94 protein-coding genes (2 of these 94 only partly in view) are annotated in these 115,343 nt (G+C 51.6%); 43 read left to right on the forward strand and 51 right to left on the reverse strand.

Going from position 1 to position 115,343, the window contains the following annotated elements:
• From prsT to C9I92_RS02285, 3 genes are all read left to right on the forward strand, one after another.
• Positions 1 to 1,192, forward strand: partial view of an XrtA/PEP-CTERM system TPR-repeat protein PrsT gene (gene prsT, locus C9I92_RS02275; RefSeq protein ID WP_047884165.1) — the 3' portion only. The gene continues 1,577 nt to the left of window position 1, outside the view; the window shows 1,192 of its 2,769 coding nt (coding positions 1,578–2,769); its start codon lies off the left edge, out of view; the stop codon is at positions 1,190 to 1,192.
• A 189-nt stretch (positions 1,193 to 1,381) separates the two neighbouring features.
• Positions 1,382 to 2,119 (forward strand): S1 family peptidase, encoded by a 738-nt coding sequence (locus C9I92_RS02280; protein ID WP_047884164.1) that lies wholly within the window; start codon positions 1,382 to 1,384, stop codon positions 2,117 to 2,119.
• Positions 2,120 to 2,133: 14 nt separating this feature from the next.
• Entirely contained in the window at positions 2,134 to 2,547 is a 414-nt protein-coding gene (locus C9I92_RS02285; RefSeq protein ID WP_047884163.1) for a VanZ family protein, read from the forward strand.
• Positions 2,548 to 2,646: 99 nt separating this feature from the next.
• On the opposite strand, the gene C9I92_RS02290 is transcribed toward C9I92_RS02285, so the two are convergent.
• Both C9I92_RS02290 and mlc read right to left on the reverse strand, forming a co-directional pair.
• Positions 2,647 to 3,348 carry a PEP-CTERM sorting domain-containing protein gene (locus C9I92_RS02290; RefSeq protein WP_047884162.1) on the reverse strand — a complete coding sequence of 234 codons (702 nt, stop codon included), beginning with the start codon at positions 3,346 to 3,348 and terminating at the stop codon, positions 2,647 to 2,649.
• A gap of 177 nt (positions 3,349 to 3,525) precedes the next feature.
• Complete coding sequence (gene mlc, locus C9I92_RS02295; protein WP_047884161.1) at positions 3,526 to 4,740, reverse strand: sugar metabolism global transcriptional regulator Mlc; 1,215 nt, start codon at positions 4,738 to 4,740, stop codon at positions 3,526 to 3,528.
• 269 nt (positions 4,741 to 5,009) lie between these two features.
• On the opposite strand from mlc, the gene queE reads away from it, so the two are divergent.
• The 5 genes from queE (at position 5,010) to C9I92_RS02320 (ending at position 12,394) form a co-directional block, all read left to right on the forward strand.
• Complete coding sequence (gene queE / locus C9I92_RS02300; RefSeq protein ID WP_047884160.1) at positions 5,010 to 5,678, forward strand: 7-carboxy-7-deazaguanine synthase QueE; 669 nt, start codon at positions 5,010 to 5,012, stop codon at positions 5,676 to 5,678.
• Between the two features lie 160 nt (positions 5,679 to 5,838).
• Positions 5,839 to 8,655 carry a hypothetical protein gene (locus tag C9I92_RS02305; RefSeq protein ID WP_047884159.1) on the forward strand — a complete coding sequence of 939 codons (2,817 nt, stop codon included), beginning with the start codon at positions 5,839 to 5,841 and terminating at the stop codon, positions 8,653 to 8,655.
• A gap of 288 nt (positions 8,656 to 8,943) precedes the next feature.
• Positions 8,944 to 10,563 carry a methyl-accepting chemotaxis protein gene (locus C9I92_RS02310; protein ID WP_047884158.1) on the forward strand — a complete coding sequence of 540 codons (1,620 nt, stop codon included), beginning with the start codon at positions 8,944 to 8,946 and terminating at the stop codon, positions 10,561 to 10,563.
• Between the two features lie 102 nt (positions 10,564 to 10,665).
• Complete coding sequence (gene asnS, locus C9I92_RS02315; protein WP_047884157.1) at positions 10,666 to 12,066, forward strand: asparagine--tRNA ligase; 1,401 nt, start codon at positions 10,666 to 10,668, stop codon at positions 12,064 to 12,066.
• A 106-nt stretch (positions 12,067 to 12,172) separates the two neighbouring features.
• Positions 12,173 to 12,394 carry a VF530 family protein gene (locus C9I92_RS02320; RefSeq protein WP_047884156.1) on the forward strand — a complete coding sequence of 74 codons (222 nt, stop codon included), beginning with the start codon at positions 12,173 to 12,175 and terminating at the stop codon, positions 12,392 to 12,394.
• Positions 12,395 to 12,495: 101 nt separating this feature from the next.
• Here the strand turns inward: C9I92_RS02320 and thiE are convergent, their stop codons facing one another.
• Together thiE and thiM are read right to left on the reverse strand one after the other, a co-directional pair.
• Complete coding sequence (gene thiE, locus C9I92_RS02325) at positions 12,496 to 13,116, reverse strand: thiamine phosphate synthase (protein WP_047884155.1); 621 nt, start codon at positions 13,114 to 13,116, stop codon at positions 12,496 to 12,498.
• Complete coding sequence (gene thiM, locus C9I92_RS02330) at positions 13,109 to 13,915, reverse strand: hydroxyethylthiazole kinase (RefSeq protein ID WP_047884154.1); 807 nt, start codon at positions 13,913 to 13,915, stop codon at positions 13,109 to 13,111. Before thiM ends, thiE begins: the two co-directional genes overlap by 8 nt.
• A gap of 371 nt (positions 13,916 to 14,286) precedes the next feature.
• Here thiM and C9I92_RS02335 point away from each other — a divergent pair, with 371 nt between their 5' ends.
• Entirely contained in the window at positions 14,287 to 15,036 is a 750-nt protein-coding gene (locus tag C9I92_RS02335) for an enoyl-CoA hydratase-related protein (RefSeq protein ID WP_047884153.1), read from the forward strand.
• 163 nt (positions 15,037 to 15,199) lie between these two features.
• On the opposite strand, the gene C9I92_RS02340 is transcribed toward C9I92_RS02335, so the two are convergent.
• Complete coding sequence (locus C9I92_RS02340; protein ID WP_249037519.1) at positions 15,200 to 16,588, reverse strand: MFS transporter; 1,389 nt, start codon at positions 16,586 to 16,588, stop codon at positions 15,200 to 15,202.
• A 511-nt stretch (positions 16,589 to 17,099) separates the two neighbouring features.
• Here C9I92_RS02340 and C9I92_RS02345 point away from each other — a divergent pair.
• Positions 17,100 to 18,290 (forward strand): amino acid aminotransferase, encoded by a 1,191-nt coding sequence (locus C9I92_RS02345; protein ID WP_047884152.1) that lies wholly within the window; start codon positions 17,100 to 17,102, stop codon positions 18,288 to 18,290.
• Positions 18,291 to 18,486: 196 nt separating this feature from the next.
• Here the strand turns inward: C9I92_RS02345 and C9I92_RS02350 are convergent, their stop codons facing one another.
• A complete protein-coding gene (locus C9I92_RS02350) occupies positions 18,487 to 18,792 on the reverse strand; it encodes a hypothetical protein (protein ID WP_047884151.1) in 306 nt (101 codons plus the stop codon).
• Positions 18,793 to 18,904: 112 nt separating this feature from the next.
• Here C9I92_RS02350 and C9I92_RS25350 point away from each other — a divergent pair, with 112 nt between their 5' ends.
• Positions 18,905 to 19,045, forward strand: coding sequence for a hypothetical protein (locus C9I92_RS25350; RefSeq protein ID WP_157038306.1), 141 nt, complete (start codon positions 18,905 to 18,907; stop codon positions 19,043 to 19,045).
• A 119-nt stretch (positions 19,046 to 19,164) separates the two neighbouring features.
• Here the strand turns inward: C9I92_RS25350 and C9I92_RS02355 are convergent, their stop codons facing one another.
• Positions 19,165 to 19,560, reverse strand: a complete 396-nt coding sequence (locus C9I92_RS02355; RefSeq protein ID WP_047884150.1) for a hypothetical protein — start codon at positions 19,558 to 19,560, stop codon at positions 19,165 to 19,167.
• A 407-nt stretch (positions 19,561 to 19,967) separates the two neighbouring features.
• Between C9I92_RS02355 and C9I92_RS02360 the strand changes: the two genes are divergently transcribed.
• Positions 19,968 to 20,642: a DUF2982 domain-containing protein gene (locus C9I92_RS02360; RefSeq protein ID WP_047884149.1), complete on the forward strand. Its 675-nt coding sequence runs from the start codon at positions 19,968 to 19,970 to the stop codon at positions 20,640 to 20,642.
• Between the two features lie 229 nt (positions 20,643 to 20,871).
• Here C9I92_RS02360 and C9I92_RS02365 read toward each other — a convergent pair whose 3' ends face one another.
• The 7 genes from C9I92_RS02365 to C9I92_RS02395 form a co-directional block, all read right to left on the reverse strand.
• Positions 20,872 to 21,525, reverse strand: a complete 654-nt coding sequence (locus C9I92_RS02365) for an MBL fold metallo-hydrolase (RefSeq protein WP_047884148.1) — start codon at positions 21,523 to 21,525, stop codon at positions 20,872 to 20,874.
• A gap of 267 nt (positions 21,526 to 21,792) precedes the next feature.
• On the reverse strand, positions 21,793 to 22,347 hold the full coding sequence (gene mepK, locus C9I92_RS02370; RefSeq protein WP_047884147.1) for a peptidoglycan L,D-endopeptidase MepK: 555 nt from the start codon (positions 22,345 to 22,347) through the stop codon (positions 21,793 to 21,795).
• A gap of 178 nt (positions 22,348 to 22,525) precedes the next feature.
• Positions 22,526 to 24,214 (reverse strand): L,D-transpeptidase family protein, encoded by a 1,689-nt coding sequence (locus tag C9I92_RS02375; protein WP_053061734.1) that lies wholly within the window; start codon positions 24,212 to 24,214, stop codon positions 22,526 to 22,528.
• A gap of 150 nt (positions 24,215 to 24,364) precedes the next feature.
• Positions 24,365 to 25,522: a DUF1513 domain-containing protein gene (locus C9I92_RS02380; RefSeq protein ID WP_047884146.1), complete on the reverse strand. Its 1,158-nt coding sequence runs from the start codon at positions 25,520 to 25,522 to the stop codon at positions 24,365 to 24,367.
• Complete coding sequence (locus tag C9I92_RS02385; RefSeq protein ID WP_047884145.1) at positions 25,503 to 26,534, reverse strand: imelysin family protein; 1,032 nt, start codon at positions 26,532 to 26,534, stop codon at positions 25,503 to 25,505. The genes C9I92_RS02380 and C9I92_RS02385 overlap by 20 nt, the downstream gene beginning before the upstream one ends.
• 15 nt (positions 26,535 to 26,549) lie before the next feature.
• Positions 26,550 to 27,998 carry a di-heme oxidoreductase family protein gene (locus C9I92_RS02390; protein WP_084712472.1) on the reverse strand — a complete coding sequence of 483 codons (1,449 nt, stop codon included), beginning with the start codon at positions 27,996 to 27,998 and terminating at the stop codon, positions 26,550 to 26,552.
• 65 nt (positions 27,999 to 28,063) lie between these two features.
• On the reverse strand, positions 28,064 to 29,320 hold the full coding sequence (locus C9I92_RS02395) for an imelysin family protein (RefSeq protein WP_047884226.1): 1,257 nt from the start codon (positions 29,318 to 29,320) through the stop codon (positions 28,064 to 28,066).
• Between the two features lie 388 nt (positions 29,321 to 29,708).
• Here C9I92_RS02395 and C9I92_RS02400 point away from each other — a divergent pair, with 388 nt between their 5' ends.
• On the forward strand, positions 29,709 to 30,188 hold the full coding sequence (locus tag C9I92_RS02400; protein ID WP_047884143.1) for a MarR family winged helix-turn-helix transcriptional regulator: 480 nt from the start codon (positions 29,709 to 29,711) through the stop codon (positions 30,186 to 30,188).
• 74 nt (positions 30,189 to 30,262) lie between these two features.
• Positions 30,263 to 31,108, forward strand: coding sequence for a LysR family transcriptional regulator (locus C9I92_RS02405; protein ID WP_047884142.1), 846 nt, complete (start codon positions 30,263 to 30,265; stop codon positions 31,106 to 31,108).
• Here C9I92_RS02405 and C9I92_RS02410 read toward each other — a convergent pair.
• Positions 31,059 to 31,838, reverse strand: coding sequence for a TSUP family transporter (locus tag C9I92_RS02410; protein ID WP_047884141.1), 780 nt, complete (start codon positions 31,836 to 31,838; stop codon positions 31,059 to 31,061). The two genes, C9I92_RS02405 and C9I92_RS02410, sit on opposite strands and share 50 nt — an antisense overlap.
• Positions 31,839 to 32,033: 195 nt before the next feature.
• On the opposite strand from C9I92_RS02410, the gene C9I92_RS25230 reads away from it, so the two are divergent.
• The 7 genes from C9I92_RS25230 (at position 32,034) to C9I92_RS02445 (ending at position 39,990) form a co-directional block, all read left to right on the forward strand.
• The gene (locus C9I92_RS25230; protein ID WP_146149655.1) at positions 32,034 to 32,342 is read left to right on the forward strand and encodes a hypothetical protein; all 309 of its coding nucleotides are present in this window, start codon (positions 32,034 to 32,036) and stop codon (positions 32,340 to 32,342) included.
• Positions 32,343 to 32,571: 229 nt separating this feature from the next.
• Complete coding sequence (locus C9I92_RS02420; RefSeq protein WP_047884139.1) at positions 32,572 to 33,378, forward strand: THxN family PEP-CTERM protein; 807 nt, start codon at positions 32,572 to 32,574, stop codon at positions 33,376 to 33,378.
• Between the two features lie 859 nt (positions 33,379 to 34,237).
• On the forward strand, positions 34,238 to 35,824 hold the full coding sequence (locus tag C9I92_RS02425; RefSeq protein ID WP_047884138.1) for an L-lactate permease: 1,587 nt from the start codon (positions 34,238 to 34,240) through the stop codon (positions 35,822 to 35,824).
• Positions 35,825 to 35,992: 168 nt separating this feature from the next.
• Complete coding sequence (locus C9I92_RS02430) at positions 35,993 to 36,712, forward strand: (Fe-S)-binding protein (RefSeq protein ID WP_047884137.1); 720 nt, start codon at positions 35,993 to 35,995, stop codon at positions 36,710 to 36,712.
• A gap of 11 nt (positions 36,713 to 36,723) precedes the next feature.
• Entirely contained in the window at positions 36,724 to 38,133 is a 1,410-nt protein-coding gene (locus tag C9I92_RS02435) for a LutB/LldF family L-lactate oxidation iron-sulfur protein (protein ID WP_047884136.1), read from the forward strand.
• A gap of 15 nt (positions 38,134 to 38,148) precedes the next feature.
• On the forward strand, positions 38,149 to 38,889 hold the full coding sequence (locus tag C9I92_RS02440; protein WP_047884135.1) for a LutC/YkgG family protein: 741 nt from the start codon (positions 38,149 to 38,151) through the stop codon (positions 38,887 to 38,889).
• Positions 38,890 to 39,084: 195 nt separating this feature from the next.
• A complete protein-coding gene (locus C9I92_RS02445; protein WP_047884134.1) occupies positions 39,085 to 39,990 on the forward strand; it encodes a LysR family transcriptional regulator in 906 nt (301 codons plus the stop codon).
• A gap of 217 nt (positions 39,991 to 40,207) precedes the next feature.
• Here C9I92_RS02445 and C9I92_RS02450 read toward each other — a convergent pair whose 3' ends face one another.
• Positions 40,208 to 40,651 (reverse strand): group II truncated hemoglobin, encoded by a 444-nt coding sequence (locus tag C9I92_RS02450; RefSeq protein ID WP_047884133.1) that lies wholly within the window; start codon positions 40,649 to 40,651, stop codon positions 40,208 to 40,210.
• A gap of 78 nt (positions 40,652 to 40,729) precedes the next feature.
• A complete protein-coding gene (locus C9I92_RS02455; RefSeq protein ID WP_047884132.1) occupies positions 40,730 to 41,398 on the reverse strand; it encodes a PEP-CTERM sorting domain-containing protein in 669 nt (222 codons plus the stop codon).
• A gap of 558 nt (positions 41,399 to 41,956) precedes the next feature.
• Here C9I92_RS02455 and C9I92_RS02460 point away from each other — a divergent pair.
• A complete protein-coding gene (locus tag C9I92_RS02460; protein ID WP_047884131.1) occupies positions 41,957 to 42,940 on the forward strand; it encodes a collagen-binding domain-containing protein in 984 nt (327 codons plus the stop codon).
• 402 nt (positions 42,941 to 43,342) lie between these two features.
• Here the strand turns inward: C9I92_RS02460 and C9I92_RS02465 are convergent, their stop codons facing one another.
• The 6 genes from C9I92_RS02465 to cmoM form a co-directional block, all read right to left on the reverse strand.
• Positions 43,343 to 44,134, reverse strand: a complete 792-nt coding sequence (locus C9I92_RS02465) for a tetratricopeptide repeat protein (protein ID WP_047884130.1) — start codon at positions 44,132 to 44,134, stop codon at positions 43,343 to 43,345.
• A gap of 624 nt (positions 44,135 to 44,758) precedes the next feature.
• The gene (locus tag C9I92_RS02475) at positions 44,759 to 45,763 is read right to left on the reverse strand and encodes a DUF4382 domain-containing protein (protein WP_047884129.1); all 1,005 of its coding nucleotides are present in this window, start codon (positions 45,761 to 45,763) and stop codon (positions 44,759 to 44,761) included.
• 303 nt (positions 45,764 to 46,066) lie between these two features.
• Positions 46,067 to 50,527, reverse strand: a complete 4,461-nt coding sequence (gene mukB, locus C9I92_RS02480; protein ID WP_047884128.1) for a chromosome partition protein MukB — start codon at positions 50,525 to 50,527, stop codon at positions 46,067 to 46,069.
• Positions 50,527 to 51,252 (reverse strand): chromosome partition protein MukE, encoded by a 726-nt coding sequence (mukE, locus tag C9I92_RS02485; protein WP_047884127.1) that lies wholly within the window; start codon positions 51,250 to 51,252, stop codon positions 50,527 to 50,529. Before mukE ends, mukB begins: the two co-directional genes overlap by 1 nt.
• Positions 51,233 to 52,555: a chromosome partition protein MukF gene (mukF, locus tag C9I92_RS02490; RefSeq protein ID WP_047884126.1), complete on the reverse strand. Its 1,323-nt coding sequence runs from the start codon at positions 52,553 to 52,555 to the stop codon at positions 51,233 to 51,235. The genes mukE and mukF overlap by 20 nt, the downstream gene beginning before the upstream one ends.
• Positions 52,552 to 53,388, reverse strand: coding sequence for a tRNA uridine 5-oxyacetic acid(34) methyltransferase CmoM (gene cmoM / locus C9I92_RS02495; protein ID WP_047884125.1), 837 nt, complete (start codon positions 53,386 to 53,388; stop codon positions 52,552 to 52,554). Before cmoM ends, mukF begins: the two co-directional genes overlap by 4 nt.
• 120 nt (positions 53,389 to 53,508) lie before the next feature.
• On the opposite strand from cmoM, the gene elyC reads away from it, so the two are divergent.
• The 3 genes from elyC to C9I92_RS02515 all read left to right on the forward strand — a co-directional run bounded on the left by elyC (position 53,509) and on the right by C9I92_RS02515 (position 57,038).
• Positions 53,509 to 54,321, forward strand: a complete 813-nt coding sequence (gene elyC, locus C9I92_RS02500) for an envelope biogenesis factor ElyC (RefSeq protein ID WP_047884124.1) — start codon at positions 53,509 to 53,511, stop codon at positions 54,319 to 54,321.
• 352 nt (positions 54,322 to 54,673) lie between these two features.
• Positions 54,674 to 56,062, forward strand: coding sequence for an L-cystine transporter (locus C9I92_RS02510; protein WP_047884122.1), 1,389 nt, complete (start codon positions 54,674 to 54,676; stop codon positions 56,060 to 56,062).
• A gap of 601 nt (positions 56,063 to 56,663) precedes the next feature.
• Positions 56,664 to 57,038 (forward strand): YgiW/YdeI family stress tolerance OB fold protein, encoded by a 375-nt coding sequence (locus tag C9I92_RS02515; RefSeq protein ID WP_169776009.1) that lies wholly within the window; start codon positions 56,664 to 56,666, stop codon positions 57,036 to 57,038.
• A gap of 168 nt (positions 57,039 to 57,206) precedes the next feature.
• Here C9I92_RS02515 and kdsB read toward each other — a convergent pair whose 3' ends face one another.
• The 5 genes from kdsB to C9I92_RS02540 form a co-directional block, all read right to left on the reverse strand.
• Positions 57,207 to 57,956 carry a 3-deoxy-manno-octulosonate cytidylyltransferase gene (gene kdsB / locus C9I92_RS02520; protein WP_047884121.1) on the reverse strand — a complete coding sequence of 250 codons (750 nt, stop codon included), beginning with the start codon at positions 57,954 to 57,956 and terminating at the stop codon, positions 57,207 to 57,209.
• The gene (locus C9I92_RS02525) at positions 57,956 to 58,135 is read right to left on the reverse strand and encodes a Trm112 family protein (protein ID WP_047884120.1); all 180 of its coding nucleotides are present in this window, start codon (positions 58,133 to 58,135) and stop codon (positions 57,956 to 57,958) included. Before C9I92_RS02525 ends, kdsB begins: the two co-directional genes overlap by 1 nt.
• Entirely contained in the window at positions 58,116 to 59,132 is a 1,017-nt protein-coding gene (gene lpxK / locus C9I92_RS02530; protein ID WP_047884119.1) for a tetraacyldisaccharide 4'-kinase, read from the reverse strand. Before lpxK ends, C9I92_RS02525 begins: the two co-directional genes overlap by 20 nt.
• Positions 59,132 to 60,889 carry a lipid A ABC transporter ATP-binding protein/permease MsbA gene (gene msbA / locus C9I92_RS02535; RefSeq protein ID WP_047884224.1) on the reverse strand — a complete coding sequence of 586 codons (1,758 nt, stop codon included), beginning with the start codon at positions 60,887 to 60,889 and terminating at the stop codon, positions 59,132 to 59,134. Before msbA ends, lpxK begins: the two co-directional genes overlap by 1 nt.
• A gap of 166 nt (positions 60,890 to 61,055) precedes the next feature.
• Positions 61,056 to 63,587, reverse strand: coding sequence for a DNA internalization-related competence protein ComEC/Rec2 (locus C9I92_RS02540; protein ID WP_047884118.1), 2,532 nt, complete (start codon positions 63,585 to 63,587; stop codon positions 61,056 to 61,058).
• A gap of 31 nt (positions 63,588 to 63,618) precedes the next feature.
• On the opposite strand from C9I92_RS02540, the gene C9I92_RS02545 reads away from it, so the two are divergent.
• Positions 63,619 to 64,137 carry a DUF2062 domain-containing protein gene (locus C9I92_RS02545; protein ID WP_047884117.1) on the forward strand — a complete coding sequence of 173 codons (519 nt, stop codon included), beginning with the start codon at positions 63,619 to 63,621 and terminating at the stop codon, positions 64,135 to 64,137.
• A gap of 474 nt (positions 64,138 to 64,611) precedes the next feature.
• Here the strand turns inward: C9I92_RS02545 and lolE are convergent, their stop codons facing one another.
• The 3 genes from lolE to lolC are packed head-to-tail and all read right to left on the reverse strand — an operon-like array spanning position 64,612 to position 67,746.
• On the reverse strand, positions 64,612 to 65,856 hold the full coding sequence (gene lolE, locus C9I92_RS02550; RefSeq protein ID WP_047884116.1) for a lipoprotein-releasing ABC transporter permease subunit LolE: 1,245 nt from the start codon (positions 65,854 to 65,856) through the stop codon (positions 64,612 to 64,614).
• Positions 65,856 to 66,545: a lipoprotein-releasing ABC transporter ATP-binding protein LolD gene (gene lolD, locus C9I92_RS02555; RefSeq protein ID WP_047884115.1), complete on the reverse strand. Its 690-nt coding sequence runs from the start codon at positions 66,543 to 66,545 to the stop codon at positions 65,856 to 65,858. The genes lolE and lolD overlap by 1 nt, the downstream gene beginning before the upstream one ends.
• Positions 66,538 to 67,746, reverse strand: coding sequence for a lipoprotein-releasing ABC transporter permease subunit LolC (gene lolC, locus C9I92_RS02560; protein WP_047884223.1), 1,209 nt, complete (start codon positions 67,744 to 67,746; stop codon positions 66,538 to 66,540). The genes lolD and lolC overlap by 8 nt, the downstream gene beginning before the upstream one ends.
• A gap of 191 nt (positions 67,747 to 67,937) precedes the next feature.
• Here lolC and C9I92_RS02565 point away from each other — a divergent pair, with 191 nt between their 5' ends.
• From C9I92_RS02565 to bamJ, 5 genes are all read left to right on the forward strand, one after another.
• Positions 67,938 to 68,510, forward strand: a complete 573-nt coding sequence (locus C9I92_RS02565) for a hypothetical protein (protein WP_047884114.1) — start codon at positions 67,938 to 67,940, stop codon at positions 68,508 to 68,510.
• 5 nt (positions 68,511 to 68,515) lie between these two features.
• Entirely contained in the window at positions 68,516 to 71,971 is a 3,456-nt protein-coding gene (mfd, locus tag C9I92_RS02570; protein ID WP_047884222.1) for a transcription-repair coupling factor, read from the forward strand.
• A gap of 29 nt (positions 71,972 to 72,000) precedes the next feature.
• On the forward strand, positions 72,001 to 72,831 hold the full coding sequence (locus C9I92_RS02575) for a peptidoglycan binding protein CsiV (RefSeq protein WP_047884113.1): 831 nt from the start codon (positions 72,001 to 72,003) through the stop codon (positions 72,829 to 72,831).
• Between the two features lie 261 nt (positions 72,832 to 73,092).
• Positions 73,093 to 73,683 carry a GNAT family N-acetyltransferase gene (locus tag C9I92_RS02580; RefSeq protein WP_047884112.1) on the forward strand — a complete coding sequence of 197 codons (591 nt, stop codon included), beginning with the start codon at positions 73,093 to 73,095 and terminating at the stop codon, positions 73,681 to 73,683.
• Between the two features lie 212 nt (positions 73,684 to 73,895).
• The gene (gene bamJ / locus C9I92_RS02585; protein WP_047884111.1) at positions 73,896 to 74,369 is read left to right on the forward strand and encodes a BamJ family beta-barrel-assembly machinery protein; all 474 of its coding nucleotides are present in this window, start codon (positions 73,896 to 73,898) and stop codon (positions 74,367 to 74,369) included.
• 277 nt (positions 74,370 to 74,646) lie between these two features.
• On the opposite strand, the gene C9I92_RS02590 is transcribed toward bamJ, so the two are convergent.
• The 8 genes from C9I92_RS02590 to hinT form a co-directional block, all read right to left on the reverse strand.
• A complete protein-coding gene (locus tag C9I92_RS02590) occupies positions 74,647 to 75,936 on the reverse strand; it encodes an NAD(P)/FAD-dependent oxidoreductase (RefSeq protein ID WP_047884110.1) in 1,290 nt (429 codons plus the stop codon).
• A gap of 235 nt (positions 75,937 to 76,171) precedes the next feature.
• Entirely contained in the window at positions 76,172 to 76,714 is a 543-nt protein-coding gene (gene ycfP / locus C9I92_RS02595; protein WP_047884109.1) for an alpha/beta hydrolase YcfP, read from the reverse strand.
• A gap of 109 nt (positions 76,715 to 76,823) precedes the next feature.
• On the reverse strand, positions 76,824 to 77,681 hold the full coding sequence (locus C9I92_RS02600) for a DUF6279 family lipoprotein (RefSeq protein WP_047884108.1): 858 nt from the start codon (positions 77,679 to 77,681) through the stop codon (positions 76,824 to 76,826).
• Positions 77,682 to 77,876: 195 nt separating this feature from the next.
• Positions 77,877 to 78,821 carry a phosphotransferase gene (locus C9I92_RS02605; protein WP_047884107.1) on the reverse strand — a complete coding sequence of 315 codons (945 nt, stop codon included), beginning with the start codon at positions 78,819 to 78,821 and terminating at the stop codon, positions 77,877 to 77,879.
• 20 nt (positions 78,822 to 78,841) lie between these two features.
• Positions 78,842 to 79,435 carry a penicillin-binding protein activator LpoB gene (gene lpoB / locus C9I92_RS02610; RefSeq protein WP_047884106.1) on the reverse strand — a complete coding sequence of 198 codons (594 nt, stop codon included), beginning with the start codon at positions 79,433 to 79,435 and terminating at the stop codon, positions 78,842 to 78,844.
• Positions 79,436 to 79,501: 66 nt separating this feature from the next.
• Positions 79,502 to 79,885 (reverse strand): YcfL family putative periplasmic lipoprotein, encoded by a 384-nt coding sequence (locus C9I92_RS02615; protein WP_047884105.1) that lies wholly within the window; start codon positions 79,883 to 79,885, stop codon positions 79,502 to 79,504.
• Positions 79,885 to 81,273, reverse strand: a complete 1,389-nt coding sequence (locus C9I92_RS02620; protein WP_047884104.1) for a COG3014 family protein — start codon at positions 81,271 to 81,273, stop codon at positions 79,885 to 79,887. Before C9I92_RS02620 ends, C9I92_RS02615 begins: the two co-directional genes overlap by 1 nt.
• A 114-nt stretch (positions 81,274 to 81,387) precedes the next feature.
• Entirely contained in the window at positions 81,388 to 81,738 is a 351-nt protein-coding gene (gene hinT, locus C9I92_RS02625; protein ID WP_047884103.1) for a purine nucleoside phosphoramidase, read from the reverse strand.
• 356 nt (positions 81,739 to 82,094) lie between these two features.
• On the opposite strand from hinT, the gene C9I92_RS02630 reads away from it, so the two are divergent.
• On the forward strand, positions 82,095 to 84,098 hold the full coding sequence (locus C9I92_RS02630) for a methyl-accepting chemotaxis protein (protein ID WP_047884102.1): 2,004 nt from the start codon (positions 82,095 to 82,097) through the stop codon (positions 84,096 to 84,098).
• A 288-nt stretch (positions 84,099 to 84,386) separates the two neighbouring features.
• The gene (pyrC, locus tag C9I92_RS02635; RefSeq protein WP_047884101.1) at positions 84,387 to 85,415 is read left to right on the forward strand and encodes a dihydroorotase; all 1,029 of its coding nucleotides are present in this window, start codon (positions 84,387 to 84,389) and stop codon (positions 85,413 to 85,415) included.
• Between the two features lie 189 nt (positions 85,416 to 85,604).
• Here the strand turns inward: pyrC and C9I92_RS02640 are convergent, their stop codons facing one another.
• From C9I92_RS02640 to C9I92_RS02655, 4 genes are all read right to left on the reverse strand, one after another.
• Positions 85,605 to 88,706 carry an efflux RND transporter permease subunit gene (locus tag C9I92_RS02640; RefSeq protein WP_047884100.1) on the reverse strand — a complete coding sequence of 1,034 codons (3,102 nt, stop codon included), beginning with the start codon at positions 88,704 to 88,706 and terminating at the stop codon, positions 85,605 to 85,607.
• A gap of 2 nt (positions 88,707 to 88,708) precedes the next feature.
• Positions 88,709 to 89,785, reverse strand: a complete 1,077-nt coding sequence (locus C9I92_RS02645) for an efflux RND transporter periplasmic adaptor subunit (protein ID WP_047884221.1) — start codon at positions 89,783 to 89,785, stop codon at positions 88,709 to 88,711.
• Positions 89,786 to 89,787: 2 nt separating this feature from the next.
• Complete coding sequence (locus tag C9I92_RS02650; protein WP_047884099.1) at positions 89,788 to 90,828, reverse strand: efflux RND transporter periplasmic adaptor subunit; 1,041 nt, start codon at positions 90,826 to 90,828, stop codon at positions 89,788 to 89,790.
• A gap of 330 nt (positions 90,829 to 91,158) precedes the next feature.
• Positions 91,159 to 92,679 (reverse strand): fumarate hydratase, encoded by a 1,521-nt coding sequence (locus C9I92_RS02655; RefSeq protein WP_047884098.1) that lies wholly within the window; start codon positions 92,677 to 92,679, stop codon positions 91,159 to 91,161.
• 288 nt (positions 92,680 to 92,967) lie between these two features.
• On the opposite strand from C9I92_RS02655, the gene pabB reads away from it, so the two are divergent.
• The 4 genes from pabB (at position 92,968) to C9I92_RS02675 (ending at position 98,400) form a co-directional block, all read left to right on the forward strand.
• The gene (gene pabB / locus C9I92_RS02660; RefSeq protein ID WP_047884097.1) at positions 92,968 to 94,392 is read left to right on the forward strand and encodes an aminodeoxychorismate synthase component I; all 1,425 of its coding nucleotides are present in this window, start codon (positions 92,968 to 92,970) and stop codon (positions 94,390 to 94,392) included.
• 363 nt (positions 94,393 to 94,755) lie between these two features.
• A complete protein-coding gene (locus C9I92_RS02665; protein ID WP_053061731.1) occupies positions 94,756 to 95,355 on the forward strand; it encodes a CoA pyrophosphatase in 600 nt (199 codons plus the stop codon).
• Between the two features lie 189 nt (positions 95,356 to 95,544).
• Positions 95,545 to 96,798 (forward strand): aromatic amino acid transport family protein, encoded by a 1,254-nt coding sequence (locus C9I92_RS02670; RefSeq protein WP_047884096.1) that lies wholly within the window; start codon positions 95,545 to 95,547, stop codon positions 96,796 to 96,798.
• A gap of 240 nt (positions 96,799 to 97,038) precedes the next feature.
• Positions 97,039 to 98,400: an L-serine ammonia-lyase gene (locus C9I92_RS02675; protein WP_047884095.1), complete on the forward strand. Its 1,362-nt coding sequence runs from the start codon at positions 97,039 to 97,041 to the stop codon at positions 98,398 to 98,400.
• A gap of 188 nt (positions 98,401 to 98,588) precedes the next feature.
• On the opposite strand, the gene C9I92_RS02680 is transcribed toward C9I92_RS02675, so the two are convergent.
• The 5 genes from C9I92_RS02680 to C9I92_RS02700 form a co-directional block, all read right to left on the reverse strand.
• Positions 98,589 to 99,545, reverse strand: a complete 957-nt coding sequence (locus C9I92_RS02680; protein ID WP_047884094.1) for an ADP-ribosylglycohydrolase family protein — start codon at positions 99,543 to 99,545, stop codon at positions 98,589 to 98,591.
• 128 nt (positions 99,546 to 99,673) lie between these two features.
• Positions 99,674 to 100,270 (reverse strand): acetate uptake transporter, encoded by a 597-nt coding sequence (locus C9I92_RS02685; protein ID WP_047884093.1) that lies wholly within the window; start codon positions 100,268 to 100,270, stop codon positions 99,674 to 99,676.
• A 461-nt stretch (positions 100,271 to 100,731) separates the two neighbouring features.
• A complete protein-coding gene (locus C9I92_RS02690) occupies positions 100,732 to 101,856 on the reverse strand; it encodes a hypothetical protein (protein ID WP_146149657.1) in 1,125 nt (374 codons plus the stop codon).
• A 319-nt stretch (positions 101,857 to 102,175) separates the two neighbouring features.
• Complete coding sequence (nfsA, locus tag C9I92_RS02695) at positions 102,176 to 102,898, reverse strand: oxygen-insensitive NADPH nitroreductase (RefSeq protein WP_047884092.1); 723 nt, start codon at positions 102,896 to 102,898, stop codon at positions 102,176 to 102,178.
• A gap of 121 nt (positions 102,899 to 103,019) precedes the next feature.
• Complete coding sequence (locus C9I92_RS02700) at positions 103,020 to 104,210, reverse strand: iron-containing alcohol dehydrogenase (protein WP_047884091.1); 1,191 nt, start codon at positions 104,208 to 104,210, stop codon at positions 103,020 to 103,022.
• Between the two features lie 433 nt (positions 104,211 to 104,643).
• Between C9I92_RS02700 and C9I92_RS02705 the strand changes: the two genes are divergently transcribed.
• The 6 genes from C9I92_RS02705 to C9I92_RS02730 all read left to right on the forward strand — a co-directional run bounded on the left by C9I92_RS02705 (position 104,644) and on the right by C9I92_RS02730 (position 110,898).
• Positions 104,644 to 105,579 (forward strand): porin, encoded by a 936-nt coding sequence (locus tag C9I92_RS02705; RefSeq protein ID WP_047884090.1) that lies wholly within the window; start codon positions 104,644 to 104,646, stop codon positions 105,577 to 105,579.
• A gap of 207 nt (positions 105,580 to 105,786) precedes the next feature.
• A complete protein-coding gene (locus C9I92_RS02710) occupies positions 105,787 to 106,050 on the forward strand; it encodes a GrxA family glutaredoxin (protein ID WP_047884089.1) in 264 nt (87 codons plus the stop codon).
• Positions 106,051 to 106,245: 195 nt separating this feature from the next.
• Positions 106,246 to 107,928, forward strand: a complete 1,683-nt coding sequence (locus C9I92_RS02715; RefSeq protein WP_047884088.1) for an aspartate:alanine antiporter — start codon at positions 106,246 to 106,248, stop codon at positions 107,926 to 107,928.
• 221 nt (positions 107,929 to 108,149) lie between these two features.
• On the forward strand, positions 108,150 to 108,824 hold the full coding sequence (locus C9I92_RS02720) for a response regulator (protein ID WP_047884087.1): 675 nt from the start codon (positions 108,150 to 108,152) through the stop codon (positions 108,822 to 108,824).
• Positions 108,824 to 110,164 (forward strand): ATP-binding protein, encoded by a 1,341-nt coding sequence (locus C9I92_RS02725; RefSeq protein ID WP_047884086.1) that lies wholly within the window; start codon positions 108,824 to 108,826, stop codon positions 110,162 to 110,164. The genes C9I92_RS02720 and C9I92_RS02725 overlap by 1 nt, the downstream gene beginning before the upstream one ends.
• Before the next feature lie 371 nt (positions 110,165 to 110,535).
• Entirely contained in the window at positions 110,536 to 110,898 is a 363-nt protein-coding gene (locus C9I92_RS02730) for a DUF1428 domain-containing protein (RefSeq protein WP_047884085.1), read from the forward strand.
• Between the two features lie 155 nt (positions 110,899 to 111,053).
• On the opposite strand, the gene fabV is transcribed toward C9I92_RS02730, so the two are convergent.
• The 3 genes from fabV to psrA form a co-directional block, all read right to left on the reverse strand.
• Positions 111,054 to 112,256 (reverse strand): enoyl-ACP reductase FabV, encoded by a 1,203-nt coding sequence (gene fabV / locus C9I92_RS02735; protein ID WP_047884084.1) that lies wholly within the window; start codon positions 112,254 to 112,256, stop codon positions 111,054 to 111,056.
• Between the two features lie 429 nt (positions 112,257 to 112,685).
• A complete protein-coding gene (locus C9I92_RS02740) occupies positions 112,686 to 114,962 on the reverse strand; it encodes an acyl-CoA dehydrogenase (protein WP_047884083.1) in 2,277 nt (758 codons plus the stop codon).
• Between the two features lie 55 nt (positions 114,963 to 115,017).
• Positions 115,018 to 115,343, reverse strand: the final stretch of a protein-coding gene (gene psrA, locus C9I92_RS02745) for a TetR family transcriptional repressor PsrA (RefSeq protein ID WP_047884082.1). Its footprint extends 349 nt past the window's final position; 326 of the gene's 675 nt are visible here — the last part of the coding sequence; its start codon lies beyond the right edge, outside the window; its stop codon occupies positions 115,018 to 115,020.

Genomic DNA, 115,343 nt, shown 5'->3' on the forward strand with positions numbered 1-115,343 from the left:
CCATACACTGGCTCTGGCTGAGCAGTCTCCGGAAAACTTCGTGATCGCCAGGAACCTGTTCCAGTTTGCGACAGAAGCCAAACTGCTGCCGGAAGCGCTGGCTTTTTATGAACAAAAAATCAAACAGTCGCCCAATGACGTGCCGCTGAAAATGATTCTGGCGCGTGGTTATGCCAGCCAGAATGACTACTCAAAAGGTCTGCAGGTTCTAGAGAGTCTGACTCCGGTACAACAAAGTGCCGAAAGTTTCAGTCTAGCTACCCTGCTACACTTCAAATCCGGCGATTACCGAAAAGCGCAACTCGCAGCAACTGAATGGCTAAAACGCGACCGGCTTAATCCGGATGCGTATATCAGAACCATTCAGCTGAGTGAGATGAACAAAGAGTATGACACAGGGATCAAAACAGCCTCACAAGCCGAAAAACTGTTCGTAGACCAACCCGGCTTTAGCCTGATGAAAGTCGGTTTGCTGCTGAAAGACACTCAGTATCAAGCTGCTCAGGCCATTCTGGATAAACAAAATGATGCCGTAAAAACCACTGCCTATTATCTACGTCTGCAAGGCGAGCTTTATGCCCGTAACGGGCAAACGGCTCAGGCCGTGGATGTACAAAAGCAGCGTTTCGAGCGTTACCCTAGCATCACGACCGTCAAAGACCTCGCTCTGGCTTACGATGCAAACAAACAAACTCATGATGCCGTCAGGGTACTAAAGCAATACATCACCCAACAAGGCGAAGCCGCTCAGCCTCTGGTGCTGGTACTGGCGCAGCTACAAGTCAAAGCCGAACCTGACGCCGCCATTGCCAATTACAGGGCCATTCTGGAGAAAGAGCCTAAAAATGTTATTGCGCTCAATAACCTGGCCTGGCTGTATATGAATCAGAACGATTTTGCCAAAGCCTGTGAACCGGCGAGCCAGGCCTTTGAGCTGGCGGGCGAGTTTGCAGAAGTACAGGATACTTATGGTTACTGCCTGCTGAAGTCCGGACAGACTCAGTCTTCACTGGAGCCCCTGAAAGCAGCGTACCAGAGCAAACGGGCCAGTGTTGAAATCGGGCTTCACTATGCTGAGAGCCTGATTGCCAATCATCTGCCGGAGAAAGCCAAAGATATACTGAATACCGTAGAGGCAACCTCGCCGGAACATGTTCAGCAGAAAAATCAGCTGATGGCACAAATGCAATAATCGAACGGTTTCAGGCACACCCGACGCTCAGTGCTGCCACTAAAACCGACAGTGGCAGCCTCAAAAACCTTGGCGGGTATGCCTGCAATCATGGCCGGGGGCTCTCCTTACCGAAAGGTCAATGCCATTAACAGATTTCTAACCAACACGAGCCACAGCTGATGCTGTGGCTCGTCATATGGAGGATTCATGTCAGGACGATTCTTATTGTGTCTTCTCTGTTGCTTCTCGGCGTCAGTTTTCGCCGACCTGCCGGATACCATTGCACGTATAAAACCGTCCATCGTGGGTGTCGGTTTTTACGATAAAGCCGCCAGCCCCCGAGGTCAGTTGTTTGGTACCGGCTTCGTGATCGCCCCGCAATTGGTTGCCACCAATGCGCATGTCGTCAACCCTTCCCTGTTGACCGGTAAGCGGCAGTTTGTTGTCTTTATCGGTACCGGCCGCAGCCCGGAGGTACGCACCGCAACTGTCATTAAACGGGATACCCGGCACGATCTGGCTATTCTGAAAATTGCCGGCTCCCCCTTACCCGCGTTACGTCTTTCTACTCGCCTGGTTCGGGAAGGTGAGCGCTATAGTTTCACCGGCTTTCCGATTGGTGCCATTCTGGGCCTGTACCCGGCAACGCATCAGGGCATTGTTGCCAGTATTACCCCCATTGCGACGCCCGCCAATCATGCCCGGGAGCTGACCGTGCAGCAGCTAAGGCAACTTAAAAAGCCTTATGACGTCTATCAGTTTGATGCAACAGCCTATCCAGGAAACAGCGGCAGCCCGGTTTATCACCCGGAAACCGGTGAAGTCATTGCCATTATCAATAAGGTCTTCGTCAAAACCAGCAAAGAGTCTATGCTCACTGACCCCAGTGCAATCACTTATGCGATTCCAATTCAGCACTTAATTACCCTGAAGCAAAGCCTTTGAGTGAGTAACCTGAGATGATGACATTCACCCCCTTCCAGCGAAACAATCTTGCCTGGTTCGGTGCCGTAGCCAGCACACTCTTTATTGCCTACATTTCGCTGGTGCCCGCTCAAAATGAGCCCGAGTTCGCCGATTTGCAGCAATACGGCATTCTCTTTCTGGATAAAATTTTACATCTGATCGCCTATGGCGGCCTGACGTTTCTGTTTCTGTGTACGTCACAACTACGCCGTTACCCCAGAGCAACCTGTCTGGCACTGATTCTGTATGGGTCACTGCTTGAGCTCACCCAGGGTCTGTTACCTCTGGGGCGCGAATTTTCGCTGTTTGATGCCCTCGCTAACGTGCTGGGCGTACTGATCATCGGCAGCGCATTTCTCTACCGGCAGAAAAAACAAAAAGCCAGACGTCTGCTTTCGTCTGGCTAATCAGGTGGTACTCGCGGGTCATCCGGTTTGTCGTTGACTGCCAGGGTTGACCTCAGACAACTCCACAACAGGCAGGCAAGAAAGCCCCAACCGTCTGAATTACTGTTTTCTGCGTTTCATCCCCGCGAAGCCCAGCAAACCCGCACCAAACAGGAACATAGAAGCGGGTTCTGGTACTGATACCATGCCGTATGAAACGTCGTAGGCTTTACTTTCTCCATCAGGATTGAAAATAAATTCCAGGGCAGAAATGTCCGTAAAATCGGTGCCACCAAAAATAGGATCACTGAAATCGATATAAACGACCCCAGGAGCTGACGATGTTGTCACCAGATTCGCTGAGTTTGTTGAGGCACCGCCACCCCACCAAGTGTTGATGCGGATGCCTAAATCAAGGTCCTGAGACAGCACTTCAAACAGGAAACCGCTGCCGTTTAACGCAAAGTTTCTGGAACCTAAACCCGCTGCGTTGATATTTGGTGAGTTATCTGTGCCGTCATACTGAACAGACACAGTCGCGGATGTCAGAGTGTCAACACTCACAGAAAGAAAACCACTGCCGACAAAAGCACTGGCCCCTAAGTTGTTGTTGGCCACAGAGGTAACATCAACGAGAATATCCCGCTCTTCACCCATCAAAACACTATCTGGCCCTGTTACAGAAGTGGATAGGCTACCGACACCGTTTACCTCAATCTTTGCTTGATCAACGCTGAAGTCATCAATAATCAGTTCTGCATTGGCAGCGCCAGCCAGGAACAGTGTGGACAGTGAACATGCTAAAAGAGTTTGCTTAATCATGAGTGTTTCCCCCGATATAGAATCACTCACTACTAAGCGAATTGTGTGCCAGTTATTATATTACTGTTTTTACTGGGTTTTATATTCGTACGGTTTATCAGGTGTAAAAGATACCAACACTTTGCAAACCATACTGTCAGGAAAATCATGCAACGAAGGTTTAATGAACAGGCGACATTATCCCTCAATCAACTTCATCAGCAGGTGGCCGTCATACATGGCTTGCTTCACCAGCGCCGCACCGGGCATCGTTGCCTGAGTGTAAAAGCAGCTTTCTTCAATCATCAGATCACGATTATAAACCGGCAGTGACTGCGTTCGGACACAATCCATGATGGCCGGGTACAGCACTTCTTTTGCGCGGTTAAACTCTCCGCCGATCAGAACTTTATCGGGGTTAAACAGGTTGACCATAATTGCAATGGCCTGTCCCAGGTGATGACCAAGCTCAACGATAACCTGGCGAGCCAGACTGTCACCGGCAACCGCGGCGTCACAGATACCCTCGATTGTCAGCACTTTGCCGTGAAGCGTGGACGGATGCCCTTCGCGAAGACGCTGCTCCACTTGCTCAAGCACCGCTTTCAGGCTGGCCACAGTTTCCAGGCAGCCATGGTTTCCGCAGAAGCAGCGTTTACCATAGGGCTTTATCTGAATGTGGCCAAGCTCACCCACATTCCCGATACGGCCCGATAACACCACATTGTCCAACACAATACCGGCACCCACACCATGGTGGATAGAAATCAGTATCGAGTTCGCCACATCGCGCGAATTCCCAAACAGTTTTTCAGCCAGCGCCCATGAGCGGGTGTCATTGCCAACAAACACCGGCAATCCAGTAGCTTCATGGATAGCGGGACCTAACGCCAGATTATGCACATTGTAGTGCGGCATTTGCAGTACGGTTCCGGCTTCCGCATTCACCAACCCCGGCAATGAAACCGCGATCGCTGTAATACGATCCAGCTCATTCACATGATTGGCAAAAAAGGTATGAATTTCGGAAATCAGCTTTTTCAGGACTTCATCCTGCTCCAGCACATCCACTTCCTGACGTTCTTCAATCAGGATATCGCCCCCCAACTCATGCAGTGCGATGGTCAGATAGCCACGCCCCAGTCGGATAGACATAAACTGCCACCCTTCATTGGCCGGCATCAGACCAATCGCCGGTCGCCCCCGGCTGGCCGCTTCCTGAATAGCGGTTTCTTTTATCAGATGAGCATCAATAAGCTCACGGGTAATTTTCGTGATACTGGCCGGTGCCAGCTGGCTGCGCTTTGACAGTTCAATCCGTGAGATAGGGCCAAGCTGATCAATGAGCTTGTAGACGCTGCCGGCATTGTTTCTCTTGATATGATCGATATGACCAGGCTGAGCGACATACATGCCTTAACTCCTGAAAAAATGTAGATATAAAGATGAACAATTGAATTTTTTTACTTTGCGAAGTAATTGTGAAGCCGAAGTTTCATGGGACGTGACAAGAGTCACAGGGAAATCGAAATCAATCAGTGAAAACTGTATGCCGCTTCATATTTCCCTCAAAATGGTCGCGGTTAATTCACCACCAAAATTTATCTACTGGAAGACAGCTCACAGCTTTTTTGCCATAATGCCGCGGTTCAACTCTTGTTCAACTCACCACGAGGTTTGCGGTGTACAAAATTAACGAAGTCTTTGAAACCATCCAGGGCGAAGGTGTCTTTACCGGCGTACCGGCCATTTTTGTCAGACTCCAGATCTGTCCGGTGGGTTGTGCCTGGTGCGATACCAAACAGACCTGGTCGGCAGAGCCGCAGGATCATGTTTCAATTGCTGAGATCATGGCGAAAAAAGGCGACTCTCCGACCTGGACTGAGCTGGATGCTCAGGGCATCGTGAATCTGCTCCATGATCAGAAATACACCGCGAAGCATGTTGTTATCACCGGTGGTGAGCCATGCCTGTACGATCTGGTGCCTTTGACCGAAGCACTGGAGCAGGCCGGTTTCCGTTGTCAGATTGAAACCAGCGGAACATCAGAAGTGAAGGCCACAGCCAACACCTGGGTAACCGTGTCGCCAAAAATCAACATGAAGGCCAAGCTTCCTGTGCTGCCAAGCGCACTGGAGCGGGCTGACGAAATTAAGCATCCGGTTGGAACAACCAAGGACATCGAGCAACTCGATGATTTGCTGGCTGGCAAAAATCTGAAAACAAACGTCAGCATTGCGCTTCAGCCAATCAGCCAGAAGCCGCGTGCGACCGAGCTGTGCATTGAAACCTGCATTGCCCGCAACTGGCGTCTGTCCATTCAGACCCACAAATATCTGGCGATTGCCTAAGCCTCTGATCTGCACCACCCCATCACCTTCAAGCGGTCGTCTCACTTTTCAGACGGCCGCTTATTCTTTGAGACACCTTCCCCCTCTTAACAATGGCTAATTTTGTCCTATCTATACTCAGCAAAAAACCAATAGTCATAATCATTTGTGGGGAAATATTATGCGTAGCTATCTGGGATACTGCTTCCTGACGGCTTTCGCCCTGCTTCTGACCGCCTGTGGCGGAGGTGGAGGTGAGACACCCAATCCTGTTGCGGCTCCGGCCACACCGGTAACGACCGACTTCAGAGTCTCTGTCGATCTGCCTGACCAAATGACTCTGGCTCAGCAACATTCACTGTCACTGCTTCCTCAGGCTTACGCCAACGCAGTGAAAGATCTGACAGAACAAAATTTTGCCGCAGTCTGGCTGGACGATAAAGGTAAGGTGCTGGAATCCATCGAGCTGACCGACTGGCAGACAAACGGTGAAGGGATTTATACGTTTACCGGCGATACCAAACCCAGAGTCAACGCGGTACTGCTGATTGATCCGGCGGGGATCCCCGAATTCACCTTGGGTGAAGCACTGCCTGAGGGTCTTTATATGACTCCATTGGCCAGCGAACGCCTGACGGTCACGCTGGAAACATCGATGACTTACTACGCCCTGACCAAACGCATCGTCAAAGACGGCAACTGGGGGGTATTTACTGAGGTGTTTACCGATGCGCCACAGGGTAAAGTGCTGTTTGCGCTACAGGACATCAACAACATGGCCCTGGATATTCGCGATACCCTGTTCCCCCAAATCGGCCTGGAAGGCATGACACTGAAAGATCTGATGCAGCTTTCTATTGTCAAATCCATGACCGACGGTCGTATTGAGCGCTTTTATACCGAGCAGGATGCTGCGCTGGCTGATATTAAAGCCATTCTGAACGACGGTTACTGGCAGGTTGCCGCTGGCAGCAGTAACAATGGTACTGTCCTGATGTCGGACCGCACCTCGTATAACGGTTCACAGACCGAAGTGGCAGAATTCCGCTGGAAAAAAAGTGGTAACGAAGACATTAATCTGAGTGAATTTTTTACTTATCTCAGCGGCTCAACCGCATTCGGGACAGAAGATGTCACACATCAGGTGCTTACCTCTCAAGGCTGGACCGGGCTGTTCAGCTACCTGAAAGTCATCCTGGCGACTCAGAGAACCGCGATGCTGACCGATGCCGGTCTGACGAAAGATGATAAGTCGGGAATTTCCTTGGAGGCGAATGTCTATTCGTTGTCAGGAAAACGGATCCACGATTTTCTATCGAGCCGGGAAAATCATTTCATGACCCGCTATATCAAAAATACTGCGACGTTTGATGAAAATGCCTCAGGCTTCTATTTCACCTGGCGGCCGGAAAAAGAAACGTACCTGCTGTGTGACACCACCAACGACAAAGACACCTGCCGCGTTTACTCCACACAGCTGCCGGATACCGCCTTCACCAGTCTGGATGAGCTGATCACTGCTCAGGCCAATGCCGGGCCAGAGTTTGAATCCGTGAACGGCTTTAAACTCAGCGATAACGTGGTCGTAGAAATAATTGATGACGGCCTGTTTACCGTCCGTTACTGGAGCAACATTGCGGTCGATGAATGGGTGGTTCAGGAGCAAGGTGTCTGGTCTCCGGTAACGGTTGCCGGCAAACAGATGATCCGTTTCGATGTCCCCGATGTCATCAAACAACTGTCTGATAACTACCGTTTCAACAGCCTGGCACTGTTCCTGGTGGTTGACCGCGGATTCGTCAACATCGGCGAAACCCTGCTGGATGGCGAACAGTTCCACTACTCCGGTTTTGATAATGATGCGAAAGATCAGATCTTTGCCGCTGCGACCCGGGACAACCTGCCCGCCTTTGATAACTGTATCTTTGGAAATACCGCACTGGCAAATGAAGACCTCTTCCTCAACGCGGTAACAGAGTGTGGGGGTGACGAGCACTTCACCACTCAGGGCGTCAGTGATCTGGTCGACAAAACCCTGGTACAGATTGCCGAAGATGGTGAGATCACAGCTCAGATCCTGCGCAGTGATAATACCTGGGAGTTTTACCGCCACACCGAACCTGTCAGCGGCAGTAACCGCAGTTGGACACTACTGGATAACAGCTACCTGAAAGTGCTGGAAAATGCCGATACACCGGATTCCTTTGAGTACTGGGCGAAGACCAACTACGACTATGCCCTGCGGGTTATGGCGATTAAGCAGTACATCCATCCGGATAACGGTCAGCCTGAGGAAACGGTCATTACAAACTTCATGGCCCGTGAGTATCAGGCCGATCAACTGGCCGCCTGTACGACCAATGATTCCGGCTGGGATCAGACCACCACCACACCAATGGTGAAGAAAACTCAGGAGGAGTACCAGACTCAGGCCGCATCCTGTAAACAAGCCTGGTATGGCCGGGTGCCGCGGTTTACGGAAGCCTTGCTGGTTGGCCAGACCGGTAACCTGAGTGACGACAAAGCTCTGACGTTCGCCAGCGATTCGTCACGGTACCTCAAGCTGACCGATAACTTTTCCGGTGACTACTTCCTCGGCAGCTATGTGGACTCAGACGGTTGTGGCTTTAACTTCGACATCCGCTGGAAACTGGAAGATGACGGTACCCTGTACTATGAAGCCATTGATGGCTCAATGAAGGAACGGATTCAACTGTCAGATACTGACGGCCTGAAACTGGCCATCAAAGCCTTCAACCACCAAACCCGTTGGGAGACCGATGACACGTTGCTGTACGGGGACAATGAAGGGGAAATCTGGAGTGATATCGTCACGCTGATCGATGCCAGTGAAGTACCGGACGTGGTGCCCATTGAAGCACCGGAGACCCCGCCACCAGCGGAAGGCGAGCCTCCTGCTGAGCCGACCGGGCCACCAGCCGGGACCATTTTAAATGACGGCCAGACCTGTGCCTTTACCGAGCAGCCAGCAGCCTGATAAAAATACCCTATGGGAATAACACCTTTCTTATTCCCACAGCCTCGCTACCGAGCCCGCGTCACCTCGCGGGCTTTTTACTGCCAGTTGCATGACGATTATTCAGGCCATCTTCCACACTGGGTTCCCAGCCATAACGAACATAAAACAGAATGAATAACAAGCAATTACCTGTAGATAAAACGTTATCGTGGCTTACATCACAGTCATAGCAGGAAAACTATTTATTAACATGGCAAGCAATTACACTATATCCACAACAAGAATATGTGTAAGAGATTAAGGAAGATGCGTCTTACCATTGCTCATAAACTCCTCCTCACCCTATTAATGGTTTTTCTGGTCGTGCTGGTCGCCTCTCTCGCCTATGAGGCTCGTCAGCAAAAAACCATGCTGGAATCGGTCATCAGCGAGCAAACGCTGGACAAGGCCGGTAACTACTTCGACAGCCTCAATATGATGATGCTGACCGGCACCATGTCACAAAAAGAGACACTGCGTGAAAAAGTCCTGTCTCACAACGGCATTGAGAATGTCCGAGTGATTCGCGGACCCGGCGTGGTCAATATGTTTGGCCCCGGTCTGGACTACCAGAAGCCGGTGGATGACTTCGACCGACGAGCCCTTGCCGGCGAGCAAATCAGCGAAACCATCAGTACCCCGAACGGAAAAACCCTGCTGGTTGCCCTGCCAATGAAAGCCAGCAGCAACTACCGGGGCACCAATTGCCTGCAGTGCCATATCGTGCCGGAGAACGAAGTGCTGGGCGTCGTCCGCCTGGAATACAATCTTGGTCCGCTCTATGAGCGGGTTGACAGCCAATTACTTAACGCTGGGGCTATCATGTCGGCTATCGCCGCTGCCGGGTTCCTGTTCGCGCTGATGATGATCCGTAACATTATTGTTCATCCCCTGCGCCGCCTGTCCGGTTATATGAAAACCGCCAGCCAGAATAAAGATCTCAGCCAGCGTCTGAACTCATCCCGCACCGACGAGATTGGCGAACTGTGTCACAGCTACGATCATATGCTGGACAATTTCTCTGCCAGCCTGCGTCAGGTGCAACAAACATCGGAGTCCCTGACTCAACAGGCCAGCCAGTTAACCCAGGTTTCCGGCAGCACCAATCAGGCTGCGGACAGTCAGCGCTACGAAACCGGCCTGATGTTTACCGCTATCGACAACATGCAGCATCAACAGCATGACGTTGAGCAACACACCACCGAAACCGCCGCGCTCAGTCGTCAGGCCTCACAGGCGGCTCAGTCAGGTACGCAACTGGCGCAGGAAGCCGGTGAGAGCATTCAGCAGCTGGTCCATGACATTGAACACGTCAAAGCACGTATCGATCACCTCCATACGCAGAGTCAGCAGGTCGGCAGCATCTTAGATGTGATCCGCGGTATTGCCGAGCAGACCAATCTGCTGGCGCTTAACGCCGCCATTGAAGCAGCCCGCGCTGGAGAGCAGGGTCGCGGCTTTGCGGTAGTCGCCGACGAAGTCCGGAATCTGGCCACTCGCACCCATCAGGCCACCGGTGATATCCATACCATTATCGACAATCTGCATCAGGACTGCGAAGCCTCAGCTGATGCCATTGAAACCACCTGCCAGACTGCGTACGGAAAAGTCGAAACGATTCGTGAGCTTTCCGCCGCGTTGGCTGCTATCGATAATCATATCCAGACCGTCAACCAGCATACGGTCGACATTCAGCAGCAGTCATCAAGTCAGGCAGCCCTTGCCGATGACATTCGCTCAAAAGTTGAAATTATCACCGAGCATGCCGACGATACAGCACGTCATGCACAGTCGTCGAAAGAGATTAGCGTAAATCTTGAGCACTTAGCCGAGCAATTAGAGCGATTACTTCATCAATTTACCCTATCAGGCCATCACAAGGCTTGATGCCTGACGCCAGACAGGTAATATTGAACCCTTGGACAGTGTCTGGGGCTTTATGCCCGATGGCACAACAATAAAAGTGCCTTAACGGAGAATAATTTACACATGACTTACGCGCCTGTAACAGACGTACTGAGCGGTAAGCTAGCTGTCGACAGTGAAGTGACTGTACGTGGCTGGGTTCGCTCGCGTCGCGATTCCAAAGCTGGAATCTCTTTCCTTGCCATTTATGACGGCTCTTGTTTCGACCCGATTCAGGCCGTGGTCCCAAATGAGTTAAATAATTACCAGGAAGAAGTGCTGAAGCTGACTACTGGTTGCTCTGTTGAGGTCACCGGTAAAATCGTTGAGTCTCCGGCCAGCGGCCAGGATTTTGAACTGGCAGCAACCGAAGTGAAAGTTGTTGGCTGGGTTGAAGATGCAGATACTTACCCAATGGCAAAAACACGCCACTCTATTGAGTACCTGCGTGAAGTGGCTCACCTGCGTCCACGTACAAACGTAATCGGTGCGGTTGCCCGTGTTCGTAACTGCCTGTCGCAAGCGATTCACCGCTTCTACCACGAGCAAGGTTTCTTCTGGATGTCTGCGCCGCTGATTACGGCTGCTGACTGTGAAGGTGCCGGTGAAATGTTCCGTGTTTCTACACTGGACATGAACAACCTGCCTCGTACAGACAAAGGCGATGTGGATTTCAACGAAGATTTCTTCGGCAAAGAAACATTCCTGACCGTATCAGGCCAGCTGAACGCTGAAGCTTACGCGTGTGCCCTGAGCAAGGTTTACACCTTCGGCCCAACGTTCCGTGCTGAAAACTCCAACACCAGCCGTCACCTGGCGGAATTCTGGATGGTTGAGCCAGAAGTGGCTTTCGCCGATCTGGACGACGTTGCGAAGCTGGCTGAAGACATGCTGAAGTACGTGTTCAAAGCTGTACTGGAAGAGCGTCGGGATGACCTGGAGTTCTTCGCACAACGTATCAACAAAGACGCCATCACGCGTCTTGAGCAGTTTGTTGACTCAGACTTCGCTCAGGTTGATTACACCGATGCAATCCAGATCCTGAAAGACTCTGGCCGTGACTTCGAGTTCGACGTTGAGTGGGGTATCGACATGTCTTCTGAGCATGAGCGTTACCTGGCTGAAGAACACTTCAAAGCCCCGGTTATCGTGAAAAACTACCCGAAAGATATCAAAGCGTTCTACATGCGTATGAACGAAGACGGTAAGACAGTCGCAGCGATGGACGTACTGGCACCGGGTATCGGCGAAATCATCGGTGGTTCTCAGCGTGAAGAGCGTCTGGACGTACTGGACGAGCGTATGCGTGCGATGAACATCGACCCAGAGCACATGAACTGGTACCGCGATCTGCGCCGTTACGGCACAGTACCGCACGCGGGCTTCGGTCTGGGCTTTGAGCGTCTGGTTTCTTACGTAACAGGTATGGGTAACGTACGCGACGTGATCCCATTCCCACGTACACCACGCTCTGCGAACTTCTAAGTTCAGTAATAAAATTGCTGACAAAAAAGGCTACCTTCGGGTAGCCTTTCTGTTTTCGACGCAGCTTACCACTTTACCCACTCACTCTGACTCCTAAAGAGACACCATTATGACAAACCAACCGAATAACCCGCTACACGGCATCACTCTGAAAAGACTGCTGGAAGAGCTGGTTGATCATTACGGCTGGGAAGCCCTGGGACGCGAAATCAACATCCGTTGCTTCAACAGCAACCCGAGTATCAAATCGAGCCTGACGTTTTTACGCCGAACCGAATGGGCAAGAAAAGAAGTGGAACAGCTGTATCTCGAGACATTTTTTATCTGACCGAAACAACATTTCGCAGTGATGCAAAAGCACTTCGCGGGCCGGAAGAAAACGTCAACACGTTGGATGTCACAACGGCTGACGTTACTTCCTTCCTCACCTCAGTCGGCATGCATCAGCTTACGCAGCTTTTGACACGCATCGCTTGGCGATGTCGCATGACAAATTGCCGACACTAAGGCGACCCCAGCCGCACCGGCATCCATGGCTGATTTAATGTTGCTTTCATTCAACCCACCAATAGCCACCAACGGCAATCGACTTTCACCCGCCGCTTTCTCTAACCCGTCCAGCCCCCAGGCATACACAGTATTGGTTTTGGTTGGTGTCGGGTAAATCGCGCTTAGCCCCAGGTAGTCCACCGGCAGGTGTTGCGCATCCGCCAGTTGCTGCTCATTTTCCACCGAAAGCCCCAGAATTTTGTCATCGCCAATCAACTGGCGGGCGATTGCGACAGGCATGTCAGACTGGCCCAGATGCACACCATCGGCATCGACCGCCAACGCCACATCCACCCGATCATTTATGATCAACGGGATCCCGGTTTCCATCAGCAGCGCTTTAACAACCATGGCACGCTGAATGAACTCACGAACATCGCCGTGTTTTTCACGCAACTGAACCATAGTCACGCCACCGGCAACGGCTTCTTTGATCACGAACTTCAGTTGTTCAAGATCCAGATTCTCGTCCGTGACCAGATACAGGCTGTAATCAGGCATTGGCCGTGCCTCCAAGCAGCTTGGCGTTCAGACGGGCCGCCAGCGCAGGCTCACCCAGCAGATATAGCGAATCAAGCAGATTCAGTTGTAAGCTCCCCGGCCCGGCTGATTTTTCTGCGGCCAGCTCACCAGCCACTCCCAATACGGCCGTTGCGGCCAGCGCGGCTTCCCAGGTATCCTCGCACACCGCGGCAAAAGCCCCGGTCAGCGCAGTATGGCTGCACCCCATGCCGGTCACTCTTGGCATCATGGCATGGCCATTGTCCAGCGCACAGACCTTGTCGGTGGACACCACGTAATCGGTCGCACCTGAGATCACCACAGTACACTGGTGCTGGTGTGCCAGTTGTTTGGCCGCATTCAGGGCCTGCTCACTGCTGTCCAGTGCATCGACCCCTTTTGATTGCGCCGCTTCCCCGGCAAGTGCAATGATTTCAGATGCATTCCCGCGAATGATCAAGGTTTCTGCCAACGCAGCCAGCTTACGGGAAACCTCTGTCCGTAGCGCGCTGGCTCCGCAGCCCACCGGGTCCAGTACCACCACTTTGTTATTAGCGTTTGCTTTCTCCACCGCGTAGTACATCCGTGGTATCCAGTGGCTGTCGAGCGTCCCGATATTAATGACCAGTGCACCGGCAAACCCCATCATTTCCGCCATTTCTTCCCGGCTGTGCGCCATGATTGGCGAAGCACCAACAGCCAGCAATGCATTGGCTGTATTGTTCATCACAACATAGTTGGTCAGATTCACCACCAGCGGCTTTGTTGTCCGAACAGCCTGCAACATTGCGCAGCACATTTGCTCTATAGGCGTAGATTCTGTCTTCAAGGGGCGCTCCTTCTTGATATATTCTCGACAGGCATTATACCCAACCAGCCAGAATTCACAGCGTCATCCAGTCATCGGGCCATCGTTGGAATAACATTCTTTGAATGAGAGTGTTTAGAAGTGAGAATTTGAGTGAGGCCGCTTAATCAGCGTATCTTTGAAAAGTTAAACAACTGTTTCAAAGGTAGCATCACAGATATCTTTCTCGATCTGCGCTTAAATGACAACGCTCGACACCTAAAATAGTCAATCAGAACGCACTGAAGTTAAAGCGGAACAACAGGACGACACAGAGCAGCCCTCTCAGGGAGAAACTCTCGGCCGACAACAGGAAGAAAAATATGGATATTCTTGTCAATCAGGAAGATGCGATCCTTGATATTCAGATTCATCGCCAGGACGCACGAAACGCTCTCAATCAGCAGATGTATCAACAGTTAGCGGAAGCCTTTGAGCAGGCGTCCGCGACCCCAGCGATTCGGGCGGTGGTCCTTCGTGGATTACCGGATGTCTTTTGCGGCGGCAATGACATGCAGGATTTTCTCGCTATTTCAAAAGGGATGTCTGGCTTTGCCGTCGAAAGGTTCATGAAAGCGCTCATCTTGTGTAATAAGCCCCTCATTGCAGCCGTTTCCGGACCCGCGATCGGGATTGGCACCACTATGCTGCAGTTCTTCGACATCGTGTATGCTTCCGCCAGTGCGCTTTTCAAAACGCCGTTTGTTCCATTAGGACTATGCCCGGAAATGGCGTCCAGCACAGAATTGGCAAAAATCATTGGTATCCGCAAAGCCAAAGCCATGCTGCTGTTTGGTGAGGCGATGGCAGCTGATGAAGCGCTGTCACTTGGTTTTATCAATGCAATTGAAGCGTATCCGGATCAACGGGCACTGAAGGAGGCCAAGCGCATTTGTCTGTTACCACCACAAGCCATGAAGATTTCAAAGGCCATGCTGCTGGACCATGACAGGGATCGCCTGCTGGCAACCATTGAGCAGGAAAACCGTCAGTTAGTGGAGTGTATTCGCAGTGATGAAGCCCGCGAGGCGGTGTCAGCATTTCTGGAAAAGCGGACGCCAACATTTCAGTGAGGTTGTTTGCGAGAACCCTATACAGGGCTTGCGACCCAAACAACTCCCCCCCACCAGAAGCAGGAAGCAGGAAGCAGGAAACAATAAAGCAAAAAATAAACAGGCCAGTGAACGAACTGGCCTGTTTCCACAGAAGCGATTCAGCCTATCGACTAACGGCTAACTAGATTGCAGCAGAAAGCACGGCGGCAGACTTTTGCTCAGAGTTGCGTACCCGGTTCGGCTCATCTTCATCTTTCACGCGAATCACCATCAGCCCGGCGACAATCATGGAGATCCCACCCAATACGATAGCCATCATGGTGTTTCCACCGAATGCCCAACGGGTGAAGAAGCCGAGAATACCGGCCGCCAAAATTTGCGGCAGAACGATAAAGAAGTTAAAGACCCCCATATAGAATCCCATCTTCCGGGACGGTAACGCCCCTGCCAGAATGGCGTAAGGCATGCACAAAATGCTGGCCCAAGCGAGACCGATACCAACCATGTTAAGCATCAGCATTGCAGGATCATTAATCAGCGCCATAGCCGCTAAACTGACTCCGCCAATAACCAGGCTGAGGCTGTGAACAAACTTGCGGCTGGTTTTCTGTGCCAACCACGGCAGCATAAAGGCCGCCAAAGCTGAAATACCGTTGTAGGCTGCAAAGCACAATCCAACCCAGTCCGCCCCTTCGTTGTACAATGCGGAGCTGGTATCAGACGTACCGAAAATATGGGTGGTTACCGCAGATGTGGTATAAATCCACATCGCAAACAAAGCAAACCAAGAGAAAAACTGCACCAGGGCCAGTTGTACCATGGTCTTTGGCATCGCTTTTATATCGCAAAGAAAGGTTTGCCAGCACGCTTTGGGTTCCTGTTCACACAGCGGCTCGCCATCAAACAGCGCCAATTGCTGTGGCGAATACTCTTTGGTCCGACATACTGTCCAGAGGATCGATCCCAGAAAAACCAACGCCCCGCACAAGAAAGAAATTTTCACTGACGGCGGTACTTCTCCGGCCGGTGCGGTATTGGCGATATCAAACACATTACTCAGCAGATAAGGCATGGCAGAGGCCACCACAGATCCGATACCAATAAAGAAGGTCTGAACCGCAAAACCCTGCGTGCGTTGTGATGACGGCAGGTTATCCGCGACCAGTGCCCGGAATGGCTCCATCGAAATATTGATAGAGGCATCCAGCATCCAGAGCATACCCGCAGCCACCCAGAGGTGTGGTGAATACGGCATTACGATCAGTGCCAATGATGAGGCAATGGCCCCCAGCAGAAAATACGGGCGGCGGCGACCCAGTACGGTCCAGGTGCGATCACTGAAGTGACCGATGATCGGCTGTACCAGTAACCCGGTCAGCGGTGCGGCAATCCAGAGTATCGGTATTTGCTCAATACTGGCTCCCAGCGTTTCAAATATCCGGCTGACATTCGCATTCTGAAGCCCGAAGCCGAATTGAATGCCCATAAAGCCGAAGCTCATATTCCAAATTTGCCAAAACGACAGGCGCGGTTTTTCCATTGAAACATCCCCGAATTTGCCGGTCGGCATCCTTTCGATCCTTCAACCGGCATACAACATTCAGACAAACATGACATACGCAAAACCGGGAAGATTTAGCATCTTCGTCGCGCCAGCTGTACAAACACGAATTTTCTCCACATTTCGTGCCAGTAACAGGCTGAATTCATCATGTTTGACCTTATTCCATCGGGTGCAATGCTATGACATCGTATGCCCTACCATCCGTGATCGCATTCACGTAGACAAACAACAAAACCCATTTCATTAATAAAATTACGTAGTTACCTATTTTTTATACAGTTTTTGAGTGACATATATCACACTGATCGTTTATTACTCGGGAATTTGTAGTAAGTTTCCATAGCTTACCAAAATGTGACCCACACCAAAATTAACCACTTATTAACAAAAGACCCCGTAAACGTCTGCCAGCTATTAATATTTGATGTAATTGTTGCAATTTGTTGTCAATCACGTCCGTTAAAAGGTATAAAGAGGGGGTTGACCGTTATTATTCACATCAGCATGGATGATCATAATGTTTGAGAAAATTTCTGCCGCACCTGCCGATCCGATTCTTGGCCTGACTGAAGAGTTCAAGAATGATCCTCGCTCTGAAAAAATTAACCTGGGCGTAGGCATCTACAAAAATGAATCTGGCAATACTCCTGTTCTGGCTACAGTAAAAAAAGCAGAAGCCATTCTGCTGGAAAAAGAGACAACCAAGTCTTACTTGAGTATTCCGGGTACTGCAGAATATGGTCTGGCTGTTCAACAATTGCTGTTTGGTGCTGACTCCTCAATTATCAGCGACAAACGAGCGAAAACGGCTCAGGCACCAGGTGGTACAGGTGCATTGCGTGTGGCGGCTGAATTTATAAAACGCCAACTGGGTGATGTGAAAGTGTGGATCAGTAACCCGACTTGGGCGAACCACAATGGCGTTTTTGCGGCTGCCGGTCTGGAAATTGCCCAGTACAGCTACTACAACGCAGAAACAAAAAATATGGATTTCGACGCTGCGGTTACCGACCTGTCTACAGCGGCACCAGGTGATGTAGTACTGCTTCACGGTTGCTGCCATAACCCTACTGGTATCGATCCAACCGCAGAACAATGGCTGCAACTGGCTAAACTGTGTGTTGAAAAACAACTGCTGCCAATGTTTGACTTCGCTTACCAGGGTTTTGCCAAAGGTGTTGAAGACGATGCTGAAGGCCTGCGTATCTTTGCCCAGTATTGTGAAGAACTGCTGATTGCCAGCTCATTCTCGAAGAACTTCGGTCTGTACAACGAACGTGTAGGTGCGTTTACGCTGGTCGCGAAGAATGCTGAACAAGCCGAAACCGCTTTCAGCCAAGTGAAGTCTATTGCTCGCGTCATCTACTCCAACCCACCGGCTCACGGCGCGGCTATCGTGACTGAAATCCTGAACGACGCTGCTCTGCGTGCAGAATGGGAACAAGAAGTCGCTGACATGCGTGACCGTATTCAGGAAATGCGTACGCTGTTTGTACAAACCCTGAAAGATCTGGGTGTGGATGCAGACTTCAGCTTCATCGAGCGCCAGAACGGTATGTTCTCGTTCTCTGGCCTGTCGAAAGATCAGGTTGCTCGCCTGAAAGAAGAATTCGCAATCTACATCGTAGGTTCAGGCCGCATCAGCGTTGCCGGCATGACCAAATCAAATATGCTGCCGCTGTGTAAAGGCATTGCTGCTGTACTGTAAGCCAGCATTCTGTCTGACATCACGACATATTGAAACGGGAGCCATTGGCTCCCGTTTTATTATTTGTGCCCTACGTTATGTATACGCGTCTCGGTGGATGCTTTATCTGCGCTTCAGCCTAAATGACCTTTCTTGTCAGCCACTGTCTTTAAGAAAACGGCCTCTAACTCGAAAGCTTGGCTGACAGCTCATAGGTTCAACCTGACTTATCCAACGGCAACACATTACAGAAGAGCTCACGCTCATACTGACGTTCCAACTGCTCTCGCCAGGGTTTGTTTGAAACCGGCACCAGATAAAAAATCTCTCTTGATGTATCAGTGACAAATGCCATTCCGTGCTGCATCAGTTCGTAATGGATGTCATGAACAAAACCCAGTGAAAAACTCTGACGACCGGTCAACTGATTAATATCATCACGGGTCAGGCATACACCCTGGTCTTCATGAGCAAAGCGATTGCGCAGCCAGTCAGAAAACTCTCTAGCACTTATCATTGTCATAAACTCGCCTCCGCGTAGCTACATCCCTGATAAACCAGAATACATTTCTTAGTGAAGGTTCTTTATTAATAAGTTATAGCAGAGATGAGACATTCCGACAGGCGAATGGCGGATGAGTATTAATTTGTCTTTGCCTGATGCAATTTTGAGACAAAGAGGTGCAGTGCCCGTTTTTTGCAATTTCGGAGGTTCACACGATGCGAAAAAAGAGGAAAAACGTCAGCGGAAAAACGGCGGGAAAAAGAAAAAATGAGGGGGAGATAATACCCGCCCCTGTCGTTGTCACAGGAACGGGTCTGGCAAGTCAGCGCCTGACAACAATGAGAGCCTGAGCCTCACTTGTCAAATTGCAAAGTGCACAAAAATGCGAAATTACAGAGCTTTGTACAGCACCTTGTTACCTGCCAGCTGGATGCGTTCAACCAGACCGTCTTCGGCCAGTTTCTTCAGCGCACCGGTTGCCCAAGAAGCGGCTTTTGTATCTTCCTGACCTGCTTCAAGACCAATCCCTTTCGGGTTGATGCCTTCCGCATTTTTCATCACGATATCCAGCACTTGCTGCTGTTTAGGTGTTAATGACACAGTCGCAGCCATGGCTGGCTTCTGTGTTTCCACCACAGGTTTTGCCGCTGGAGCAGCTTTTACTGTTTCTGCAGTTGGTGCTTTCTTCGTAACAGCTTTAACTGCTGCTGGTTTTGCTTCAACTACCAGCCCTTTCAGGCGCTTTTGCAGCTTCAGCTGAACTTTACGTTTGTGAGAGATTCTCATTAAATTTCCTACTCCGTTGCACTACTTTCAGTCACCACCATCTAACGAGGCAACTGGATAGTTGTCCCGATAGTTCCAGCGGGAAAAAGTAAGCGCGTGTTATACCAAGGATGTCAGAGAAATGCCAGCAAACGGTTATTTAAGCCGCAATAAAAGATGATTTAACTCAAAAATAGGCGACAACCTCTCATTTCCAGCAAAAGATTTCCCCACAAAACGCGCTGAAAAATAAAGAAATATCCAAACTCAGCGGGGAAAATTCAGCATTCACCCCAAATAACTGGACAAATACACATATGCACATTCTTTTTATTTATTCTTGATTTTTGAACCAGCTTGCATAACCAAGGTGATCTGCTTACCAGTCTCAGCCATACTAACAGTAACAAAACTGACAACGTCTTGTGATGAAGAGTGATCTGAAGACCCAACATATCCATCCTCCGATTACCCCATTTGGTACCAATATGTATCTGGGCGGGTTAATAGGCGTTCTTGTGGCTGGCGCACTCGGTTTTCTCTATCCCGACGCTTCACCGCCAGCCATTGCCATCATCCTGATTGGTTCAGCGCTGATGGTCTTGCTGGGTTACAAGTACCAGCAAGGCCCTGAGCTTTCATTCACACTGACGTTTATGCATATCCAGTTTCACAGCCATTACGGTGGCTGGCTGGCAAAGTGGAAGAACATCGAACAAATCGGTCAGGCCAGTATTTCTGTGGATGGCTGGTATGAGCCGGTTCCCTGGGTGGGAATCAAACTCAAAGATTATGAAGAGTTTGTTCGTTCAATTTGTCCGAGGGTTGCCACTAAGCTGTTGCTGGATCAGAGGGTATTATTGGTCATGGCACATAAGCGGATGAGTGACCCACCCTATGAGCTGGAAGACATCTTGTTCGATGACAGCCACTATCACACGACGTCGGGTTACGTCTTTAAAGGGCTGCAGGCCATGTTGGCTAACCGGATGCGCTACAACCGGGAATTTCTGGGGTACGATTTTTTTATTTCAGAGGACTTTCTGGATCGACCGGCAGCCGATTTCGCCGGGCTGGCAAGACGCTATCTGGCAGCATCCTGATTTGTTGAAGTAAGTAGTTGGATTATTTCCTGACCTGTTCCTTTTGGGGTCTGTAAATTTTCTTCTCTAATTTATCTCGCTTTTCTACTTCTTCTAGTTTTTCTACTTCTCTAGCTTTTCAACGCTTAAAACAGCAAGAGCCGGAAACATCCGGCTCTTTTTTGTCTGGCAGCATCTCTGACAATTTCTGCGTTCAGGCTAGAGCTGTAACGATGCAATACCTAGCTTATTAGTACAACGGCATTTCGTCGGCGACAAACGGATTAGAGGCACGTTCGTGACCAAAGGTCGACATTGGGCCATGACCCGGTACGAAGGCAACATCATTGCCGAGCGGCCACAGCTTGCCCTTGATGGAGTTAATCAGGGTCTGGTAATCCCCTTTCGGGAAATCAGTACGACCGATGCCGCCCTTGAACAGCACATCGCCAACGAACGCTACTTTTGCCTCATCATTAAACAGAATGACGTGACCAGGCGTATGACCGGGGGTGTGGTAAACAGACAGAGTCTGGTTGCCAACTGAAATGGTATCGCCATCGTTAAGCCACTGATCCGGGTCAAACGCTTCTGTCAACGGGAACCCGAACATCTGGCTCTGGCTTGGCAACCCCTGTAACCAGAAAGCATCTTCTTTGTGCGGGCCAATAACAGGTACAGCCCACTCTTTTGCCAGCGGCTCTGTACCACCAACATGATCGAGGTGGCCATGAGTCAGAATCAGCTTGGTGACCGTCAGGCCCAATTGCTGCACCTTGTCTTTCAGCAGCTGAATATCACCGCCCGGATCCACCAGCGCTGCTTGCTTGGTTTCATCACACCAGATGATAGAGCAGTTTTGCTGAAACGGAGTCACAGGCACAATTTCAAATTGAAAACTCATCACTTTTCCTAACGATTACTATGCTGGCAGCAGGATAACAGTCCACTATCTAAATGCCAAATGCCGCGACCTAAATGCCAGATACAGCAAAGCCGACAGCTACCAAGAGAGGGAGATAGTGTCGGCTTTGTAATTATTCTTTTCCTGCAGGGCTGAAAAAACCAGATACGCGGTTCTCAGGCCTTGGCATAGCTGTTCTGTGTCCTGCTCGTCGGTGTACGGCTCGGCGTACAACAAAAATGTTTAGCTGTTACCATCAACGAGTCGTCAGCCGTTCCAGCGGCGAACCGGGCCCGTGTCAAGATGGATAAATCCGCTTCGTGGATAGTATCCTACTCCACCTAACCGAAGATCCAGTGCAGCATCACGGATTCGTGACAGCGGTACACCTTCCAGATGAAAGTCGATCGCCTGGCCTTTCATATGGTAGCTCTTTTTCGCTACACCGCCGGTTTTCTGCAGCGCCTGATTGGTCTGCGGCGAACGGTAGCCGGAGATAATCCGCACCTGCCCTTTATGCCCGAGTCCGGACTGGATTTCAGTAATGGCATCAAACAAACGGCGATCCATTTTTGCCACTTCATTACGTCTGAAATCACGGCAGATGTAGTTTATCTTCCTCAACTCGTCTTTCAGGTACTGCTCACCATCAAAGTAACGGGTTTCCAAATCTTCGTTAGTGTGAATGTTACACAGTGAGATAGAACGTTCATTCTTTGCTTTATAAGGGCTTGCTATCGCCAACCCCGGCAGCAAAGATGCCCCTAACGTAAGACCGCCAGCCACTAACAGCTGACGGCGCTTGTAATCAATATCAGACATAACTTTACAACAACTGCTTGTTAATTCTTGCTGATATTCCTCCCCGCACTGCGCATGGAATATCAAAAACGAGAATCAAGATAACGTTCAGTTATTGTGCAGTCAAACCATCAATTATCAAAAAATCGTCTAAAAAGCGGACGAAAACTGCCTACTTATTGACGTATAAGCAATTTAGCTAATGGTAAAGGGATGTAAATAATTGCTGGTTTTGAGACTCAGCTACAAATTTGTCATATTCGTAGACATCATCCCGGTAGTTCACTAGCCCATCCTGATCCACCCAGGCAGTCTGATAGATCACTTCGACCTTCACCTTGTTCTGCAAGCCCACTGTCTTAGTTTTCGTACGCGACTTCAGCTCAAACACTCGCTGCTCCGGCACGCCTGAATATGTCAGCAGGATTGTCGCCAGATCATCGGCCTGCTCTACCCGAATACAACCGGAACTGAACGCGCGCGTTTCCTTGGCAAACAGCCGTTTCGACGGTGTGTCGTGAAGATAAATGGCATTGTCGTTAGGCATGTTGAACTTGAACCGTCCCAGTGCATTGTTTTTACCCGGGTTTTGCCGCAAGCGATAAGGGAAGGATTTGGCATTCATCAGCCGCCAGTCAATGGTATGAATCGGGATTTGCTCAGAGCTGTTCCAGCTTCTGATCACCGCAAAATTGTTGCGGTACAGATACCCGCGGTCATACCGGGCTTTTGGCAGAATATCCTTACGCATGATCGACATCGGCACATTCCAGTACGGATTGAACACCACTGAGGATACATTGGAAGTCATTACCGGGGTGCGACGGCTTGGCCTGCCGACAATCACTTTGCTTTCAAGTACCTGCCGGTTATCCAGCCACAAACTCATTTCAAAACGGGGAATATTTACCACCAGCATTGAAGGCCGGTTCATCGGCCAGATTCGGGTTCGCTGCGCATTGAGCGCCAGCACCCGGACCCGTGACTGAGGTGACAGGGCAAGCCACTGCTTGGTTTTGGGGCCAATTGCGCCATCCGGTGTCAGACCATGGCGTTTCTGGAAGTTTTTCACCGCATTGGCGAGATCAATGTTGTAATTTCGCACTCTGGCTGAACGCAGCTGATCAGCCTCGAAATTCTGTAAATCGCCAAGCCGTTCCAGCATCGAAATCAGCCCTTCCGGATCTTTCAGGCGAGTGCCCAACCGGATAATGCCGGGCTGATAAAACCCCGGCCAGGGTGATCCCGCCGCTCTTTCCATCGACTCGATCGCCAGCAACAACTGGGTGTAGTTGTCGTCTGCCGGTTTCAGGCTATTCACAAACGAGCGCAGCTGTTCAAACTCGATGGCCCGATACAGCCGAGCCAGCTCCATCTCAGAAGGTAGCGGCAAACGCGGTTCAACGCCCGCACCGAACAGCCATTCCCGACCGTATGTCGGGATACCTTCCACATAGCTCATGTAAGCAAACAGGGTATCGGTCGCCAACAGATCATACTGACGCCAATCATTACTCTGCTTGTACTGTTTGAGTAACTGATAACGCTGGGTGAAATCACTGCTGATATTCGACAGCGCTACTATACGCAGCTGCTGCTCAAATTCATTAGCCGTGAAACTGTCCTGCCACAGGGGCACGAAACCGATGTTGTGGTAAAGATCCGCGAGCTGATCCACATAGCGAATCGTCGCAATATCATTGGCGACTTCGTGGATCCATTGACGCGCTTTTTTCTGCTGCAACAATTCTTCTGAAAATTGCTGCTCCAGCTCAGCACGGGTTGAAAGCGGCTGCACAGGCTGGATTTCTTGCGCTTCTGACAGCACAGAAACCGCCTGAGCAAGGGCAGCGACCAGAACCAGGCCGGTACTTCTTAACTTAGCCATTGCCAACTGACTCCTCATTGCCATTGTTATTATTATGGCAAACGCACTCTATGACGGACTAACTTTAGCCGTAAGCGCCAGCTGGCATTGTTTCAATTCTTAAAAAGTGGTCATATCCGGTTGATTCTGCGGTTCTGCCCTTTGCCCTGATTAGATGATGTTCCAGTGGTTATCCCACATAACCGGGCTTTGTACGGTCTTCGCGGTAAAAGTCGTATCCATGGCAACGATACGTCCCGAACCTGAGCCAACCAGCCATTGGCCGTCTTTAATGCCAACGCCGGACGCGTCGACCAACGGACGCTGCTCCACCAGCTTTCCGCTGGTTTCATCCCAGATACCGTAGCAATTTCCACGCGGCGAGGTGGCGAGCAGATAACCATCGAGGCTGGCAATGCTGGCAATATAGTGATTGAAGCGCAGCCACTCTGCTTCCTCAGCCACCAAATGCTGCAATGCCTGCCCGCGGCGATGTAACGCAACCAGCGGCACAGCATCTTCTGGCTTACCACGATATTGCTGGCCGCAGGCAATCGAACCGGTATCGGTCACACTCAGGTGACGAATACTGAGATGCTTATCCGGTAACTCCGCTTTATCCACCATCTCACCGGTATGGCGGTTCAGGTAGACCAGAGCAGGCTGCATAGTATCGAGATTGAGTGGTTCACGACCATGGGTGTGCACCCCACCGACGCCGATAGCCAGAGTCTCTGAATCGGCCAGCACCACTTCATGCGGACCAATCCCAAAGCCGCTGAACTCAGCGACTTTCGTTAGCCGACCTCCCTGCTCCGCAGGCTGAACCTCATACACCCCAATCACCCCCTGACTGGTTTGCGATTCACCTTCAGTGGCATAGATCAGCTTGCCATCCGGTGAAAACACCCCGTGACCGTAAAAATGCCGCCCGGCATCTGCCATATAAATCGGCCAGCGCGTTCCATTTTTGTAATCAAAGACCTGCAGGTATGTGCCGGGACGTCGTCCAAAAGCTGCCGCCAGCGACCCGCCCGGTTGCACGGCGACACCATGGCCCCGTGCAGGCAACGGCACCTGGTACAGAGGCTGCCCGTCCAGCGCGGCCGCAACAACACCGAATTGTCCCTCACCCTGACGGGAGCAACCGATAATGTGAGCAATCTTTGCATCGGCCATGGGCTCTGACGCAGATGTTAATCCCAGCGATTTACCCGCACGGGATTCATCGCTGCATCCGCCCAGCCCGGCGAAAGGCATCACAGCCAGCCCACTCAGCGCGGCACGCAGCAGCTTACGGCGGGTGTGATCAATCACCATCGGTTGCATTGAACCCCACAACAACACCCAGCTCCGGCGCGACTTCGTCGTGCAGCGCAATTTGAATGTATTCCAGTCCGTTATAGATATTGATCAGTTCGCGGTAGCCATCACGAGAGGTCAGAAGCGGAACCATAGCTTCACTGGCTGGCCAGCCGGACAGCAGATACTCAAACCGCTGACTGATACGTGTTGCCGTGTCCGCAAAGCCGCGCTCACGAAGCATCGCATCGATCCCCTTGCCATCAGCCAGGTACAGTGCCTGCATCGCCGCGACACTGGCTTTCAGGCTGGCCAGGGAATATTGGGCACGCCACGCTTCAGCCTGATAAGGCTTCGGCGAGCCGGGTTTGCCCATCGGCCGGGTCAGTTTCTTGATGGTGTAATCCATCTGGTTATTCAGCGCCCCAAGGTATTCCCCCAGCGCCATCTGCGGGGTCATTTCCTGCCACGGGTCTGCTTGCCAGGCCGATTGCAATTGACTTGCACTGTCTGCCAGACGCAGGCTGACCGCATGTGCCAGCTGGCAACCCTCGGCCTGTTGCAGCGCATCAGACTGATCAAACAGGAACCACTCCATCGCCCCGAAACCCTGTACAGCGACACTTTGTTCAGCCATCGCCTCTGGCGTCCAGGTCGTATCCTGCTTCAGCAACTGAGTCAGTTTACGTCCTGTGGTGTTTTTCTTGTCCGGCCAGAACTGGATCTGCCAGCTCAAGGCCAGCGCCGCTTCGCTGCCTTTTTCACGGCCCTGCAGCGGCATCCAGTTAAGAAAAGCCTGCTGCCAGTTGTGCTGCGCCTGCGCCAGACGCTCTTCTGACGGTGCCTGACAGATTTGTGCAATAGATTCCGATAATGCCCGGGTCGAGGTGGCCAGATCCGCGGTTGCCGTCTGATACTGACTCAGAACGGCTGTACGGGTAGTGACGTCTTCCTGGCAGCCACTGAGCAATGCAACAGCACCTACAGCCAGACTAACGGCAACACCAGCAGTAACAGTCTTAGTGGTTTGATTACGCATGGTACGTCTTTATCCTTACAGCGAATCCAAGAAAGCCAACAGCGCTTTACGCTCTGCCGTTGACAGGTGAACAACACGATCGCGGCTTGCTTGCGCTTCACCGCCATGCCAGAGGATCGCTTCCAGAGTATTGCGTGCCCGGCCATCATGCAGATACTGGGTGTGACCATTCACTTCCTGGGTATAACCCAATCCCCACAGCGGCGCTGTTCGCCACTCGCGACCATCGGCCAGGTACTCACCGCGATGATCCGCCAGACCTTCCCCCATATCGTGCAGTAACAGGTCGGTGTACGGATGAATGGTTTGCTCAGACAAAGCAGGCAGCTCGGTGTTTGGTGCCGTTTTCAGCGAGGTCTGGTGACAGCTCTGACAGCCGATATCGGCAAACAGCTTTTCGCCCTGAACCACCAGAGGATCAGACACATTACGGCGAGCCGGTACTGCTAGGTGACGTGAATAGAACTCAACAAAGGTCAGCACTTTATGGCTGACTTCCGGCGCACCACCGTTGGGTAAATCGGTACAAGCCGTTTGTGATGAGGTGCAGTTTTCAACCGGGAACAACTCACTGGTCAGGCCCAGGTCCCCATTAAAAGCCGCTGCATTTTGCTGCATCAGCGTCGGCTGACCAGCTTTCCAGCCAAATCGGCCGGTCACCAGCTCTTGCTTTGCCACATCCCAAACTCGGTTGATTTTGCCAGAAACTCCCTGACCATCCTGCTGTTGCTGTTTAGCCAACGCTTCCAGCGTGGCATCCGGAATTTGTTCCAGCAAACCTAAGCCGATCATTGGCGGTGCAACCCGTGCAGACATCATGATGTCTGCATGCATCGGACCATAGTTCAGATCAGTGATCGTCAGCGTCGGCTTACGCAGGGTTACCACTTCACCGTCAGCCAGTTTCACCGGTACATCCTGATAAGCGATATGGATCTGACCTTCAGGTTTCGCACCTTCCAACGAGAAGTCCTGCAATTGCCCACCATAGACGGGATCAGGAATCACGCCGTCGTTGATAATGGCTCGTTTTTGCTCGTCCGTTACCGCAGGGATACTCAGGCGCACCAGCATGGAAACGGCGTTGCTGTCCCCTTCTGCCGGTGGGTGGCCACGGCCATCCTTTATGTGGCAGTTCTGGCAACCGTTCGTGTTAAACAACGGGCCCAATCCATCACGGGCATCGGTGGTCGCCGGTGCCTGTACCCAGGGGTTACGGAAAAAGCTGTTGCCGACACTGAAATCCAGCCGCTTGGTCAGCGGCAGATTGGTAGCCGGCAGAGAAAATGCATTCGCCCCTGATTTCCGCACGGTGGTTTCACCGCCGGATTTCATTGCAGCGATCTCGGCCGGCGTCAATGATTCAGAAGAAGCAGACTGCGAGGTTTTAGCCTGCAGCGCCGGGCTGCTTAGCGCGACCGCCAGAGAAGCGGACAGCATTGCAAAAGAAAATAACGACTTCATTGCTTATTGCTCACGTAAAACGGCAAAAGGGCTCATCATGAGCCCTTTGATTATCAACGAAAAAATCAGAACTGATGGTCTGCAGTGTCCGGATTCAGGTTGTTCACCCCAATCAGACCCGCAGCCTGCTCAATGCTGGCAGTTTGCTGAACCAGTGCTGAAATAGCGTCATTCACCAGCGCATTGCCCTCTTTGTTGCCAGCAGCGATCAGCTGATCAAAGGCCTGCTGTTTTTTCTCCGCGGAGTCCACCAGGGTATGTACCTGGTCACGAGTCCGGTCAAACTGTGCCTTGATGTCTTTGGCTGCGGCGGCGTCTTTCTCCGCAACCAGGTCGTGAATGCTCGGGCCTGAAACCAGCTGGCCGTTTACACGCAGGTAAGTACCGGTGTAGACGTTGTAGATGCCCTGCTCGTTGTAGTAGTGAGAGTTGTGGGTATTGTCTGAGAAACAGTCGTGCTCATCTTCGGTAGAATTCGCTTCCAGCGCCACTTTCATACGCTCACCAGCCAACTCACCCAGCGACAGCGAACCCATGCCGAACATCATTTTCCGCAGGCCATTTTCAGCTGAGTCTGACAGCAACTCGGCACGGTAGTTACCTTTCACGTCAGCGGACCACTGCTGCTCCATCCAGTTCAGATCGTTTTGCAGCAACTCAGAAGCGGCTTTCAGGTATTCACGACGACGTTCACAGTTACCCTGCGTACAACCGGCACCCACCACAAAATCCGTGTAGGCACGCTCACCGGCACCAGCCGCCGTTCCGTGCAGATCCTGACCCCACAGCAAAAACTCAATGGCATGGTAACCGGTCGCCACGTTCGCTTCCGAACCGCCGATTTCGTTCAGTTCAGCCAGCAGTTCCGGGGTGATTTTGGTAACGTCCACTTTCTGGTTACCGACCTGAATCGTGCGGTTAGCTACGATGTTGGCATTCGCCCCTTCATTACCCATTTCGTGCTGGTAGTCTTGCGCAACATAGTCGATCAGCCCTTCATCCAGCGGCCAGGCGTTGAGCTGCCCTTCCCAGTCATCCACCACGGCATTGCCGAAACGGAAAACTTCAGACTGCTGATACGGCACACGTGCTTTTTTCCAGGCTTCGCGTGCCTGAGTCAAAGTTGCCTGCGACGGTGAAGCCAGCAGAGCATCAATCGCTTTATCCAGCGATTGTGCGGTAGTCAGAGAGTCGCTGTATACGCTGTGCGCAATATCAGCATAGTGTTTTACCACTGCTTCCTGTGTCACAGCAGCATTGGCGAAAACTGGCGCCACGCACAGTGATGCCATAATTAGGTTGAGTGAAAGCTGTTTTTTCATTGGCGGTTCATCCATGTATAAAGCGTCAATTTGCATTTAACCCAAGAGCCGTTTGAATCGCGTGTCACGAATCAAAAGCCACATAAGTCGGATAATCACTTAATTGCAATGCAAGTGAGAATTATTTTTATTACATAAATAATAACTAAGTTTGTAAGTAAATGTAAATAATGTTTTTCAAGAGTTGTCGGTTTAACCATAAAAAGCGGGTTTTCAGCACATATTATTCACAGCCTGAATCAAACTCGTCGTTTTCCGATTAAACTTGGAGACAAGCCACGTAGAACAACAGCCTGCAATTTATCCATTTCGAAAAATAACAGGCTCTGACTCTTCCAACTTGTTGCTGTTTGAGGTAATTTCGCCGGACACTTATTAGGAGAGTAAAATGGATAAGCACGAAGAAGTCTTGATTGCCTTGCGGCAAATCATTCGAGCCATCGACCTGCATTCACGCAAGCTCAATAAACTTGCAGGTTTAACCGGTCCTCAGCTGGTTTTGATGCGTGCTATCCGTGATTCTGGTGAAGTGACTATCCGCCAGCTTTCCAATAACACCAACATGAGTCAGGCGACCGCGACAACCATTTTGGATCGTTTGGAAAAACGTGGGCTGGTGGTGCGTGAGCGCAGCAAACTGGACAAGCGTAAAGTGCATGCTTACCTGACTGAAGCCGGTAAAGATCTGCTGTCCAAAGCACCACTTCCACTCCAGGAAGACTTTGTTACCCGCTTTCAGCAACTGGCAGAGTGGGAACAAACCCTGCTGCTCAGCTCCGTACAACGCATTTCGTCGATGATGAATGCTGAACACCTAGACGTAGCCGCCGTACTGGAAGTTGGCAGCATTACCGGTCAGGACAACTAACCCGTTCCGTTAAGCCCGCCCAGAGATACCCGTCGCAGAGACGGCGGGTCCCGCAGCACGAAGGACTGTTCACTGTGCTACTCGAAGGAATTGAAACCCTGCTAGTACTTGCCCGTGAAGGCACAATGAGCAAAGCCGGCAGTCGTCTGTATCTCAGCCAGAGCGCCGTCAGCAAACGCATCGCCAAGCTGGAAAAACGCATGGGCAAAAAGCTGATCGAACCTGACGGGCGGCGGATCAAACTGACCCCTGATGCCCGGCAGCTAATCGCAGCCGTTGGCCCCGGTTTCCACGAATTAAAAGGGCTGATTGCCGATCAGCTGGAAGTGGATGACCATTCCCTGATTCGACTTGCCTGCTCTGAAACTCTGGTGGCCGGTTATCTGGCACCGCTGTTGGGTGAATACGTCCGCCAGGATCCATACCTGTCACTCTCCACCCACCATACACCGGTTATTGTTGAAAAAGTGCAGTCCGGGGAGGCAACGCTGGGGATTTGTGCCGGTTATCTGCCGGCCCAACACGGTATTCAGGCCATTCACCTGTTTGACGAACCCTTCAAGATTGTCAGCCAGACGCCACTGACTCAGCCACCGACCGCTCTGCTGACCAATGATCTGGTCAACACCGCCAATACCTACCAGGCCGGATTACTGCAAAATGCCGGTATTGTCCCGCTGATGCAGATGGACTCCTACACCGCCGCCGCGCAACTGGCGCTGAATGGGGTGGCTGCCGCGCTGGTACCCATGTCGACCATTCGTACCCTCAACATCCCGGACAGCCACTGCTTTCATTTTGAGTTTCTCGACACCCTGACCCGCCCGGTTAATATCTGCTACCGGCAAAAAAGCTATCAGGTGCCACGAATCAGAAAACTGATTGAAACCATTGCGGATTTTGTTCAAGCAACAGTTTAATGGCCATGGTCATCGACACGATGACCACCATCGGTCGAATAAACTTACGCCCTTTTGTTACCACAACTTTGGCTCCCATGCGGGCACCGATAAATCCTCCGACCGCCATGGTAAGGCCAATTTCCCAGATTGGCAGCCCGGCCAGGATGAAGAACAACAGCGCAGCCAGGTTTGAGGTGAAATTCAGCACTTTCGTACGCGCTGTGGCTTCAATAATACCCAGTTGCGCCAGCACGACAAAACAGATCGTGAACAGCGAACCGGTACCCGGCCCGAAGAAGCCGTCATAGAACCCGATGCCGGTGCCAACGGTAAAAGCAAACGCCGCTTCCGATATTTTCGGCTCTCCCCCGCCTTTTCCGGCTTCCGGGGCAAACAGAAAATACAGCGAAATGGCCACCAGCATTACCGGTATCAGGTTTGTCAGCAATCCGGCATCCATCACCTGTACCAGCAAAGCGCCAATCGCCGACCCCGCAAAAGTACAGCCTATCGCCAGCCGCATGGATTTCAGGTTGACCAGTCCGTTGCGAACAAAATACAAACTGGCCGAGAAACTGCCGAACGAGCTTTGCAGCTTATTCGTTGCCAACGTCTGAGCCGGTGGTACACCGGCAGCCAGCAATGCCGGTACAGTCAGCATCCCGCCCCCTCCGGCGATAGCATCAATGAAACCGGCTAATCCCGCCACCAGAAACAAAATCCCAATAATATCCCAAGACAAATCCATATCATTTCCAAATCATCAAGAAACCCGGGTCACAAAAACCGAGGTTAACACCTTTGGCTGAATAGGTTACGGATAGGCCGTAAAAAGAAAAACGAAAACTCGGACAGTAACCCATTCCCGTATGGAATCATTTAAGTCTGTTTGAAAACCTCTTGCAGGGATGATTATCAGACTCTCCAATGGCCAAGCGCTCACATGACAAAAACGACATGCCCAAGTGCCAAGTGCCAAGTGCCAAACGTTAAACGCCAAGCGCCAAGCGCCAAGCGCCAAAGAGGCATGTCGCAAAATGAGAGGCTATTTACAATTCCCGGCCTTGTTCATCACTGGCTGTACGATCGCCCGCATCCCGCTTTATTGCTTTCATTGAATGGCTTGTCGACTCAATCAGACATTTGTCAGTCAGCAGCGCCTGATAGCCCTGACAATATTCTCTCTGCAGGCATGAAAACTGGAACTGCCAATAAAAATCGTCTGATGGGAGCGTATTGGCATAAAGATTGATTCTCAGAAGCTGAACGTCATTCTGAATGAAAAGACGCTTTCTCAGTGCTGCCAGTGCCAGCAGCAACAGTTACAGAAGAAACAACATGACAATCTCACGGGCAGCGAAATGAGAAAGACCATCCACTGCCCTTTTTGAATCACGCCTTCAGCACGAAGTCGTACACAAGCAGCAGGCTAAAGGCTATTTCATTCGCCTGCCCGCTTGCACACTGAAGGGAGACTAACCATGACAAAATGGCCTGCTCTGCTCGCAGGGGTGGTAATCACCAGCAGCCCGGCTTTTGCAGAAACGATCGAAATTACTTTCGGCAATTTTACCGGTGAATGGCTCAATGCCGTCACTTCAGACGGCGGGGATTCAACGTCGACATCCGGAACGGAGACCGACCCGGTGCTCAGCTGGGGTCGGCCTGCAACGTCAGAAGGACAAAGCAGCTATACCTTCGAATCCGAAGCCGCGTTTACGACCCTGTTTGATTCCAGTGCGGAAACCAGTGACATTTTCAATCTCGGTACTTTCACTCACTCAAATAACCCGATCTACAGCCCGACGCTGGTCAGTGTCGATTTGAAGCTGACCACAACGGTTCAGGTCGGGGATTTGGAAGCTGCGCCGGTGGAATTCCTGTTCAGTTTCAGCCATGACGAAACACCAAACAGTGCTTCCCCCTGTAAGTACGATGATTCGACGCAGCCCGGAGTAAATGACAACGGCTGTGCTGACAGCATTACGCTGACCTCGTCGTTATTTACACAGACCTTTACTATTGGCAACACGGATTACACCATTGCTATCGAAGGATTCAAGGTTGGTGAAACCACGGTGGACAGCTTTCTCACCAAAGAAAAAGCCGATAACGAAGCGATTATTATTGCGAAAGTCACCTCGTACGAGGCCATTATCACTGGCGGAGGGGAAAGTGGTACACCAACCGATGTACCGGAGCCCGAGCATACCGCTATCGCAGGGTTATTATTCTCGCTGTATGGCGGACGACGATGGTCAGCACGAAAACGACGAATGCCACGTTAACGCTATACCTTTCTGGCGCTATACCGTTCTGGCACCATACCGAACGACAGTTTGGCATTACGACCGCTGACCAAAGGCTTATCACAAGCACACAGTGACAAGGACAGAGATAACAGTGATTACCTTTTCCGTCATTGACCATCTTCCGAGGTCGCCGGTCACTGAAGGTCGTCGGTAACTGAAGAAAGCAGTGGCAAACCGCTTTACCGGTTACCGGTTACCGGCGACACCACTATCGTTTGTCGCTTAACTCAACCTCACTGCCGTCCAAAACGAAACAACAGTGCAGATCAACTGCGTAGAACAACCTGTGCCGACCAACGGAACAGAACAACGAAACTGGCGGCTGAGCATGGGACACAAAGCCACCAAAGCGAAGAAGTTTCAGTCGACAAAACTGAAATTAAATTTCACCAAATAACAACCAAAACTCTATTTTGTAGTAATTTTACAAGTTAATGACTTTTTTGACGGAATTTATCACCTTGTTAATAGACTTGATCGGTATGAAATCAGTGAATATCACTCTCATGATTAGTGCAGGTATATAAAATCATTGTTTCCAAAACTCCACAAATAGAAACATTCCCGCACCACTTATTATAAACAAGCTATTGTTTTATATAAAAATAGCTATTGAGCACTTCATAAACAAAGGTGCATCTATCACAAATTGTTGTTTTCCGTTACTCAATCCAATCTAAAAAAACATAGCATCAGGGGGAATGATACTTACAATAATCTCCCCACGACGTCCTCTATTCAAAAAATTTAAACAAAATTACAACGTATAAATGCGATTCGCCCGTCGTGCGGTTCGTTCTCTGTCACAGAATTATACGATGGAGTGGAAGTACCCATGTTGAACCTGATTATTTCAGTAGTCCCTATTCTGCTGCTGATTTGGATGATGACTAAGCGAAATGCCCTGCCTTCGCACATTGCGTTGCCGGTAACCGCCACCATCATCGGTGCCCTACAGCTATTTTATTTCGGTTCAGACCTGACTGAACTCAGCGCCAACATCATGGCCGGTATTCTGTCTGCTATTACCCCTATTTCGATCATCGCAGGCGCAATTTTGCTGAACCGCACCATTGCATTATCTGGCGCAGAAGCCGTGATTCGTCGCTGGCTGGAAAACATCAGCCGTAACCAGGTCGCGCAGTTGATGATCATCGGCTGGGCCTTTGCCTTTATGATTGAAGGCGCATCCGGCTTTGGTACGCCAGCCGCCATTGCTGCTCCTATTCTGGTCGGCCTGGGTTTTAACCCACTGCAGGTCGCAATGCTGGCGCTGGTGATGAATACCGTACCGGTTTCCTTCGGGGCTGTCGGTACACCAACCTGGTTTGGTTTTGCCAACCTTGGCCTGACCGAAGCAGAACTGCTAGAAACCGGCCGTAATTCCGCCCTGATGCACTCCATCGCCGCATTCATTATTCCGCTTCTGGCTCTACGATTTGTGGTGAGCTGGCAGCAAATTCGTCGCAACCTGCTGTTTATCCAGCTGAGTGTACTGTCCTGTACGATCCCTTACTTCCTGCTGGCACAGTGGAACTACGAGTTCCCGGCCCTGGTAGGTGGTGCAGTGGGTATGTCGCTGTCGGTACTGCTGGCGAAAATGCGTGTCGGTCTGGAAACGTCTGAAGACGACCACAACCGTGCCGCGCAGGAAGCCATCCCGTTTGGCCAGGTACTGAAAGCCATGAGCCCGACCCTGATGCTGATCGGTATTCTGATCGTGACCCGTATCCAGCAATTGGGCATCAAAGCCATGCTGAACGATGCGACCCCGATGCTGAACATCGACTTGGGCTTTCTGGGTCAGTTCTCTGTCAGCCAGGCGCTGATCATCCAATGGTCTGAGATTTTCGGCACCAGCACCGCATGGTCTTACAAAACCCTGTATGTCCCGGCTCTGATTCCGTTCTTCCTGGTTGTACTGATCTCCATTCCGGTGCTCGGCCTGAGTAAGAAGGTGGTAACGCAAGTGTTCACGGAAACGGCAAGCCGGATTCGGATGCCGTTTATCGCTCTGGTCGGCGCGCTCATCATGGTCAAATTCATGATGATGGGTGGCGCTAACTCACCAATCATGACAACCGGTCGCGCGTTCTCTGAGCTAATGGGCACTAACTGGCAATACTTTGCTTCGTACCTGGGTGCACTGGGGGCGTTCTTCTCCGGCTCAGCAACGGTTTCCAACCTGACGTTCGGCGGCATCCAGCAAACGATCGCCCACACAGTCGACCTGCCACAAACCACGATTCTGGCCCTACAGTCGGTGGGTGGCTCCATGGGTAACATGGTGTGTATCAACAATATTATCGCGGTATCGACCATTCTGGGGATCGCGAACAAAGAAGGCTACATTATTAAACGTACCGTGGTGCCTATGGTGCTGTACGGCATCATTGTGGCGATTGCCAGTACGTTTATCTGAGCCCGCCTGCCAGAGCAGGAACACGAATAAACGGCGGAAATTAGGAACAGCCGCCATTGCTCCCGACAGAGACTGTCGGGAGCAAAATAATAAGCGTAATACGCACAAAGCAACGGATGTTGCGAGTACGACACTTAAAGGCGGCATGAACCGTCAACTGGAGCAATTATGAAGGTAAACTTTTTCGTCACCTGCCTTTGCGATACGGTGAAGGCCAACGTGGCAAAAAAAACGGTCTTATTACTTGAGCAACTTGGCTGTGAAGTCATTTTCCCTGAAGAACAGGGATGCTGTGGCCAGCCTTCGCTAAACAGCGGGTATATCGAAGGCAGTAAGCCGGCGATGAAAAACCTGATTCGTGCTTTCGAGTGCAATGATCTGCCAATCGTCACCCCTGCGGGTTCTTGTGCCGCGTCAGTCAAACGCTACCCGGAATACCTGGCCAGCGAGCCTGAGTGGGCTGAGCGTGCGCAGAAAGTCGCTGACCGCCTGTTCGAACTGACCCAGTTCATCGTTAATCACCTGGGAACCGTGAACGTGGGTGCCCGCCTTGAAGGCCGCGCCGTTTACCACCCTTCCTGCAGCCTTATCCGTAAGCTGAATGTACGTGAAGAGCCGCTGAAACTGCTGGCCAATGTTGAAGGTCTGGAAATGCTGCCGATTGCCAACCAGGAAACCTGCTGTGGTTTCGGTGGTACGTTCTCGGTCAAGATGTCAGAGATCTCCGGCGAAATGGTGAAAGAAAAAGTTCACCACATTTCGGATGTGGAACCCGACTACCTGATTGGTGCCGATATCAGCTGCCTGATGAATATCGGCGGCCGTATCAGCCGTGAAGGTAAGCCAATTAAAGTCATGCACATTGTTGATGTGCTGATGAGCCGCTAAGGGGAAAGACCATGTCAATGAAAACCAGTGATCAGAACTTCAAGCAACGTATTGATGTTCAGATGCAAGATTCGTTCATGCGTGAGTCTGTCGCCAACGCGCAAACCCGTATGTTCACCAACCGTCAAATCGCTGCTGACAAACTGGGCAACTGGGAGCAGTGGCGTGAAATGGGCATGGATATCCGTAACCATGTTCTGGAAAACCTGGATTACTACCTGCACCAACTGAGCGAAAAAGTACAAGAGAACGGCGGTCACGTTTTCTTTGCGGCCACCGCGCAGGAAGCCACTGACTACATCGAAGGTATTGTAAAAGCAAAAAATGCCAAAAAGATTGTGAAGTCCAAGTCGATGGTGACCGAAGAAATCAGCCTGAACAAGGTGCTGGAAGCCAACGGCTGTCAGGTGGTTGAAACCGACCTGGGCGAATACATTCTGCAGGTAGATGACTACGATGCCCCGTCACACATCGTGGTACCGGCCCTGCATAAAAACCGTTTCCAGATCCGCGATGTGTTCCGCGACAAAATCGGTTACGAAGGAACAGAAGATCCGGAAGAGCTGACCCGCTACGTGCGTAATTATATCCGCCACGATTTCCTGGAAGCTGACATCGGTATTACCGGCTGTAACTTTGCCGTTGCAGAATCCGGCACCGTGGCACTGGTAACCAACGAAGGTAACGCCCGTCTGGCCACTACCCTGCCGAAAACGCACATCGCCGTAATGGGGATGGAGCGTATGGTACCGACCTTCGAAGAGCTGGATATCGTGATCAGCCTGCTGTGCCGCAGCGCCGTCGGCCTGCCGCTGACCGGTTACGTCACTGCGCTGACCGGGCCGCGTGAAGCAGAGCACCTGGACGGACCGGAAGAATTCCATCTGGTGATCGTCGATAACGGCCGCTCTGACATTCTGGGTTCTGAGTTCCGCGACATTCTGCGCTGCGTGCGCTGCGCTGCCTGTGTGAACACCTGCCCGGCTTACCGTCACATCGGTGGTCAGTCTTACGGTTCTATCTACTCAGGGCCTATCGGTGCGGTGCTGTCGCCGCTGCTGGGTGATTACGACGACTTTAAAGAACTGCCTTATGCCTGCAGCCTGTGTAAAGCCTGCCATGATGTGTGTCCGGTGAAGATCCCACTGTCGGATCTGTTGCTGAAGCACCGTGAGAAAATGGCTGAGCAAAAGCTCACCCCGCTGTCTGAGCGGGCATCTGTGGCTGCCTTTAACCTGATCAATGCCCGCCCGCTACTGTGGAGCAACACCGTAAAAGTAGGTGCCACCATGGCCAGCGGCCTGATTAAAAACGGGAAACTGCCGGTTCAGCTGGGTGCGATTGGCAAATGGACCGAAGCACGTGATCTGCCGGAGCCGGATGGCGAGTCCTTCCGCAGCTGGTTTAAGAATCGTAACTAATTCAGGAGAGGCAACATGAGCCAAATTCACAATCGCGACAGCTTTCTTGACAACATCGCCCAGAAGCTGGGCCGTGCCCGTCGCACTGAGCCGGTCGCCAAACCTGAGCTGAAGCACACCTGCCACCATGATGTGATGGCTGGTTTTACCCCGGACGAGTTGAAAAACGTGCTGTGCGAGTACGCCCGCACCTCACTGGGTTCTCAGGCAATTGAAACCACCAAAGACAAACTGACGGAAACCCTGAAAGCCGTTTGCGAAGGCTACTGCCAGCCGGAAGGGGAAGACGCAGCGACCGATCCGAAAGAGACCATTATCTCTGCCGACCCGCGCCTGCTGTCCCTGATTGACATCAATGCCCTGGAAACCCCGGAACAATGCATTCATATCTGGAATACCCAGCTGGGTTACGAGCCAAATATCGACGTCGCTGAGCGTGCCAAAGTAGGCATCGTGTTCGCGGAGCAGGCACTGGCTGAGTCCGGCACTATGGTGCTGTACTCTCAGCCGGCACAAGGCCGGGCTATCAGCCTGCTACCGGAAGCGTCGGTGTTTGTGGTGCCGAAAAGTGCCCTGGTAGCCCGTCTGACTCAGGCTACCCGCATTTTGCACGAGAAAGCCAGAAACGGTGAGCGCATTCCTTCCTGCGTGAACTTCATTTCCGGCCCAAGCTCAACCGCCGACATCGAACTGATTAAGGTTGTGGGTGTACACGGCCCAGTGTACGCCACTTACATCATTATTGATGACATGTAATCCGTTTTCAGCCAATCTTCCAGGCTGATTCCATGGCCATACCTGCTTGGGTATGGCCATCTTTTTTGGCAAGTCTGCAGTTTCATGGTCAAATAGCGGTATCGCCGACACAATGCCGCTATCTGGCCGCTCACGACCTCGCTAACTGTCTGAGCCTTCCCGGCTGAAACCTTTCTTATCGCTAACAGGATCACTATGCCGCAAATTGATGATCTGGTGCTTTTCACCCAAGTAATCGAACACGGCTCATTCAGCAAAGTGGCCGAGCTGAACAAAATGACCAAATCTGTGGTCAGTAAACGGATTAGCAAACTGGAACACGAGCTGGGCGTACAGCTGATCTACCGGACCACGCGTAAGCTGACACTGACCGAACCGGGATCTATGCTGTTTCACCGGGCCAAAGACATACACTATGTCGCGCAGTCTGCGTTTGATGCGGTTACCGGTTACAGTGAAGCCCTGTCCGGCAATATTCGGGTGTCAGTGCCGACGATCTCCGGCGAACTGTTGCTGGCTGAGGCCTTATCCGATTTTTGCCAGAAGCACCCGGGGCTGAACATTGAAATGTCCATGGACAACCATTTCGTCGATCTGGTGGCAGACAATTTTGATCTGGTGATCCGTACCGGCTACCTTGAAGATTCCAGCCTGATCGCTCGTCATATCTTCAACTCGCGCTGGGTGATTTGTGCATCACCGGATTATGTCACTGAACACGGCGAGCCGGATTCCCCCAAAAGCCTGCTACGTCATAACTGCCTTGGTTACACGCACCAGAGCACTGGCCCCTTTGACTGGATTTTCCTGCGTAATACCAATGAAACCTACACCCTGAAAGTGTCTGGCAACTTTGCATCCGACAACGCTGTCGCACTGCGTAAAGCCGCGCTGGCGGGAAATGGCATCGCCTATCTGCCAACCTGCCTGATCTACGATGATTTGCAGGCAGGGCATCTGGTTGAACTGCTGCCGGAGCATTCCGGCAAGGTGGTCGGCATTTACGCGGTCTACCCATACACCAAAAAACCGTCTAAACGCATTCAGGTGTTGATTGAACACATTCGTGAACGCTATATGGAAATGAAAGAACGCTTCTGAGTTGCCGTAAGACGATACATACAGTAAGAGAAACTACGCCGACCGTTCATTTAGCTGATGGAACATTTACGCTTACTCTTTCTGAATCAAACAGTAAGACGCCTCTAGAAGCCCTTTCCAGAAACTACTTTCTAAGAAAAAACAAAAGGCTGCACATGCACCCGCATGGCAGCCTTAATCTCGAAAATGGCAGGTGTGTCTAATTGACCGCTTTTCGTTAACTGCGGCTTCGGCACATTTCCGCCGGAAAAGAGAGCTGTACCATGATGTGGCGTTTGAGCAACTCATGGTAATTCTGATCATCCAGTGCTTTTTGCATACACAGCAACCAGGCTTCTTTCTCAGCGATACCAATACCAAGGTGACGATGGGCACCGGGTAAGTTCATCATGCCATACTGTTCGGTGTACCGATCAGGCCCCCCCATCCAGCCCGTCAGAAATGCGGTCAGCTTCGCTTTAGACTCGGTTAAGTCTTCTGCATGCATTGCCCGTATAGTTCTGGCTTCCGGCAAGGTATCCATGTGACTGTAAAAATTGTCGACAAGTTGTCTGATACCCTCTTCACCGCCCACGGCGATGAAAGTATTGTCCCCCACCGAATAGTCCGGTGTTGATTTACGTTGAACAGAAGAAGAATCAGGTCGGTAGATGAGTGGCATAACTAGCAATTGTGTGTGACTGAAAATACTAGTTTATCCACTCTCTACCTGATTAGTAAAACCAGAGTGCCAGATCTGTTACTTAGACTGTGCCTTCTTGCGGCGACGCGCCAGCCAAGTGCTTCCCGCCAACCCTAGTCCCAGGAAGGCGACGGAAGAAGGCTCTGGAACCTGAGGAGGGCTACATTGCCCCTCGCAGACATCACCAAATGTCTGATAAGCCTTGTCACTGTTGCCACCCAGCACCGATTGGCCACGAATACCGGCCGATTCAAAATCACTCAGGGTCAGGCCAAGATTAGCAATATCAAAGGTCACATCATAATACCAGTTACTGTTACCGGCTCCATTCGAACCCACCCGGACAATCACATCAAATGGATTAATGCCGCCAGGTACACCATTAAAGTTACAGCCACTCCCGCAGTTTGCATCGTTAAAGAAAAGTCCGGTCGGTGCTGTTGACGTACCACCATCTCGATTCAGCGCGACAAAATTCTGCACGTCAATATTGCCTGCATTATAAGGACCACCGTCTATGTTAAACGCGATCCCCAGAATGTCCGCATCAGCCTGCGGGACGCTGACATGAAATGTGAAACGCCCAGCTGTATTATCATCTACGGTGTAGGTGTAGCCTGCTGTTGGCGCATCTGTGTCCAACCAGCTGGTGATCGTCAACATATCAGCTGATGCTGAATTTACAAAAAACAAGCCGAGTGCTGCTGCTAGTGCTTTAACTTTCATTTTCCGTCTCCAACCAATCACGAGATTACGCATAGTTAAAAGCACAAACCAGGCCAATTATTTAACCACATGAAATAGAAGAAATTTTATTGAAACATCTATAACAGCCTATCCCCCGCTGTAAGAAATCCTGACAACTTGCCCTGCCGATTCCGGCATAACAGCCACAACGACCTGCCAGAACTACTCAATTCACCTTAAACAATGCCGCTCCAATTTCGTCAGGCAAGGCATTGAGCCAAACAGGCATGAGGCATCTGACTTCATGCTTTCCGCTTTACTTCTTACTCTCAACTCTTGCAAGACCGCCGATACAGTATGTTAAGTGGCCGAGGTAAGGCGTTCTGAGTGATGGGCCTTAAGCCGGAAGCCCTGGGTTAGAAGATCTGATTAAGCGCTTTAAGTTAGAGGCTCTAAGGTAAGCGCTCTAATTTAAAAAGCTTCAAGGCAAGGACTCTTCGTTAACCGCTGGAGGGATTAAGGTGCATCGAACGCTCTGGCCTGACTTTTGCAGTTTTTCTGGCTTCCTTTCCGACAACGAAAAAGGACGGTGACACAATGAGAGTCTCTTATTCAGCCCTGCTGTTATCCAGCCTGCTATATTCTGGCTTGGCAGCATCCGGGCCTATTGATCTGCTCAATGAGTATAACCTGATAGTTTTCAACGATCTGGATTCACAAAGCGCTGTTGAAGGCCATACCCTGGTAATGGGAAACCTGAATGGCACTGCGTCTAACTACGGCACCGGATCCGCCCCGGCTGGAGGCAGTCATCCGGCTTTAGTCATTGGCGGCGACCTGAATGCAACCGTTCAAATCGAGAACGGACACAACGCCGTATTGGGAGGTGTAAACAATGGCGCCATAAACTTCAATGGCAGTGGCGGCAGCCTGACAACTGACACCAGCGGTTATAATTTCCCACAAATTCAAACAGATCTAACAGCCTACTCCGCCTATCTGGCGTCACTGAGTAGCAATTCTCTGCTGAGCACACCTTCATCATGCTGCGGAAACGCACTTTTCAATGTCAATAATACAGTCGGTAGCAGTGAATCTGTTTTTGCGATATCCGCCTCGACTCTGTTTGAAAATCCGTATGTCCAAGCTTATGACATAGATTTTCAGGGTCAGAATCCCTATGCCGTGATCATTAATGTAGCGGGTAGTCATATTGATGATGCTGCCTTCACAGCAAACCCAATTGGCAATTTTACAAACAGCGCGATACTGGATGTGATCATCTGGAACTTTTACGAAGCCGAAACCATCAACCTCACCAGACAGTTAGGAGGTCATCTGCTGGCTCCCCTCGCGACACTCACAAATGCCAGTAACCTGAAAGGAGCAGTCGTGGTCAATAACCTGATTCAACGCGCGCTGATTCAGCAGCCCTATGATGACAGTTTTCCTCCTGTGTCCGGCAGCTACCCCGTTCCGGCTCCGGCGACCCTGCCGCTTCTGCTGATAGGGATAGGCGGGACGCTCTGGTGCCAACGTCGGCCACGCAGGCCATCGCCGGCACACGCGATTGCAGCCTGACATAACAAAGCCCTCGGATGAGGGCTTTCTGTTGGTGTCTCAGCCACTCAGTATTTTTAAGAGCATTTTCTACTAAAAAAGCATCCACCAGCTTGCTCCAAAGATATCTTAATGACCGCGACCTTTTCGCGATGGAGTCTTTACAATTTTTGCAAAGAGAAAGGCAAACCGTTCTCGCTAAACGACGAACAAAAAGCAATTGTGGAATAAGCGTCCAAAGTCGGTCAGGCGATTACCGTCAGCCCGGAACATAGACAATAAAAAAGGCGCCTTTTCAGGCGCCTCAGGGGATGAGCTTTTTCAGCTCGTTTTATTAGACTCGTTATTATTCAGGCTTGGGTACTGACTCTGTCAGTGTGCTTCTAAATCAAACACTGTATATCAACGGGTTATCACAAGGTGTTATAACGCAGTACTGTAAATAGTCTGGTTATTTTCGTACAGCTTCAGACGCTGCTGGAAGTTGGCGTAACGCTTTTCGTCTTGCTCGTCATCTTCCAGTTTACCCAGCGCCATTTTCTGCGCTTCAATAGCACGCTGGAATTCGCCACATGCCGCGTAAGCCGCCGCCAGGTTATCGTAGTCAGCTGCATCGCCGGTATCCGCACGGTTCAGTACCTGCTTCGCCAGTTTCAGAGCACGCTGACCATCACGCATACGCTCGTCGTCGCATGTTGCATACAACCAAACCAGATTACGTTTTGATTCCAGTGAGCCGCCATTCGCCGCTTCATTGAACCATTTGATGGCTTCGCCACATTCAACCGATCCATTTACACCTGACGCATAGTAAATGCCCAGCTCTACCATCGCAGGTACATCGCCCGCTTTGGCTGCGGCGGTGTACCAGTACACAGCCTGGTGATTATCACGAGGAACAAGCTGACCAGCTTTAAACAAATCGCCGATCATCGTTTTCACTTCCGGCATATCAACAGCGGCTTTTTCCAGCCAGTACATGCCTTTCAGTGGATCGGCCTGAAGACCGTTTGTCCCTTCCAGATACGCGCGCCCCAAAAAGAGCTGCATATTTTTATCGCCCTGCTCAGCTTCCAGTTCAACATAATCCAGTGTTGCAAGAAGGTGATGCTCAGGTGACGTGGTCACAGACGCATTTGCAAATGTCGCGCCCATCGCAGCAAGGCCAAGCATTGCAGTAATTACAACTTTTTTGAGGTTAGTAACAGCTGACATATCCGGGTCTCTTTCCTGTAGCAGTGAAGTCTGGAAAGAGAATTTAATGAAGTGCTGACTAAAAAACAACCAATAAAAAGTAGACACGATCGCCAAAAAAACCGACATATTGGGAAGTTTATTAATAGCGTCAGACGGTTAACCCTTAAAAGAAAAGGGAATAAAAAATAAGAAATGAGAGATGGATCAGACTATTCACCGTATAACCTACACATATATGTTGAACATCCCCTGAATATACAGCCGATTATGCTGCCGAGCTTTGTTGAGCAAAACCAAAGCACAACCATAAACGCAACCATAAGCACCTATCACGACCGCTATACGTGACTGGTTACTGGTTACTGGTTACTGGTTACTGGTTACTGGTTACTGGCAGTAGGATGATCAGAAAAAGAATCCACCAAAGAACAGAACATAAAATGACATGCAAAAGACAGGTGCAAACAGACGGGCGCAAAAAGAGTGCACAAAAAAACGGCCGGGTCACCCCTGGCCGTTTTCACGGTATCGCTTCATTATTTCACTCCGCACCACACACTGTTTTCACTGGCTAACGACATGGCTACAGACTTTGTCATCTGTGCTGACTTGGCCGCTTATACCGTTATGAAACAGCAAGTGTTACAGGTTACGGTAGTGGTCATCACCGGCAACAATGTGCTGGTCTTCATATTTAGAGGAACCATCCAGGTCGATATCAAGGTCAATCTGGTTTGGAGCATCCAGCAGGGCGTCACACACCAATACGATGTCGTAGTCCCCTTCCGGTACGTACTTCATGCTGTAGCTGTTATCATCATTCACTTTTGCAGTTTGTACCGGTGCATAGTCTGAACCTAAATCACCATGCTGATCCATACCTGCCGGATAGAGATACACATACGCCCCAAGCACGGAGTTCGCACAGGAGGTATCGTCTACGTCGCCGTGAATGGTCGCGGCCAACGCATTATCAACAATGCGGAAACCTTCATTTTTCAGCTTGTACGCATTCTCAATCATCTGAATCATGCTGCGCAAATCAAACGACATGGTGAACGTTTTCGGTACATCGATATTGATATTCAGGCCGTCAAACTTGAGATCTTCAACAATATCCATTTTCATCTTATCGACCGGATTACCGACATACGAATAAGGTGTATTGAGGAAATCACCGTAACTGCCCTGCAGCACTGACAGCGCCATCGACGTATATTGACCCACCGGAACCAACTGCTCGGAAATCAGTTTCACCAGATCAACACCGGTGATGTCATACAAGTCGATAACGATGAACTTCGGATAGCCGTCGTTATCGACCGGAATCTCGGAGTCCGCCGGGATACACTGTTTGGAATTTATCGCATATGGATCCGCCATACTCTTGGTGGTCCACTCAATGATGGTACCGGCGAGGTCCATAAGCCGTACGGCATCAATCGCCACACAAGCCTGCAGATCATCTGCCCCATCCGGTACTTCTTTCGGTGGTTTCGACACATCCACATCAATTGGCACTTCGGTTTTGCTGGTGCTGTCATCTGCTGCCGGTGTTGTTGCCCCTGCAGAGTTCGCAGCCCCATCAGAATCACTGCACCCGGCCACGATCAACATGGCGAGCAATGGTAGTATTATTTTTTTCATCTCTTCACCCCTACGACAATGTAATCACTGGCCTTTACCAAACCAATCTGCTGGCCGCCGAAAGTTTGGTTATGTTGTTTTGGGTCCTGTCCGGATGCAATTACGTAATCCCGTCACAACACGCAACCGTCATTCAGAAAGGAAAATGGCCGAATCTGACAGTTAAAATTTTAGGAGTTAATGAAAGGGCAAAAAATTTATCCGCGGGATAATTAAGTAATGAGAAAAAGTTCTTACTTACAAGACGAAAAAAGCCGGTCATCTGACCGGCTTAGTATCGAAGGGAAAATCAGAGGCTCGGCGTTACGCCGGATCCAGCTCCAGAAGCTCCTGAATATTAGAGGTTTTCGGCTCCTGGCCAAAACCACGCAGACCCACGACATGTACGTGTTCACGGTCTTTGAAGATCTTACGTACCAGCTTGTAAGTGGTCCCCTTCTCCGGACTAATATTTTCCGGCGCCGCAATCAGCAACTGCATATCCAGACGCTCACACAGCTCAAACAGTGTGGCGATTGACTTGGCATCCAAACGGGCAGCCTCATCGAGGAACAGCAGACGGCACGGAATAATATCTTTGCCGCGCAGACGACGGGATTCTTCCTCCCAGCTCTGTACCACCATCAGCAGAATGGCCTGACCGGTACCGATCGCCTCACCGGTTGACAGCGCGCCGGATTCGGCCTGCAGCCAGCCGTCGCTGCCACGGTTAACCTCAATGCTCAGCTCCAGGTAGTTACGGTAGTCGAGTAGCTCTTCACCCAGTACCTGCGCGGAACGCTGCCCGGTATCGATATGCGGGTTCAGACGCTGGAACAGTTTCGCCATCGCTTCTGAGAACGACAGACGGTTATTACCAAACAGATCCTGATGCTGATCCTGCTGCTCTGCCAGTCCGGTCAGCAGCTGCTCGTGGGTTTCGCGAACCTTCACGTTCAGACGCACACCGTTCACCTGACCAAAGCTGATGTTCTGCAGTCCCTGGTTCAGCATGCGGATACGGTTCTGCTCACGTTGAATGGTCTTGCGGATGATGTTCGCCACAGAGTCCGAGCTAATTGCCAGACGCTGTTCGCGCGCAGTCAGTTCTTCACTCAGGCGTGCCAGCTCCACTTCCATTTCTTCAATCGCTTCAACCGGATCATCGGTGCGAATGATGTCATGGCGGATACGCTCACGCAGATGCTGGTAAACCGCGATATAGAACAAGACTTTGCGTTCTGGACGAGACGCATCTTCCGAGGCGCGCAGCGCATCGCGCAGGTTCTCATTATCGGCCACCGCCTGGCGCAGTGCACCCAGCGATTTATCGGACAGCGAACGCAGGTCGTCGGCTGACATGTACGCCATTTCACGACGGTGCAGACGGCGTTCGACGTCGCTTTCACGCGCCAGACGCAGCACCGCACACCAGCCGGCTTTCGCCATCACGACCAGCTTACGCAGATCCTGATAGTCTTTACCCACTTTACGCAGGCGCTTCACTAGCGATTTCATCTCCAGCTCAATGGAGGTGATGGCTTTTTCCAGCTGGCTACGACGACTACGAGAAGCGTGCAGACGTTCACTCAGCTCATCACGGCGCAGACGGGCGCGCTCTTCGGCTTCGATATCAGCACGAACCCCCAGCTCCTGCAGCTCACGCTCAAACTCCTGGATGGTCTCCAGTTTGGCCTGATGAGAACTCTTCAGCGATGCCATCAGCTGGTTGTACTGGTTGGCCTGGGCGCGAGCCTGTTTCAGGCTTTCGCGGCAACGGGTACGCTCACGTTCAGCCGCCGCCAGTTTCGCTTTCAGCTGTTCATTCAGTTCAGAACTCTTGTTGAGCAGATCAACCGAGTCGGCGTAACTAAAGTGGTGACGACGCTCAACCAGATCGGCCACGGCGAAAATCTTGGTTTTCAGGGCTTGTAGCTTGGCATCAGCCTGTTCATATTGCGCATTCAGGGCATCAAACTGTTCCGGGTCAGCGTCCAGCGCTGTCACCAGTTGTTCCAGCTCAGCAATGGCTTTGCCGTGGCGATCCAGATAGTGACGGGCTTCATCCAGCTGCGCCAGTTGTTGCTCGACATCCTCAAAACGGGCCTGAAGTGTTTCGTCTTCCAGCAGGTTTACCAGCGGGCTGATTTTACCCAGCAGGGTCAGACCTTCACGGGCCCCATTCAGCTGGCTGCGCTGCTGTTGTTCACGTGCCTCTGAATCAGCCAGTTCACGGCTGATTTGGTTGCGTTTGTCGCGTGCGATTTTCAGTGCCGCTTCCGGATCGTCGTGGAAAGCAACGGCCATGTGCGTAGCCACAAAGCTGTTGAAGCTCTGGTACAGACGCTGCAGTTTCTGTGAATCGAACGACGCTTTGGCGTGATCTTCAATCAGCTGATCGCGCTCTTCGCGCAACCCTTCCAGGCGCTGTTCACGGGCCGCACGACCAAACAGCGGCACTTTAGGGAAACGCGAGTAGCGCAGCTGACGATCATTAAGATGCACGCAAACCGCATCTTCCAGCTCGTCCACATCGAACCCGCTGTCATCAAACGAGTCCGCATCCCCTTCGATGATGTATAGATCGTCCGGACAGTCATCCAGACCGACCAGCTTCTCTTTGATGCCTTTCAGATCCGGTACCACAATTGCGTGACGAGCCGGACCGTACATGGCGCTGAAGTACGGAGCATCAGCCAGAGTGATATCGTCATAAATTTCAGACAACAGGCAGCCACCCAGCGTATCCGCCAGTGCGCGCAGGCGAGAATCATCGCTGCCGCCCGGCTGTGCCAGACGCTCAATTTCCTGCTCCAGCTGCTGCTTACGCGTCGCCAGGGCATCACGCTTGGCCGATACCGCACGTTCCTGATCCAGCGTGTGCTGCATTGCTGCCATCACCGCCTGACCATCCTGCAGTGCAGACTCAGACTGATCAGACAGCTTGAGCAATGCATCGTTGGCTACAATCCAGGCCGGGGCTGTGGCTTCCAGGGCCTTAATGTCCACGGCCAGTTGCTGCTCCTGGCGTCGCAGTTCATTGCGCTGCTCTACCAGCGTTTCCTGATCCTGCTCAAGAGCTTCCAGCGTTGCTTCGTGGCGTGCCTGCTCTTCCGCCATTGCCAGCTCACCGTCGATAGTGACGGCAAAGCGTTTGGCATAGGTTTCAGCCAGCTCCAGTGCCTGACGCTGGTTACGCATGGCGCGTTCCATGTCGCGGTACTGGGCTTTCAGCTGCTCACTGCGCTCCGTAATGCCAGCCAGCTGGCGGGCATGGGCAATCAGCTCACGGGCTTTGCTGCCCGCATCGGCACGTTCAACAGCGCCAGCGATCGTGGTCACAATCGCCAGCCCTTTTTCAAACTGCTGGGCAGCCGCAGACGACATGTCCAGTTTGTGCTTGAGTGCCAGCAGTGCTGTGGTCTGGGTATCCTGCTCCTGCTTCAGCTGCGCCAGATACGGCACAGCTTTATCCGCCAGCAGCTGGTAGTCTCCTGACAGTTCACGGGCTTTTTCCAGCGCCTGTACCGCTTGCTGGTATTGCAGGGCACGGGTCTGCTGCATGTCGAGCGCTTGCTGGTAATCGGCCAGCTGAGTTTTCAGACTGTCGACTTCTTCTTCAGTCAGCAGTGCCTGCTCTTCCGCCATTGCCAGCTGCTCGGCCGCTTCTTCAACGACCATCACCTGCTCTTCGAGACGCTCAGTCAGCTCTTCCAGATCTTCACGGTAGCGCTCGATTTTCTCCTGCTGGCGGACAGCCGTCTGCACCAGTTGCAGGTGATCCGACGCGGCCTGATGATCCTGCTCCAGCGCGCCTTCGCGCTCGGTCAGTTCATCCAGCTCAGCGGTCATGTTCATCAGCGACTTTTGCTGATCGTCGAGCGTCATGCGTGACCCCATCAATTCACCGCGTAGGCTGAGCACTTGCTCCAGCTTGTTGCGGCGATCGTTGGCATGACGCATGTAGTCGGCGGCCACGTAGTTGGTCGCTTCCGTGATCAGGTGTTTGAACAGATCACGGTCGCTCTGAGTCAGCTTGATTGCTTCCAGCGTCATGCGGTTTTCACGCAGGGCCGCTTCCATGTCCTGGAAGGCTTTTTTCACCCCGCTGTTGTGAGGTAACAGGTAGTCACGCAGCGAGCGGGTAATGGCGCTGGAAATCCCCCCGTACAGGGATGCTTCAATCAGGCGGTAGAACTTAGAACGGTCAGTGCTGTTACGCAGTTTCTTCGGCAGTACGCCAAATTCAAACATTTGTGCATGATAGTCGGTCACAGAGTTAAAGGACTTGAAAATCACGCCTTCAAAATCGGCCGTCACAATGTCTTTAACTTCACTGAGCTGACGAACGCGCGCCTGGTTGTCAGACAGGGTTTCAACCAGCACTTCCGTGGGTTTCACGTGTGAAGGCAGCCCCTGAATGATAAATGGCTTGATGTCGACTTTCTTATCACGCCCTGCGACCTGCTGCAGTTTGACCACAAACAGGAGGCGCTGGTTGTTCGAGTTCACGACATCCAGTGCGGCGTAACAGGCACCCGGTTTCAGCTTACCGTGCAGACCTTTATCGCGAGAGGCGCTGGAGCTGCCCGCTTCCGTGGTATTTCGGAAGTGCAGCAGGCTCTGATCCGGGATCAGGGTGGTAATGAAGGCCGCCATGGTGGTTGATTTACCGGCACCGTTACCGCCCGACAGCGTGGTGACCAAGTTATCGATGTCAAAGGTACGGGCAAAGAAGCCGTTCCAGTTCACCATGGTTAACGATTGATACTTACCGCGTTCCATTAGGCTTCACCCTCCTGACCGGCGTGTTCGAGTTCTTGTTCTAATTCTTCATCGTCCAGCAGGCTGGATTGGCTAGGCGCCTGTTGATGCACGACAACGGCTTCACCATCACGGATCAGACGCATCTGCGCTTCGCGGATATCATCTCCGGCACGTACGTCCGCCCCGAAGCGGAACACGGCTTCGCTGATGCGGAACTTGCCGCTTTCGCCAATAGGAATAATCATGCCCAGGCGGCGCAAACGGCGCAGCGATGTCTTCACTTTGTCGTACAGCTTTTCGCGGTCAACGTCAGAACCACTGGCACGGTGAGTCACCAGCTTCATCAGCTTTTTCTCATCCGCCAGCGCCATCAGTTCTTCAAACAGTTCCTGATTGGTAAAAATACCTTCGTGCGCCAGACGCTCCGGGCTCAGGTACAGGAAACACAAGACCTTACCCACCAGCATATCCAGCTCGGCCAGTACAGAGCGGCTGATCAATGACGTAGAACGCGGGCGTAAATAAAAGAAGCCTTCCGGTGCACGCACCAGTTCAGCGTTATAACGCTTATAAAACAGCGCGAGTTCCAGTTCGAACTCGATCAGCATCGCGTGGTTGTCCAAATCTTCGCTGGAGATATGACGACCAGAACGAAGGGCATTATCCAGTGCCGGGAAAAGCGGGTTGGCAATCGCCTTGGCCAGCTTCTCAGGCATGTATTCTTCAATATTTGTCAATGACATTCGCTTGTACCTTGGCTCCGTAATTATTGATCGCTTCCCAATCTGGCTGAATGGCGTTGAAATCCGCTTCGGAATATCCCATCCGAACGGCCTGGTCGACGACCAGACGCGCCATGTCGAAGTGCTTCGCCTGTGGGTGCTGAGCCAAATAATCTTTCAGGAGTACACTCAAGTTAATTGCTGCACCGGTTTCTTTATGGGCCTGCAACATCAGGGCAATTTGTTCTGCCAGCTGGTCATGCACCAGATCCAGCTCTTCAAATTCCACTTCTTCCGGCACAATCCCGGTCACTTCGTCATCACGCAGTACCAGTGCTTCGTCACGCATATCGAGCAGACGCTCGGCATCGGCGTAAGTCAGCATCCAAGGTGCGTCGAAGTAATCCTGTACCGACTGTCGCAGACGCTGGCTGAATGCCCGGTTCTTATCCATATCGATCGCAGTACGGATAAATTTGTGAACGTGGCGGTCATAGCCAATCCACAGGTCAATCGCCTGCTGACCCCAGTTAATAATGCGGTCCAGTTTAGACTGAAGGTTGAATACCATCGCACTGACAAAATCCAGCTCAGGGTTGCCCTGAATTTCTTCCTGGATAATCAGCAGTTGCGTCTGCAACTGGTCACCGGCGGCCTGCAGGGTATCCTGCAGTTCACGCAGGGTGCTGGATGTTTCGTTCAGCAGGGTTTCACAGCTGGTAATGGCCGCACGCCAGTCCTGATTCAGCAGTTCCGCAATGTCCTGCTTCACCTGCTGTTGCTGCTCATCCATCGCCCGCTGGTTAAGATCGATGCGGTCAAAAATCTCCGCCACCGAGTACTTGAGCACTGCGTGTACGTTCTTGCGCCAGTGTTTCTCATCACCGCCCTGCTGGGCGGCACTGGCTGCTTTATTAATTTCATCGGCAACCATCGCCAGCTGAATCGACAACTTCAGGGTCGAGTATTCGCGGTGACGGGCGTAGTAATCGGTAATCCCCAATGCCAGCGGACTTAAACGGTAAATACTGGCACCGTCAGTCAATTCACTGGTAAAGCGGGAAATAAGGCGTTGGCGAACCAACTCATTTATGGCGTTGTTGGCGCGAAAGGCGACAGTTTCCGGCGTTTGCTGAAACAGTTCGCTGACAATGCGAAATGCATCAATCAGTTCACCTTCCCCTAATTCTTCGTCAATACGATCACCGCTTAAGACAGCAATCGCCAACAGGAACGCCAGCCGTTCAGTTGGCAGGTTAAGCTCGAATTCATTCTGCTTAACCCAGTTAACCAACTCAGGAACGGTCTGGGTGACTTCACTCATCCGTTGTCCTTATTGCTGTTATTTTCTTTCATCTCAGGGCTGTGCGCGTCGTTTTGCACGTCAGGTTTTTGTGCATACACATGGATGTAACGCCCTAGAGACAAATATGGTTCCTGGCGACACAGCTTACGCTCCATCTCCAGAACCTGTTCAAAGGTGTAATCGCCGACCCGGACTGTTTGCATGTAGTCATGGAAAGTGCGTACACCCGTTTTGCCTAAAATCTCAAAACCGGCAGCATTGAGCCAGTGGTAAACATCTTCCGGCTTAATCCCTTGCTGCGGCTGTAATTTAAACCGCTTGCGGTGTGGCATGCCCTCTTCAATGTGCGTCAGGTTGCCGCAAATCAGGTTCTTGAACAACAGACCATTGTAGTTGTAAAACATGACGGAAATGATGCCGCCCGGTTTCACCTGTTTCATCAGGCCTTCCAGGGCCGACTTCGGATCAGACAGCCACTCCATCACGGCATGGAACAGAATCAGGTCCACCGGTTCATCCAGGTGCTGACCTATCTCCTGTACCGAGCTATGAACCAGGCGATATTGCTCAAGCAGACCTTGCTTGGCAATTTCCTGCTCGGCTAATTTGAGCATTTCACCAGAAAGATCACATAACGTAACGTGATGTCCGAGTGCTGCAATTTTCTGCGAGAGCTGACCAATCCCACCGCCGGCATCGAGTACCTGCAGGGGCTGTTGTTTGTTTAACAGGCCCAGAATTTGCTCTAAATCTTCCCAAACAACGGTTTGCCGAATCTGGCCTTTACCGGTGCCGTAAATATTTTTTGCAAATTTTTGGGCTAAATCGTCAAAATTTCGATCTTTGATCACGTCGGCTTTACGTTATGATAGCGGTTTCAAAAATGTGGCTTATTTTCTCACAAGCGATAGAGGAATAAAGGCTTGTGGTGCTTTTTCAAGCTCAACTGCTGATTTTTCGGACTACATTCCATGTTTGAACTCAAAAAAATCGTGTCGGCATTTTTAATGCCCTTACCAGCCATGCTGCTGATCGGGCTCGCCGGACTGCTGCTGCTCTGGTTTTCCCGCCGTAAAGGACTGGGAACAGGGCTGGTCAGTATTGCTTTCCTTGGGATCTTCCTCTTCTCCTTCCAGCCGGTGTCGACTAGCTTACTCCGTCCGGTGGAAAAAGCGTACCCTCCTTATGTGCCTTCCGGCAAACCGGTCGAATTTGTGATGGTACTGGGCAGCGGACATATTATCGACAATGCCATGCCAATCACTTCGCAACTCTCCCGTACGGCTCTGATGCGGTTGTCTGAAGGTATTCGTATTCATCGCATGTTTCCCGGCTCTAAACTGATTCTGTCAGGTTTCAGTGGGGGGACCGAAGTGAGCCAGGCAAGGATGATGGCTCAGGTCGCCCTTGCACTGGGAGTCAACAAACACGATATCCTGCTGCTTGAAACAGCACGGGATACCAAAGAAGAGGCCTCACAAGCCGCCACTGTGGTCGGCGATCACAAACTGGTGCTGGTCACCTCCGCCAGCCACATGTCACGGGCATTGAACGAGTTCCATTCGGAAGGTCTCACGCCAATACCCGCACCGACCAATTTCCTTGCCAGCAACAAGATTGAACAGCCGTGGGAACGTTATAAACCACAGGCCTTATATCTCGAACAGACCGAGCGTTACTGGCATGAACAACTGGGTCGCTGGTGGCAAACGCTGCGCAGCCTCCTGAATCAGCAAAACGAGACGGCTGAAGAGAGCCATAACGACGCTGTGAATGCAGGATAGCCGCGGCATACTGGGCCTGTTAACTTACCTTTCCCAACTCCACCAGCATTCAAGTGACTGCTTCAGGCCAACAAAGTTCCAGCCGCCGGTTACCGGCGGCTTTTTTAATGACGACAATCCTTACTATCTATCCGGTCTTTTCTCTGCTGTTTATGTTGCTTTTTCGCCAACTCACGCCAGCACTGGTGACTTTTTCACCCTTATTCAAAATAGTTTTAACTAGTTCTATTTTTTTATATGGATAGTAATAAAAATTAATTCCTGTTTTGCGATACAAATCATAAGATCGCTTCCAGCTTACTATTCTTTTACCTGCTCGCTGAGGCAGGTCAGACCGTTTAGGATTCCACATATGTTTGTAATCATTAACCTGGCGATCTTTGCCCTGCTGATCGCCTTGCTGTTTATGCAGCAAAGGGCAGAAAACACCTTGTCAAAACGTGTATTTACCAGTCTGGGACTGGGTGTTGTCTTCGGTGCTGCGATGCAGTTTGTTTACGGCGGCGGCAGTGACGTCATCAGCGGTACGCTGGAATACGTGAATATTGTCGGTTCGGGTTATGTCAGCCTGCTGAAAATGATCATCATGCCGTTGATCACTGTGTCAATCATCGGTGCGATCATCAAAGTGAAAGACTCCAGCTCGCTGGGTAAAATCTCCGGTCTGACTATCGGTATCCTGCTGGCAACTACTGCGGTTTCAGCATTGATCGGTATTCTGGTCAGCAACATGTTCGGCCTGTCGGCAGAAGGCATTGTGCAAGGCGCGCGTGAAATCGCCCGTGGTGAAGCACTGGAAACTCGCCTGACATCTGTTGCCGGTCTGTCATTTGCAGACATGATTATCTCGTTCTTCCCGGCCAACCCGTTTGCGGATCTGGCAGGCAGCCGTCCGACGTCAACGATCGCGGTTGTTATTTTCTCTGCTTTCATTGGTGTGGCCGGTCTGACCGTGATCCGCACTCAACCTGAGCTGGGTGCCTCGTTCGAGAAATTCATGCAGGTTGCACAAGAAGTCGTACGAACTCTGGTACGTATGGTGCTGAGCCTGACGCCTTACGGTATTCTGGCTCTGATGACCAAAGTGGTGGCCGGTTCTAACGTAAACGACATTCTAAGCCTGCTGAACTTTATGGTAGCGTCTTACGTAGGTTTGGGACTGATTCTGGTGATGCACCTGGTACTGGTGGCCTTCGTCGGAGTAAACCCGATTCGCTTCCTGAAGAAAATTCTGCCAGTACTGACTTTTGCGTTCACTTCTCGCTCCAGTGCAGGTGCGATTCCAATGAACATCGAAACGCAGGTGAAAAAACTGGGTAACGGTGAAACGATTTCTAACTTCTCTGCCTCATTCGGCGCCACTATGGGCCAGAACGGTTGTGCGGGTCTGTACCCGGCGATGCTGGCAGTGATGATTGCGCCAACGATTGGTATCAATCCTCTGGATCCGGGTTTCATGCTAACGCTGATTGCCATTGTCACTATCAGTTCATTCGGTATCGCCGGTGTGGGTGGTGGTGCAACGTTCGCCGCGCTAATCGTACTGTCGGCACTGGACATGCCTATCGCGCTGGCAGGCCTGCTGATTTCTATCGAGCCTCTGATTGACATGGGCCGTACCGCAGTGAACGTCAGCGGTTCGATTACAGCCGGTACCATTACGGCTCGCCTGATGGGTCAAGCGGATAACCAGATTTTCGAGTCTGACAACGAAGTCGACGTACAAACTGCAAAAGCGTAAGCTTCCGACCTCGTCAACACATTCAGATTTCGTAAGGCCATCAGGGAAACCTGGTGGCCTTTTTCTTGGTTTACATTAAGGTCAGGATGCCTCTGCCTGCCTTCCGCCTGTTTTTCTTAACCATTGCTGCCTTATCCATTGCAGCCATTGATTCTGCGTGCATGCGATTCGCTTTTTTCTGTGTAACCTCTTCATTATCTTTCCCTCATTTCTGAGCGTTAAGTCTTCACAACTGGCTTTTGAACATTGCGTGATAGGCTATAGGCTGCGGATTGCGGGCTGTGCAGTGAAATCCCTATGAATGAATGATGAACAGGCGCCTCACGCTGGGTTCAGTCCAATTGGGCTTTAATAGCTCCAACAAACAGAAAACAGAAAACAGAAAACAGAAAACCCAGCCAATTCCATCCCAAAACAGATGAAAAGGGGGGGAGCTGGGTGCAAAATCTGAAACGGAGGCCTGATTATGATGAAACCACGCATTGCCCTGATTCGCCTGATCCAAAACAAACGACTGCTTAGTAAATGGTTCTTAAACCAACAGTTCTTAAAAAAACGGTTCTTAAAAAAACGTTTTTTGAAAAAAATGATGTCCAGCGTAATGACTAAGCGTGCAATGACTAAAAGTGCGGTACTGGCCATCGCGACCACACTGACACTGGGACCAGCAATCGCATTGGCTACCCCGACTAAAATGACCTACACCGGGCCTGTCGACGTTACACCTATCAAAGACGTGATGCACAACAGCGGCATGCTGAAAGACCATGCTGTGGTACTCGAGGGATTTCTGGTGAAACAGATCAGCGCTGATACCTACATGCTCAGCGACGGTGTGGATGAGGTAAAAGTAGAACTGGATGATGACATCCGTTTCAACAAAGCCATCACGCCAGAGACCCGCCTGCGCCTTTACGGCGAAGTGGAAGGCGGGCTGACACCAGAAGTGGAAATCGACAAAGTTGAGTTCCTGTAAGTCCCTACCCGTAGCTTGCATCGCGCTAGCTTCTGCCGCCAAGTCGCAGCGAAGACTTGATCATTAATGCAAGACATAAAACAGCGCAGACACGAACCCCACCCCGTCGGGTCAGCACCAACAAAAAGGGCTGAAGGATAACCTTCAGCCCTTGTGTTTCAGGTCGGTTCAGCCACCAACCAGAGCGCGGACTTTGTCCAGGTCTTCCGGCGTGTCAACACCCGCCGGCGGCACATCAATGGCCACATCGACATGGATCTTTTCGCCGTACCAAAGCACACGAAGCTGCTCCAGCGCCTCAATTTTTTCCAGCGCGCTCGGCTCCCATTCGATGTAGGTTTTGATAAAACCGGCACGGTATGCATAAATCCCGATATGACGCATCAGGTTATGGTGGATTTCCTGCGGGCGCTTAGCGAAATTGTCACGATCCCATGGAATAGAGGCCCGGCTGAAATACAGCGCATAACCGTCTTTGTCCGTCACGACTTTCACCGCATTCGGGTTAAAAACCTCGTCCGCATGATCAATTTCCACCGCCAGCGTTGCCATTGGAGCCTTGCTCTGCTCCAGGTTGACCGCGACCTGACGAATAATGGTTTCCGGGATCAGTGGCTCATCACCCTGTACGTTCACCACAATGTGATCATCCGCCAGGCCATATTGCTCAACCACTTCTGCCAGACGCTCGGTGCCCGATTCATGGTCCGGACGAGTCATACAGACCTCGCCGCCAAACCCGCGCACCGCCTCTGCAATGCGATCGTCGTCTGTCGCGACAATCACCTGATCCGCACCGGCTTTACTGGCCTGCTCATAAACCCATTGAATCATAGGCTTACCAGCAATATCTGCCAGCGGTTTGCCCGGCAGGCGCGAGGACTGGTAGCGGGCAGGAATAATTACCGTAAAGGCCATTATTTCACCTCGTCAGAACTCAGCGTACGAGCTTCCGGTTCAAGAAGTACCGGAATACCGTCTTTAATCGAATAAGCCAAGCGATCAAACTTACAGATCAGCTCATTTTTGTCTTTATCGTAATTCAGCTTCCCTTTGCATACCGGGCAAGCAACGATTTCAAGCAGACGATGATCCATATTCTTCCTTTACCTTCATAATCCGGTTAATTAAACCCTCAGCCTGTTCTTCAGGAAGTACCGCATCCACAGGCAAGTACCACCAATCAGACTGAGCGAAAGAGTGGCATTTCACCGCATCTTTCTCTGTCATCACTAAATGCTGCCCTTGTTGGGCGAGCTGTTGTAATTCTTGTTCACTGAATGCCTGATGGTCGGCAAACGGCTGACAGTGAACCGGGAACACGCCCAATTCCTGTAACGTATTAAAAAAGCGCGGCGGATGACCAATACCGGCCATTGCGACCAGATCGCCTTGCAGGCTGGTTACCTCGCACCGTTCACCACTCACCAGATTCACCAGTGATGCCGGTGCCAGTTGCATCGGAATTTCGCCAGGCTGCGGCTTTCCGCCATTGCAGATCAGAAAATCCACTTCTCTGAGCCGGTCACAACTTTCGCGCAACGGCCCCAGCGGGATCAGCTGTTCATTGCCAAATCGCCGCTGGCCATCAATCACCACAATCTCAATATCACGCGCCAGGGCGTAATGTTGCAGGCCATCATCCGTAATGATGACGTCTACTTCCGGCTCCAGTAATGTCACGGCTTCGGCCCGTTTCGGCGAAACCGCAACCGGAACACCGGTACGACGATAGATAAGCACCGGTTCATCCCCGGCTTCGGCCGTTGTACTGTCAGGCGTTACCCGATACGGGTAATACGGTGCTTTCGCCCCATAACCCCGGGACACCACGCCGGGGTTTAGCCCGGCGGCTTTCAGTTGTTCTACCAGCCAGACGACTACCGGTGTCTTACCGTTTCCGCCGGCGGTGATATTACCCACCACAACCACCGGAACCGATGCACGGTACACAGCCTTCTTGCCAGACTGATACGCCTGACGGCGGGACTGGCTAATTCGTCCGAACAGCTTGCTAAGCGGCCACAACAGCGGTTTTAACAGGCAACCGGCCGGATGTGACTCGAACCAGATTTTTTCAATCAACGAGGCCATCAGTCACCAAACTGGATACGATGCAACTGAGCGTAAGCACCGTCCTGCGCCAGCAGCTCCTGGTGAACGCCACGCTCGATAATATCACCTTCATCAACCACCAGGATCTGATCGGCATTTTCAATGGTCGACAGACGGTGGGCAATCACCACCACGGTACGGTCTTTCTGCAGCTCATCCAAGGCAGACTGGATCGCGCGCTCTGATTCGGTATCCAGAGCCGATGTGGCTTCATCCAGAATCAGAACCGGTGCATCGCGCAGCAAGGCACGGGCAATCGCGATTCGCTGACGCTGACCACCAGACAGGCTGACCCCGTTTTCGCCAATCACGGTATCCAGGCCATGTTCCATGTTGTTGATAAAGTCCATCGCATGGGCCAGCTCTGCCGCTTTTTCAATATCAGCGCGGCTGTATTGCTCACCGCTGGCGTACGCAATGTTGTTGGCAATGGTGTCGTTGAACAGGTGCACATTCTGCGACACAACCGCCACCTGCTCACGCAGGTTAGCCAGCTTGTAATCACAAATATTGCGGCCATCCAGAGTGATCTCACCGGAGTCAATGTCGTAGAAGCGGGTCAGCAGGTTGGCAATGGTACTTTTCCCTGAACCCGAACGACCGACCAGCGCCAGTGTTTTACCGGCTGGCAGGTCAAAGCTGATATTACGCAGTGCCGGGGTATCTTTGGTCGGATAAGTAAAGGTGACATTTTTCACCTGGATGTCGCCTTTGACACGCTTCGTTTCAAAAGTCCCTGTGTCTTTTTCCGCTTCCAGCTCCATCAGGCCAAACAGTGTCTGACACGCTGCCATACCACGCTGGAACTGTGAGGTGACGTTCGTCAGGGCTTTAAGTGGGCGCATCAGACCAAACATCGAACCGAAAATCAGGGCGAAGGTACCTGGTGTCAGCGACTCACGCAGACTCTCGGTATTAGCAAGAATCAGAACCACGACCAGTGCCAGAGAAGCAATCACCTGAATCACCGGGTTAGCAATCGCCTGTGCCGACACCAGTTTCATGGTCTGCTGGCGCATGCGGTTGCTGACTTTTTCAAAGCGCTCCTGCTCTACCTGCTGACCACCGTAACTCAGCACCACTTTGTGGCCCTTGAGCATCTGCTCGGCAGACGAGGTAACAGACCCCATCGCATCCTGCATATTCTTCGAAATACGACGGAAACGCTTGGAAACGACGCGAATACTGAACGCAACGACCGGCGCAATAATGAGCAGGATCGATGACAACTGCCAGCTGTTGTAAAACATGATAGCCATCAGCGCGATAATGGTCGCGCCTTCACGTACCAGACTGACTAGCGCACCACTGGTGGCTGAAGCGACCTGCTCTGAGTCATAGGTAATTCGCGACAGCAGCTTACCGGCCGATTCTTTGTCAAAAAAGCTGACCGGCATTTTCATGAAGTGGTTAAACATCTGACGGCGCATAGCCATGACGACATTGCCGGAAACCCATGCCAGGCAGTACGTCGATACAAAACCGCTGACGCCGCGCAAAATCATCAGGCCCAACAAGTAAATCGGCATCATGGCCAGGAAATTAGATTCAAGGCTGCCCAGCCCACCGAAACTTTCGTCCATCAGCGGCTTAATCATGGAAAGCATCAGCGCGTCGCTGGCTGCATTGAGGATCAGGGCGACAACGGCAACGGCCAGTCCGGTTTTGTACAGACTGATAGAGGGCCACAGTTGCTTAAACGTTTCCCAAGTGGATTGGTCTTTGGGTTGAATCATGGAAACCATATTTTTTTGAAGTCAATTCCCGACATTCTACTCGCTTACTGCGCGTGGACCAAATAAGTTAACAATTCTCATCACGAAACCGGTTGTTTTTCAAACAAAGCGGTTTATACCGCCAGTGAATTACAGCAAACCATCATGTCAGCGCTAAACGCTTTTCTTAGTTCTCTACGCTGCTGTCTACCGGGCTGACTATCTGGTTCTCAGGACGAAACCAGGCCGCTTTGCGATCCTGTCGGTACCTTTCAACCTTGATACCATCAGCGGACATGGTCAATGTCACTTGTCCGGTCTCTGCCGTCGACAACCAGGGAATCCCCTGCGCCAGATATCGCTGCCGGATACTTGCGGAGGGTAACTGCCAGGGATTGAATCGAGCAACAGACACCAAAGCATACTCCGGTGACATGGCTGACAACCAGGTAGCAGTCGAAGACGTTTGGCTGCCGTGATGTGGCACCAGCAAGATATCCGGCTGGAGATCAGGCTCCAGACGCGTCAGTAACAACTCTGATATCGCATCAATGTCACCGGTCAGCAACACCGTCACTGGAGCTCGATCACCGTTGAACCCTGTAGGGTCAGTGATTGCAACCACGCAAGAGTGCGGATTGGCCGCGCGTGCGACCTGTTTAGGTGGCCACACAGCACGAAATATTAGTCCCTGCCACTGCCATTGCTGCCCCCGTACACACGGCATAAACCCCGGGCGAACATCACTGCTGCGCCGCCACACCGGCTTAAACCGTTCGATCACATAGTCGGTGCCCCCGGCGTGATCACTGTCGGCATGGCTGAGAATAAGCCCGTCCAGCTGAAATATCCCGCGCCGATGCAGCACAGGTTCAATCACTGAACTGGCAATACTCCCCTGTGGCCAACGGTTGCCTGTGTCATAAAGCACCGCGCGACCATTACGCTCGATCACAACCGCCAGGCCGTGTCCGACATCCAGCAGGTCCACGGTCCAGGGCATGGGCGTTGACTGCTGTTGTCGTTCAATTGACATCGGCTGTTCCACCAACAGCCCTGCCGACTGTTGAACCTCAAACGGAGTGAATAACTCAGGTACGAATGGCAAGCGCGCCGCATTCCCCCACAGCAAGACAAGCAACACCCCAGATAGCAGCAACGCTGGGAAGCGCTTCCACGGCAACAACCAGAATGCGATGACCAACGCAGTAACGCCGATAATCACCGGTCCGCCGTTCAGACTGATAGGCCACCAGGTTCCCTGACTGAAACGGGCAATAAACAGTGCCAGTTCCAGACTCCGGTCAGCCAGCATCCACAGCCATGCTGCTCCCGCTGGCCAGAACGACAGTAATAATGCCAACAAAACCAGTGGCACTGTCACCATGCTTACCCAAGGCACCACCAGAAAGTTGACTAATGGCGCCAGTGGAGCAAAGCCACCAAACCCGACCCACTGAACCGGCAACATCAGACACAACAACGCCGCCTGCATCAGTGCAAGGCTGACGAGTTTTTCACGCCATTGCTGCCACCCGGTTTGTCCGGCGCGTTGCTGGGGTCGGATTCCGCTGGCGGCGGCCAGTAAAATCACCAGCACCGCGATAAATGATAACCAAAAGCCCATGGCATAACTGGCCAACGGATTGATTGCCAGACTAACCGCAAACACCACCAGCAAAATATGCCAGCCAGACCATACAATAGCCTGGCGCAACAATAGCAAAACCATACTGCTCATCAGCAATGCGCGAACCGTGGGATGGCTGAATCCGGCCAGCCACGCATATAACAGCCCGGCGAGCAGACCCAGCCAGATTGGCAACCACTGCCAGGCAGCATGGTCCGGCAACACGCCGCGCAGCCGTCGTCCAATGCCCCAGCCGCACAGCACCGCCAGACCAATATGCAAACCAGAGATCGCCATCAGGTGCGCCAGCCCGCTATCTCTCAGCAGTGCCCACTCCGAATCCCCGAGCAAATCCCGATAACCAAAACTCAATGCCAGCAAATAGGGCTGATACTCCAGCACTTGAGTGCGCTCCAACGCCTGTTCAAAGGCCAATTGCCGCCACCGAGCCAGAGTATCTGTATTATCTTTAAGGCGATGGCCGCCAACAACGATGCCGGTTCCGTGAATGCCCTGACCAACAAAGTGACGTTCTTTATCATAACCCGCACTGTTTACCCGCCCGGCAGGTGGCCGGAGGCGAACTTCCAGTTGCCACAATTCACCAGGCCGCAATTCGGGAAGTGGTTCAACCAATGTTTCTGCAACCGGCCAGCGTAGTTGCAGGCGCAGCGTCTTAGGCTGATACACTGCACTATCATGCACAGGCCGTGTTGGTGACGGCTCAGCGACGGGTGCCGTGCTCGCTGGATTCAGCGTAAAATCAGGGTTATGACGCCATGTTTCAGACGAAACAAATTCGAACACTGTATTGTTTTTACGAACATTTAAAAGGCTGCGAACTTCACCAACTATGATAATATTCCCAGCCTCTACAGCGGCAAATTGAACTTTCTTGAGGTAGCTGGTGGCGGAAACATTCGCCAAAAGTGCACCGAATGCGACATAGATCAAAAGATTCAGTCGAAAATAGGCACACACTAGCCCGCCTATCAGACACAGTGTCATAGTTGCATGGTAACTTGGCAATGCTGGCCAGAAATGCAACGAAAGAAGTCCGATTGCCATAGCGGCTGCGCCTTGCAACATATCAAGTCAGCCTTGGAAAAAAAGAACGACAATGCCCAGACAAGTAATCAAACGAATGATGCCGAGCCATGAGGTGATTAAGCGGCAAAAAGCGCTGAAAATCTTTGGCAACGTGCTCTATAACCCTAACCTGTGGTGTCTGAACCGCCGCTCGGCCTCTGGGGCCTTTGCTGTCGGTTTGTTTATGGCATTTGTTCCTCTTCCCAGTCAGATGATTATGGCTGCAGGCCTGGCTATCCTTTTTAGCGTTAACCTCCCTTTGTCGGTCTGTCTTGTATGGGTGAGTAACCCGATAACCATGCCGGTTCTGTTCTACGGCGCTTACAAAATTGGCGCCTGGCTGCTGAATACCCCCCATCAGTCGTTCCATTTTGAACTGTCGTGGGATTTCCTGATGAGTCAGATGAACCAGATTGGACCTCCTTTCCTGCTCGGTTGCATGATTTGCGGCGTAGGATGTGCGTTGGTTGGTTACTTCGGCATTCGTGGCTTGTGGCGTTACTCGGTAGTGCGCAGCTGGCAGAAACGTAAATTCCGGGTATTGCGTTAAAAACGCCCGATTAAAACTGTACAAGCGATATGTGCAAATAAAAAAACCTCGCCGATGCGAGGTTTTTTTATGCTGCGCGCCATGATCAAATCAATGCTTTCCCGACCAGCTGATTCATCACCGGAATCCACACTACGAAAAACCGGTCAGCCGCACTGGCATTCACGAAATTTTGCATGGCGGCTCTCACTTTCTTTGATGCTCTCAGTACTCTCCACAGATAACTGATTTCAGCCTACGCGTCTGGTTACGGTTCACGTTGCTGATTTTAATGAGTAGCTCTAGTCTGAACAGACTGAGAATACAAAACAACAAGGCCGGACTGCTACCAGTCCGGCCTTGGTTAATCGAGCCGAGAAAGAAATCAGCTCATGCCTTTTAGAGGCAATGTCAGCTGAATCACATCCAGCGCCATCAATGACAGCACCATCAATTCAATGCCATCATTAACAGATAGCCACTCCAGGTTTTCGCTTACTTCGCACTCAGTACTGTGGCCGGGTGCAGGCGGCTTGCCCGTCGCGCGGGATACCAGGTAGCCATAAAACTCAGTGCTACCGCCGTTAGGGTTACCAGCATGACATCAGAGAACGCCAGCTGAGTTGGCAGAAAGTCGACGAAATAGATATCGCCTGACAGGAACTGGTGGCCAATTATCCCTTCCAGCTGCCTGACCATTGCTGTGAGATTAACCGCCACCAGCGATCCCAACACCGAACCAGCGAGACTGCCGACCACTCCGGACAGAATACCGTGCCAGACAAAAATCGAGCGCACCAGACGATCATTCGCCCCCATGGTACGTAAAATCGCAATATCTGCCGCCCGGTCTTTTACTGCCATCATCAGTGTTGACACTATGTTAAAACACGCCACCCCGATCACCAGTACCATCACCAGATACATAATGGTGCGTACCATCTGAATATCGCGGTACAGATAACCGTATTTCTGATTCCAGCTTTTCAGGTACACATACACCGGCAGGGTGTAGCCCACTTCCCGCACAATGTGCTGGGCATCCAACACCTCATCGACGTTCAGCTCAATCCCGGTGATCCCGGTGCCCATTGACAGGTACTCCTGCGCATCAGCCAGTGGTACCAGCGCAAAGTTATGGTCAATCTGACCCGCCAGAGCAAGCAGTCCCGATACCTGCAGACGAATCCGGTGTGGTGCCTTCAGGCGGGCTTCCGGATCCGGATTAGGGATCATCGCCGTGATCCAGTCACCGACTTCAATCCCCAGCTTGTCTGCAACCCCCTGCCCCAGAATCACCTGCTGCTTACCGGATTCCAGACGCTCCCAGGCACCGTCTTTCACATAAGACGGCAAGGCACTGACCTTCGGTTGCATCGTCGGATCCACACCGCGCACTTCCACGGCTTTCAGACTGCTGCCTTTCTCAAGCAGCGCTGTAAACTGGATATAGGGCGCAGCAGCCGTCACCCGAGGGTGTTCTTCAACCTTGGCCAGAATCGGCTGCCAGTCAACAAACGGGGGTTTCACGGCTTCCAGCTCGCCGTGAGGGATCACAGACAGCACTCGGTTTTGCAGCTCACGCTCAAAACCGTTCATGGCCGACAGACCAATAATGATCACCGCCACGCCGACCGCGATGCCCAGCGTTGATGAAATGGAGATAAACGACACCATCCGGTTACGCTGACGAGCGCGACTGAAACGGCTGCCAATAAATAACGAAAGCGGGTTGAACATCAGGCTACCTCAACATCCACCAGTTCACCGTCCTGCATGTGCATGCAACGATCCAGCTTACCAGCTAACTCATTGTCGTGAGTCACCACCAGAAACGCTGTCCCTGATTCTTTGTTCAGACGACGCATCAAATCGTAAATTTCCAGTGCCGTTTTGTGGTCCAGATTGCCGGTTGGCTCATCCGCCAAAACCAGCGACGGCTTGTTAACCAGTGCTCGGGCAATGGCAACACGCTGGCGTTCGCCCCCGCTCAACTCGGAAGGTCGGTGTTCCAGACGGTGAGACAATCCCACCAGCTCCAGAATCTGATTAGCCTGCTCTCTGGCACTGGCTGGTGATACCCCACCAATCAACAGCGGCATGGCCACGTTTTCCACCGCGCTGAAATCTGCCAGCAAGTGATGGAACTGGTACACAAAGCCGATTTCCTGATTTCGCAGCTTGGCTTGCTTGTTGGCGCTCAGCGTATTGAGCTGCTGCCCTTTAAAATACACATCGCCTGCACTGGGTTCATCCAGCGCGCCCAACAGATGAAGCAGCGTACTTTTACCGGAACCCGACGCACCGACAATGCCGACAAGCTCCCCAGCTTTCAGAGTAAATCCGACGCCTTTCAGTACTTCGGTTTCCAGCTGGGCTTCACGGTAGACCTTACGAAGATCCTGACAAACTAATAACGGATTACTCATAACGAAGTGCCTCAGCAGGACGTACCAATGCCGCCCGGTAAGAAGGAAAAACAGTTGCCAGCAGACTCAGCAGAATAGCACCGACAATCACAACAAGAATTTGTAAAGGTTCGATCACCACTGGCAGATGGCCGCCGGTAGTGATGAAGTTGACCCCGAAGAAGGACATCAGGGTATTGAGGTTAGATGCCAGCAGTGTGCCCAGAATACCGCCAAACATCGCGCCAATGACACCGCTGCTGGCGCCCTGAACCATAAAGACCATCAGAACCTGATTGCTGGTCATGCCCTGGGTTTTCAGAATGGCCACTTCGGCCTGCTTCTCCATGACTACCATAATCAGCGCAGAGATGATGTTAAACGCCGCAACCCCGATGATCAGCCCCAGCATCAGTCCCATCATGTTCTTTTCCATTTTAACGGCCTGAAACAGCTCACCGCGTTGCTCGCGCCAGTCAGACCACTGCAGGTCATCCGGCAGCGCACGGGTCGCCAGTTCAGACACCACAAACGGGTCATCAACAAACAAGCGCCAGCCGCTAATCTCGCCCGGCTTCAGCCGTAACAAACGTCCAGCATCATCAATGTGCGTCAGCACCATCTGGTTATCGACGTCGGAGCCGGTATTGTAAACCCCGGCAACCTCGAAATTACGTTGGCTCGGAATACGGCCCAGTGGCGTATACTGGCTGGCACTGGTCACCATCAGGCGCACTTTGTCACCGACATCAACGCCGAGCTGCATGGCAAGCCCCTGCCCCAGAATCACCTTGTAGCTGCCGGATTCCAGCTCAGCCAGATCACCCCGCACCACGTAATAACTAATCGGCTCGAAGCCTTTCGGATCGACACCCAGCACCATACCTGCAGCCAGCGAACGGGCACTTTGCAGCACCGCTTCACTGCGGGTCAGAGGCGTAACCACACCGACATGCGGTATCGTCGTCAGGGCTTCGGGAGGCTGTGCGGTCCGGGTCAGGTGGCCAGCCGGTGACGATATCACCGCCTGCGGCATCACACCCAGAATGCGCTCTTTGAGCTGCTGCTCAAAACCATTCATCACAGAAAGCACGGTCACCAATGACAGGACACCTATCGTGATGCCTGCGGTAGACATATAGGATACAAACCGACTGAAACGATCGCCTGAGCGACCCCGGAGATAGCGCAATCCTATAAAAAACGAAACGGGATGAAACATATGAGTAAAGAAGAAACCATCCGGAATAATACTGCCAGCAAGCATACCTGTTGCAGCGCATGATTACCAACGAAGCGGGTAAAACTAATGTAAAAACAGGAGCTAAAAACGCCACTCTCTCAGAAGCTGACTTGCCCCAGACCGGCAGCTAAGTGATAATCGAAGAATAGTTAATGAAATGCGAGTGCGACATGAACCAGGACGAATATTTTTCAGTCCATGCAGGGTTAACCATTAATGTAGAGCCCCTGTCCCCCAATGAGGCGGTACCGGACGAAACACACTTTCCGCAGGAAATCCCGCCACTGTTTCGTGTCGCCAGTGAATGCAGCGGATTAGACGATAACCTTGATCGCACGCTGTCGCAGTTTAATAAAGAGCAGTATCAAGCACTGACCCAGTACCTGGCCGCCCAAAACAGCAAAATCAACCTGCTCCTGTTGTACGTACTGTCGCAGCAGAATGACCCGGCATTTCGCTACACCACCACGACCTTCGGGGCCAGCCGTCTGTCTTATTCCTCCGCCCAGCCTTTAACACCGGGTCAGGCTGTTCGCCTTAAACTATTTTTGGAACAACCGGCAGCGGCCGTCTATGCCTATGCTGAAGTCTGTGAATGCCAAGCTCTGGATCAGCAGTATGATATCTCGCTGCGCTATACGCGCCTTCAGGAAGAAGACCGCGATCTGCTGATACGGGCAGCCCTGTATTTCCAACAAAAAATTCTGCGCCAGCGCGCGCAACAGCGCTCAGATAATTCGTAATCATGATGAAATCACAATCCATACTGTCATTACCTTTACCCGCTCAGCCCGGCGATAACCGTTACATCGGCAATGTTTCCGGCGCCGCACTGGCTCTGTCAGTCGCAGAGCTGACTCAGGATCACCGTGGTGCTATTCTGGCCGTAGTACCAGATACCCAGACTGCCTTGCGGCTTCAGCCGGAAATCAGCCAGTTTACCCACGCGGAGGTCAGCGTATTCCCGGACTGGGAGACCCTGCCATACGATAACTTCTCGCCGCATCAGGACATTATTTCCGACCGGCTGTCACGCCTGTATGCCCTGCCCACCCAGAAATCAGGGGTGGTACTGGTGCCAATCAGCACCCTGCTGCAGCGTCTGACACCTCAGTCTTTCATACGTCAGCATGCACTGATGGTATCGAAAGGCGATCGGTTATCACTCGAAAAACTGCGTCTGCAACTGGAAACGTCCGGTTACCGCCATGTGGATCAGGTGATGGAACACGGCGAATACGCCAGCCGTGGTTCCTTGCTGGATCTGTTCCCTATGGGCAGTGACCAGCCTTACCGGATTGATTTCTTCGATGATGAAGTGGACTCGATCCGTCAGTTCGAACCGGAAACCCAGCGTTCAACCGGTGAAATTGAGCAGATTCGTCTGTTACCTGCACACGAATTCCCGACTGACGAGTTGGCAATCGAAAACTTCCGGATGCGCTGGCGCGAACGATTTGAAGCTCGCCGTGAGCCCGAATCGATCTACCAGCAAGTCAGCAAACGAACCTGGCCGGCCGGTATCGAGTACTGGCAACCCCTGTTTTTTGACCAGACCGAAACCTTGTTTGACTACCTGCCGGACAACAGCCTGCTGATCACTATCGGTGAACTGGAGCCTGCAGTTGACCAGTTTCTCAAAGATGCCGAGTACCGCTACGATCAGCGCCGGGTCGACCCACTGCGCCCGCTTCTGCCGCCGAGTGAACTGTGGCTGGCAAAAGACGAGCTGTTTGCCAAGTTTAAAACGCTACCGCAAATCCGCTTCCGCCGTGACGCGGAGCCGGAAAAAGCCGGTCGGTTTAACCCGGCACTGCGCCCGGTTCCAGCCCTGACAATCAACCACCAGTTGAAAGAGCCACTGGCAGAGTTACGCCGATTTATTGAAAGCTTTACCGGCAAAATTATTTTCTCCGTGGCCTCAGAAGGTCGACGCGAGGCCCTGCTGGATCTGCTGGCACGCATCAAACTCCGGCCAATGGTGTGCTCATCTCTGAGCGAAGCTATTGAGGCTCCCGGCCAGTTCAGCCTGATCATTGGCGCTGCCGAACAAGGCTTTATCCTGGATGAGCCGTCTGTGGCGTTAATCTGCGAAAGCGATCTGCTGGGCGAACGTGTCGTACAGAAACGCCGCCGGGAAGATAAAAAGATCGTCAACACTGACACCATTATCCGTAACCTGGCTGAGCTGCAAATCGGCCAGCCGGTGGTACATATCGATCACGGCATCGGCCGTTATCAGGGCCTGCAAACCCTGGAAGCCGGAGGGATCACCACTGAATACGTCACCCTTGAATACCAGGGCGGGGCAAAACTGTATGTACCCGTAGCATCACTGCACTTGATCAGCCGCTACTCCGGTGGGGCCGAAGAAAGTGCGCCGATTCACAAACTGGGGGGTGAAGCCTGGGCCAAAGCGCGTAAGAAAGCCGCTGAAAAAGTCCGAGATGTGGCGGCAGAGCTACTGGATGTTTACGCCAAGCGCGAGCTCAAACCCGGCTTTAAATTCAAACTGGATCGGGAAGCATACGCAGACTTCTGCACCGGATTCCCGTTCGAAGAAACCCATGATCAGGCGCTGGCCATTAACGCGGTTTTGTCTGATATGTGCCAGGCCAAAGCCATGGATCGTCTGGTGTGTGGTGATGTGGGCTTTGGTAAAACCGAAGTGGCCATGCGTGCGGCTTTTGTGGCTGTTGATAACAGCAAGCAGGTCACGGTTCTGGTTCCGACCACCTTGCTGGCACAGCAGCACTTTGAAAACTTCCGCGATCGCTTCGCGAATACCCCGGTTCGGGTCGAAGTCTTGTCACGGTTTAAAACCGCGAAAGAACAGAAGCAGATCCTGGCTGACGTGGCCGAAGGCAAAATTGATATCCTGATTGGTACCCATAAGCTACTTAATGCCGAAGTGCGTTACCACGATCTCGGCCTGTTGATCGTCGATGAAGAGCACCGTTTCGGGGTTCGCCAGAAAGAGAAACTGAAAGCGCTGCGGGCCGATGTCGACATTCTGACCCTTACGGCTACGCCAATTCCGCGTACCCTGAATATGGCCATGAGCGGCATGCGGGATCTGTCAATCATCGCCACTCCGCCCGCCCGTCGTCTGGCAATTAAGACCTTTGTTCGTGAAAAAGACGAAACGCTGGTTCGTGAAGCAGTGTTGCGTGAGGTAATGCGCGGTGGTCAGGTTTACTTCCTGCATAACGACGTTGATTCTATTGAAAAAACAACCGAAGAGCTGAGCCAGCTGATCCCCGAAGCGCGCATCACTTTCGCTCATGGCCAGATGCGCGAGCGTGAGCTGGAAAAAATCATGAGTGATTTTTACCACCAGCGCTATAACCTGCTGGTGTGTACCACCATTATTGAAACCGGTATCGACGTTCCGACAGCCAACACTATTATCATAAACCGGGCAGATCACCTGGGTCTGGCACAGCTCCACCAGCTGCGCGGACGTGTCGGCCGTTCTCACCATCAGGCCTATGCTTACCTGTTAACACCGCATCCGAAGCGAATGACCAAAGATGCCGTCAAACGCCTTGATGCCATCGCTTCGCTGGAAGATCTGGGCGCGGGCTTCACGCTGGCGACCCACGATCTGGAGATTCGTGGTGCCGGCGAACTGCTGGGCGACGAACAAAGCGGTCAGATCCAGTCGGTCGGCTTTACCTTGTTTATGGAGATGCTGGAGCAAGCTGTCGAAGCCCTGAAAGAGGGTAAAGAGCCATCGCTTGATGACTTGCTGCGCCAGCAAACGGAAATCGAGCTGCGCCTGCCCGCCTTGCTGCCGGATGACTTTATCCCGGATATCAATACGCGTCTGTCGTTGTACAAGCGTATTGCCAGCGCCGACAGTATCGAGCAGCTCGATGAATTGAAAGTTGAACTGATTGACCGCTTCGGCCTGCTGCCTGAGCCGACCAAGAACCTGCTGACCCTCAATAAACTCAAGCTCAAAGCAGCAAGTGTCGGGGTTCGCCGAATCGAGGCCGGCGAAAAAGGCGGATTTATCGAGTTCAACCCGAATGCCACGATTGATCCAGGCTTCCTGGTCAGTCTGCTGCAATCGCAGCCACAGCACTTCAGAATGGAAGGGCCGACCAAGCTAAAAGTAACGGCACCAATGAGCGACAGAAAAGACCGCATGGAGTACGTCGACGGTCTGATAACAAAACTCGCCGAAAACACAATGTAAATTTAGGCACAATTGTGCGGAGTAATCACTTGAAAAACTTGTTCTTTTTTTTGTTGGTTGTGCTGAGCGGGTCGAGCCTGGCACAACAATTTGATGTGGAAGTTATTGTCTTTAAACGCAATATTGCGCCGGAAAAAGTCGGGGAATCGTGGCCGAATCAGCTACCTCCCCTCAACCTGGATGATGCTATCCGTGTGACGACGGCCAGCGCCAGCGAGGACATCGGCAGCGAAAATACCACGGCACAGCTTCAGGCCAGAGGGATAAACCTGATGCCTGCCGAACAATTTCAGCTAAACACACAGTACGAAGCCCTGAAAAACCACGCTGGTTTCACGCCTCTGGCGCATATCGGCTGGCGCCAGAATAGCCTGGATCGGGATGTGTCCCCTCAGATCCGTATTACCGGCGGACAGGATTATACCGGCCGCTTTTTGAAAAACGGTGCCCCGGTACAACAGTCCGGTATGGACGTGACAACGGATAACCCTGACGCTACGACTGCTCCTAAAGATGCTCTCTTCGAGCTGGACGGGATGATTCGCCTGTATGTCCAAACGACCCCATTGGTGGATACTACGTTCGACCTGCGCGAACCACACCGCCGGGAAAGGGTCATTGGGACGGACATTGCGGATGATGAGCATGAGACAGCCATCGAAGAGGATAACCACCAAGATTCCGGACAGGAAGAAAGCACGGTGCAATTTGGCCATCTTCAGGAAGTGAAAAAACAGGTACAGGTGGATGAATTTTTGAAGGCTTACCGTCTGGAGCAGACTCGCAAGCTGAGCAATAACGAGGTGCACTACATCGACCACCCGCTCATGGGGCTGCTGATTCAGGTACGAAGTCTTTAGGGATACGGGCTTTTGCTAATGAAATTAGCATCACCTCTATACACTATTTGAGGCTGCCCATTGGCAGCCTTTTTCTTTCCAGCCACGTTATTTTATCCACCCGCCAGCGCTCCTTTTCAACGCTTTCTTTTGGCACGTGATCGCCTCCCCCTTTGGCCGGAAAATTCCCCTAAGCACTTAGCAAAAAAAGAAAAACTCGCTGAGTACATCAACTTGAGGTAACTTTGCTATAAGTGATCACAACGGACGACAGGAGAACAGATGAAATCAGATTTTGCGCTTACTACGCCTCGCCTGTACCTGCGTCCCTATAAAAATGCGGATCTGCTGGATTTGGTCGATGCGGTTCGCGAGTCTACCGCCAGCCTTAGCCCCTGGCTGACTTGGTGCACGCCGGATTACAACCAGCACGATGCTCACAGCTGGATTCATGCCAGCGCCCAAAACTGGCTCTATGATGTCAGCTATGAGTTTGCGGTTTTTTCCCGGCACAACGACGCCTTTTGCGGCAGCGTTTCTCTCAATAACCTGTCCAGCCTGGTAAATTCTGCTGAGCTGGGTTACTGGATACGCAGTCAGACTCAACGTCAGGGCATCGCCACTGAAGCCTGCCTGGTCGTCTCCCGTTTTGCTTTTGAACAACTGGGACTCACCCGGCTGGAAATCGTGACCCATACCGGTAACCTGGCCAGTCAGCGGACGGCACTAGCCTGCCATGCCAAATTCGAATGTACGGCCAGAAACAGAATTATGATGCATACTCAACCCATCGACGGAATTTTATTTTCGCTGATCCCATCTGATTTAGCGTCGGCCAAGATTCCTTCGGCACTAAAAGTTTCGCAGCCATAAACCGTGCAGTAACCACACCGGTAAGCCAACTATCTCGTTTGTACTGCTCTGTCTGACATCGTGAGGCCTCTGCCTGCCTCAAAGAAGGACTTGTGCAGATTCACACGCTTTAATATCAGGCTTTTCCGGGTTACAACGCTTTGTTACTATGCCTTTTTATGGCTTTTTCAGACACAACGCCTGCACTTTCAGGCAGCGATTGAGGACGTAACGTGTTTAAAATTATCATTACTATTGCCATTATCGGCCTGGTCATTTTCTTTATGCAGCGCACCTACAGCAACAAACAAGCCGCAGCAGAGAACGTCACGATCGGGGAAGCCTTCCTGGCCGAAAACCAAACCAAAGAAGGGGTGAAAACCACAGATTCCGGGTTGCAGTACCTGGTACTTAAAGAAGGCACAGGCACTGTTCACCCGAAAGCCACCGATAAAGTGACTGTGCACTACCACGGTACGCTGATTGACGGCACTGTATTCGACAGCTCGGTAGAGCGCGGCGAAACCATTCAGTTCGGTCTGAACCAAGTGATTAAAGGCTGGACAGAAGGCCTGCAACTGATGGTTGAAGGAGAGAAAGCCCGCTTCTTTATTCCGGCGGATCTGGCTTACGGCAACCGTGCCATTGGTAAAATTCCGGCAGGCTCTGTGCTTATTTTTGATGTCGAGCTGTTCAAAATTAACTGATATCTGAACCAGTCAAGGAACGCTATTTGCCTCTTTTTGCCAACCTGCGCGCTAATCCAGCAGGTTTCTGCTGACTTTAGGCTATTCTGCTTCCGACATAAAAAAACCGCCGTTCTGTACCAGACGGCGGTTTTTATTTTGGCTTAGTCGTTTTTGCAAAGCTTGTCGGGGTGCCACGTGTCGCGAGTTCAGCATTGTCGCTAACCGGCTACTCCACCACTGAAAATGCTAAGATCAGTACGTATCGCTCAATACCTTACGCTCTGCACAGTTTCGATCAGTGCAGTTTCAGGTTCGGACGCAGCACACGGTTGATGCGGCCAACCAGCATCATCAGACCCGTTTTAATCACGCCATGCAGCGCGATTTGGTGCATGCGGTACAGCGAAATATACACGACACGAGCGATACGCCCCTCGACCATCATCGAACCTTTGGTCAGGTTACCCATCAGGCTACCAACCGTCGAGAAACGACTCAGTGAGACCAGCGAGCCATGATCGCTATACACATAAGGCTTCTGATCGCGGTTAGTAATTTTCGCCACGATGTTCGAGAAACAACGGCTTGCCATCTGGTGAGCAGCCTGAGCACGCGGCGGTACAAAGCTGCCGTCTTCCTGCGCACAAGAAGCCAGGTCACCGATCACGTAAATATCTTCATCACGGGTAGTTTGCAATGTTGGTTTCACTACCAGCTGATTAATGCGGTTTGTTTCCAGACCGGCAATATCTTTCATGAAATCCGGCGCCTTAATACCGGCAGCCCATACCATGATTTGAGCAGGAATGTGCTCGCCGTTCTTGGTGGTCAGGCCGGTACTGTCTGCTTTCGTCACCATAGTGGCAGTACGTACATTCACACCCAACTTAGTCAGTTCACTGTGCGCCGCTGCAGAAATGCGAGGTGGCAGTGCAGGCAGAATACGCTCACCCGCTTCGACCAGGTTAACGTTCAGACGAGAGCTGTCCAGATCCCCAAAGCCGTAGTTACGCAGCTCTTTCACTGCATTGTGCAGCTCTGCAGACAGCTCAACACCGGTTGCACCCGCCCCGACAATAGCAATATCAACAGATTTCTGGTCTTTATTGGCATGCAGTTTCAGGAACTGGTTGTTCATTTCCGTACGGAAACGATGTGCCTGCTCCGGGCTGTCCAGGAAGATACAGTGTTCACGCACACCTGGGGTATTGAAGTCATTGGACGTCGAGCCAATCGCCAGCACCAGAATGTCGTATTCCAGCTCACGTTCCGGCATCAGCAGTTCATCGTGCTCATCATATAGTGCTTCCAGCTTGACCACTTTACGCTCGCGATCGATATCCTGCAGGCTGCCCATCTGGAAATCAAAGCTGTGGTTTTTAGCATGAGCACGGTAGCTCAGGGCATCGACCCCGGCGTCCATCGAGCCAGTCGCCACTTCGTGCAACAAAGGTTTCCACAGGTGGCTGGCTTTACGGTCGACTAAGGTGACCTGCGCACGGCCCTTACGTCCGAGCGTACGGCCTAGCTTGGTTGCTAACTCCAGGCCACCGGCACCACCGCCAACTACGATAATTCGCGTCACAATAACTTCCTCTTAACTTGTAAAAATTATGGTTCAGCGCCTTAACATCACATTTCATCCTTAAAGAGAGATGCTAATGCGCTGGCTAGCTGATAAATATCAATAGAACACGGCCTTGCCGGACAGTACTTTCACCACCAAGAAGAAAAACGCCATTATTCAACAAGGTGCAACACAAGACGTTGTGCTATTGATATTTGCAGACGGACCACGCCGCCTGCATGAAGGTAGGAGGTTAATGCGTATCTTTGAATGTTTTTATTGTTTGTAGATGTTGGGAGATTTTCTTGAACTTATGGGTTTCCTGATCATCCCAGATGATTTCGTAGTAATCACCTAACACATCTTTTGTGTGGCGATTATCTAATACTTCATCTTGAGTTGAAAGTATGCAGAGACAATTCCCGGCATTTTTTTTCCGAAAATCTGTAACACATTTTGTCGCAATATCAGCATATTCTTCAGGGCGGTTAATTCTTCCCTCCATTGTTCGTTCTGGATACAAATTCGGGTTAAAAATCACCTGCTTAATACCGCAAAGAAAACCGATACGTTCTGACCAGTAACCGCCGAGACCCACGCCGCAGATCAACGGGTACTCATCATCTGACTGCTCTTTGAGCTTCTGGACTTCTTTAATCAGATGCTGCATATCATGCTTGGGATGCTGGGTGCTGTAACTCACGAAACGGACATCAGGGTCAATGAATTGAAGCTGTAAAACCTTTTCATGATTTCCGGGGCTGGTGGAATCATAACCGTGCAGATAGATGATCATCGCTTCTCCCTGTCGTATTACATGCTCGACGTTATGGTTTTGAATTTAATCTAACAGGTTTTCCCGGCATTAAAAGGGGAAAAATATGACTCACTTTGCAATTTTCCGGCTACTGATGAATAAGCACCGCAATATCTTTTCGTAAGTCGACCAACTTATCATTCAGAAACGCATTTTGTTTCCCAGATAGCGTGTGCTGCAAACGCCGCAGCAATTCAAACCGCCGCTTGAGGTACAAATCCATCTCGCCACGATAGGTAGTGGTATTGAGCGCGGTGGCATCTCGCAGATACCCGGCCAGCTTTCGGTTGAAGCCAGCCTGTTTGCGCTCTGTCATCAACTGCTGCCAGCGCTTGAAGTAGTCATCACGCATAGCAATAAAAACCGGTTCCATCTCGATTTGATAACCTGCCAACTCTGCGAGCAAGGTTTTCTGACTCGAAGACACAGAGCCAATCCAGTTATCCGTAAAGTCCGCCAATCGTTCCGTGCGCTTGGCAATTTTTTGCGCTCGGCTCTTGCCTTCCCGCTCCCGATCCGCCTGCTGGAATTTTTTCCTGAGATTGATTTCTATCTGGGCGATTTGGCTTTCATCAAGCTGAGAGAGCATTGCAGCCAGCGGCGTGGCCAGCACTTGTGCCGAGTCCTGACTCAATCCGGTAAACAGTGTGTAGTAGTGCTGCATCTGAGCAAAGGTCACGGGGGATTTGAGATCAGCCTGCAAGGCATCAATGGCACGGTGAATTTTGGGGAGTTCCTGACGACGGTGGCGTTCGAGGGCACGTTCCAGATCGGTATCCAGCTGGAGCTGCTGCTGGCGGGTAAGCGTGACATAGTCAGATACCCGATTAACCAGCCACCAGTCAAGGTTGTTATACGCAAGCCGGGTGGTACATCCAGCCAGGATAATCACCAACAGCAACAGTAATATGCTAAACCGGCTGTTATTGTGTCGTTGTCTCGCCATGCCCGCCCCTGCTTGTCATCTATGACCACATAACTTATGACCACTTCACTCTATGACCATTACGTGTCATTCACTGCGATCGATCGCGTCACATCGCCGTGTTCCTGGCCGCTTGCTGTCATCATTGAATGAGCACGCTATGCGCACGGTTTGATCATCAAAGCAAGTTCGCTAAGCCGTAATTGGCGATGCCTGTTAATCCGGGTGACGAGAGACAACAGGCGTCAGCACTGCCATCAGCTTGTCTGCTTCCTTGCCGTATTCAGGCTCCTGCCAGAGTGCTTCTGCCACCCGGAACCAGAGTAATGCCAGATACTGGCACCACGGCAACCAGGCGTGTACCGCCTGAAGCCAGCGTGTTTCTTCAGTCCGGCTCAGTGCCCGGGCCTGACAATAGGCATGGACGGCACTTTGCAGCTCAAGTCCGTTGGCGCTAATCGTCAGCGCCAGATCCAGAGACGGATCACCCGCAGCCGCATATTCCCAGTCAATCACACGCGCGTCGGCTAAGCCGCCCGTTTCGCTGGTACCTGAAATTATAATATTATACCAACCCAAATCATGGTGGCAGCAAACGTCCGCAAACCACTGAATCGGAGGGTGGGTCTGGAAATGATGGTGAATCGCACGCAGTGCAGGTGATTTGGCTTCAGACGGGATATGGTGCCAGTAGTGCCTGGCCCGCTCCGGGCAATCCAGTCGCCAGTCTGGTACTTGTAATTGATGGATGTGCGCCTGTATTGCGGCCAGAGCCGCCAGCGGCAAGTTCTCAGCGGCCAGTTGCCCTTCCACCCACTCCACCAGCAGCCCCTCGGGCAACAAGGCAAATGCGGCGGGCGCAATCGCCTTTCCTGACAACACATCGCGCGAATCTGACGACAATGCCTGCCCGGTTTTCAGATTTTCCGAACGCCCTAAAGCATGGAGAAGACGGTACTCGTGCTCTCGCGACAGACCAAAGGCATTTGTCGCGGCAGACGTTGGCCGCCAGACCAGCGGCGTGAGGTAGTGGGACTGACGGTGCCTGAGGGTGACTTTCCAGCAACGATTGCTCAATCCACCGGTCAGCGGCGTTGCACTGACCAGTTGATAGTCGGGTAATTGCTGGTTAAGCAGATGGGCAATCTGCTCAATGGTCATGGCACCGTCCAAGGCTGATTTTACCAGCCAAACAGACTCTTCGACTGTTGCTTGCGGATCTCGCTCTCATCAGCCCATTCAATCAAGCCGCTTTGCAGATCCATGAGACGCATTGTCATCTTGTAATACACGTCTTTGTCGCTGCCAGCATTTTTCACGATGCTCGACAGGTTACCGTACAGCATGTATTGCGCGCCGACCATCTTGCCGAACTGAATCGCAGTGCTCTGGTTTACCAGTTCATCATTGTTCTGGAAGTTAAGCTGTTTGCGAGCCGCTTCTACACGGGCCATGTCCACAAAACGGAACTTGCCCGAGTTCAGCAAACGCGTGCTGACTGAGTCAGTGATAGATTCGGTATCAATGTGCTCGCTGGTCTTGTTCTTGATGCTTTCAACCATGATGATCGGGCGCTGACCATTGCCGGTGATATAACCCACAGAGCCGGACGACAGCATGCTGTCAGTCATCTGCTCGGCAATTTTCTGCAGATCCGTCGAGCCAAATTCGACTGTAGTAGTTTCAACCGACTGAGCATCCCCGTAGTTAACTTTCTGGGCACAGCCTCCCATCAGAGCTGCCACACCCATTAGAGCGATTACGCTTTTTTTCATTGTCTTACCTTTCAAATTGTCCGGCTCAGGCCTCAATGGCCGCCATTCCCAAATCAGTGAAAAATGTTAATCCGCTTGTCGGATATAAATACGGTACTGAGTGATTTGTGCGCTTCTGGCAACCGCTTGCAATGTCATCGAATCACGGCCATGCAAAATGACATGCCGCCACGGGCTGTCACTGCCGTTCACTTCCAGACCCTGCGCGTCATACCAGTAGAAACGGTACTGCAGGCTCAAATCAGAATCGACATTACTGACAATCGGTACTCCGGCTTTTAGCAGGCCGTTGACCTTTCCTACCTGTGCCTGCTCGATAGTCAGCCGACGCGCCAGATCCGTGTTACCGATCACCACATTCTGATTGCTGCTTTCTATGCTGATCCCTGACGTTGTTGAGGAACAAGCCGTCAGCCCCAGTACAAGGCCCAATATCATGAGTAAACGCATTAGCTCTCTCCTAGTAAGACTGACCAGCCTGTCAGTGTATTCCCTTGCCGTGATACCCAAACCATGGTTGTCCTTCCCGGTTTCACTCCAACATCAATCTGCTGCCCGTTCCAGGCCAGCGTATAATCGCCTGCCGGTAAATCCTGCTGAGCAACCGACACACTGGCAGGCAGGCTTTGCCAGCTCCGGGTGTCCGGCTGTTCTGTCAGGGTATTGAAAATATTGGCTAACAAGTTACCGACATCATCACCTGATTGCGCCGATACCTTACGCACTTCATTTTTGGCAACAACACGCAATGCCTGACGCACCACCATGACCGGGAGCTGCTCCTGCAGGTTGTATTTCGCCATCCGGTTGACGTCCGTCAGCGTACTGCCTGAGACCGGCCGATTGTTGAGCATCAGTGGCGACAGCACCGGTGAGGCATTACTGCGGTAGTACGGCAGTGCGAGGTTATAAATGGCACTCTGCCCCCGGCTATCACGCAACCAGAGTGGCAGACGCCATCCGTCACGTGCCGCAACCACACCCTGCTCGTCAAATACCACCACCCTGCCGCTGCCTTTGGCGGAAGGCTGGTAACGGCCATAACGAGCTTCCAGGCTGCGGCGGTCATCAATCATGGAAAGCCGGGTGGCAAGACGCAGCACAGTGTGTGCGACATAGCGATTGTCCGGGACCACCGCCAGTGCCCGCTTGTAATCGATGTAGGCGTTGTTGAGATCGCCCTCCGCCTCATACAGCACACCAGACAGGTAGAACAGGTATCCATTCTGCACATTACCGAGCGCATCACCCACGTCCGGATAACGTGCCAGAACCGCACCGAGGTTTTGCTTGTCCAGCCCCTCTTTACGGGCGGCCGATGCTGCGCTTTCCAGCTCTGCTTCACGCTGTTTGCGGGCAGATTCCTGAACCATATTGGCACGGCGCACTTCGACCAGCGCACCATTGAGATCGCGCTGCTGGATATAACTCAAAGCCAGGTAAAGATGAAGAAAACCCAGCTCATAATCGGCGGGTTTGTAGGTGATCATGTTGTCATTGGTCAACAGGGCACCGGCCTGATTCAGCCCTTCCGACACCTGAATCACCGCTTGCTGCTGTTGCGCTTCCACGGCTTGATCTGCCACTTTAAGTGCCGAGAAGCTCTGGGGATAGCTGCCAGCCAGAAAGCCAATCCGGCCGCGCTCCATCCCATCAAGGATTTCACCCGCAGGGGCTTCCGGTAGTTTCTCCAGTGCCTGCTGATAACGCCCCGCCTGTACAGCCTGGCGCGCGTCACTGTTGGCAGCACTGTAGTGACTGAATAAATTATGTGTCGATAAATTTGCACAGGCCGTCAAGCCTATAGACAGCACTGCTGCGACGGCATGTTTTATCATTACGCCTTACCCTAAGAAAAAGTCTGAGTTCCATCACTACCCAATCGGTAGCCTCTGCCACTCAGACTTTACAATATCTCTTTCGTTCACCCTGTCAGTCAGGACAAGCGTTCATTAGCCTGCTAGCATCGGGCCCATCGGACGGCCACCCAGCAGGTGCATATGCACATGGTAAACTTCCTGGCCACCGTGCGGGTTGCAGTTCACAATCAGACGGTAACCGTCTTCTGCAATACCTTCTTGCTCAGCAAGTTTACGCGCAACAGTAAACAGACGTCCCATCATCAGCTCATCTTCAGCTTCCACATCATTCACGGTCGGCAGCAGCTTGTTTGGAATAATCAGGATGTGACTTGGCGCTCGTGGGTTAATATCACGAAACGCCGTAACCAGATCGTCCTGGTACACTACATCTGCCGGAATTTCTTTGCGAATAATCTTACTGAAAATGGTTTCTTCAGCCATGCCATACTCCATTTCTGATTTTGTGACAGTACATTGCAGTATGCTCGACAAAAGACAGCAGGGCAATATTGAACACTGTTTAAAACTCTTTTTCCAGTAATTCTTTTGCGAAATAAGTGTTTTTTTGAAGTATCGGTCAAAGAATGCACCCCCTGAAATCCGCTACTATTTATCCCTAAGCCTGAATAAAATAGACAAAAAACAGGATGTTCCGGCTTACTTTTGGCCAAATTTTTGACACTTATTTTTTCGGTTAAAATTTGACTATGGCGATGCACAAAATAATCACAACAGCATCGTCCTGACTGGATATGGCAAGACAAAGGTTACCTTGCCGGTTTGTATTTAGGGACAATATGAAAACAATGAAACAAACCTCCGTGATACGACGTATGTACACCGGTTTTGCCATCATGGTATTGCTGTTCGTCGCGACCATGATGATGTTACTCAACGGCACCAGCCGCATTCACCAGCAACTGCAGACAGTCACCACCGACGCGCTCCCGCTGGTCTCCCTATCCAACCAGACCAGTGTCCGCCTGCTGGCTGCTGATAAAGTTTTCAAAGACTTTCTCACCAGCCAGGAGCCTGAACGTCTGGCGCACTACGACAGCCAGTTCAGTCAATCACATGAGCAGTTCCTGACTGCACTGAATCAACTGGTAGAACAGAGTCGTAACACCCCGGCCTTAAATGATCAGCTTTCCGCACTACTGGCTCTGGAAGAGCGGTATTTTCAGGAAGCCCAGACGGCAATGACCAATTACCGAGCCCAACTGCTGGCGCAATCGGAGCGGCAGCAAGCGAGCCGGAACTTCCAGCAGCTCCATGCCCGCTTAAACAGCAAAATGAAAGACTATGTCGATGATCAGGACAGTATTTCAGTCAAGATGATCGCCAAGAACTACTTCATGAAGTTACAGCAGACCGAAACCATTACCTCAGATGCGCTGGCTTCAGAAGACATTGCGGTGATTGAGCAAGCCATCAAAAGTAACAAGCGAAACGTCAATCACCTCAGTAATGCTTACCGTTCCCTCACCGCGCTGATGCCAGATCTGAAATCGGCTTTCGATGAGTCGATCGCCCGGTATGAGCGGGATATCGGCCAGAGTGGCGGGGTGCTGGATGCCCACGCCCAGTACATTCAGGCGCGTAACCGGCTGTACAATAATATTGCGGTACTGGCTCAGGAGATTGACTCAGCGACGACCCTGCTCGACGGATTCCGCCAACAGGCAACCCGCCAAATGGACGCGGCGATCACTGAAGCAGGTAACACCTACCGCCAGGGTTTCAACCACGCCCTGCTGCTCGGCATTGGCACCACCCTGTTTGCCGCATTTATTGGCTGGTATCTGGCCCAAAGCGTACGCCACCCTTTGAAGTCAACCCTAGAAACCCTGGAAGCACTGGCCAATGGCGACATGACGCAGCGCAGTAGCGTCAATCAGTTCGTGGAGTTCAGCCGGTTGGCCACATATATCAATACGCTCGCTGACAACCTGCAGGAAATTCTCGGCCAGCTCAGTCAGGCGGCCAGCGAACTGACTGTCGTAGCACAAGAAAATCAGACCACCACGCGCGATGCCAAAAACCGCCTTCATGCACAACGGGAGCAAACGGCGTCAGTGGCTACTGCGATGACAGAAATGGAGCACTCTGTGAATGATGTCTCGCACAGTGCGCAAAACACCATGGAACGGGTTAACGATGTTGAGCGCGCCTCAGGCACCGGGCGTGAGGTCATGAGCCGCAACATCAGCACCGCCCACCAGCTTTCCCGCCGGCTGGATGAATCCGTACAGGCCGTCACCAATCTGCAAGTGATGAGTGGCAATATCGGCAAGATTCTGGATGTGATCCGCAACATCGCGGATCAGACCAATCTGCTGGCACTCAATGCCGCCATTGAAGCCGCACGCGCCGGAGAGCAAGGTCGGGGCTTTGCGGTCGTTGCCGATGAAGTACGGGTACTCGCGCGCCGCACGACCGATTCAACCGCAGAAATTGAGCAAATGATAAAAGAGCTGCAATCACGCTCTGGGCAGGCCGTCACCATGATGCAGAGTTGTGTAGGAGAAATGGAGAACAGCATTCATCAGGCATCAGAGGCCAACAGCGCAATGGAAGACATTCAGGCGCTGATTCTGGAAATCAGCCAGATGAGCACTCAAATTGCCGAAGCCTCGGCAGAGCAAAGCAGCACCACAGCCTCAATTGCCCGCAGCCTGGAGGAAATCAGCCATATTTCAGATTCCAACTTTGGTGCCATGGAAGAAGTGGCAGAAGCCAGTGCTAAGCTCGACAGCCTAGCGCATCAGCAGCACCATCTGGTTCAGCGCTTTACGCTCTGACCCCTTTGAAGATCTGATTCGTGTATTACGTTCTTTCGGGCGCTTTACACACGGCTTACCCAATCAACAATAACCCCGGCACGGCGATAACGGTCGCCTTGCCGGATTTCACCCATATTGCCCCGCCTTAACCCAACTTTCTACAAACTTTCAGCCAAAGTCAGGTATATCGTGCCACGTAATCGATTGCTCTTTTTCGCTTCAGTCAGACAGCGTATCATGGTGAGAGCCTTTACAAGCCTCTACGTAGGCTTTAGAATCGGTCGATTTTTTTTGGAGGGAAGCAAAATGACGACAATGACGATCACCCGCCCGGATGACTGGCACACGCATTTACGTGATGGTGATGTTCTGAAAGACACAGTCCGGGACATCAGTCGATATATGGGTCGCGCCATTATCATGCCAAACCTGATCCCACCGGTCACCGATACTGAAGCCGCTCTGGCCTACCGCGATCGTATCCTTGCTGAAAAACCGCAAGCCCATTTCTCTCCTTTAATGACACTTTATCTCACCGACAACACCACCCCTGACGAAATTCGCAAAGCAAAAGCCACCGGCCATATCCACGCCGCCAAACTTTACCCTGCCGGTGCAACGACCAACTCAGATTCCGGTGTTACCTCGTTCGAGAAAATTCAGCCGACGCTGGAAGCCATGCAGGAAGTCGGCATGCTGCTGCTGATTCACGGTGAGGTGACAACCCATGACGTTGACATCTTTGACCGCGAAAAGACGTTCCTTGAAACGGTGCTGGCCCCTATCGTTGAAAACATGCCGAATCTGAAAATTGTGGTTGAACACATCACAACAAAAGATGCGGTTGACTTTGTGAATCAGGCTGGTCCGAACGTGGCAGCGACGATCACCGCGCACCACCTGATGTTTAACCGTAACCACATGCTGGTAGGTGGTATCCGTCCACACTTCTACTGCTTGCCAATCCTGAAGCGCAATACCCATCAACAGGCACTGATTGAAGCCGCCACCAGCGGTAGCAAGAAGTTCTTCCTGGGGACAGATTCCGCGCCGCACGCACAGGGCCGCAAAGAGTCAGCCTGTGGCTGTGCCGGTTCGTACACGGCTCACGCAGCCATCGAACTGTACGCGGAAGTGTTTGAGCAAGCCGGAGCGCTGGATAAGCTGGAAGCCTTTGCAAGCTTCAACGGCCCGGATTTTTATGGTCTGCCGCGCAATACCGACACCATTACGCTGGTGAAAGAGAACTGGGCAGTGCCTGAAACGCTGGCATTTGGTAACGATGTGGTTGTGCCAATCCGCGCCGGCGAGTCCCTGAACTGGAAAGTGATCTAATCACCTTCCTGACTCAGGTCGCATACGCTAAAAACAGTTATTTGCCATACGTAGAACTACCCGCAAATAACTGCGCAACAGCCATAAAAAAGGGGACTCTCATTGAGTCCCCTTGTTGTATCTGCTCCGGCGAGTCTCAGTGCCACAGCACCGCCCCGCCCGGAACGTCACATTTTTAACGTTGTTTCATCAGTGGGCTGTCGCCGTCTGGTCATGCGCCGTACCATGGCTGCCCGGCAGCGCAACATGGTGGAACAGGCGGTACAGTACCGGCACAACAATCAGTGTCAGCACGGTTGCAAAGCCCAGACCAAACATAATGGTGACGGCCATTGGCTTAAAGAAGACATCCGGCAACAGCGGGAGCATCCCGAGGATTGTCGTAATGGCCGCCATGCACACCGGACGCACACGACTCACTGCCGCATCCACCACCGCTTCATATTTGTCTTTACCACTGGCGATCTCAATTTCGATTTGATCCAGCAACACGATACCATTTTTCACCAGCATCCCTGACAGGCTCAGGAAGCCCAGCAATGCCATAAAGCCAAACGGGGTATTGAGTAGCAGCAGACCAAGAGTTACCCCGATCACCGCCAGCGGTACGGTAGCCCATACAATCAGCGCTTCCTTAACCTTGTTGAACAGGAAGATGGTGATCAGGAACATAACCAGATAGCCCATCGGCATGGTCTGGAACAGCGATGCTTTAGCGTCTGCGGAAGACTCATACTCCCCGCCCCACTCCAGCGAGTAACCAGGTGGGAAGTGCAGCGCCTCAATGGCCGGCTGAATACGGGTCTGAACCGTTGCTGCGGTTTCGTCACCCAGCGGGTTCGGGTCAGCCATCACCGTCATCATGCGCTTACGGTTCTTACGGGCAATCAGCGGATCTTCCCAACGAACATTTACGCCGTTAATCACCTGCTGCAGTGGAATGTACCCCTGCGTGACCGGGCTCCAGATCTTCATGCCTTCAATGGTGCTGACATCAACCCGCTCATTTTCCGGCAGGCGAGCCACAATCGGCATCAGATTCGTACCGTCACGGTAAATCCCGACTGTCAGACCAGAGAATGACATCTGCAGCAGATCATCCACGTCTTTCTTGGTGATACCGTAGCGGCGAGCCTGACTTTCATTGAACACAGGCTCAATCACCTTATTACGCTCACGCCAGTCGTGGCGAATGTTCGAAGTACCAGGGTCAGCATGCATGATGTCGACGACTTGTTTCGCCAGCCCACGCAGCACTGTTGGATCCGGACCAACCAGACGAGCTTCAATTTTCGCCCCGGATGATGGGCCAAGCATGATTTGCTTGAGCTTGTATTCCAGCTCCGGATGGTTCTCATCCAGCACTTTGCTCAGATCTGACAGCACAGGCACAACGTCTTCGAAACTCTTCACCCGCACGATAAGCTCGCCATACGACGAATAGCTTTTCTCCGGCGAGTAAGTCAGCATGAAACGCTGTGAGCCTTTACCGGCACTGGAGCTGACGTACTCCACTTTATCGCTTTTACCGATGATGCCTTCCAGCTCTTCCAGCTTGGCATTGGTGGCGCGAATGTCAGTACCTTCAGGCATCCAGACATCCACCATAAACATCGGCGTGGTCGATGCCGGGAAGAAAGACTGTTTCAACAGGGTAAAGCCGTACAGGCTGGCACCCAACATCAGGATCAGGGCGATAACCGTCATCCAGGCGCGGCGCATACAGAATTCAAGAAACGCCTTGTACCAGACGAAAAGCTTACCGGCGTATGGATCAACGTCTTCATCGCCGGTTCCCGTCTTCGCACTTTTGAAGAACAGATCACCAAAGAACGGAGTCAGCGAAATGGCGGTAAACCAGCTCAGCATCAGTGATACCAGCAGTACCGTAAACAGTGTCCGGCAGTATTCACCGGTGGAGTCCTGCGACAGGCCGATTGGCGCAAACGCCATCACGGCAATCACCGTTGCCCCCAGCAACGGCCACTTGGTCTGGGTAACGATGTCGGATGCAGCCTGCATGCGGGTTCGCCCTTTCTGCATGCCGATCAGTATCCCCTCCACGACCACAATGGCGTTATCCACCAGCATCCCGAGTGCGATAACCAGTGCCCCGAGCGAAATCCGCTGCAGGTCAATGGCCATCCACTTCATGAAGACAAAGGTGCCCAGCACGGTCAGCAGCAGAATCAGACCAATCAGAATCCCTGAGCGTAGCCCCATGAAGAACAGCAGGACGATAATAACGATCGCGACGGCCTGTCCCAGGCTGACCACGAAACCGCTGACGGATTTATCCACTTCGGTCGGTTGGCTGTAAACCTCACCGATATTGATGCCGATTGGCTGCTGCTCTCTCAGTTCCTGCAAGCGACGCTGCACCCGAGAGCCGACTTCCACCACGTTGACACCGTCAACAAAGGAGATCCCGACGTTCAGTGCCTGCTGACCGTTATAGGCCAACAGGTTATCCGGTACTTCCTTGAACTCACGCTTGATTTCCGCCACATCACGCAGATAAATCAGCCCTTTAGAGCCACCATCGGTGATGATCAGATCCCCCAGCTCTTCCACACTCTGGAATTCACCGGTTGGATGAACACGGATATACTCGCTGCCGATTCGTACTGCACCGGCACTGGTCACCAAGTTCTGGGTTTCCAGTGTGCCGTAAATGGTTTTCGGTGAAATGCCCAGCGCGCTCAAACGCTGCATAGAGATTTCAATGAATACCTGCTCTTGCTGAATCCCGCTGACTGAAACTTTGCCAACACCGTCTACCAGTTCGATTTCACGACGCAGGTAGTCAACGTAGTCATTCAGCTCTTTGTAGCTGTAACCGTCGCCGGTAATCGCCAGCAGGATGCCGTACACATCCCCGAAGTCATCAATCACTTGCGGTTCATGTACGCCCGGCGGCAGAGATGGTTTTAAGTCATTCACCTTACGGCGCAACTCATCCCAAATCTGCGGCAGATCGTTCGGACCGTATTTATTTTTCATGGTCACGGTGATCTGAGACAGTCCGCGGCTGGATACCGAGTTCACCTCATCCACGTAGGAAAGCTGCTGAATCGCTTTTTCCAACGGATAGGTGACTTCTTCTTCCACCTGCAGCGGTGTCGCGCCCGGATAGGCCGTGATCACCATGGCATCTTTGATGGTAAACGCCGGGTCTTCCAGACGCCCCAAACCAAAGAATGCCAGCGTACCGCCAATCAGGAAGATCAGCGTCATCATCCAACTGATGACTTTATTGCGAATAAAATAGGCTGCAATATCCTGCTTCATAATCAGCTCGCCTCCCCGTTCACAATCCGGACTTCCTGCCCTTCGCGCAATTGATTAACGCCATCTACCACAATGACTTCACCTTCTTCTAAGCCGCTGAGCAAACGTACCCCTTGAGGCACCACTTTATCCGTTGTCACTTGTCGTTTCGTCACCGTGTTATCGCTGTTTACTACCCACACAAATTTGTTGGCTTTATCCAGATCATCGCCGTCTTCATTAAAAATGGCTTCCATCGGGATCACAGGTTCACCCTGGCGATAGATTTTCAGCTTCTGGGCATCGGCTTTCACTTCGACCGGCATCCCGTCAAGAATGAAGCGATCAGAAGGCATCGGCATGGTCAGTGTCACCAGAAATGAGCCCAGCGTCGGGTCCGGCTCTGTGGTAAATTCCTTCAGCTTAGCCCGGTACAACGTGCCGTCCTGCAACACCACTTCCACGCCCGGCGCCGTCTCGCGTACCTCTACTGCAGTACTCTGGGAATAAATCATATCCGGAGCCTGAATAATGATGTCGACCGCGTCAGCCAGATGCAGATTCATGATCATCTGCCCCGCCTGCACGTTTTCAAACTGCTCGACCGGGACCCGGGAAATCACACCGTCAAACGGGGCTTTCATCTCAGTAAACGTCAGGCGCAGTCGCGCCAGATCCAGACGCGCTTTGGCAATATCGCGCTGAGCTTTGAGTTCATCGAACTGAGATTGCGGCAGATAGCCTTGCTTCACCAGCTTGGCCGAACGCCGGTACTGGCTGTCAGCCACATTGAATTTAGCCCGGGCATCATCAACTTCCAGCTGATAATCCGTCGGGTCCAGGCGCGCCAGTAACTGGCCTTTTTTCACTCTGTCACCAGCACGAACCAGAATCCGGCTCACTTCGCCGTTGACGCGAAAAGACAGGCTGGACTTGTCAGCCGCCGCGGCCACAGCAGGAAAGGTCATTTTAGAGGTCACATCGGCAATCTGCACTTTGGTCACATTGACCGGCGCCACGATGGTGCGAGGTTCAATTTCCGGCTTGTCACAGCCAGCCAGAGTCAGTGCTGCCAGCATCGCTAATGGCAATTTTTTCATCATCACAGCCCCCGCTCCTTGACCCATGCCCGAACTTTGTCACCGTCTTTCAGTTCAGCCACCCCGGAGGTCGCGATCTGATCACCGTCATTAAGACCACCGATCACCCGATTGTGATCATCCAGCTGCACGGCCACTTTGCTGACGACACCGTCAGCGTCGACTTTCCAGACAAAATTCTGATCGCCTTCTTTCACGATAGCGCGTACCGGGATGGCACCGGCTGCCCCGCGCGGCAGTGCAATCCGGACATGCCCCGCCATACCCGGCAGCAGGTTATAACCTTCCGGACGCTCCATATAGAGGGTGACTTTGTAACTCGAGGTGTTATCGTCTGCCTCTGTGTCAATCTCTTTAAAATGCGCGCTGAATTGTTTATCAGAAATGGTATCGAAGTTGACCGTCGGCTTGGGATCGAAATCCCCCTGAGATTTAAAACGGGTCAGCAGCTGATCCGGCAACTGGAACGTGACATTGATTAGACCGGCGCTCTGAATGTGCATAACAGGTTGCTTCGCCGCAACATACTCGTAGTTTTCCACCAGCGAGAGCGACAGCGTGCCATCATATGGCGCAGACAGTGTGGCGTATTTGAGGTTAGTTCTGGCTTTGTCCAGCTCGGCTTTGGCCTGATTCAGGTTCGCCTGTGAGCGGTCATAGTCCAGCTCAGAAACGGCATTGGTTTTCAGCAGCTCACGGTCACGGCGAAACTGCACCAGCGCCAGCTGATAATTGGCTTGTGCCTGAGCAACCAGGAGCTCAAGTTCGTCAGTTTTAAGATGCGCCAGCGCCTGACCCCGCCTGACCACCTCACCCGGATTCACATTCACTCTGTCCAACTGACCCGATACACGGAAGGTCAACACGGCTTTATCACCGGCTTCAACCACTGCCGGGAATGTCCGATAGGTTTCGGCCTCCCCCACGGCAACAGATTGAAGCTTCACCGGCCGGGAATCCGGCTCCGGCACGGCTTCATCTTTATCACTGCACCCTTGTACCGCTAGCGCGAGAAGTGCTGTGGCGAAAAGAACACGTCCCATAATTTCCTCAGTGTTGTTTTTGTTGTTATGAATAGCCCGCAACAAACCTGGAATGGACTATATGCCACTACCTGCGGCTCGTTATTACTATAGTCCACCCACTGCTTCATTTTTTTAACGGGGCACTAAAAACTGACAAAAAACAATTCATTAAACGAACCAGAAAGCATATCAAACCCCTGAGGCCGGCTCGATAAACGAAGGGACGATTTCAAAAAAAATCAACAAATTAAAAATATCAAAAGAGCTCAAAAAACAAAAAGGAGCCGAGAAGGCTCCTTTCCACTCATTGCACTTAAGCAATTGATTCACATCTGATTTGACTAACGCTTAGGCGTTTTCCATCTCTGCGATTTTCACTTTCCAGGTATCCGGGCCCACTTGGTGCGCATTCACACCCTGCGAGTCGACCGCAACCGTGACCGGCATATCTTCGACTTCAAATTCGTAGATCGCTTCCATACCCAAGTCTTCAAATGCCACCACTCGCGCTTTCTTGATTGCTTTAGAAACCAGGTACGCTGCGCCACCAACAGCCATCAGATAAACCGCTTTGTGGTTTTTGATCGATTCAACCGTTGCAGGACCACGCTCCGCTTTACCAATCATGCCCATGATGCCGGTTTTATCGAGCATCATGTCGGTAAATTTGTCCATACGCGTTGACGTTGTTGGGCCTGCAGGACCTACCGCTTCATCACCCACAGCATCAACCGGGCCGACGTAGTAAATGAACTTACCTTTGAAGTCCACGCCTTCTGGCAGGCCTTCACCATTGTCCAGCATGGTTTGAATGCGTTTGTGCGCCGCGTCACGGCCAGTCAGAATTTTACCTGACAGCAGCAGCGTTTCACCGGTTTTCCACTCCTGCGCTTCTTCTGCTGTCACGGTATCCAGGTTTACGCGGCGAGTGTTTGCGCCCGCTTCCCAGGTGATTTGTGGCCAGTCTTCCAGTTTAGGTGGCTGAAGATCCGCAGGGCCACTGCCGTCCAGCGTAAAGTGAACGTGGCGGGTTGCCGCACAGTTCGGGATCAGACACACCGGCTTAGAAGCCGCGTGCGTAGGTGCCGTTTTAATCTTCACGTCAACCACAGTCGTCAGACCGCCCAGACCTTGCGCACCGATGCCCAGTTTGTTGACACGGTTGAAGATATCCAGACGCAATTCTTCTTCGGCGTTTTGCGGACCGCGCTCGATCAGTTCCTGAATATCGATGTGTTCCATCAGAGATTCTTTTGCCAGTACGGCCGCTTTTTCCGCCGTACCACCGATGCCAATACCCAGCATGCCCGGTGGACACCAGCCTGCGCCCATTGTTGGCAACGTTTTTTCTACCCATTCGGCGATATCGTCAGATGGGTTCAGCATCACCATTTTGGTTTTGTTTTCACTACCGCCGCCCTTGGCCGCGATCTGAATTTCCACTTTGTCGCCCGGTACCATATTGATGTGTACCACGGCTGGGGTATTGTCTTTGGTGTTGATACGTTTACCAGCCGGGTCCATCAGTACCGATGCACGCAGCGGGTTGTCCGGGTTGGTGTAAGCCTGGCGAACACCTTCGTCAACCATTTGCTGAACCGTCATATCGGTTGAATCCCACTGGACTCCCATACCGATATTCACGAAACAGGTCACAATGCCCGTATCCTGACAGATAGGACGGTGGCCTTCTGCAGACATGCGGGAGTTAATCAGAATCTGGGCAATCGCATCTTTCGCGGCCTGACTTTCTTCACGGTGGTAGGCTTGTTCTAGGGCTTGGACAAAATCCAGAGGATGATAGTAAGAGATGTATTGCAGCGCATCAGCCACACTGCTGATCACATCTTGTTTGCGAATGACGGTCATAATTGCCTCGTTGATTATTATCGTTCCATGGCGCCCGGTTTAATGCTTCCAATGTAGGGAGTGATACACATTATCCGCGCCTGCCCGTAGGGTATGTGGCAGACGAATACGGTGATCACGCGGCCATGTTCCACATGGCTGAAGTTCTGTTCACATTGCCGTTTCCGTTCCGGAAAAAATAATGCTACTGGGATCGTCCTTGGGCGTCGTAATAAATTCTGCGTTTATGATACTCTTGCGGACAATTTCGCGCTATGCGCCAATCGTACACCTGTCACAAAAAAGAAAATGATTTGTAAATCACACCCAGAACTGAGCATTGAACTGCTCGACTACCACAAGGACGCGACATTAGCGTGGTTTGAACCGTTTGCGGGACAGCCGTGGGCTATGATATTACGCTCTGCGGCCTCAGATCATCCGGATAATCGTTTTGACATTTTAGTTGCTGATCCTTTAGCCACTTTAGAGACCCGAGGCGATGAAACCCGAATCATTTACCGCAACGGCGACGAGGAAATCAGCCCTGATGATCCGTTTGCGCTGATTGAGCGCACCCAGTCAGCCCTACTGCCAGCTATTACCCCGATAAAAGATGTGCCTTTTTCAGGCGGCGCTGTCGGTTTTTTTGCCTACGATCTGGGCCGCCGGGTTGAACGCATTCCTGCGCTGGCAAAGCAAGATCTGGCTACTGCCGACATGGCAGTCGGCATCTATGACTGGGCACTGATTGCGGATCACCAGACCCGCCGTTTATACCTGATCAGCCCGGAGGGCAGCGACCGCCGGAACTGGTTAACACAGCAGCGCAGTGCTACGCCCCAAACGGTAGTTGATACAGTTGAAGCACAAAAAAACCAACAAACCACCACCTTCCGCTTAACATCTGACTGGCAGGCGAACATGACGGTGGAAGAATATTGTAACAAATTCCACCAGGTGCAGGATTACCTGCGTGCCGGCGACTGCTATCAGATTAATCTGGCACAGCGTTTCAGTGCGCAATACACCGGCAGCGAATGGCAGGCATACCAACAGTTGGAAACCTGCAACGGGGCACCGTTTTCTGGCTTTATCCGAACCGGTGACAGCGCCATTTTGTCGGTTTCGCCGGAGCGTTTCCTACAGCACCGTGACGGAGTGATCGAGACTAAGCCAATCAAAGGCACCCGACCGCGATCCACGGATGCGAAGCAAGATGCGGCGCTGGCCGAGGACTTACGCACGACCGAGAAAGATCGCTCTGAAAACCTGATGATTGTCGATTTGCTGCGCAATGATATCGGGCGGGTGGCAAAACCGGGCACTGTGCGAGTGCCAAAACTGTTTGATGTCGAGAGCTTCCCGGCGGTCCATCACCTGGTGAGTACTGTTGTGGGTGAACTGTCGAGCGACTATTCGCCGACAGATTTGCTCCGAGCGTGCTTCCCCGGCGGTTCCATTACCGGCGCACCAAAAATCCGGGCGATGGCAATCATTGAGGAACTGGAACCGCATCGTCGCAGTGTTTATTGCGGCAGTATCGGCTACATCAGCCGCTGCGGCCAGATGGATACCAGCATCACCATTCGTACGCTGATTGCCCATGAGGGTCAGATTCACGCCTGGGCCGGCGGCGGTCTGGTAGCTGACAGCCAGGCAGAGAGCGAGTATCAGGAGACACTGGATAAACTGAGTCGTATCCTGCCGATTCTTCAGAATCCGGAACGTTAACGCTCCGTTCTGCGGATGACTTGAGGTTTTTGATAAACGCCGGAGCTTGTCTCCGGCGTTATTTTTATCCGGTCAATTATCCCGTCTGCATTGACCCATTTTCATTGACCCGTTTACCCACGGATTCAATTCCTTTAGCCTAATCGCCGCCCCCACAGGCGTTCCGTCTCGCTGACCACCCACCGATACCGACACCAATACCAAACTCCAACCGTTGCTAACGTGCCGAGTTTGGTTATACTGGCGATCAGCAAGTCTCCTGCAAGGAATGCAGGGCACTGGCCTGATATGGCCCATAAATGTCATTTCAGATGTTTTATCAACATCTATAGTTAATATCAGGCACACAACCACGGACGGCCTATGAACAACCCGAGTCACATCGTTACCCGCTTTATGCTGGCCCCACCTGCACACTATGATTCCACTCATAGCGTCCGTGTACGTTCACATCTCAAGCCATCCCTGCGACTTAAACAGGCTGCGGTTCTAATTCCGCTGGTTCCTCGCCCTGAAGGCTTCAACGTGGTTTTCACCAGCCGTGCAAAACACCTGAAACATCATCCGGGTCAGGTATCTTTTCCTGGTGGGCGAAAAGAGCCTCAAGATGTTGATTTGATTGATACTGCCATCAGAGAAACCTACGAAGAGACTGGAATTTTATGCACCCGTGATAATATTATCGGGCATTTGCCGGCCTTACCGACAATCAGCGGCTACATGGTTACGCCCTATCTCGGACTGGTTTCGCCTCACTACAGGCCAGAACTGGATTTCAACGAGGTTGAAGAATTGTTCGAAGCGCCGCTGGACTATGTATTAAACCCAATGAATATGCGCACTCAGAAAGTCTCTATTCAGGGTAAAGGCCATAATATTTATTCAGTCCCTTACCAAAAATATGCAATTTGGGGTGCGACCGCCCAAATGCTCAAAGTCCTCTCTAAACAGCTCTGGTATTAGCATAAATTATCCGTCGGATAACTACTGATTATATCACCCTCTCTCCTTGCGTGATCAAGATCACCATTAATTGTATTGCAATTGCGGTCCGTTACATAACGAGATCTCGATCAATGTTTTCCTGCAATAAATAGCGAAAATGCGCGCCGTTCCTAATTTCCGTTCCGTAATTAACTTGGATAGATAATCATGCAAACATCTACTAGCACAGCAGTAAATAGCACTGCAAAAGCAGGATGGACGTATAAAGACCTAACCTGGGCCCTTTCGTTATTTGGTACTGCTGTTGGTGCCGGCGTTCTGTTCCTTCCGATTAAAGCCGGTGCTGGCGGTTTCTGGCCACTGGTTATTCTGGCTCTGCTGGCGCTGCCAATGACCTGGTTCGCGCACAAGAGTCTGGCTCGTTTCGTTCTTTCTGCTAAAAACCCTGAAGCAGATATTACCGATACTGTTGAAGAACACTTTGGTAAAGCTGGCGCTAACATCATCACTTTCGCTTACTTTTTCGCTATTTACCCTATCGTTCTGATTTACGGCGTCGGTATTACCAACACTGTTGACTCTTTCATGGTTAACCAGATGGGCATGGAATCTGTGCCACGCTGGCTGCTGTCTGGCGGTTTGATCATGGCGATGACTGCAGGTGTGGTATTTGGTAAAGAGCTGATGCTGAAAGCAACATCAGCCATGGTTTACCCTCTGGTACTGATCCTGCTGGCACTGTCTGTGTTCCTGATTCCTGAGTGGAACGCTTCAATGATGTCAGTAAGCCCTGACTGGAGCGCAATGCCTTCTGTTGTATGGCTGGCAATCCCAATCATCGTTTTCTCATTCAACCACAGCCCAATCATCAGCCAGTTCTCTAAAGAACAACGTCGTGTGTACGGTGACAACGCAGTACAAAAAACTGACATGATCACTGGCGGCGCAGCTATGATGCTGATGGGCTTTGTAATGTTCTTCGTGTTCTCTGTTGTACTGTCTCTGTCTCCAGAGCAGCTGGCAGAAGCGAAATCACAGAACATCAGCGTGCTGTCTTACCTGGCAAACATCCACGAATCTCCAATGATCTCTCTGATGGGCCCACTGGTAGCGTTCGCGGCGATTACTTCAAGCTACTTCGGTCACTTCCTGGGTGCACATGAAGGTCTGGTTGGTCTGGTGAAATCTCGCTCTGAAATGCCTGTAAGCAAGATTGAAAAACTGTCTCTGGTCTTCATCGTTGTTACTACCTGGATCGTAGCGGTTGTTAACCCAAGTATCCTGGGCATGATTGAAACCATGGGCGCGCCAATGATTGCTGCCATCCTGTTCCTGATGCCAGTATTCGCAATGCATAAAGTACCTGCAATGGCGAACCTTAAGACAACTAAGGCTGCACAGATTTTTACAGCTCTATGTGGTATTGCCGCAATTACTTCGGTAATCTACGGAGCACTATAAGGCAACCTTCACAGATACTGTGATAATCAGCCACGTGAGAATGATTTTGTAAGATAATAAAATGTGCTACAACGCATAGTCTTATTTAATAAATCACGTAATATAGAAACGCATAAGAGCAGGAAGCACTCGCCCCCTGCTCTTTTGTTTTAATTATCTCGCCAAGGAAGGGGCGGGAATGATAAAAACTATACAGTCCAACAGGAGGCAAGATGGCTTCCAGGGGCTGAGGTATTAGCAATGATCAGTGTTTTTGATATTTTCAAAATTGGTGTGGGTCCTTCCAGTTCGCACACTGTAGGTCCAATGAAAGCAGGTAAAGAGTTCATTGATAACCTGCGCTCTATGGGCAAGCTTCGTGACGTCACTAAAATTACCGTTGATGTTTACGGTTCGCTTTCTCTTACCGGTAAGGGTCACCACACTGATATCGCGATTATTATGGGTCTTGCGGGCAACAGCCCTGAGCACGTTGATATCGACAGCATCCCAAGCTTTATTGCTCGTGTTGAAGAAACTGAGCGCCTGCCAGTAGGCATGCATTGCCACACCGTTGATTTCCCTCGTGAAGGTGGTATGAACTTCCATACTACCAACCTTCCACTTCACGAAAACGGTATGACTATCCATGCTTGGGTCGGCGACGAAGACATCTACACGAAGACTTACTACTCTATCGGCGGTGGTTTCATCGTTGATGAAGAGAGCTTCGGTAAAGAGGCTGAATCAAGCGTAGTGGTTCCTTACCCATTCACAATGGCTGAAGAGCTGGTGAACCAGTGTAAAGAGAACGGTCTGTCAATCAGCTCTCTGGTTATGGCTAACCAGCGCGCGATGAACTCAGAAGACGAAATCACGACATACTTCTCGAACATCTGGAAGACCATGCGTGAGTGTATGGAACGTGGTATGACCGAAGAAGGCATCCTGCCTGGTCCACTACGTGTACCTCGTCGTGCCGCTGCACTGCGTCAGCAACTGATGACGTCTGAAAAACTGACCAATGACCCGATGACGGTTGTTGACTGGGTAAACATGTACGCATTTGCTGTGAATGAAGAAAACGCAGCGGGTGGTCGTGTGGTTACTGCACCAACTAACGGTGCGTGTGGTATCATCCCGGCAGTTCTGGCTTACTACGACAAGTTCATTCAGCCTGTTGGCCCGAAAGAGTACACTCGTTACTTTGCGGCTTCTGGCGCAATCGGTGGTCTGTACAAGCGTAACGCTTCTATCTCTGGTGCTGAAGTAGGCTGTCAGGGTGAAGTAGGTGTTGCCTGTTCTATGGCGGCGGCTGGCCTGGCTGAGCTGATGGGTGCAAGCCCTGAGCAAGTATGTATGGCGGCTGAAATCGCGATGGAACACAACCTGGGTCTGACTTGTGACCCTGTTGCCGGTCAGGTGCAGGTACCATGTATCGAGCGTAACGGTATTGCTGCTGTTAAAGCCATCAACGCCTCACGTATGGCACTGCGTCGTTCATCTGATCCACGCGTATCTCTGGATAAAGTTATCGAGACTATGCTGGAAACCGGTAAAGACATGAATGCCAAGTACCGTGAAACCTCTCAGGGCGGTCTGGCAATCAAAGTTATTTGCTAAAACAGCAAAGCGAACTGTCAAGCTGAAGCCAATGGCTGACGCTGCTCCGGCAGAATCCTGATTAAAACTAAAGCCACCCAGTCGGGTGGCTTTATTGTTTCTGGAGCTTTGTTGTTTCTGAGGCTTTCACTTTAGCAACCTGCCACTTTAGAACCTGCATGAGATCCGGCTGCTTCGGGTAATCCAGGCTAAAAAGCACCGCCCGAATTATGTAGCAACTGTTCGATATCTTCGGCCATCGCCTCTCCCATTTGGAGGGTCATCAGCCAGGAAATCGGAATACCGGCTTCATCACCAAAACCGTAACAGGCTCCGGCCAGTGCCCCGAAGATCATCCCCCGTCCACAGCTATCTCCTCCCACGGCGACATTTTTCAGTATTGCTTCGGTATAGCTGTTGGTGGTTTGCAAAATCCAGGCGGCCATTGGCAAGCTGTCCTGCAAGTGGCACGCCGGGCTCGCGACTGTCATCGCCTGCTCCAGCGTTTCCATCGCCCTGACAGCCTCAATACGCATTTGAACTAACCCGCGGCATTTCACCTTGAGCACATTGAGCACCGGCTCTATCCGACGTGAGCGCAGGCCTTCATTCAATGCGGCAGCAAAGGCTTTTGCGCAGACCAAGGCCGTCTCATTCTGATGGGTAATGCCAAGAATACGCTCAATCTCCTGTTCCAGCAGATCCGACGGCATTTTCATGGCTATCAACGCAGGAACGGCGCACAGGGCGGTATTCTGATCATCATCAATGCCGGAATCATCCGGCCAATCTTCGGGCGGTAACGAAAACAGGGTCAGCAGCAGTGCTTTTGTCGGTGTATCAATGTAGCCGACAAATTCTCCACCAGGCCCAAAGAAGTCCAGTATCGCCTGCTGAATACTCAGAGTCTCGATGCCGGGTTGACTCAGCAACCGGATATACAGAGCCAGCCACTCGCCGTAAATCGTCAATTCGCCAGCCGTCAGCTTGTCATGGGCATAGAAACCCTCAACCCCTTGGTAGTGAGCGGGATCGGGTTCAATGAAAGGGAAATGCGCTAACTCCGTCAGGCTGGCAATTCGCTCAGGCGAGTAAATCAGATGCGTTCCCATCGCAGCGGCATCCGCCACCAGTGCCCCCATCAATGCTGCGTAGCGTTGTGCCATACCCTGCCCCCTCGTTCACTGCCGGACACAATGCAATAAGCTTATACCAATTTACCGGAGCTGGTTGCGAACATAAAAAAACCCGCCATTGGCGGGTTTTCAGGGTTTGTCAGTCGTTAATCTCAGGATTACGCTGCAGCTTTCAGCACTTGCTCAGTGTCTTTTTTCTTCAGTTCACCGATTGGCAGAATAATACGGCCATATTCGTTGTTCAGAACCTGAGCCATTGCGAAGTAGATCGCACTTGCACCACAGATGATACCTTCGAAACCAGCAATCGTGCCGATCAGCGCACTGCCAGTAAAATCACGAGCAGCCAGCAGGAAGAACAGTACAGTCAGTGAACCAAACACAAACTGCTTAGCACGTGGGTAGCACAGAGAGCCAATGAACATAAAGCCAGTGAAGATACCCCACAGCAGCAGGTACCAGCCCATGAAAGAAGCCGGGCTAGCAGGCAGACCCATGTAAGGCATCACGATCAGACCAACCAGAGTCAGCCAGAACAGACCGTAAGACGTAAAAGCGGTCGTACCGAAAGTATCACCACGTTTAAAGCACATCATGCCAACGAAAACTTGGCTCAGGCCACCGTAGAAAATACCCATCGCCAGGATCATCGAATCAATTGGGAAGAAGCCCGCATTGTGGATGTTCAGTAGGATGGTAGTCATACCAAAGCCCATTAGGCCCAGAGGTGCCGGGTTTGCTAGTTTCGTAGACATTGAATTCCTCAATAGGAGTAAATCAAAAAAAGTAATAAATATTAAAATTTGAGTGCATGGCAAATGCGCCGCGAATTCTAATGGAGGCTGACAGGCAAATCAAGACAAACACTGCTTATTTTTCGCCCAAAATGCAAAAATAGCTTCAACAACATCAAATTTGTAAAGAATTATTGGCTTTCAAAGACCGTAAAACTGTTAACAAATATTTCATCTATCGAAGTAATCACCCTATAAACGCCTGCTATCACCCTTTAAAATCAGAAAGATAAGTGCCAACCCTCCATTAACAACAGTTACAAATTTCCACTAAACATAAAAAAAGCAGCCACAGGGCTGCTTTTTTGACTCTAGACCGAAATTTTATACTCAACATGACACGTATTGAGTCACGTTAATCCTTTGTAAGTGGTGTTTTTAAGCCGATAACTTTTTTGTTTGCAAGTTTAACTCTTGACGTTCTACTGCTGTGACGTGCTTTCCGGACTACTGGTCAGCTGACTAAGTTGCTGCTGCAATTCCGAAATCTGAGCGTGCTGTTGTTTCAACATCAAGTGCAGGTTCTCCAGTCTGTCATGAGAAGCAGGCAGCGGTTCTGGCGCCCCTGGCAAACGGCGAAGCTTCACCACCCCTTGCTGAATATGTTCAGCCTGGGAAGCCAGCGGCATATCGCGTAAGTCTTCATCGCTTAGTGATTGGGAAATTGTCAGCAAGCGATCTTCAATACCTAAAATATACTCTTCATACTCATCCCGACTTAAATCACGTAATGATTTCACTTCACCGGCGATATGCCTGGCATGCGCCAGTTCAAACTGAATCGCGGATACAGCCTGATTAATGGCATCAAACGCACGTGGTGAGAGGTCGATCAGGGATTTTCCGGCCGCGATTTCAGCTTCCACGCGCGCATAACTTGCCGGCGCGTAAAACCGGACATCATTATTTTTCAGCTCCCGCAGAGCCTCTTCTTCCGGGGCAATATAGATGCGCTTGATCACCCTCACTTCCAGGCTGTGCGCACGCTCAAGAAACTCTTTCTGCTCGTCCTGGGCATCATTAAGATCCCCGGCCTGAACCAATGCAAACAGCCGGTCATAAAACCGATTCAGCCGGACAAACTCACTGCGGTAGTAAGCATTGGCGTCAATACTGTTGAGATAGGCGACCTGCACCATGGCGGGTTCCAGTACGTCATCAGCCACTTTCTTCAGTGCTTTCAGCTGCTTGTAGTGCTGCTCTACCAGCCTGATATCGGCGTAGAACCGCTCCAAATTCGTCTCTGATGAGAACAAGGAATAACTTTGTTGTGCCGACTCAGGCGACAGCTGCATGGCTTTGAGTAAAGCATCGGCGCGCTGCCAGCTCGCCATCATGGCGCTGTATTTATCCGGGGAGTAGCGTTGCAGCGCTTCGGCACTGACCACTTTGTTACGCCACTGCTGATCGGCTGACTGTGCGGATTCGAGAGCCGTTTGCGTGGTCACCTCACCAGCCGCTCCGGATGACGAGCCAGGTGAACTGCTGCACCCAGCGAGTAAAGACGCAGCCAGCACAGCCGCTGCGACTTTCCCAAAATACTTCATGTGATCTTCCAATTTTTGGCGGGTGTACATATCGCCCGCTTCTTATCATTGTTGAATGATGTTTCAGGGATACCTGCTTCTACGCTCTGCGAGGTTCAGTCGTTAAACTCAGCAAACGACCGTTGAATGGCCATACTTTCATCCTTATTTGGTCGCTATTGCATGCAGAGCGTAAGGATTCAGACCAAGCGCCTGGAAAAAAGTTCGTTGGCAACAGTGTCACGCCCGTCCTTGGGGTCGTGACACATAGAAAGGTGAAACGGTCGGCCACCACAGTAATACTGACATTGATACCGGCAGCAATACCAATAACTACCCGTTACTTTACGCTGAAGCCCTGACGGTGAAGAAAATCTTTCATGAACGGACGTGCTTCCTTGTCCATGGTTGCCGTGATTTGTTCACTCCAGGAGGTCTCTTTTGTCCCGCCGGTGCGGCTTTGATAGTACTCGCGAACATGCTGGTCATAGCTGGCCAGTAAGGCATGGTCGAGCGGCTGATAGGTATTTTCGTGCACCACCAGCGCACGCGGCAGGCGCGGTTTCATTTCCGGAGCCTGATCCGGGTACCCCAGACACAGCCCAAACAGCGGAATAACGTGCTTAGGCAGAGCCAGAAGTTCAGTCACTTTATCCGGATTATTGCGCAGGCCGCCAATGTAGACGCCACCCAGCCCCAAGGACTCTGCCGCGACCAGGGCGTTTTGTGCCATTAGTCCTGCATCAACTGCGCCAATCAGGGTTTGCTCTGTAAACCCGACCTGAGCCGTTGGGTGAATTTGCAGGTGGCGATTGAAGTCCGCGCAAAACACCAGAAACTCAGCGGCAGATGCCACATAAGGTTGTCCTCCGGCATATTCCGCCAATTTGTCCCGCATGGTTTGATCGGTCACCCGAACAATACTGACACACTGTAAAAAGCTTGAAGAAGAAGCCGAACGAGCACAGTCCAGAATAATCTCGAGCTGAGACTGAGGAATTGGTGCATCCGTAAATTTACGAATAGAGCGGTGGCCGAGCATGGTTTCAATCGTGTGGTTCATAAATATCCGTATCCTAACCCTTCATTTCAGACACCACACTGTACCACAGCCCTCACCCCGCCGCACTCTGGCGCCGGGAGGATCCTCATGATCAGGCCACCTTGAAAAGAAAGTTGTGAGGCTACTCCAGTCCCATTCCAAGCGAGTCAGGCGCAGTGTCAGAACACTGGCACATTTGAGTCAGAATACTGAGCAACCGCACTTTATTTAGCGGCAGCGGGTTCCCCTTGATCGCATTGGAACGCAGGGCATCTTCGGCCACCTCATCAAACATCGTGCGGCACAACCCGTACTCTGATACCTGCGGCAGATTCAGTCGCTTCAGAGTGCGTTTGGTCCATAAGATACCGTCGATGATTTCTGCGTTCATCCGCCCAGTCAGCAGACAAGCCAGTTGTCGGTAGCGGTTCAGCACATCGGCCCGGCCGGCTTCCCGCGCAGCCAGCACATTCTCCTGCATCACATATGGAGCCAGCTGTGCCGTGATCAGGCCATGTGGGGCTTTCAGACGTCCACCCAGTGACGAGGCCAACCCGTGAGCCGCACCCAGCTTGGCGTTGGCCAGAGCCATGCCACCCAGCATAGCGGCAAACGACATATCTGAGCGTGCCCGGGGATCATCGTCTTCACAGGCCGGCAAAATCGCTCCGGCCAGTCTACGCAGTCCCTCTTCGCACACCATATCTGTCAGCGGATTCGGCGCCCCGCACACATACGACTCCATCAGATGGGTAAACGCATCCATCCCACAGCAGGCCGAGGTAAGCTGATCCATGCCATAGGTCAGCGTCGGGTCCACAATCGCCAAATCGGCCAGCATATCCGGACTGCGCAGGCTGACTTTGACATTTTCCTGTGCCGAACGCAGCACGGCATTCTTGCTGACTTCCGACCCGGTTCCGGCCGTGGTTGGGACTGCGATAAACGGCAGCGGCTTGGCCTGAAACGGCACGCAACGGCCAACAACCTCCACATAGTCATAGACACTGCCCTGATTGGGAATTAAAGCTGCCAGTGCTTTGCCCGTGTCCAGTACACTGCCTCCGCCAATCGCCAGCACCATATCAGGGCGAAATTTCCGCCCCATGGCAGCCATTTCCTCAACCATGGCAATCAGCGGTTCATCATGAATCGCCACCTGCTGGTAACGCATGCCCTGTTGCTTCAGATAATGAATCACCGGCTCAGCACGCTGGCTGCTTTTCCCGGTTACCAGTAATACGCTGTAACCAAACTGGTTGAGGGCTGACAATGAGTTGACCAACGCCCCTTCCCCAAAAACGATTCGCGTTGAGGTCATAAACTGAAACATAGGCACTCCGTTCGCACTTAGTTAGCTTTAGTTTATCGAGTGTGCGCCATTTCAGATTCCTGATTTTGATTCTGGACAAGTTTTTGTGGCCCCCACACCAAACGCGCGCAAAGAATTCGTTCGGTATCACAGTTCGTTCGTAATCACAGAACGTTGAATTTAGTGCGCAAACCATGCATTTATCTGCTTTACTGACTAATAGCAAACAAACACCACAAAAAGGTTAAATTTCGCTCAAGCCCTCACTCCCTCTACATGACAAAAGTGACTGATTTATTTCGATTTAAAGAAGAGTTTTCGAAGATTTAAATTTTGTCCCAGCAGGTCATAAAAGTGACATGACACATCCATATATTTGTCATTTCAACCTTCTAATCTTGCCCCCGTTACGAAAACTAGCAATGAAGCCTAAAAATATTTCCAGGGGACAAAAATGAAAAAAATGACAGTGGCATCGGCCGTTCTTGCATCTCTGCTGGCGAGCGGTGTTAACGCTGCAACGGTTTATCAAAATGACGAAACGACTCTGAGCGTTGGTGGCCGCGCAGAAGCTCGTTTCAATATCTCAGATGAAAACAAAACAACTGAAAATGATTCTTTCAAAGATAAAAGCCGTGCCCGTGTAAACCTGAAGGGTAAAACCCAACTGGCGGAAGGATTTGGTGCCTTTGGTACTTATGAGCTGGAAGTCGAATCAGGCAAAGATCAACAAATTGATACCCGTTACCTGTTTGCCGGTATCGACACCCAATTTGGTGCGTTCTCTTACGGTCAGCAAGACTCCGCACAGGTCATTCTGACCGATTTTACCGATATTCTGGCAACCTTTGGTGGTGATGCCGCTGACCTGGTTGACGGTAACAAAGACAAGCGCGAAAACAACTTTCTATACGCAGGTTCTTTTGACGCGCTGACTATCACGGCTAACTACATTGCCAATGACAAGCGTGATTCTGACAACTACGGTCTGTCTGCGGTTTACTCTTTCCCGTTCGGTCTGGACGTGGGTGCAGGTTACGTTGACGGTAAAGAAGGTGATGTCGACGCAGATCAGTACAACCTGACGGCGGCTTACACCTTCAATGATTTCTACATTGCCGGTCTGTATGCTGACGGTTCAAAAGGCGATGCCGATTTGAAAGCCTACGAAATTGCAGCGGCTTACAAGTTCAACAAACTGACTATCCAGGGCGTGTACAACTTCCAGGAAGAAAAAGCCAATGGTATCAGCACAGATACCGTTGACTACTTTGCGCTCGAAGGTGTGTACAAGTTCAACGGTAACTTCCGTGCTTATGCCGGTTACCTGTTCGAGCAAATTGACGGCCAGGACGACCAACTACAGGCCGGTCTGCGCTACGACTTCTGATACCAAGGTATCGGCTGAAACCCTCCTAATTGGTTTCTTTTGGCCAGGTGGAAACACCTGGCTTTTTTACGTGCTCACGAAAAATGGTTAAGAGACTCATCCTTTCATGATCAATCGGTTTTCTCTATCACAGTAAAAGATAAAACCCGCTTTCTCATTATCAGCAGTCACGATATAGTAAGTTCATCGAATTTGAGGAGAGAAATTATGTTCGTAGTTATTTTTGGTCGCCCTGGCTGCCCTTACTGTGTTCGCGCTAAAGATCTGGCTGAGAAGCTGACAGAAGAACGTGATGACTTCAACTACCGTTACGTTGACATCCACGCGGAAGGTATCACTAAGGCTGACCTGGAAAAAACGGTTGGTAAACCGGTTGAAACCGTGCCACAGATTTTCATCGATCAGGAACACATCGGTGGTTGCACTGATTTTGAAGCTTATGCGAAAGAAAACCTGGGTCTGTTCCAGTAATTTTCATAGCAAACTGATAACAAATTCTTAAAAAGGCTGAGACATCAGCCTTTTTTATTATCTTCCGTCCTGGAAACCCCGAAATTACAGCATCTTTTTCTGGGGAATCCGCCATTTTGCTGTATGACGACCTCATAAAATCAGCTAGAATTTCACCATTTTGTTGCCTTTCTCACTGCTGCGGATAAATTTGTTGTGAATATCGATGTTGCCGCCCTTTTACATCAGAATGATATTCTGTTGCTCTTTGTTGTACTTGCGGTTGGCCTGTCGGCCGGAAAACTCCGATTTGCGAATATGCAGCTCGGAAACTCCATCGGCGTTTTAATTACGGCTCTGCTTTTTGGTAATGCCGGTTTTACCTTCGATGCGGAAGCCCTCAATATCGGTTTCATGCTGTTTATCTTTTGTGTCGGTATCGAAGCGGGGCCGAATTTCTTCGGCATATTCTTCCGTGACGGTAAACACTATCTGCTGCTGGCGTTAGTGGTGGTTATATCCGCCATTGTCATTACGGTGGTGATGGGAGAATACCTGGGGCTAAACCTGGGTCTGGCAACAGGGTTGATGGCCGGTTCCCTGACCGCGACTCCGGTTCTGGTGGGCGCCAAAGATGCCCTGCTCAGTGGCCTGACGGATGTCACTGATCCGGCGGATATTCAGATGCTGACCGACAGCCTGAGCGTTGGCTATGCCATGTCGTACCTGATTGGTCTGGTGAGCGTCATCATGCTGGCCAAACTGATGCCGAAACTGCAAAAGCACAATCTAGCCGAATCTTCTCAGCAAATTGCCCGTGAACGTGGTATCGGGGAAAGCGCCCAACGTAAGGTGTATTTGCCTATTATCCGTGCTTACCGGGTCGGACCGGAGCTGATCAACTGGATTGACGGTCGTAACCTGCGTGAGCTGGGTATCTACCGCCAGACCGGCTGCTACATCGAACGCATTCGCCGAAACGGGATTCTGGCCAACCCGGATGGTGACGCCATCCTGCAGGAAGGCGATGAAATCGCCCTGGTGGGTTATCCGGACAGCCATGCGCGTCTGGATCCGAGCTTCCGCAACGGTAAAGAGGTGTTTGACCGCGATCTGCTTGATCTGCGTATCGTAGAAGAAGAAATTGTGGTCAAGAATGACAGCATCGTCGGTAAGCGCCTGTCGGAGCTGAATCTGGCGGAATATGGTTGTTTCCTGAACCGCGTGGTTCGCGCCCAGATTGAAATGCCCATGGATCACAATATCCTGCTGACTAAAGGGGATGTCCTGCAGGTCAGCGGGGAAAAGAGCCGGGTGCTGGGTCTGGCAGAGCGAATCGGATTTATTTCGGTCCACAGCCAGATTGCCGACCTACTGGCGTTTTGCTGCTTCTTTATCGTCGGCCTGCTGATTGGTGCCATTACCATGACCTTCGGCCACATTGCCTTTGGTCTGGGAAGTGCGGCTGGTCTGCTGGTCGCCGGTATTACACTTGGCTATCTGCGGGCCAACCACCCGACATTCGGTTATGTGCCGCAAGGCGCGCTGAATATGACCAAAGATCTCGGGTTGATGGTATTTATGGTCGGGATTGGTCTGAGTGCCGGTTCTAACCTGTTTGAAAGCCTGACCCAGGTCGGCCTGGCAGTGTTTACCGCCAGCCTGATGGTGAGCGTGGTGCCGGTGGTGCTGGCTTACCTGTTCGGTGCTTATGTCCTGAAAATGAACCGCGCCCTGCTGTTTGGTGCCATTATCGGTGCCCGTACCTGTGCCCCGGCAATGGACATGATTAACGAGCACGCGCGCAGTACCATTCCCGCGCTGGGGTATGCAGGCACTTACGCGATTGCCAACGTACTGCTGACCATCGCCGGGACACTGTTCGTGATCCTGAGCTGATTCGGGTCCCCCATCCGCTCTCATCTGATAACGCCTCCTTCTCAGGAGGCGTTTTTTTGCTTTTGATTCGCTCTGAGTCAGCCCGGATTCAGACCCCATCGATTACTCTGTCTGCCATAATGCGAAGTATGGGCAGAAGCACATTTCACCGCTATTTATTCGCACCTCAAACGACTATTCAGTATATTGAGTAGCAAAGAAATATATTGGTAATCAAAACTATGCGTATCCTAATTGTTGAAGATGACCCGATCCTGAGCCATCACCTGAAATCTCAACTGAGTGAGCTGGGCCATCAGGTTCAGTGTGCCGGCACCGCTGAAGAAGGCCTGTTTTTCGCGCAGGACTATCCGAATGATGTGGCGATTGTAGACATCGGCCTGCCTGATCGGGACGGCATTAGTCTGATTAAAGACATTCGTAACAAAGGGTTACGTTTACCGATTCTGATTCTGACCGCCCGCTCTAACTGGCAGGATAAAGTCACCGGTCTGGAAGCCGGGGCTGATGACTATCTGGTTAAGCCATTTCAGAAAGAAGAGATGGTGGCCCGCCTGAGCGCACTGGTGCGCCGCAGTGCCGGTTTTGTCAAACCGGAAATGAGTGCCGGCGACATTCGTGTCGACTTGCTGGCCAAGCAGGTTTTCATCAATGACACCCAGTTGGAACTGACCGCTTTTGAGTACGACCTGCTGGAATACCTGATGCGCCACAGCCGCCAGGTGGTCTCCAAGCAACGTCTGCTGGATGTGCTGTATGAAGATCAGGAAGGCGATCCAAATACCATCGAAGTGATGATCAGCCGCCTGCGCAAGAAGTTTGCCAATCATGGTCAGGATAACCCAATCTCAACCATTCGTGGCCAGGGCTATATTTTCGAGCTGCAAGCCCAGTAATGAAACATATTCTGCAACCCCGTCTGCGCCGCCGGGTTCTCGTAACCTCGGTCGCCATTATCGTATTGATCACCTCAGCCCTTGCCGGGGTGATTAACCAACTCTACAGCCAGAGCTACATGGCCGCCTACTCATCTGAGCTGGTTGCCCAGATGCCGATGGTCGTCGCGCAGCTGAACCGTGACGGCCTGATTAAAGACGTTGATAAGTGGATTGATTCCATTGACCCGTCCGACACCGATTATATGTCCGTGGTTTGTGATAAAACCGACAACACAATCTGGCTATCAGAGGAAGCCAAAGTCGCCAACATCAACAACATCTGTAGTGAATTGCCTGACAGCATTCCGGTGCCGACCCTGATTTCAACGCACAACAATGAAAGTTTCATTGCGTACAACGTAAGTCAGGAGCGTGAAGGCGGAAGCATATACCAGCTGGTAGTCCTGCGTTCCGGAGATGCCTATGTGTCTTCCCTGCATCAGCTGCACAAACGCACCACCTTTTACCTTGGTCTGTTTGTACTGATCGCCATTGCCTTTTTGATCGCCGCCTTTCACTGGAGCTTCCAGCCTTTGCGGAAACTGGCTGAACAGCTCGATGAAATCGGTGAAGCTAACCGGGACAAGCTGGACAATGACTTTCCGATGGAGCTGCAGGAAGTCACCGTGGCACTCAACCGTCTGATCGAAATTGGCCGGGCGCAGAAAGGCCGTTATCGCCATGCGATGGATGATCTGGCCCACAGCCTGAAAACCCGTCTGGCGGCAACCAACGCCCTGCTGGATGATCGCGACATTCCCCGTTATGAGCTAAACCAGCGCATCATGGAGCAGATCAGCCAGATGGATGAACTAGTCCAGTATCAACTGAAACGCGCCATGATGGGTCAACAAGGGCTACGCAAAGACTGCACCGCCCTCAAACCGTTAATCGACAGCTTCGAGCGGCTGCTGAGCAAGGTCTACACCGAGAAAAACGTCAAGCTGGGCTACTATTTTGATTCGTCACTGACCCTGCCGGTCAACCGCAGTGACTTAATGGAGTTGCTCGGCAACCTGCTGGAAAATGCCTACCGCTTCTGTATCAGCGAGGTGAGGATCTACGCTAAACAGACGCCAGAGGGCACCGAAATCAGGATTGAGGATGATGGCCCCGGCGTGCCTGAAAACATGCGTGAAGCCATCTTCCAGCGCGGTGTGCGGGCAGACCAGCTCAATCCCGGTCAGGGGATCGGACTCTCCGTTTGTCATGAGATAGTCATGAGCTACAAAGGCTCAATTTACATTGAGCCAGCCAGTATTGAAGGGGCTGCCTTTGTGATAAAGCTGCCGCACTGATCGTGAGAGACTCACATATTGACCCGAGAGCCCCGGCTCTCGGGTCTTATCTTTCGCGTTTTTACAATTATCCTAGTGTCGAATTCCCCGACTTTCTCTTTCTACCCGTCGTTCCATCGTTCAGCCGATCTCTGCTTTTCATCAGCCTTTAGTTTGTTTCCCGCTAACCCTAATCCCACTTTTTCCTTCTTCCCCACAATTTCCCCACTGGCGCTCTTAGCTCTAGACTTAGATCAAGATCGAGCCTGATTGCTGGCCAGGCATGTCGCCAGATTCTACACGTTCAGCGCTTCATTCCCTGCTTCACTTCAGCTACAGATTCCAACACGTTTGCAGCTACAGACTGAACGCCATTTAAACCGGAGGAGCCCATGGAATCCCCAACACAATACATCGACGGATTTGTTGCCGCGGTACCGACGGCCAATAAGGCGGCCTACACGGCCTATGCCCGGCAAGCCGTGGCCTTGTTCAAAAAACACGGTGCAATACGGTTGGTCGAATGCTGGGGTGACGATGTGCCCCCTGGTGAGATCACGTCTTTTCCGATGGCGGTACAGTGTCAGGACGATGAAACTGTCGTGTTTTCATGGATTGTCTGGCCATCGAAAGCCGTGCGGGATGCAGGAATGGCAAAGGTCATGGCCGATCCGGATATTCAAGCTATGGACCCGATGCCTTTTGACGGCAAGCGACTGATTTACGGTGGGTTTGAAATCATTGTAGATGAGTAATCACATTACGCAGAGCCATTCTAACTAAAATACAACCAATAAAAACACCGCCCGATACAGGGCGGTTTTTCGCACATCGTCAGCTTGATAATAAGCTGACTGTCAGTGCCGAACGCTATTGCAGCTTAGCGGCTAAGTTTCGACACTCAGAAGAATCAGATGTCTTCAACATCAAACTCAACAACTGGGTTCACGTCTGCATCGTAGTCCACAGACGCAATGCCGAAACCAAACAGTTTCAGGAACTCGTCTTTGTACTGAACGTAATCAGTCACTTCAGCCAGGTTTTCATTGGTCACGCTTGGCCACAGGTCACGGCAGTGCTGCTGGATATCTTCACGCAGTTCCCAGTCGTCCAGGCGCAGGCGGTTCTCTTCATCCACTTCTGGCGCAGTACCGTCAGCTTTGTACAGACGCTGGCTGAACATGCGGTAGATCTGCTCCATACAGCCTTCGTGTACACCTTCTTCACGCATCTTCTTGAAGACCATCGCGATGTACAGCGGCATTACCGGAATCGCAGAACTTGCCTGAGTTACCACACTCTTCAGTACTGCAACGTTCGCAGAACCACCGGTAGCAGACAGCTTGTCATTCAGCCCTTTCGCTGCACGGTCCAGGTCCATTTTGGCCTTGCCCAGTGCGCCGTGCCAGTAGATTGGCCAGGTGATTTCTGTACCAATGTAGCTGTATGCAACCGTTTTACATTCGTCAGACAGCACGCCCGCTTCAGACAGTGCGTTGATCCACAGTTCCCAGTCCTGGCCACCCATTACAGTGACTGTGTCCTGAATTTCCTGCTCGGTCGCTGGCTCTACGCTAGCTTCAAACAGCGCATCCTTGTTGGTGTCTACCGCTGTCGCTTTATAAGTTTCACCAATAGGCTTCAGGGATGAGCGCACCATTTCACCGGTTTCAGGCATCTTACGTACCGGAGAGGCCAGTGAGTAAACCACCAGGTCAACCTGACCAAGATCTTTCTTGATCAGCTCAATGGCTTTTTGCTTCGCTTCATGAGAGAAAGCATCGCCGTTCAGGCTCTTGGAATACAGGCCTTCTTCTTTAGCGAATTTGTCAAACGCCGCTGAGTTATACCAGCCTGCAGTACCCGGCTTCTTCTCAGTGCCAGGTTTTTCAAAAAATACGCCGATAGTTGCCGCGCCGCCACCAAAGGCCGCAGCAATGCGAGAAGACAGACCGTAGCCACTTGATGAACCAATCACCAGCACGCGCTTTGGTGCATTAGCAATTGGCCCCTGGGCTTTCGTGTAAGCAATTTGCTCTTTTACGTTCTCTTCACAACCCACAGGATGAGTTGTCGTACAGATAAATCCGCGAATCTTAGGTTTGATGATCATTTTCAACTTCCCTTACACAGTTGCATGTAGGATAAAAGGTTAATGACAAAATCGCATTAAATTTATGAGTGAAAACGCTAAAAATGCCAGTGGTTGGAGGTGTTAGTCCCGTAAACGTCGGCAATTTTGCTGGTTTTGTCACCAATAATCCGCTTTCTGGTTGGTCTCCGATCGCCTGTGTATCAGTCGTCAGTGCCCTACTTTTGTTCATTCGAACACCAGTATGAGTATAAAAAGAAAGCCAGAAGTAGACACAGTCAACAGCCTCTCGTTCTGAGGCTAAGCTTACTTCCAGAAACCTTACGCACCTTAACATTTAAAGAACATCGGCCACTTTGAGGCGACCGGGTCAATTCTGATGTGATAAACAAAAAAAGTGCCACGCAGTTGCGTGGCACTCAGAGTTATCAGCACAGTAATTCCGTTGTGTTACGCCGCTTTACCCGGCTGTAAACTGCTTTTTTTGAAATCCGCAGGGGCAAAGTGGTCCACCTGAATCGCACGCTGGCGCAGCTGCTCAGCATGTTGCAGTTTTTCCAGTTCAGCCGCCGTGATAATGCCTTTTTCCAGCGCCTGTTCCAGTTTTTCAGCCAGAGAGGCTTTACGAGGAATGTCACCGGCTTTTGCCGCTTTCGCCAGTTTACGCTCAATATCTTTAACGCCATACATAGCTTCAAACGCGCGATCCATCAGGCCAACCGGATCATCCTCACTGTCACCAACATAGCACAGGTGAGTAAGACGCTCGCGGTGCACTCCCGGAGTCATCAGCAGTTCGGCAATCTTCACCGACAGCGTATCGCTTGGCGCCGCATAGCGGATACCGAACGGGAACAGCATTACACGTAGCAGACGACCAACGGCTTTCTGCGGGAAGTTAGCCAGTACTTCGTCAAAAGCAACGCCACACTTATGCAGGCAGTATTGCAGTGAGTAGTGCACCATTGGCAGATCCTGCTGCTGGCGACCTTCGTCTTCGTAGCGTTTCAGTACCGCCGACGCCAGATACAGGTGGCTGAGGATGTCACCCAAACGAGCGGAGATCATCTCACGACGTTTCAGTTCGCCACCCAATGTCAGCATGGCAAAATCAGCCGCTACCGCCAGCGCACGGCTGACACGAGAAAGCTGTTTGTAGTAGACCGCAGTTTCACCCGTCACTGGCGCACGATTCAGACGAGAGCCAGTAAACGCATTCAGCATTGATTTGGCCACGTTACCAACAGCAAAGCTGATATGCTTCGCCAGCAGCTTGTCAAAATCTTCCGCACCGTGCTTACTGTCCGGGTTCGCCGCCGCTTCCATTTCACTCAGCACATACGGGTGACAACGTGTCGCACCCTGGCCAAAGATCATCAGGTTACGGGTCAGGATATTGGCCCCTTCCACGGTAATCGCAACTGGCATCCCGAAGTAATGGTGGCCGATATAGTTCATTGGACCAAGCTGGATGGCACGGCCAGCATGAATATCCATCGAGTCATTGAGGATGGTACGGGCCATTTCGGTCATGTGGTATTTGGCAATCGCAGTCACGATCCCCGGCTTCTCATGCATGTCCAGCGAAGTGGTTGTCAGGGTACGAGCCGCTTCCAGCATATAGGTGAAACCACCGATACGCCCCATCGCCTGCGCGACCCCTTCAAAGTTACCGATAGAAGTGCCGAACTGCTTACGCACGTACGCATAAGCACCAGTCGTACGAGAAGTCAGGTGACCAACCGCCGTGCCCAGTGCAGGCAGTGAGATACCACGCCCTGCTGACAGACACTCCACCAGCATACGCCAGCCACGACCCACGTAATCCTGGCCACCAATAACCCAGTCCATCGGAATGAACACATCTTCACCGCGCGTCGGGCCATTCATGAATGCCAGATTCAACGGGTCATGACGCTCACCAATTTCAACCCCAGGGTGATCTGCCGGGATCAGCGCACACGTGATGCCAAGATCTTTCTTGCCACCAATCAGGCCTTCAGGATCGTGCAGTTTAAATGCCAGACCCAATACCGTCGCAACCGGTGCCAGCGTGATGTAACGCTTGTTCCAGCTCAGACGAATACCCAGCACTTCCTCGCCCTGATAATCGCCGTAACACACGACCCCTTTATCTGGGATACCGCCTGCATCAGAGCCGGCTTCCGGCCCGGTCAGGGCAAAACACGGAATATCTTTACCGCTCGCCAGTCGAGGCAGCCAGTAGTCTTTCTGATCCTGCGTACCATAGTGCGTCAACAGCTCACCCGGCCCTAATGAGTTCGGCACCATTATGGTGACAGCTGTACTCAGACTTTTCGTTGCAATACGGCTAACAATGGTGGAGTTGGCATGGGCCGAGAAATTCAGACCGCCGTACTCTTTACCAATAATCAGAGAGAAGAATTTTTCTTTACGAATGTACTCCCAAACCTCAGGCGGTAGATCCTTTTCCTCCTGAACAATTTGGTAGTCGTCCAGCATATCCAGCAGCGTTTGAAGCTGGTTATCAATAAATGACTGCTCTTCCGCACTCAGTTTCGGCTGCGGGTAAGTCAGGAGGGTATTCCAGTTAGGATTACCACTAAACAGTTCACCATCCCACCAGACACTGCCTGCCTCCATGGCTTCGCGTTCAGTATCAGATAGCGGTGGTAGCACTTTCTTAAACATCTCGAAAGCGGGATCACTGATATAGCGTTTTCTCAGGTTGGTTAACGTACTCATGTTTCAGATCCTTTTGTCTCATGTCGTTATTAGTGTTTTTGCATTACTACTACATCTATTGTGTTCCTGTCGGCTCTTCACGCAGTAGTGAGAGCGGTTGTTCTATTGGGGCTGCAACCCCTGCTGCCAGATACGGCACCAGACGTTCAACTAAATCCTGGGTACTGATTTGTCGTGAAAAGTCATTTTCCGCGATTTCGCACAACGCGGTAGACGATGCCATTGTGAACACCGTCGCCCCCAGCGTGAAGTGCAGTCGCCAGAACAAGGTTTCCGGATCCAGCGATGGGTTTGCCCGGCAAACCGCCGTGGTAAACAGTTTCAGTACCTTGTCGTATCGCGTCACAATGAACCAGCGTAAGTGGCCCTGTACATCGGTAT

Origin of the sequence: Photobacterium ganghwense, assembly GCF_003025595.1 — a bacterium.
GTDB lineage: Bacteria > Pseudomonadota > Gammaproteobacteria > Enterobacterales > Vibrionaceae > Photobacterium > Photobacterium ganghwense.

What these genes read in the sequence shown, in the direction of transcription:
- C9I92_RS02710 (WP_047884089.1), top strand. Translation starts at nt 105,787, where the DNA reads ATGTTCGTAGTTATTTTTGGTCGCCCTGGCTGCCCTTACTGTGTTCGC.
- mukB (WP_047884128.1), bottom strand. Translation starts at nt 50,527, where the DNA reads ATGGAACGCGGTAAGTATCAATCGTTAACCATGGTGAACTGGAACGGC.
- C9I92_RS02615 (WP_047884105.1), bottom strand. Translation starts at nt 79,885, where the DNA reads ATGCGTTTACTCATGATATTGGGCCTTGTACTGGGGCTGACGGCTTGT.
- C9I92_RS25230 (WP_146149655.1), top strand. Translation starts at nt 32,034, where the DNA reads ATGACAAAAACGACATGCCCAAGTGCCAAGTGCCAAGTGCCAAACGTT.
- elyC (WP_047884124.1), top strand. Translation starts at nt 53,509, where the DNA reads ATGTTTGAACTCAAAAAAATCGTGTCGGCATTTTTAATGCCCTTACCA.
- thiM (WP_047884154.1), bottom strand. Translation starts at nt 13,915, where the DNA reads ATGTGCTGCGCAATGTTGCAGGCTGTTCGGACAACAAAGCCGCTGGTG.
- C9I92_RS02515 (WP_169776009.1), top strand. Translation starts at nt 56,664, where the DNA reads ATGACTAAGCGTGCAATGACTAAAAGTGCGGTACTGGCCATCGCGACC.
- C9I92_RS02630 (WP_047884102.1), top strand. Translation starts at nt 82,095, where the DNA reads ATGAAAACAATGAAACAAACCTCCGTGATACGACGTATGTACACCGGT.
- C9I92_RS02400 (WP_047884143.1), top strand. Translation starts at nt 29,709, where the DNA reads ATGGATAAGCACGAAGAAGTCTTGATTGCCTTGCGGCAAATCATTCGA.
- C9I92_RS02650 (WP_047884099.1), bottom strand. Translation starts at nt 90,828, where the DNA reads ATGGGACGTGTTCTTTTCGCCACAGCACTTCTCGCGCTAGCGGTACAA.
- kdsB (WP_047884121.1), bottom strand. Translation starts at nt 57,956, where the DNA reads ATGGCCTTTACGGTAATTATTCCTGCCCGCTACCAGTCCTCGCGCCTG.
- mlc (WP_047884161.1), bottom strand. Translation starts at nt 4,740, where the DNA reads ATGTATGTCGCTCAGCCTGGTCATATCGATCATATCAAGAGAAACAAT.
- C9I92_RS02335 (WP_047884153.1), top strand. Translation starts at nt 14,287, where the DNA reads ATGGATATTCTTGTCAATCAGGAAGATGCGATCCTTGATATTCAGATT.
- C9I92_RS02355 (WP_047884150.1), bottom strand. Translation starts at nt 19,560, where the DNA reads ATGAGAATCTCTCACAAACGTAAAGTTCAGCTGAAGCTGCAAAAGCGC.
- lpxK (WP_047884119.1), bottom strand. Translation starts at nt 59,132, where the DNA reads ATGGCCTCGTTGATTGAAAAAATCTGGTTCGAGTCACATCCGGCCGGT.
- C9I92_RS02420 (WP_047884139.1), top strand. Translation starts at nt 32,572, where the DNA reads ATGACAAAATGGCCTGCTCTGCTCGCAGGGGTGGTAATCACCAGCAGC.
- C9I92_RS02700 (WP_047884091.1), bottom strand. Translation starts at nt 104,210, where the DNA reads ATGTTTCAGTTTATGACCTCAACGCGAATCGTTTTTGGGGAAGGGGCG.
- mukF (WP_047884126.1), bottom strand. Translation starts at nt 52,555, where the DNA reads ATGAGTGAAGTCACCCAGACCGTTCCTGAGTTGGTTAACTGGGTTAAG.
- C9I92_RS02395 (WP_047884226.1), bottom strand. Translation starts at nt 29,320, where the DNA reads ATGAAAAAACAGCTTTCACTCAACCTAATTATGGCATCACTGTGCGTG.
- C9I92_RS02460 (WP_047884131.1), top strand. Translation starts at nt 41,957, where the DNA reads ATGAGAGTCTCTTATTCAGCCCTGCTGTTATCCAGCCTGCTATATTCT.
- C9I92_RS02440 (WP_047884135.1), top strand. Translation starts at nt 38,149, where the DNA reads ATGAGCCAAATTCACAATCGCGACAGCTTTCTTGACAACATCGCCCAG.
- C9I92_RS02680 (WP_047884094.1), bottom strand. Translation starts at nt 99,545, where the DNA reads ATGGCACAACGCTACGCAGCATTGATGGGGGCACTGGTGGCGGATGCC.
- C9I92_RS02410 (WP_047884141.1), bottom strand. Translation starts at nt 31,838, where the DNA reads ATGGATTTGTCTTGGGATATTATTGGGATTTTGTTTCTGGTGGCGGGA.
- C9I92_RS02545 (WP_047884117.1), top strand. Translation starts at nt 63,619, where the DNA reads ATGCCCAGACAAGTAATCAAACGAATGATGCCGAGCCATGAGGTGATT.
- C9I92_RS02670 (WP_047884096.1), top strand. Translation starts at nt 95,545, where the DNA reads ATGCAAACATCTACTAGCACAGCAGTAAATAGCACTGCAAAAGCAGGA.
- C9I92_RS02565 (WP_047884114.1), top strand. Translation starts at nt 67,938, where the DNA reads ATGAACCAGGACGAATATTTTTCAGTCCATGCAGGGTTAACCATTAAT.
- C9I92_RS02365 (WP_047884148.1), bottom strand. Translation starts at nt 21,525, where the DNA reads ATGAGTTTTCAATTTGAAATTGTGCCTGTGACTCCGTTTCAGCAAAAC.
- C9I92_RS02280 (WP_047884164.1), top strand. Translation starts at nt 1,382, where the DNA reads ATGTCAGGACGATTCTTATTGTGTCTTCTCTGTTGCTTCTCGGCGTCA.
- C9I92_RS02445 (WP_047884134.1), top strand. Translation starts at nt 39,085, where the DNA reads ATGCCGCAAATTGATGATCTGGTGCTTTTCACCCAAGTAATCGAACAC.
- mukE (WP_047884127.1), bottom strand. Translation starts at nt 51,252, where the DNA reads ATGTCATTGACAAATATTGAAGAATACATGCCTGAGAAGCTGGCCAAG.
- C9I92_RS02385 (WP_047884145.1), bottom strand. Translation starts at nt 26,534, where the DNA reads ATGCGTAATCAAACCACTAAGACTGTTACTGCTGGTGTTGCCGTTAGT.
- C9I92_RS02510 (WP_047884122.1), top strand. Translation starts at nt 54,674, where the DNA reads ATGTTTGTAATCATTAACCTGGCGATCTTTGCCCTGCTGATCGCCTTG.
- C9I92_RS02730 (WP_047884085.1), top strand. Translation starts at nt 110,536, where the DNA reads ATGGAATCCCCAACACAATACATCGACGGATTTGTTGCCGCGGTACCG.
- C9I92_RS02350 (WP_047884151.1), bottom strand. Translation starts at nt 18,792, where the DNA reads ATGACAATGATAAGTGCTAGAGAGTTTTCTGACTGGCTGCGCAATCGC.
- fabV (WP_047884084.1), bottom strand. Translation starts at nt 112,256, where the DNA reads ATGATCATCAAACCTAAGATTCGCGGATTTATCTGTACGACAACTCAT.
- mfd (WP_047884222.1), top strand. Translation starts at nt 68,516, where the DNA reads ATGAAATCACAATCCATACTGTCATTACCTTTACCCGCTCAGCCCGGC.
- C9I92_RS02620 (WP_047884104.1), bottom strand. Translation starts at nt 81,273, where the DNA reads ATGATAAAACATGCCGTCGCAGCAGTGCTGTCTATAGGCTTGACGGCC.
- C9I92_RS02685 (WP_047884093.1), bottom strand. Translation starts at nt 100,270, where the DNA reads ATGTCTACGAAACTAGCAAACCCGGCACCTCTGGGCCTAATGGGCTTT.
- C9I92_RS02435 (WP_047884136.1), top strand. Translation starts at nt 36,724, where the DNA reads ATGTCAATGAAAACCAGTGATCAGAACTTCAAGCAACGTATTGATGTT.
- C9I92_RS02665 (WP_053061731.1), top strand. Translation starts at nt 94,756, where the DNA reads ATGAACAACCCGAGTCACATCGTTACCCGCTTTATGCTGGCCCCACCT.
- C9I92_RS02390 (WP_084712472.1), bottom strand. Translation starts at nt 27,998, where the DNA reads ATGAAGTCGTTATTTTCTTTTGCAATGCTGTCCGCTTCTCTGGCGGTC.
- C9I92_RS02640 (WP_047884100.1), bottom strand. Translation starts at nt 88,706, where the DNA reads ATGAAGCAGGATATTGCAGCCTATTTTATTCGCAATAAAGTCATCAGT.
- C9I92_RS02605 (WP_047884107.1), bottom strand. Translation starts at nt 78,821, where the DNA reads ATGACCATTGAGCAGATTGCCCATCTGCTTAACCAGCAATTACCCGAC.
- lolC (WP_047884223.1), bottom strand. Translation starts at nt 67,746, where the DNA reads ATGTTTCATCCCGTTTCGTTTTTTATAGGATTGCGCTATCTCCGGGGT.
- nfsA (WP_047884092.1), bottom strand. Translation starts at nt 102,898, where the DNA reads ATGAACCACACGATTGAAACCATGCTCGGCCACCGCTCTATTCGTAAA.
- C9I92_RS02285 (WP_047884163.1), top strand. Translation starts at nt 2,134, where the DNA reads ATGATGACATTCACCCCCTTCCAGCGAAACAATCTTGCCTGGTTCGGT.
- msbA (WP_047884224.1), bottom strand. Translation starts at nt 60,889, where the DNA reads ATGATTCAACCCAAAGACCAATCCACTTGGGAAACGTTTAAGCAACTG.
- C9I92_RS02580 (WP_047884112.1), top strand. Translation starts at nt 73,093, where the DNA reads ATGAAATCAGATTTTGCGCTTACTACGCCTCGCCTGTACCTGCGTCCC.
- C9I92_RS02345 (WP_047884152.1), top strand. Translation starts at nt 17,100, where the DNA reads ATGTTTGAGAAAATTTCTGCCGCACCTGCCGATCCGATTCTTGGCCTG.
- C9I92_RS02525 (WP_047884120.1), bottom strand. Translation starts at nt 58,135, where the DNA reads ATGGATCATCGTCTGCTTGAAATCGTTGCTTGCCCGGTATGCAAAGGG.
- lpoB (WP_047884106.1), bottom strand. Translation starts at nt 79,435, where the DNA reads ATGAAAAAAAGCGTAATCGCTCTAATGGGTGTGGCAGCTCTGATGGGA.
- C9I92_RS02725 (WP_047884086.1), top strand. Translation starts at nt 108,824, where the DNA reads ATGAAACATATTCTGCAACCCCGTCTGCGCCGCCGGGTTCTCGTAACC.
- C9I92_RS02720 (WP_047884087.1), top strand. Translation starts at nt 108,150, where the DNA reads ATGCGTATCCTAATTGTTGAAGATGACCCGATCCTGAGCCATCACCTG.
- C9I92_RS02740 (WP_047884083.1), bottom strand. Translation starts at nt 114,962, where the DNA reads ATGAGTACGTTAACCAACCTGAGAAAACGCTATATCAGTGATCCCGCT.
- C9I92_RS02600 (WP_047884108.1), bottom strand. Translation starts at nt 77,681, where the DNA reads ATGGCGAGACAACGACACAATAACAGCCGGTTTAGCATATTACTGTTG.
- C9I92_RS02430 (WP_047884137.1), top strand. Translation starts at nt 35,993, where the DNA reads ATGAAGGTAAACTTTTTCGTCACCTGCCTTTGCGATACGGTGAAGGCC.
- C9I92_RS02455 (WP_047884132.1), bottom strand. Translation starts at nt 41,398, where the DNA reads ATGAAAGTTAAAGCACTAGCAGCAGCACTCGGCTTGTTTTTTGTAAAT.
- C9I92_RS02475 (WP_047884129.1), bottom strand. Translation starts at nt 45,763, where the DNA reads ATGAAAAAAATAATACTACCATTGCTCGCCATGTTGATCGTGGCCGGG.
- C9I92_RS02380 (WP_047884146.1), bottom strand. Translation starts at nt 25,522, where the DNA reads ATGCAACCGATGGTGATTGATCACACCCGCCGTAAGCTGCTGCGTGCC.
- C9I92_RS02425 (WP_047884138.1), top strand. Translation starts at nt 34,238, where the DNA reads ATGTTGAACCTGATTATTTCAGTAGTCCCTATTCTGCTGCTGATTTGG.
- asnS (WP_047884157.1), top strand. Translation starts at nt 10,666, where the DNA reads ATGACTTACGCGCCTGTAACAGACGTACTGAGCGGTAAGCTAGCTGTC.
- lolE (WP_047884116.1), bottom strand. Translation starts at nt 65,856, where the DNA reads ATGTTCAACCCGCTTTCGTTATTTATTGGCAGCCGTTTCAGTCGCGCT.
- C9I92_RS02290 (WP_047884162.1), bottom strand. Translation starts at nt 3,348, where the DNA reads ATGATTAAGCAAACTCTTTTAGCATGTTCACTGTCCACACTGTTCCTG.
- pyrC (WP_047884101.1), top strand. Translation starts at nt 84,387, where the DNA reads ATGACGACAATGACGATCACCCGCCCGGATGACTGGCACACGCATTTA.
- C9I92_RS02305 (WP_047884159.1), top strand. Translation starts at nt 5,839, where the DNA reads ATGCGTAGCTATCTGGGATACTGCTTCCTGACGGCTTTCGCCCTGCTT.
- pabB (WP_047884097.1), top strand. Translation starts at nt 92,968, where the DNA reads ATGATTTGTAAATCACACCCAGAACTGAGCATTGAACTGCTCGACTAC.
- ycfP (WP_047884109.1), bottom strand. Translation starts at nt 76,714, where the DNA reads ATGATCATCTATCTGCACGGTTATGATTCCACCAGCCCCGGAAATCAT.
- C9I92_RS02450 (WP_047884133.1), bottom strand. Translation starts at nt 40,651, where the DNA reads ATGCCACTCATCTACCGACCTGATTCTTCTTCTGTTCAACGTAAATCA.
- C9I92_RS02690 (WP_146149657.1), bottom strand. Translation starts at nt 101,856, where the DNA reads ATGAAGTATTTTGGGAAAGTCGCAGCGGCTGTGCTGGCTGCGTCTTTA.
- C9I92_RS02705 (WP_047884090.1), top strand. Translation starts at nt 104,644, where the DNA reads ATGAAAAAAATGACAGTGGCATCGGCCGTTCTTGCATCTCTGCTGGCG.
- C9I92_RS02540 (WP_047884118.1), bottom strand. Translation starts at nt 63,587, where the DNA reads ATGTTGCAAGGCGCAGCCGCTATGGCAATCGGACTTCTTTCGTTGCAT.
- mepK (WP_047884147.1), bottom strand. Translation starts at nt 22,347, where the DNA reads ATGTCTGATATTGATTACAAGCGCCGTCAGCTGTTAGTGGCTGGCGGT.
- C9I92_RS02340 (WP_249037519.1), bottom strand. Translation starts at nt 16,588, where the DNA reads ATGCCGACCGGCAAATTCGGGGATGTTTCAATGGAAAAACCGCGCCTG.
- C9I92_RS02375 (WP_053061734.1), bottom strand. Translation starts at nt 24,214, where the DNA reads ATGGCTAAGTTAAGAAGTACCGGCCTGGTTCTGGTCGCTGCCCTTGCT.
- C9I92_RS02645 (WP_047884221.1), bottom strand. Translation starts at nt 89,785, where the DNA reads ATGAAAAAATTGCCATTAGCGATGCTGGCAGCACTGACTCTGGCTGGC.
- C9I92_RS02465 (WP_047884130.1), bottom strand. Translation starts at nt 44,134, where the DNA reads ATGTCAGCTGTTACTAACCTCAAAAAAGTTGTAATTACTGCAATGCTT.
- thiE (WP_047884155.1), bottom strand. Translation starts at nt 13,116, where the DNA reads ATGCCTGATTACAGCCTGTATCTGGTCACGGACGAGAATCTGGATCTT.
- C9I92_RS02310 (WP_047884158.1), top strand. Translation starts at nt 8,944, where the DNA reads ATGCGTCTTACCATTGCTCATAAACTCCTCCTCACCCTATTAATGGTT.
- C9I92_RS02675 (WP_047884095.1), top strand. Translation starts at nt 97,039, where the DNA reads ATGATCAGTGTTTTTGATATTTTCAAAATTGGTGTGGGTCCTTCCAGT.
- C9I92_RS02360 (WP_047884149.1), top strand. Translation starts at nt 19,968, where the DNA reads ATGAAGAGTGATCTGAAGACCCAACATATCCATCCTCCGATTACCCCA.
- hinT (WP_047884103.1), bottom strand. Translation starts at nt 81,738, where the DNA reads ATGGCTGAAGAAACCATTTTCAGTAAGATTATTCGCAAAGAAATTCCG.
- lolD (WP_047884115.1), bottom strand. Translation starts at nt 66,545, where the DNA reads ATGAGTAATCCGTTATTAGTTTGTCAGGATCTTCGTAAGGTCTACCGT.
- C9I92_RS02655 (WP_047884098.1), bottom strand. Translation starts at nt 92,679, where the DNA reads ATGACCGTCATTCGCAAACAAGATGTGATCAGCAGTGTGGCTGATGCG.
- C9I92_RS25350 (WP_157038306.1), top strand. Translation starts at nt 18,905, where the DNA reads ATGAGTATTAATTTGTCTTTGCCTGATGCAATTTTGAGACAAAGAGGT.